Origin of the sequence: Streptomyces sp. NPDC001373 (genome assembly GCF_042895815.1) — a bacterium.
Taxonomy (GTDB): domain Bacteria; phylum Actinomycetota; class Actinomycetes; order Streptomycetales; family Streptomycetaceae; genus Streptomyces.
Window position 1 is genome coordinate 352592 of record NZ_JBIAWQ010000003.1, and the last position, 110098, is coordinate 462689.

The window sequence follows — 110098 nt, forward strand, 5'->3', positions numbered from 1 at the left end:
GCCCCGGGGAGGGCCCCCGCCCCCCCCCCCCGCCCCACCCCTCGCCGCCGCCCCGCCCGCGGCCCCGCATGCGGGGGGGGCTGTGAAAAGCCCCGCCGGCATGCGAGGCGACGGGCGGGGCGGAGCGGTCTTCCGCGCGGCGGCGCGGCACGGCGGACGGTTCAGCGGAACGCAGGGGCCGCCGGGGCCGGGCCCAGGGTGGTGGTGCCGGGTGCCGCGCGGTGGCCCAGTCCCGTGCGGTACGCGTCCAGCGCGGCCTCCGTGCGCCCGGTCCGCCGCAGCAGGTCGCCCAGCAGCCGGCACAGGTCCGCCAGGTCGCCGCCCGCCCCGCTGCGCTCCAGCAGCGCGAGCGCCCGTACGTAGTGCTCCTCGGCCGCCTCGGTCTCCCCCCGCTCCTCGGCGATCAGCCCCAGCAGCCGGTGCGCCCCGCCCGCGTGCACCGCGCCCGGGGCCGACCCCTCGGCCAGCAGCCCCGACACCAGCTCGGCGGCCTCGTCGTACCGGCCCAGGCGCCGCAGCACGTCCGCCAGCTCCACCTCCACCTGCGCGGTGTACAGGGCGGCCCGCCGGGCGGTGAGCATCTCCCGGGCGATCCGCAGCTCCCGTTCCGCCGCGGCCAGTTCCCCGTGCTGCGCCTGGACGTAGCCGCGCATCCAGTGGCAGTGCGCCAGATCGGTGCGCAGCCGCAGCTGCCGGTAGACGGCCTGCGCCTTCGCCAGTGAGGCGTCGGCGTCCGCCACCCGGCCCTCCGCGAGGAACGTACGGGCCACCTGCCGGTGCATCCCCGCCACCAGCGCCGGGTCCCCGACCTGCGGGGCGAGCGCCAGCGCCAGCTCCGCCGCGTGCGCCGCGCGGGCGTGCGCGCCCATGTCGATGTACGGGCCGATCACCGCCGAGTACAGCAGGACCAGGGCCTCCGGGTCGGCCAGCCCGCCCGTGTTGAGGCCGTCGATGGCCGACTCCAGCAGGTAGCAGGCGTACCGCAGCTCCCCGGCCAGCAGGTGCGCGACGGCCCGGCCGCGGATCGGCCGGGCGCGGCGGGGGAGCGGCTGGCCGGCCAGCAGGAGCTCGGCCGCCTCGAAGTGCCCGGCCGCCTCCGTCAGCTCGCCCGCCTCCAGCGCGCAGTCGCCGAGCCCCAGCAGGGCCTCCGCCCGCTCGTCCGGCAGGCCGAGCCGCTCCGCCTCCTCCAGCAGCCGCCGGAAGGGGCCGGCCGCCTCCCGTGCCGAGCCGGTGGCGAGGGTCCGCTGGGCGTCGGTCAGGGCCAGCCGCAGCTCCGTGGCCAGGGAGGCGGGGCGCCCGGTGGCCAGTTCCTCGTACGAGGTGCCGAGCCGCCCGGCGAGGAACCGCAACGCGGTCTCCGAGGGGCGCACCTTGCCCGCCTCCAGGGTGGACACGTACGCGGGGGTGTACGCGGGCTCGGCCAGCTGTCGCTGGGTCAGGCCCCGTTCGGTACGCAGCCGCTGCACCCGGCGCCCGATCTCGGCCGGTTCGTCCATGAACTCCCCCTGCTGTCCACGAGGTTTTCTCAACTCCCCAGTATCCGACGGGAGTCACCCATTGCGCACGCTCGCGGGCGCCCTCTAGTTTAAGCAGCCGGTTCAGTCGAGTTAACCGCTCACTTAACTCCCCTCAACTCCCTGCCCCGGCGGAGGACTTCATGAAGAGAACCGTCCGATCGTCCCTGCGTGCGGCGCTCGCGGCCGCCTGCGCGAGCGCCGCGCTCCTGGCCGCGTCGGCCGTGCCCGCCGGAGCGGCGCCGCCGGCCGGACCGAGCGCGCGCCCGGGCGTCGAGGTCGAGATACCCGGGCCGGAACACGGCGGCGAAGCCGGATCCGGCCGCACCCGGGTACCCGCGGCCGGACGGGCCAAGGCCGCGCCCCGCCTCTCCGGGTCCGCCCGGGCCGCCGACGGGCAGGTCACCAGGACGGCCGGCAACGGACCCACCGCGGACCGGCTCGACGTGGTCTTCGTCGGCGACGGCTATACCGCCGCCGAGCTGGATCGCTATCACGCCGACGTCCGCGCGAAATGGGCCGAGGTCACGGCCGTCGAGCAGCGGCCGTCCCGCACCTGGCCACGCCCGACGGGCGCCAGCCCACGGTCCGCTGGTACCTCGACGGCCGCGAGCTCAAGCGGTTCGCGGGCCGGACCGAGGTACGGGTGGCGGAGCTGTGGCTGCTGGACCTGCGCACCCACCGGCTCTCGGTGACCGCCGAGGACGCCACCCCCGCCGTCCGCGACCCCGCGATCGCCCGCACCCTGTCCTCCACCGCGAGCTGGGACGTCCGGCTGTAACCCGCCGCGGAGACCCCGTCCGGGGGGCCGTGTCCGCGAAGGACGGGCCGTCCCGCAGTGTGCAGGGGTGCGCGGCCGCCGCGTCCACCGGCCGGGTCCCCGGGACGCCCGGGGCCGGCCGCGGCACCGACGGCGACCGCCCGCCGAACCGTGAGGCCGGGACGAACAGTCGCATCTCGTCCGGGGTGCTGCCCTGGACCACGGGCATCCGGTGGAACTCCGGCACATTCCAGGGGAGCCGGGCATTCCCGTACCCGATCCCGGAGAGCCGTTCCGTCAGCGCGGCCCACCAGCCGGCCCGCGTCCAGCCGGCGCAGGCAGTCGAGCCCCTTCCCCGCCGTCCGCCCCCGCAGCCCAGGCCGTCCGCCGCCGCTGCTCCGGCCGCCACCACCCGCCGCTCCGGAGCCGGCACGGCTGACGCCCCTCCCGGAGGCGGGCCCTCCTGGACGCGCGCCCCTTTCGGATGCAGGAGCGGGCCCTGACCCGGCCACTGTGCCCCGCGCGCCGCCGCGCGGGCCCCCTTGGGCGCGGCCTGTCAGGGCCGGCTGCCCGGACACGCCCGGGGAGCACCCCGTTTGCCCGCCCCGAATGGCGCAGTGCGCACCCGTGCCGCTGAATGTGACCAAGCGTGCGCTTCCCATGACGCACGATGACCGGCGTGCGATGTGTAGACCCGCGCGTCGGCAAGACGGAGCTTTCCATGAATGACCCCAGCACCCTCGCGGCGACCGACCACGGCGACCGCGACGGCCTGCCCACCTCCACCCCGGAACCGACCGACGCCCCCCTCCCCGAACCCCCGACGCCCCAGCCCCCCTCCGCACCCCCCGCCGACCTCCAGCCCCTCCCCGTCGCCCCGGTGAACCGCCCCGGACCCGGCGCCGCCTTCCCCGACGGCCTTCCGCCCCTCGCGGCGGCCTCCGCGGACCCGCACGACTCCGGCCCCGTCCCGCAGGCCGGGCTCCAGGCCCTCCCCGCGGCCCCCGCGCCCGGCCCCGCGGCGCACCCCGAGCCCCTCCGCACCCTGCTGGAGACGGCCGCCACCTGTCGGCCCGTCGAGGAGGTCACCGCGCTGGTGGGCCTCCTGAAGGAGTCCGGCCGGCTCGCCGACCCCGGGCACGACGCGCTCCGCGCGGCCGCCGTCGCCCGGCCGGTGGACGAGGTCCGCCGTATGGTCGCCCTGCTCGGCGAGCACCCCGAGGAGGAGGCCGAGGCCGACATCGCCCTGCGTGCGGCGGCCGTCGGCCGGCCCATCGAGGACGTGGCCCTGCTGGCCACCATCCTCGACCCCGAAGCCCCCGGCACCGCCCCCCGCGGCGGTCCCCCGGCCGGCCCGGCGGGCCCGGCCGGGGGACCGCCGCGGGGCCGCTCCGACCGGCCCCCCGCCGGAACCGCCCCACCGGCCGGACCCGCGCCCCGCCCCGTCCCGGTCCGGGCCGCGGTCCCCGTCCCCCTTCCCGCCGCGGCCGACGGCATAGCGGAACGCGCGGCCCGGCGCGGGGGCGGGGGCGTACTGGGCCACGGCCTGCGCTGGCCGACGGCCGCCGCCCTGCTGTTCTGCGGCGTGCTGCACCTGCCGGGGAACCTCGCGGAACCGCCCGGCCCCGGCCGGCTGGCGCCCCTGGCGGTGGCCCTGGTCTGCCTGCCGCTCGGCGCCCTGCTGGCCCTCCGGGACACCCCGGCGGTGTGGCGGGGCGCGGCCGTGGCCGCCCTGGCCGTGGTCGCGCTGCACATCGTGGGCGGGGTCGTGTTCTTCGACCCCCTCGCCGCCACCCTCGGCGCGCCCTACCCGTGGGCCGGGGTCGCGGTGGTGTTCGGCGCCGGGGTCTCGGCGGTTCTGGCCGGCCTCGCGCTGGCCTACCGTCCGCCGGACCGCCGGACCGGCGAAGGGGTCTGACCCCCGCCCGAGGGCCCCCGGCCGCACCGCGCGGCCGGGGGCCTCACCGCGCCAGCAGGTTCACCGCCCCCGTGAACATCCGCGGCATCCGGGCCGCCAGCGGGACGATCCGGCCCGACAGCCGCGTCCGCCGCCGGGCCCACAGCAGGGACGAGGTCAGGGCGCGGTAGCCGCGCGACAGCTCCCGCCAGGCCCGCTCGTACTCCTGCGGCCGGCCCGCGCGCACGCACCGGACGAGTTCCCCCGCCGCCGAGACCGCCAGCGTCAGCCCCTCCCCGGTCAGCGCGTCCACGTACCCCGCCGCGTCCCCCACGAACAGCACCCGCCCCGCCACCCGGGTCCGCGCCCGCTGCCGCAGCGGTCCCGCGCCGCGCACCCCCGCGCCCCGGCCGGGCGGCGCCGGCAGTTGGGCGGCCAGCAGCGGGAACCGGGCCAGCTGCACGTCGAACGGCGCCTGCTCCGACGTCAGCACCGCCACCCCGATCCGGTCCGGGGCCAGCGGGGTCACGTACGCCTCCGCGCCGCGCGCCCAGTGCACCTCCACCAGGTCGCTCCACGGGGCCACCGCGTAGTGGCGGCGCAGCCCGTACCGGGCCGGCCGCCCCGGCGCGGCCGGCACCGCCAGGCCCAGAGCGCGCCGCACCGGCGAGTGCAGCCCGTCCGCCGCCACCAGGTACCGTGCCGTCAGCCCGGCCGCGCACACCCGCCGTCCGTCCTGGCGGACCTCCCCGGCGCGTCGCGCCAGCACCCGTACGCCGAGCCGCTCCGCGCGGTCGGCGAGCGCCGCCTGGAGGTCCGTACGGGGGCACCCGCGCCCGGGGCCGGCGCGGAAGAGCCCCTCCGCGCGCAGTCCGGTGTGCCCGTCCACGTAGCGGATGCCGTGGAACGCGCGGCCCGGCACCGCCACGCCCAGCTCCTCGAACCGGCGGACGGCGCCCGGCATCAGCCCCTCCCCGCAGGCCTTGTCGATCGGTGTCGGGCGCGGCTCCAGGACCACCACCTCCAGCCCGGCCAGCGCCCCGTGGATCGCGGTCGCCAGCCCCGCCGGTCCGCCGCCCGCCACGAGCAGGTCGATCACCGCACCAGGCCCAGCAGCGGATCGGCCGTACGGGCGTAGGTGAGCGCGCTGTTCTCGCAGCGGATCCGCACGCGCAGCAGCACGGCGTTGAGCAGGGTGAAGCCCAGCGCGGTCACCCACGCCGTGTGCACCAGCGGCAGCGCCAGCCCCTCCAGCACCACCGCCGCGTAGTTGGGGTGGCGCAGCAGCCGGTACGGGCCCGCGGCCACCAGCGGCAGCCCGGGCACCACGATGACCCGGGTGTTCCAGCGCGGCCCGAGGGACAGGACGCACCACCACCGCAGCCCCTGCGCCGCCGCCACGACGGTGAGCGCCGTCCAGCCGAGCGCGGGCAGGAAGGGCCGGTACACGGCCTCCGCCGCGCAGCCCGCGAGGAGTGCGGCGTGCAGGGCGACGATGGCCGGATAGTGGCTGCGGCCGTACTCGCGGCCGCCGCGCGCCAGGCTCCAGGCGGCATTGCGCCGTGCCGTGGCCAGCTCGGCCAGCCGCTCGGCGGCCACCAGCAGGAGGAGCAGGACGTACCAGGTCAGCGGGGTCGACGGGATCGACGGGAACAGCGGCATGGGAACCTCACCAGCGCAGCAGGACGAGTTCGGAGGCGAAACCCGGACCGAAGGCGAGCATCAGCCCGACCGATCCGGGCGCGGGCGGCCCGGCGGCCTGGACGGCGCCGAGGACGTGCAGGACGGACGCGGAGGAGAGATTGCCGACGGCCGCGAGCGAATCGCGGCTGGCCGCGAGGGCCTGCCCGGGCAGCCCCAGGGAGCCGGCCAGCACGTCGAGGATCCTGGGGCCGCCCGGATGGCAGATCCAGACGTCGACGTCGGCGGGCTTGAGGTCGTGCCCGGCCAGGAAGGACTCGACCTCCTCCACCACGTGCAGGCCGACCAGTTCGGGCAGCTCCCGGCCCAGCACCATGCGCAGGCCCCAGTGGCCGATGTCCCATCCGAGGAGGTGCTCGGTGCCCGGGTAGAGCCGGCTGCGCGCGTCCACCACCGACGGCCCGCCGGGGGTGTCGTGGAGGGGGTGCTCCGGTCCCACCGCGACCAGGGCCCCGGCCCCGTCGCCGAAGAGGGCGCCCGCCACCAGGTTCGCCATCGAGGTGTCGTGGGGCTGGAGCGTCAGCGAGCACAGCTCCGTGGACAGCAGCAGCGCCGCCTGCGCGGGCCGGCCGGCCAGCTGCTCGTGCAGCATCCCGAGCCCGGCGGCGCCCGCGGCGCAGCCCAGCCCGAACAGGGGTACACGCCGCACGCCGGGCCACAGCCCGGTCCGCGAGGCGAGCCGGGCCTCCAGGGAGGGGGTGGCGAGCCCAGTGACGGTCGTCGACACCACCAGGGCGATGTCCGCGGCCGCCAGGCCGGCCCCGGCGAGGGCGCGCCCGACCGCCTCGGCGCCCAGTTCCAGGGCCGTGCGCAGGAACAGGGCGTTGGCGGTGCCGAAGTCGCGGTCCGGCCCGTAGTGCTCCAGCGGCAGCGCGAGATGGCGGGAGGCGACCCGTGCCGAGGCGTGCACCCGGCGCAGCAGGGCCGCGTCGGCGCCGGGCGGCAGACAGCGGACCAGCGCCTCCGTGATCTGGGCCTGCGGGTACACGTGGGGCGGGAACACGCTGCTCACCGCAAGGACACGGGTCATTGGCCCAACATAGGAAAGAACCGGTCATATTCGGTCTAAGCGCGCGAAAGGTATGAAATTGACATGCCGTCACGGCGTAGCGTGACGCCGTGCCCGCCCCCTCTCCCGTCCTGTCCGCGCCGACGGTCCCCGTGGCCGGACTGCTGCGGGCCTGCCACCCGCTCCCCGCCGCCGCCGTCACCCTCTTCGCCGCGGCGCTCGCGGCCGCCGCCGGAAGGGGGCCCGCCGGAACCGCCCTCACGGCGGGCGCCGTGGCGGCCGGACAGCTCTCGGTGGGCTGGTGCAACGACCGCGTCGACCTGCGGCGCGACCGGGCTGCCGGCCGCCGCGACAAACCCCTCGCCACGGGCGGAGCACCGGCGGGCGCCGTCACCGCCGCCGCGCTCGCGGCGCTGGCCCTGTGCGTACCGCTGTCGCTGGCCGCCGGCCCGGCCGCCGGGGCCGCGCACCTCGTCGGGGTCGCCGCCGCCTGGGCGTACAACCTGCGGCTCAAGGGCACGGCCGCCTCCTGGCTCCCGTACGCCCTCGCCTTCGGCCTGCTCCCGGCCTTCGTCACGCTCGGCCTGCCCGGCGCGCCCCGGCCGCCGCTCTGGCTGTCCGGCGCCGCCGCCCTGCTCGGCGCGGGCGCCCACTTCGCCAACGTCCTGCCCGACATCGCCGACGACCTCGCCGCCGGGGTGCGCGGGCTGCCGCAGCGGCTCGGCGCCCGCACCTCGGCCGCGCTGGCCGCCCTGCTCGTCCTCGGCTCGGCGACCCTCCTGCTGCTGGGCCCGCCGGGCCCCGTCCCCCCGCACGGCTGGACCCTCCTCGCCCTGACCGCGGTACTGCTCCTGGCCACGGGCGGGGCCCCCGGCCGGATCCCGTTCCTGGGGGTGATGGCGGTCGCGGCGGCCGACGTCCTGCTGATCCTGGCCCGCGGCGCCGGCTAGCTAGGCCGGCGCCCGCCGCGTGCGGGTCCAGGTCAGCAGTTCCTGCGCCGGCCAGGTGTTGACGACCCGTTCCGGCGGGACCCCGCACTCCGCCGCCCGTGCGCAGCCCAGGATCTGCCAGTCGAGCTGGCCCGGCGCGTGGGCGTCGGTGTCGATCGCGAAGACGGTGCCCGCCTCGACCGCCAGGCGCAGCAGCCGCCGGGGCGGATCCAGCCGCTCGGGACGGCTGTTGACCTCCACGGCCGTCCCGGACTCCGCGCACGCGGCGAACACGGCCACGGCGTCGAACGTCGACTCCGGGCGGGTCCGGCCGGTCACCAGCCGGCCCGTGCAGTGCCCGAGGACGTCCATCAGCGGATTGCGCACCGCCGCCAGCAGGCGCCGCGTCATGGCGGGGGACTCCATCCGCAGCTTCGAGTGCACGGAGCCCACGACCACGTCGAGCCGCTCCAGCAGCTCCGGCTCCTGGTCGAGCGAGCCGTCCGGCAGGATGTCGCACTCGATCCCGGTGAGCAGCCGGAACGGCGCCCACCGCTCGTTCAGCTCCGTCACCGCCTCCAGCTGTTCGCGCAGCCGCCCGGGCGAGAGGCCACGGGCGACCTTCAGGCTCGGCGAATGGTCCGTCAGCACCGCCCACTCGTGCCCGAGCCCGGCCGCGGCCCGGCCCATCGCCTCGATCGGGCTCCCGCCGTCCGACCAGTCCGAGTGCAGGTGGCAGTCCCCGCGCAGCGCCGCGCGCAGCGCCGTGGCGGCGGGGCCGGGCGGCGGCCCCTCGGGCATCGCCGCGGCCTCGTCCTCCAGCCCCCGCAGGTACTGCGGCACCTCCCCGAGCAGGGCCTCGCGCACCACCTGGGCGGTCTTCGGCCCGATGCCCTTGACCGCCTCCAGCGTCCCGGCCGCGGCCCGCTCGGCCGTCTCCCGCTCACCCATCCGGGTCAGCGCCGAGGCGGCCGTACGGAAGGCCCGGACCCGGTACGTGGGGGCCTGCGCGCGCTCCAGCAGGAAGGCGATGCGGTCCAGCGCCGCCACCGGGTCCATGGGCACCTCCTCACGCTGCCAGTGTCCCCGCGCGCCCGCGGGGCGGCGAGCGCGGAGCGGACCCCGGCCGGACGCGGGGGCGGCGCACGGCCGGGTGCGCGATCATGGTCCGCATGTCCGACCGATTCAGCACCCGGGTCCTCGACCTGACGACCGGCCGCGCCGAGACCGTCACCGACCTGACCCGCCACTGCGAGCGCTTCCTGGCCGAGGCCGCGGCCGGCCGCGACGGCCTGCTGAACGTCTTCGTCCCGCACGCCACCGCGGGCATCGCCGTGATCGAGACGGGCGCCGGCAGCGACGACGACCTCCTCGACGCGCTCCGTACGCTGCTTCCCGCAGACGACCGCTGGCAGCACCGGCACGGCTCCCCGGGCCACGGCCGCGACCACGTCCTGCCGGCGTTCGTCCCGCCGCACGCCACCCTTCCGGTCGTCGGCGGCCGGCTCCGGCTCGGGACCTGGCAGTCCGTCTGCCTGGTCGACACCAACAAGGACAACCCGGAGCGCCAGGTCCGCCTGTCCTTCCTCGGGTAGCGGCCGCCCGGGGCGGATCAGCCGGCGTCGTCCCCTTCGGTCGGGGCCACGTGCTCGGTGAGGGTGAACAGGGCCCCGTCCGGGTCCCGGAGCATGACCGAGCGCTCCCTGCCGTCCGAGGTGACCACCGAGACGGTGCGGCCGCCGAGGTCGAGGGCCGCCTCCACGGCCGAATCCAGTTCCGGGACGCGGAAGTGGACGTGCCAGCGCGGCCGGGTGTGCGGGGTGTAGGCGCCCACCTCCACGGGCCCGCTGTCCAGCCGGGCCACCGGCTCCCCGCCCTGCCGCAGGACGACCTGGTCCTCCTCGTACGCGACCTCGCAGCAGCCGGGGCGGCCCGTCGCCCACTCCAGCACCTCCCCGTAGAAGAGGGCCGCGTCGAAGGCGTTGCGGGTGCGCAGCTCCAGCCAGGCGGGTGCCGGGCCCCGCCCGACGCGCCAGCCCGCGGCGACGGGCCCCTGCCAGATGCCGAACACCGCCCCGTCGGGATCGGCGACCAGCGCTGCCCGTCCGCCGCCGGGGAAGGAGACCGGGCCCACCGCCACCGTGCCGACGCGCTCGCGGATCCGGGCCGCCGCCACGTCGACGTCGTCGACGGCGAAGTACGGGGTCCAGGCCACCGCCACCGCCAGGTCGCCGGCCAGTGCCCCGATCCCGGCGACCGGTACGCCGTCCTGCACGGCCATCGAGAAGGCCGAGCCGAACCGGGCCGGACGGAAGGTCCAGCCCACGACCGCTCCGTAGAAGCGCTGGGACGCCTCCAGGTCGCGGGCCATCAGACTCACCCAGCAGGGGGCCCCGAACACGTCCTTCGTCGAAATCTCCACGACACAAGGAGTAGCGCCCTGGCCCCCTCCGCGCGTCGCAGGCGCGCCCGCAGGTCATCACCACCAGTAGGCGGGGTACCTCGGTGCGGTGCGGCGGACGCGGGAGCCGGCGTAGCCGGTGAGGACCAGGAGGACGGTCGAGCCGAAGAGCAGCGGGACGAACCGCGCGGGCTCCGGCGTCTGCAGTACGGTGATCACGGCCGTGGCCACGGCGGGCGAGTGCGGGGTGCGGGCGAGGGTGAGCACGGCGAGGGTGAGCCCCGCCGCCAGGGCCGCCGCCCAGGCGGAGCTGCCCGCGGCCGCCAGTACCGCGTAGCCGCAGGCCGCGCCGATCAGATGGCCGACGATCACCCCGCGAGGCTGCGCCAGGGGCAGGGTCGGGGCGCTGTGCACCAGCGCGGCGCTGGCCGCGAGCGGGGGTATCAGCACCGGCTCGTGGATCGCCGCGCCGACGGCGACGAGGGCCAGCAGCACCGTCGTGACGGCGCTGATGCTGTGGAGCGCCGCGAGGGCGCTGGGCCGGGGCGGGGCGCCGGGCGCCGTGACGGGCGCCGGGGGCGCGTCGGGCGTACGGGTGGTGGCGGTAGGCATGCGGGAGCAGGATTTCGGTGCGGGGCCGGGGCAGGGAGGCGGGCGGCCTCACCCCACACGATGGTCGACCGGAAGGCGGGGCCGCGCGGCCGGCGCGTGTGCGGCCGACGCGATCCGGACATGAGTGTATCGGCCATGTGTGCACGGACGGGCGGCGGGTCCCGGCGAAGGTGGGCGGCGGGCGAACCGCCGCGGAGGACCGGACGTGATCGTGTACAGGACGGCGAAGCACGCCGAAGGCAGGAAGGAACGGCACCCACGATGACGCACCCGCATCCCGCCGGGGTCCCGACGGACCTCGACACGGTGATCGCCGAGGCCCCCGCCGGCGCGACCGGAGCGCTCTGGCGGCTCACCGGGTCAGGACGCGCCCTGGACTCCAACCTGATCCGGCTGCGTCCCGGCGCGGCCATCGCGGAGCACTCCGAGCCCCTTCTCGACGTCCTGCTCCTCGTCGTCTCGGGCGGCGGCCGCCTCGACACGCCGGACGGCACGCACCCGCTGCGGGCCCACTCGGCGTGCTGGCTCCCGCGCGGCACCCGGCGCTCCCTGACCGCGGGGCCCGACGGCCTGGCGTACCTGACGGTCCACACCCGCCGCCCCGGCCTCGGCATCGGCTCCGCCGCCCCCACCCCGGCCGAGGGCGGCGAACCGGCCTGCCTCCTCCACCGGGTCTGCCCCGCCTGCGGCCGCCTCGCCGCCGAAAGCGCGGCCCGCTACTGCTCCCGCTGCGGGACGGAACTCCCGGAGTAGGCGACGGCCCCGGCCCGCCACCACAGGGGCGGCGGGGCGGGGGGAGCGCGGCGGTCAGAAACCGCAGTCGGTCACCCACTTGTGGGAGGAGATGCGATCGTTCCACTCCCACGGGATGTTGCCCGCCGAGCCGTTCGGGGCGCAGGTGGAGGCGCCGCCGTAGTTGATGTCCGCGTACACCCGGACGTCGCCCAGCGCGCCCGAGTAGCCGTTGTTCCACCAGGACGAGGCCCGGTCGTTCATGTCGTAGTCGTTTCCGGCCCCGCAGGTGCGCCAGTCGGGGTCGTTGCCGCTCCAGCCACAGGCCGGCCCGCCTCCTTCATGCAGGCCGCACACCGGCCGACCGCCTGCGCGTACCGGGCGTCGCGGCGCACCCGCTCCTCCCGGGCGGGGCGGAGGTTCATCGTGACGACCTTGGCGGAACCAGGCGGCCAGGTCCCCGTAGAGGGTCCGCTGCGCCTGCGCGATGCACCCCCCGGTGCTCGCCGTCAGGGTCATGCCGGTGGGGGCGGTGGCGGACAGGCCCGTCGGGGAGGAGCCCATCAGCGCGGTCCGGGCGGCCGCCCGCTCGCGGGCCGGCCGCCGGTGGAAGTACCGCTGGTTGGGGTCGGCCGCCCGGGCCTCGGCGGCCGCCCGCTCCGCCCGGCCCCCGTAGCCGTGGGCGCGGGCCCACTCCACGTCGTCCAGCCCGTACGGGAAGGAACGCCCGGCTCCCTCCTCCCGGGCCGGCTCGGTGACCGCGTATGCGCGGAGCCCCGCTCGCCCTGGCCCGCGAGCTCACCGCCGGCGGCGGCCCGTCCGTCCTCACCGCCGGGGAGGCGGAGTTCCTCGCCGCCGGCGCCGCCGCCGAGGCCGCCGCCGGGGACTCCGCCCGCCGCCGCACCCGCCGGCTGCGCCTGCTGGCCGGCGTGCTCGCCGCCCTCGTGGTGGTGGCCGCCGTCGCCACCGGCAGCGCCGTCCGCGCCGGGGACGAGGTCACCCGGCAGCGCAACGACGCGGTCGCCCGGAACCTCGCCGAGACCTCCGCCGGGGTGGCCGCCGCCGAGCCCGGTCTCGCCGTGCAGCTGGGCCTCACCGCCTACCGGCTCTCACCGACCGCCCGGACCCGCGACGGCCTGCTGTCCGCGCTGATGACCTCGCTGCCCGCGCACGACAAGGAGGTCGTCGCCCTCGCCTACCGCCCCGACGGCCGCCAGCTCGCCACCGCGAGCGGCGACCGCACCGCCCGGCTGTGGCAGATCCGGGGGAGCGGCCGCCCCGTCCCCGTGGCCACCCTCGCCGGCCACGGCGCCCCCCTGCGCGCCGTCGCCTACCGGCCCGACGGCCGCGCCCTGGCCACCGCCGCGGCCGACGGCGGAGTCCGGCTGTGGGACGTCGCCGACCCCGCCCGCGCGGCCGTCGCGGCCGAACTCCCCGCGCGCGAGGCGGACGTACGCGCCCTCGCCTTCAGCCCCGACGGCCGCACCCTCGCCACCGCGGGCGCGGGCGGCGGCGTCCACCTGTGGGACGTCGCCGGCGTCACCGGTACCCCCGACGACGGCCCCGCCCGGCCGCCCGCCGAGACCGCCCCGGTCCCCGGCCACCGGGAGACGGTCCGCGCGGTGGCCTTCAGCCCGGACGGCCGGGTCCTCGCCACCGGCGGGGAGGACGCCATCGTCCGGCTGACCGACGTCGGCGACCGCACCCGGCCCGCCCCGCTGGCCGTCGTACAGGGCCACGTCACCGCCGTGTTCTCCGTCGCCTTCGCCCCCGACGGCCGCACGCTCGCCACCGGCTCCGGCGGCCGCACTCCGGTCCGGCTGTGGGACGTGACCGAGCCGCGCAGGCCCGCGCCGCTCGCGGCCCTGGCCGGGCACACCGACGTCGTCGGCTCGGTGGCCTTCGGCCCGGACGGCCGCACCCTGGCCAGCGCCGGGGACGACCGCACGGTCCGGCTGTGGAGCGTGGACCCGGGCACCCGCCCCGCCCCGCTGGCCACCCTGACCGGGCACGCCACCGCCGTCGGCTCCGTCGCCTTCAGCCCCGACGGGGCCGCGCTGGCCTCCGCGGGCTACGACAGCACCCTCCGGCTGGCGGACACCGACCTCGACCGGGCCCTCGCGGGGGCCTGCGCCCACACCGGCCCCCGGATCACGCGCGCGCAGTGGGCCTCTTACCTGCCCTATCTGGACTGCGCGCCGCCGTGTACCGGCCTGGAACGCCCCTGAAGCCCTACTCTCGTCACATCCCCGCGGAAGGCAGGCCCCCATGGAGAGTCCCCAGGCCCCCGTCGTCCCCGTCATCGACCTCGGAGCGTGGCGCAACGGCGGCCCCGCCGACCGGGCCCGGATCGCGGGCCGGGTGGACGGGGCCCTCCAGGCGGCCGGATTCCTGCTGGTCGCCGGGCACGGGGTGGATCCGGCCCTGCCCGCCCGGATCCGGGAGGCCGCGCGCTCCTTCTTCCGGCTGCCGCCCGAGGTCAAACAGCCGTACGCGGTCGGGGTCGGCGGACGCGGCTGGCTCGGCCCCGGCGCGGAGGCCAACAGCCACGCCGAGGGGACGGCCTCACCGCCCGACCTGAAGGAGTCCTGGTCCTTCGCGGCCGACGAGCCCACCGGCGTGCCGCCGGTGGACGCCGAATGGTTCCGGCCGAACACCTGGCCCGCGGAGGTGCCGGGCCTGCGCGCGCCGGTGACCGCGTACCTGCGGGCGATGCGCGCCCTCTCGGACGAGCTGCTGGAGCTGCTCGCGGCGGCCCTGGCCCTGCCCGGGGACCACTTCACGCGCCACACCGGCCACCCCACCTGGGGGTTCAACATCAACTGGTACCCCGGCACCGAGACCGTCGGAACGCCCCTGCCCGGACAGTTCCGCATCGGGCCCCACACGGACTTCGGCACGGTCACCGTCCTGGACCGGGAGCCGGGCGCGGGCGGACTCCAGATCCACACCGACGCCGGCGGCTGGCAGGACGCCCCCTACGACCCGGCGGCGCTCACCGTCAACATCGGCGACCTGCTGGCCCGCTGGACCGGCGACCGCTGGCGGGCGGGCCGCCATCGGGTCCTGCCGCCGCCCGCGCACGCCCCGGCGGAGGAACTCGTCTCGCTGGTCTACTTCTACGAGTGCGACGCCCACACCCGCGTGGAGTCCCTGCCCGCCCCGGTCGGCCGGGTGGCGCACGAGCCGGTGGACTCGCACGCCCACCTGCGCGCGAAGCTGGACCAGATCAGCGTCGGCTGAGCCGGCCCGGGCCCGGCCCGCCCCCGATTACCCCTGGTCGGGCCCGGTTCGGCAGGATGTGGGGCATGACCGAGATCCGCACCCCCCGCCTCCTCCTCCGCCGCTGGTCCGACGATGACCTCGTCCCCCTGTCGGAGATCACCTCGGACCCGGACGTCATGCGCTGGATCGGCGACGGCTCCGCGCTCGACCTCGACGGGACCGCCGAGGCCATCGAGCTCTGGGAGGAGGAGTGGGACGACGAGGGCTTCGGCGTCTTCGCCGTCGAGCTCCTCGCCTCCGGCGAGCTGATCGGCGCCGTCGGGCTGTCCGCCGCCGACGACCTGCCCGAGACCCGGCACCAGGTGCAGATCGTCTGGCGCCTCGCCCGGCCCTTCTGGGGCCAGGGCTACGCCTCCGAAGCCGCCCAGGCCACCCTGGAGTTCGCCCTCCAGGACCGCGGCCTCGACCGGGTCGTCGCCGTCAACCGGGTCGGCAACGAGGAGTCCGCGAACGTGATCCGCAAGCTCGGCATGGCCCACGACGGAGACGCCACCGACCCCGCCACCGGAGCCCCCGTCACCCTGCACAGCATCGACCTCACCGAGTACGCGGGCTGACCCGGCTGCCGCCGCGCCCGTCCTGGGGGTACCGTCAGGCAGAAGTCGGGCTTTGGTGAGTCATAAGGTCGGCTTATGGGGTCATAAGCGGGAGGCGGGTAGGGGGTTAGGGTGGCCTTAGTTTAGGGTTTCCCTGATCAGTCAGATTGTCGGTCGAAGGGAACCCATCCATGCCTCGCCCTCTGCGGGTAGCAATCGTCGGCGCCGGCCCCGCCGGTATCTACGCGGCCGACGCGCTGCTGAAGTCGGAGGCGGCCACCGACCCCGGCGTCTCGATCGACCTCTTCGAGCGCATGCCGGCCCCCTTCGGCCTGATCCGGTACGGGGTCGCCCCCGACCACCCGCGCATCAAGGGCATCATCACCGCCCTGCACCAGGTCCTCGACAAGCCGCAGGTCCGCCTCTTCGGCAACGTCGACTACCCCGGCGACATCTCGCTCGACGAGCTGCGCTCCTTCTACGACGCCGTGGTCTTCTCCACCGGCGCCACCGCCGACCGCGCCCTCGGCATCCCCGGGATCGAGCTCGACGGCTCGTACGGCGCCGCCGACTTCGTCTCCTGGTACGACGGCCACCCCGACGTGCCGCGCACCTGGCCGCTGGAGGCCGAGAAGGTCGCCGTCCTCGGCGTCGGCAACGTCGCCCTGGACGTCGCCCGCATCCTCGCCAAGACCGCCGACGAGCTGCTGCCCACCGAGATCCCGCCGAACGTCTACGACGGCCTCAAGGCCAACAAGGCGCTCGAGGTCCACGTCTTCGGCCGCCGCGGCCCCGCGCAGGCGAAGTTCAGCCCGATGGAGCTGCGCGAGCTCGACCACTCGCCCAACATCGAGGTCATCGTCAATCCCGAGGACATCGACTACGACGAGGGCTCGATCACCACCCGCCGCTCCAACAAGCAGGCGGACATGGTGGCCAAGACCCTGGAGAACTGGGCGATCCGCGACATCGGCGGCCGCCCGCACAAGCTCTTCCTGCACTTCTTCGAGTCCCCGGCCGAGATCCTCGGCGAGGACGGCAAGGTCGTCGGCCTGCGCACCGAGCGCACCGAGCTCGACGGCACCGGCAACGTCAAGGGCACCGGCGAGTTCACCACCTGGGACGTCCAGTCCGTCTACCGGGCTGTGGGCTACCTCTCCGACGAACTGCCCAAGCTCCCCTGGGACGTCGAGTCCGGCACCGTCCCGGACGAGGGCGGCCGCGTCATCGAGGGCGGCGAGCACATGGCGTCGACCTACGTCACCGGCTGGATCCGGCGCGGCCCCATCGGCCTGATCGGGCACACCAAGGGCGACGCCAACGAGACCGTCGCCAACCTCCTGGAGGACCACGCCCGGGGACGGCTGCTCACTCCCGCCGCCCCCGAGCCGGAGGCGGTCGAGGCCTTCCTCGCCGAGCGGCAGGTCCGGTACACCACCTGGGACGGCTGGTACCGGCTCGACGCGGCCGAGAAGGCGCTGGGCGAGCCGCAGGGCCGTGAGCGCGTGAAGATCGTGGAGCGCGAGGAGATGCTCGGGGCGAGCGGCGCGTGAGACACCGGTGGGGCCCGCCGTCGGCGGGCCCCACCGGTGCGTCGGGGGTCAGTCCCCGATCGAGGTGATCTTCCGGGTCCGCAGGTCGGCCTGCACGTGGACCGTGGTCGTGGTGTTGCCGTTCCAGGTCAGGGCCACCGCGGCGTTGGTCTTGCCCATCCCGCTGTCGACCGAGGTCACCTTCCAGCGGAGCGGAACGTTCTGGGCGCGCAGCACCCCGTCGGCGTGGTTGGCCTCCTCCCACTGCCTCAGCTCCCGCTGGAGCGGCTCGGAGAGGTAGGCGGCGCGCAGGCGGTCCGCGGTGCGGCCGTCGCCGTCGTAGACCGCGTCGACGTAGGCGCCGTAGAAGTCGGCGATCCGGGTGAACGCCCCTTCAGGGCTGCCGGAGACGGACGGCGGCGCGGCGGCCGTGGCCGACGTGCCCGCGAGGAGGGCGAAGGAGAGGGCGGCCGCGCCTGCGGTGGCGGCGAGGGCGACGGAGGTGGCGCGCTGGGTCGGGAGCTGGAGCATCGGTCGGTACCTTTCCCCGTGATCACGTGCTGCCGGTACGGTCCCCGGCTGCCCCGGAAGACGGGGAGCCGCGGCCAGCGGGTTCTCCTTGTCCGGGAAATGGCGAGATTTCGCTCGTACGGGCGATCTGTGCCCCCGAGTCCGCGCGGCGGCGGAATGCGGCGGACCGGGCGGGGGTTGCGACGGACGCGATATCCGACTCCGTACGCACTGGAGAGCTCATGAAGATCGGCATCATCGGCGCCGGCAACATCGGCGGCAACCTCACCCGCCGGCTCACCGCCCTCGGACACGAGGTCCGCGTCGCCAACTCCCGCGGCCCGCACACCCTGGCCGACCTGGCCGAGGAGACCGGAGCCACCCCCGTCACGGTCGCCGAGGCGGCCCGCGGCGCCGAGATCGTCGTGGTCACCGTCCCCTTCAAGAACCTTCCCGACCTGCCCGCCGGGCTCTTCGAGGGGGCCGCCGAGGGGTTCGCCGTCATCGACACCAACAACTACTACCCGCGCCAGCGCGACGGCCGGATCGCCGCCGTCGAGGACGAGGGCCTCACCGAGAGCCGCTGGACCGAACGCCGACTGGGCCACCCGGTCGTCAAGGCCTTCAACGGCACCTACGCGGTCGACATCCTCGAACGGCCCCGCCCGGCCGGAGACCCGGACCGCATGGCCCTGCCCGTCGCCGGCGACGACGAGGCGGCGAAGAAGGCCGTCCGCGCCCTGATCGACGAGCTCGGTTTCGACACCGTCGACGCGGGCGGCATCGACGAGTCCTGGCGCCAGCAGCCCGGCACCCCCGTCTACGGGCTGCGCGCGGGCGCCGAGGAGGTCACCCGCGCCCTGGCCGAGGCCTCGCCCGTCCGCACGGAGGAGTTCCGCGGCTGAGCAGCGCGGCGGCCCGGACCCCGGCGGTGCCGGCGGTCCGGGCCGCCCAAGGGGGTTCGGCTGCCCGCGGCGGGGTCCACCGGGCAGACTGTGCGACGTGACGACTATGAGCAAAGGCGCCAATCTGCCGGTCGCGGCATCCTCCGTCAGAGCCGTGCTCGGCTGGTCCGGTGGGCCGGGCGTGCCCGACGTCGACGCGTCCGCGCTGCTGCTGGCCGGCAGCGGACGGGTCCGCTCCGACGGCGACTTCGTCTTCTACAACCAGCCACGGCACGCCTCCGGCGCCGTACGACACATGGGCAAGCGGCCCGGAGCCGACACGCTCGACGTGGACCTGGCCGCCCTGGAGCCGGACATCGCGCGCGTCCTGCTCTGCGCCTCCGCCGACGGCGGCACCTTCGGCCAGGTCCCCGGCCTCCACCTGAGGCTGCTCGACGCGGTGTCGGGGGCGGAGGTGGCCCACTTCGCGATCGAGGCCGGGCCGGAGACCGCCCTGGTGGGCGGGGAGCTCTACCGGCGGGCCGACGTCTGGAAGTTCCGGGCCGTCGGCCAGGGATACGCGAGCGGGCTCGCGGGACTGGCGACGGACTACGGCATCACCGTGGACGACGCCCCGCCCGCGCCCGCCGCCGCCCCGGCGCCTGCGTCCGTCCGGCCGCCCACCCCGGCGCCCGCGCCCGCTCCTGTCCCGCCCCTGGCCCCTGCGGCCGATCCCGCGCCGGCCCCCGCCTCCGCGCCGGCCCCCGCCCCCGTGCCCGTCGCGGTCCCCGCCGCCGCGCCCGCATCCGCGCCGGCCGAGACCGCTGTACGCCTGGTCAAGGGCGAGGAGTGGCTGCCCCCGGAGATGCGCGGCCGCCTCTCCCTGCGCAAGGAGCAGGTGGCCGTCAGCCTCCGCAAGGCCGGCGCCGCCGACGTCACCGCCCGCGTCGTCCTCGTCCTCGACGCCTCCGGCTCGATGAGCACCCTCTACTCCCGCGGCACGGTCGCCGGAGTGGTCGAGCGGATGGCCGCCGTGGCCGCCCAGCTGGACGACGACGGCGAGATGCAGGCCTGGACGTTCGCCACCAACCCCGCCCGCCTCCCCGACCTCGCCATCGGCGACCTCCCGGAGTGGCTGCGCCTGCACGTGCGCGTCGGCCAGATGGCCGTCTTCGGCCGCAAGAGGGCGCCCAAGGGCCTGCTCCCCGGCCAGGTCGACATGCGGCACGTGGGCTTCCAGAACGAGGAGCAGAAGGTCATCGCCGAGGTACGCGCCTTCGTACGGGCCCACCCCGTGCCCGCGCCCACCCTGGTCCTCTTCTTCTCGGACGGCGGGGTGTACCGCAACGCCGAGATCGAGCGAGAGCTGCGGGAGGCCGTGGAGGAGCCGGTGTTCTGGCAGTTCGTCGGTCTCGGCCGGGCCGGCTTCGGCGTACTGGAGCGCTTCGACACGATGCCCGGCCGCCGGGTCGACAACGTCGGCTTCTTCGCCGTCGACGACATCGACCGGATCTCGGACCCCGACCTGTACGACCGGCTGCTGTCGGAGTTCCCTTCCTGGATCCGCGCCGCCCGGCAGGCGGGCATTCTGCGCTGAACCCCCGGGCTCCCGGCGGAGCGCGGAGCGGTCGGACCCCTTGACCCGAAGATGGTCCAGACCAATGATGAGGCGTCCGCCCGTTCGCTCGCGCCCCACCGGGAGCCTTCGTTGAGACTGCGTCCGCATGCCCTCCGCCGCTTGGCGGCGGCCTGCGCCACCCTCGCCACCTCCGCCGCGCTGCTCGCCGCCGCCGGCGCAGGGCCCGCCCAGGCGGCCGGCCCCCGCGCGGCCACCCCACTGCCCGCGCACGTCTTCGCCCCCTACTTCGAGGCCTACTCCTCCGACAGCCCCGCCGACCTCGCGCAGAAGTCCGGCGCGAAGTACCTGACGATGGCCTTCGTCCAGACCGAGGCCAAGGGCTTTTGCACTCCGTACTGGAACGGCTCCACCCGGCAGCCCGTCGCCGACTCCGTCTTCGGCGCCGACTTCGCCGCCATCCGGGCCCGCGGCGGCGACGTGATCCCCTCCTTCGGCGGCTACGCGGCCGACAGCGGGGGCACCGAGATCGCCGACAGCTGCACCAGCGTCGACTCGATCGCCGCCGCCTACCAGAGGCTCGTCACGACCTACGACGTCAGCCGCCTCGACATGGATATCGAGGACAAGTCCCTCACCGACAAGGCCGGCGTCGACCGCCGCAACCAGGCCATCAGGAAGCTCCAGGACTGGGCCGCCGCGGCCGGCCGCCCCCTCCAGATCTCCTACACCCTCCCCACCACCACGAGCGGGCTCGCGAGCAGCGGACTGGCCGTCCTCAAGAGCGCCAAGGCCGCCGGAGCCCGGGTCGACGTGGTCAACCTGATGACCTTCGACTACTACGACGGCGCCGCCCACGACATGGCGGCCGACACCCGCACCGCCGCCACCGGCCTCCACAGCCAGCTGGCCGCCCTCTACCCGGACCGGACCCCCGCACAGCTCTGGGGCATGATCGGCGTCACCGAGATGCCGGGCATCGACGACTACGGCCCCGCCGAGACCTTCACCACGGCCAACGCCACCGCCGTCTACGACTGGGCGGTCTCCAAGGGCCTGGGCACCCTCTCCTTCTGGGCCCTCCAGCGCGACAACGGCGGCTGCCCCGGCACCGGAGGCTCCGACACCTGCTCCGGCATCGCCCAGGACCCCTGGTACTTCACGCACGCCTTCGCCCCGTTCACCGGCGGCGGCGGACCCGTCGCCGACGACTTCTCCGTCTCCGTGGCTCCCGGCTCCGCCTCCGTCGCCCCCGGCGGCACCACCACCGCCACCGTCTCCACCCAGGTCACCTCCGGCGCGGCGCAACCTCTCGCGCTGACGCTCTCCGGCGCCCCCGCAGGCGTGACGGCCACCCTCACCCCCGACGCGGTCACCGCCGGCTCCACCGCCCGGCTCACGGTCGCCGCCTCGGCCACCGCCGCGCCCGGCACCTACCCGCTCACCGTCACCGCCGCCGGCAAGGCCAGTCACTCCACCGGCTTCACCCTCACGGTCTCCGGCCCGGGCGGCGGCAGCGGCGCCCTGGTCAACGGCGGCTTCGAGACCGGCTCCCTCACCCCCTGGGCCTGCGAGAACGGCGGCTCGGTCGTCACGGCGCCGGTCCACTCGGGCACGTACGCCGTCCAGGGCAACCCGGACTCCGCCCACACCGGCGAATGCGCCCAGACCCTCACCCTGGCCCCCAACACCGCCTACACCCTCAGCGGCTGGGTCCAGGGCGACTACGCCCACCTCGGAGTCCGGGGCGGCGCGAATGCCGTCACCTGGACCAGCGCCACCGGGTGGACCAGGCTGGCGGTGCCCTTCACCACCGGCGCCTCCGGGACCGTCACCGTCTACCTGCACGGCTGGTACGGCCAGGGCCCGGTCCGCGGCGACGACCTCACCGTCGTCTAGGGCCCGTCCGGGTTAGGCTCGGCCCCACCGCCCGGAGCCTTCACCACCTCGCCGGGCGGTACGGACCCGAGGGAAGGAAACCCGCATGCCCGGCCCCGCCGCCGTCAGGATCCTGCGCGCCGCCGACCGTACGGCGGTGGCCTGGAGGAACGGCGGCGGGCTCACCCGCGAGATCGCGGCCGCGCCCGAAGGGGCCGGGACGGAGGACTTCGGATGGCGGGTCAGCCTCGCCGAAGTCGCCGCCGACGGGCCCTTCTCGGAGTTCCCCGGCGTCGACCGCACCCTCACGCTGGCCGAGGGCGCCGGCATGGACCTCACGGTCTCCGGCGCCCTGCGCCGCGTCGACGAGCGCTACGCGCCCTGCGACTTCCCCGGCGACGAGCCGACCGGGTGCCGGCTGCTGGACGGGCCGGTCGTGAACTTCAACGTGATGTACCGGCGCGGCCGCGTCGAGGCGCACACCGCCGTCGTCCGTGGCGAACTCGCCCTCGCGGGCCCGCCGGAGACCGTCCTCCTGGTGGTCGCCCTGGAGGGAGCGGCCCGCCTCGACCACTGCGGCGGGACCGTCGAACTCGGCCCGTACGACGCCGCCCTGCTGGAGGCCCCGGCGGTCCCGTGCCGGCTCCGCACCGCAGGCCGGACGGCCGTCGTCGCACTGCGGACGTCCACGGCGCGGGCCACCCTCGCCTAGCCCCAACTCCCCACGCCCCGGCGGCCCCCCGGGCTCGTGCGGGTCCGGTACCCCGTGCAGAATCGACCGGTGATCACGACCGAACCCGAGACCGACCCCTTCGACGAGCACCGGCGGCTCCTGTTCGCCACCGCCTACCGCATGCTGGGCACCGTCAGCGACGCCGAGGACATCGTCCAGGACGCCTGGCTGAGCTGGAACAAGGCCGACCGCTCGGAGGTACGCCACCCCAGGGCGTACCTCGTGCGCACGGTCACCAACCTGTCCCTGAACCGGCTCACCTCCGCCCGGGCCACCCGGGAGGAGTACGTCGGCCCCTGGCTCCCGGAGCCCCTGCTCACCTCGCCCGACGTGGCGCAGGACCGAGAGCTCGCCGAGAGCGTCTCCATGGCGATGCTGGTCGTCCTGGAGACCCTGTCGCCATTGGAGCGCGCCGTGTTCGTCCTGCGCGAGGTCTTCGGCTTCTCGCACGCGGAGATCGCCGGGTTCCTCGACCGTGAGGAGCCGGCGGTCCGGCAGATCTCCTCCCGCGCGCGCAAGCACGTCGCGGCCCGCCGACCGCGCTTCGACACCGACAGCGCGGAGCGCGAGCGCGTCACCGACCGATTCCTCAACGCCTGCGCCGGGGGCGACATCAACGCCGTCCTGGAGATGCTCGCTCCCGACGTCACCGCCTGGTCGGACGGCGGTGGCAAGGTTTCCGCCGCCCGCCGCCCGCTGCACGGCCCCGACCACGTGGCCCGCTGGCTTTTCGGCGTCCTGTCCAAGCCCGGCAACGCCGGGGCCGTCATCACCCGGGCCCTCATCAACGGCGAGCTCGGCCTGATCACGCGGGTCGGCGACACCCCGATCGCCGCTGTCACCTTCGACCTGGAGAACGGCCTGCTCCGCAACCTTCGCGTTCAGGTCAACCCGGACAAGCTCGCCGGCCTGCGCGGCTGAGCCCGCGCCCGGGCCGGCCCCGCCACGCGAGGGCCGGCCCGGGCGGTGCGCCGGTCACAGCCGCACGTGGTGCGCGAGCGAGGCTCGAGTTCCCCCCGAGCCGGGCACCAATCGCGCACCACCGCAGCTGGCTACCTTTCGGAGACCGACCGCACGTCCGCACCAAAGGGGGAGCCACGTGAACAACGCGCTCACCGCCGGCCGCATCGCGGCATCGTTCGAGGATCTCGTCGGCGAGACGCCGTTGCTCGAACTCCAGCTCGACGGCCTGCCCGCCACCGCCCGCGTCCTCGCCAAACTGGAGTCCGCCAACCCGCTGTCCAGCATCAAGGACCGGGCCGCCCTCTTCATGCTGCGGGCCGCGGAGGAGTCCGGCGCGCTCGTACCCGGTGCCACCGTCATCGAGTCGACCTCCGGCAACACCGGCATCGCCCTGGCCGCGCTCGCCGCCTCCCGCGGCTACCGGTGTCTGATCGTCCTCCCCTCCAACGCCTCCCGCGAGCGCGTGCTGACGCTGCGCATGCTGGGCGCCGAGGTCGAGTTCACCGACCACACCCTCGGCTTCCGCGCCTGCTGCGAGCGCGCCGAACAGCTGCACGCCGAGATGCCCGGCTCCTGGTACGCGCGCCAGCACGAGAACCCCGACAACGTCCGCGCCCACTACACGACGACCGGCCCCGAGATCTGGCGGGACTCCGGAGGCCGCGTCGACTACCTGGTGTGCGGGATCGGGACCGGCGGCACCATCACCGGCATCGCCCGCTACCTGCGCGAGCGCAACCCCGGCCTCAAGGTGGTCGCGGTCGAGCCCGCGGGCTCCGCGCTGCTCTCCGGCGGCGAGCCCGGCCCCCACCGCGTCCCCGGCCTCAACGGAGGCTTCATCAGCCCCGTCACCGACGTCCACCTCATCGACGAGGTGATCGCCGTCGAGGACGAGGACGCCGCCGCCACCACGCGCGCCATCGCCGCCCGCACCGGGCTCCTCGTCGGGATCTCCGCGGGCGCGGCCGCCTACGGATGCCTCGAACTCGCCCGCCGGCACGACCTGTCCGACACGGTCGTGGCGACCGTGTTCCCCGACAGCGGCGAGCGCTACCTCAGCTGGTGGCCGGAGGCGGCGTCCGCCGACCGGCCCTGAACGGCGGCCGGGGCCGCCGCACGGCGCACCCGGGCCCGCCGCCACTCCTTCCCCACCCCCACGCCTGCCCGAGTACGAGCCTGAAATTCCCTGCCGCCGCAGGGGGAGAAGAGAGCGAATGAACCCCGAGCGCACCCTGCTGCTCGTCGGTGGAACCGACGAGACCGTGCAGAAGGCCCACGACCTGGGGCTGAACGTGCTGCTCCTCCAGCACCCGACGAAGGTGAGCGAGGTGCAGAACCGGCTTGCCGCCGCCGTCGAGGTCGTCGACTTCACCGAGTGGTCCCTCGTCGAGCCCCTGGTGCGGGCCTGGCACGAGAGCCCCGGCTTCGCCGCGGTCGTCTCCCTCACCGAGCCGGGGCTGGAGAACGCGGGCCGGATCAACGACCTGTACGGGCTCGGGGGCACCGGCTACGAGGTCACCGCCCGGATCCGGGACAAGGCCGCCATGCGCCGCTACGTCGCCGAGCACGACCCGGAGCACGCGGTCGGGGCCCGCTCCCTGAAGACCCGTGAGGACCTGGACGCCTTCGGCGCCTCCTACGGCTTCCCCTTCATCGTCAAGCCCGTCGACGCCACCGCCAGCATCGGCGTCATGCGGGTGCAGGGACCCAAGGACGCCGACCGGGTCTGGGACGAGGTCACCCGGCTGTCGGGCACCCGCACCGACCGGGTCTCCTCCCTCTTCGTCCTCAAGGACTTCCTCATGGAGGAGTTCCTGGACGGCCCCGAGTTCAGCGTCGAGTCCTTCAGCTTCGCCGGCCGCCACGTGATCGTCACCATCACCGAGAAGTTCACCTCGGACGGCCACTTCGCCGAACTGGGCCACGCGGTCCCGGCCCGCCTCTCCGAGGCGGACGACGCGGCGATACGCGAGGGCATACGCGGCTTCCTCGACGTGATGGGCATGCGCGACGGCGTCTGCCACACCGAGGTCCGCCTCACGGCCAAGGGCCCGCGCGTGATTGAGGGCCACAACCGGATCGGCGGCGACTCCATCCCCGAACTGGTGCGCAGCGCCTTCGGCGTCGACCTGGTCACCCTCGCCGTCGGCCAGCCGTTCGGCCTGGTCGAGGAGCTGCCCGACCGGCCGCAGGCCCACGGCGGCGCCGCCGTGCGCGCCCTGGTCGGCACCCCGGGCACCACCGTGGAATCGGTCGCCGGCCTCGACGAGGCCCGCGCCGCCGAGGGCGTCATCTCCGTCACCGTGGGCGCCAGGCCCGGCGACGGCGTGCGCGTGCTCACCGACAACTGGGACCGGCTCGGCCTGATCGCCGTCTCCGCCGAGGACACCACGGCGGCGATCCGCCGCGGGGCCGAGGTGATCCGCGAGCACATCCGCATCACCCTCGCCCACCCCGACGGCGCCACCGTCCTCGCGCAGCCGTCCGAGATCGCCCCCCGCGAGAACCTGCTGATCATCCACCGCAACCCGCTGGAGCCGTTCCCGTACCGCTCCTGGCTGCCGGACCACACCGGTGACATCGTGGTCCTCGCCAACCGCGAGAAGATCGAACTCGCCGGCGAGAAGGTCCCCGACGGCAACCTCGGCTACACCCGCCTGGAGGTCCACGACGACTTCGACTCCCCGGGGTTCGAGGCCCGCGCCCTCGAACTCATGGCGGAGCACGGGATCACCGGCGTGACCGTGCTGCACGAGGGCGACATGGACCTCGCCGCCCGGCTGCGCCAGCGCTTCGGGCTGCGCGGCCCCTGGCAGGACGACGTCAAGCCCTTCCGCGACAAAGCCCTGATGAAGACCCGCGCCCAGGCCTCGGGCATCGAGGTCGCCGCCTGGGTCCAGCCGCGCTCCGCCGAGGAGGCCCGGGCCTTCGCCGAGGCCGAGGGCTTCCCCCTGGTCTTCAAGGAGCGCAGCGGCTTCAACGCGATCGGCCTGCGCATCCTGCGCGACGAGGCCTCCTTCGAGGAGAGCCTGACGGAGGCGTACGCCGCCGGCGAGCGCGACGACGTCCTGCTGGAGGCCTTCGTCCCCGGCCGCATGTGCCACGTCGACGGGGTGGTGCGCGACGGCCGGCTGGCCATGGCCTGGCCCTCCCAGTACCAGTACGACCTGTCCTCCTTCGCCTCCGACCCGGGCCCGCGCATCGACCTCACCCTCGACGAGGACGACCCGGTCACCCCGCGTCTGCTCGACCTCGCCGAGCGCGTCCTCGCCGCCCTGGCCCCCGAGGGCTCCCGGCTGCGCGACCACGCCTTCCACATGGAGGTCTTCCTCACCCCCGACGACCGGCTGGTGCTGTGCGAGATCGCCTGCCGTCCCGGCGGTGCGAAGATCCGCGAGGTCTTCCACAGCCTGTTCGGGGTGCACCTCGGCGAGTACGCCGTGCGCGCCGACGCGGGCCACCCGCTCCACGAGGCCGTCCGGCGCGGCGACGACCCGGCCGGGCTGCCCCGGCCGCGGCACATGGCGGGCCAGCTGCTCATGATGAAGCGGCCCGGACTGGTGCGCGAGCTCCCGGTGGTCCCCGACGAGCCCTGGCTCGACGGGTTCTGGCTCTACGCCGAGGAGGGCCAGGTCATCGCCCCGGCCTCCGGCTCCTCCGACTTCCTCGCCGCCGCCGTGGGCACCGCGCCGGACCGCACGGAGTGCGAGCGGCGGCTGCGTGAGCTCGGCGAGTGGGTGCGCGAACACAGCGTGATCGGGGACGCGTCATGACGGGGGCCCGCCTGTCGGCGAAGACGCGGTACATGCTGGGCATGGTGGTCGACGCCACCGGCGCCGGCATGTACCTGCCGCTGTCGCTGCTGTACTTCCACCACGTGACGGGGCTGCCGCTCACCCAGGTGGGCACCCTGATGACGGCCGCCGCGGTGATCGGTCTGATCAGCAACCCGGCGGCGGGCGTCCTCATCGACCGGTTCGGCGCCAAGGCCGTCGTCACCGGCGGGTACCTGCTGCGGGCCGCGGGCTTCTGCACGTATCCGCTGGTGGACAACGGCTACACGATGTTCTGCGTGATCCTGCTGGTGGCGCTGGGCGACACCTCGTTCCCGCCGGCGATCCAGTCGTTCATCGCGGAGTTCGTCAAGGGCACCGAGCGGGACAAGCTGCTCGCCGCGCAGCGCAGCCTGCGCAACGCCGGCCTGGGCGTGGGCGGTCTGATCGCGGGCGGTGTCCTCGCGCTCGGGAGCGACGCGTTCTACTACGTGATCGTGTTCTGCACGGCCGCCGGGTACGTGCTGGCCGCCGTCTGCTTCGGGTCCATCCCGATCCCGCGGACGGCGCCCGGCGAGGGGGCTCCCCGGGTCTCCCGCAAGGGCGGCTACCGGCTCGTGGCGCGCAACCGGCCGTTCCTCGCCCTGACCCTGCTCAACGTGCCGACCGCCTTCGGCTACACGGTGCTCGCCGTCGGCATCCCGGCGTACGTCACCCAGGACCTGGGCGCGTCCACCTCACTGGTGGGCGTCCTGTACGCCGTCAACACGGTCGGGATCGCCCTGCTGCAGATCCCGGTCACCCGGGCGCTCGTCGCCTTCCGCCGCTCCCGTGCGGTGGCCCTGGGCGCGGCGGTGTTCGCGGCCTCGTTCGTGGTCTTCGCCACCCTCGCCGCGGTGGGGGACAAGTCCGTCATCATGGTGGGCATCTTCGCCGCGACGGTCCTGTTCACGGCGGGCGAGCTGATGCACGGCGCCACGGCCTCGGCCCTGTGCGCGCAGGCCGCGCCGGAGGAGACGCGGGGCCGGCACCTCGCCGTCTACCAGCTCTCCTGGGCGGTGCCCAGCGCACTGGCCCCGGCCGTCCTGACGGCCCTGCTCACGCTGTCGCCGACGGCGATGTGGCTGGTCCTGGCGGTGGGCGCGACCGTCTCGGCGCTGGGCGTCCTGCGCCTGGAGCCCAGGCTGCCGCGCGAGGCGGTCTACCCGGCCCCGCAGCCGGCAAGGACCGTCCCGGCCGAGCCGGCGCCGGCGGCCTGACCGCCGCCGGCGACCACCCCGAGCCCCCTGCCGGGCCGCGTCCCCGCGGCCGGGCGGGGGGCTCGTGCGCGGGGCGGCGGCGGGCTCAGGACGGGAGGCCGGTCGGCGCAAGGGTGCCGCCCGGGACGGCGGTCCCGGCGGGCTCCGGCCCGCTCGTGCGGCCCCTCCCGCCCGTCCGGCTGGGGGTGCCCGTCGTGCCCGGGGTGCCCGTCGTGCCCGGGGTGTCCGTGCGGCCCGGTGTCGCGGCGGTCGGGGCGCCCGTGAGGATTTCCACCCTGCCCGTGTCGAGGGAGTAGTAGCCGCCGACCACCGCGAGGGCGCCCCTCTCCACGAGGGGGGCGAGGTCCCTGTTGGCGCGCAGGCCGTCGGCCGTCAGGGTGATCTGGTTGCGGATCATCCGGTCCACCGGGTCCGGGCCGCCCTGCCGGGCCGTCTGCTCGTACGCCGGCCGCAGGGCCCGGGCGATCGCCTCCAGGTTGCCGGGCAGGCGCTTCCCGTCGCGCGCCGCCTCGTAGGCCGCCTGGACGGCCCCGCAGCGTTGGTGCCCGAGCACCATGACCAGCGGGGTGGCGGAGGTCATCGGCCCGTACTCGACGGAGCCGGTGACGACCGGGCCGACCGCCTGACCGCCCGTGCGCAGGACGTACAGGTCGCCGAGCCCGGTGTCGAAGACCAGCTCGGGCGGCACCCGGGAGTCGATGCAGGCCAGGACCACCCCGTACGGTGTCTGGCTCCGGGCGACCAGCTCACGGCGCGTGGGGTCGCGGTCGGGGTGGCGGAGCGTGCCGTCCACCCACCGCCGGTTGCCCGCCATCAGCCGCGCGTAGGCCTCGGCCGGGGTGTCCGTCTGCGGGTTCGGCGCGGCGGGCTCGGGCCGGGCCCGGGTGCGGCCGGGCCCGCCGGCCGTCGCCGTGCAGCCGGAGAGCGTGCCCGCGGCCAGCGCCAGGCCGCCGGCCAGCAGGGCCGAGCGGCGTGGCGGTCCTGCCCTGTCCATCGTGTGTTCCTCCGGGTCGCCGTGCGGGTCCCGTGCGAGGCGACCCAGGCGAGTATCCGGCGCGGTACGGGTACGGCGGCTCCAGGCGCGAGCGGGCGCGGCCCGGTTTCGCACCGTCGGCCCAGCCCGGAGGGGCGGTCAGGATCCCGGCACCGCGCGTGCCGTCACGGGCTGGGAGGGGGCCTGGTGGCCGCCGGAGGCCAGCATCCGCACCTCGCCCCGGTCGCTGATCTCCGCACGTACGATGCCGGTGGCGTCGGAGTAGACCGGATGCCCGCCGGGCCCGGTCGACTCCGTCCGGTCGACGACCACGGTGTCCCCGTCCACCCCGGCGCCGCCGGGGAACGTCAGCTCGTACCGTCCAGCGCTCATGCCTCCATCGTGGGCCGCCCCCGCCCGCCCCGCCTTCCGGCTTTGCCCCCTCTTTGCCCCGGCCGCGCGGCGGCGGCGTCCTAGACCGGCGCGGTGCAGATCACGTCGTACGGGCGCCCGATCGACAGGGTCAGTTCCATGGGCTCGGTGGTGCCCGCCGGGCACTGCCCCTTCTCCTTGACCAGGTCGAGCACCTTGAAGGCGTCGTGCCCGGCGGACGCGCAGGCCACCTCCTGGGCGGAGGAGGAGACGCAGTCGCCCTTGACCAGCTGCCCGCCGCCGGCCCCCGCGTCCCCGGGGTGGTCGCCGGAGAGGTTGCGCCCGCACACCGTGTGGGTGGGGATCCCGCCGCCCTTGGACCCGTCCTTGGCGGAGGACCCGTACGACACCGACACGCGGATCATGAGGTCCGTCCCGGCCGGGCACTGGACCGAACCGGGGAGGATCCCGGCCGAGGTGACCTCCAGGGCCTTGAAGGTGGCGCCGGGCTCGTCACAGCCGAGCGGCCGGTAGCCGTCCGGCGCCTGCTTCGGGTCCGGGCCGCCGCAGTCGCCGACCCGCCAGGACCCGTGCCCGCCCTTCGACGACGAGGACGACGAGGAGGACCCGGACGGGCCGTCCTTGCCGCCGCAGGCCGCCGTGAGCACGAGGCCCAGGCCGAGCGCCGCTACGAGGCCGGCCCGCCGGGCGGCGGTGCGCCGGGTACTGCCGTGCTGGAACATGGTTCTCCCTATCGCTTCGTCGCGTCCGGCGCCGGCGGTCGGTACGCGAAGCGGTCGGCGCCGCGGCGCCCGCGCTTCTCCAGCGGCAGCACCCCCGTGGCCGCCGCCAGCCCGAACGGCGGCATGTCGAAGTAGACGGCCTCGTAGGAGCCCTGGGGCGCGACGTACGTCTCGTGCCAGAGCCCCACGTGCCGCCGCATCCCGCCGGCCCGTTCCCTGCGGTTGATCGCGGCCCACATCCGGTGGTGCAGCGCGTCGGGCGCCGCCGCGTAGGCGTAGAGCTTCTCCCTGGACTCCCAGTACTGGACCACGTAGTAGGTGCGCGGCGAGGCCGTCAGCAGGACGTGGTTGAGGAGCCCCCGGGCCCGGTCCTTCTTCAGCTCGCGCAGCATCCGCGGCATGCCCGTGAACACGGGCAGCCAGGAGTGCACGGCCCAGAAGTGGTTGATGCGCATCCCGATCAGCAGGACCACGGCGTCACCCTCGAGGGCTGCCGTGGTACGGCCCGGAACCGGTTTGGCGAACACGAGGCCTCCGGATGTGTACGCGGTTGGATAGCGCCACTGTCCAACAGGGCGCAATGGGATAGTGGCGCTATCCGAAGAAAGGCGCAAGGGATGCGGCTGTCAGAGTTGAGTGAGCGCAGTGGCGTCTCCACCGCGACCATCAAGTACTACCTGCGCGAAGGCCTGTTGGCGCCCGGGCGGCGGGTCAGCGCCACCACCGCCGACTATGACGAGGCCCACCTGCGCCGACTGCGCCTCGTCCGCACCCTGCTCCAGGTCGGCGGGCTGTCGGTGGCCACGGCCCGGGAGGTGCTGGGTCACGTGGACGACGACTCGCTGGGCCGGTCGATCCGCCTGGGTGCCGCCCTGTGGGCGCTGCCGCACCCGCCCGCGCCGGACGCCGAGGAGGAGGACGAGGCCCGGGCGACGGCGCGCCGGGAGGTCGACCGGCTGCTGGAGGAGGTGGGCTGGGAGAGCGCCCGCGAACTCGCCCCCCTCAACCCGGACCACACCTCGCTGGTGGAGGCGGTCGCCTCGCTGATCAGGCTGGGCTACCCGTGGAACGCGGAGATGATGACCCCCTACGCCCGGATGATGCACCAAGTCGCGGTCCACGACCTCGACTTCGTGGAGACCTACCCCTCGGAGGCGGAGCGGGTGGAGGCGGCCGTGGCCGCCACCATCCTCCTCGAACCGATCCTGCGGGCCATGCACCGCATCGCGCAGCAGGAGGAGACGGTCCGCCGGTACGGGATCACCTGACGGGGCGCCGGGCCCTGCGGACCGGGACCTGCGGCCCGGGCCCGGCGGCCGGACCGCCCGGGACTACTCGAAGCGGTCGGTGTCGCCGGCCCCCCGGCGGACGATCTCGGCCTCGCCGCTGGAGAAGTCGATGACGGTGGTCGGCCGGGTCCCGCAGTCCCCGGAGTCGACGACGGCGTCCACCACGTGGTCGAGCCGCTCCTTGATCTCCCAGCCCTGCGTCATCGGCTCGTCCTCGCCGGGCAGCAGCAGGGTGCTGGAGAGCAGCGGCTCGCCCAGCTCCTCCAGCAGCGCCTGGGTGACCACGTGGTCGGGGATCCGCACGCCGACCGTCTTCTTCTTCGGGTGCAGCAGCTGGCGCGGCACCTCCGACGTGGCCTTGAGGATGAACGTGTAGGGGCCCGGCGTCGAGGCCTTGATCGCGCGGAACACGTCGTTGTCCACGTGGACGAACTGCCCCAGCTGCGCGAAGTTCTGGCACACGAGCGTGAAGTGGTGCTTGTCGTCGAGCTCGCGGATCTGCCGGATCCGTGCCAGGCCCTCCCGGTTGCCCGGCTGGCACCCCAGAGCGAAACAGGAGTCCGTGGGATATGCGATGAGCGCGCCGGAGCGGATGCTGTCGGCCACGCCGCTGATGGTGCGCCGCTGAGGGTTCTCGGGGTGCACGTCGAAGTACTTCGCCATCCGCCGAGCGTACGGGACGGGGGAGCGGGCCGTTCCGCCCGGCCGTCCCCTGCTCCGTCCGGGTTCACTTGCGGTGCCCGTTCGGCCGCAGGACCGGGTTTACGATCATCGGTTCGGCTTCCTGTCGCTTTTGATACTGCCCTGCGGACGTACGACAACCGGGAGGGCCGCGTGGCTGTGTCGCGGACGAAGGCGTGGAGCACGGCGGCCGCGGTGACGGGGGCCCTGCTGGCCGTCGCCGCCGCCCCGGGCCGTACCGCGGGGTCCGGCACCCCGCAGGGCGCGGACGCGCCCGCCGCACGGGACGCGGCGGTCACCCTGCTCGTGGGACGGAGCCTGGACGCACGGGCCCTGGACCGCGGCCGGGCGCCCGCCGCCCGCTGGTGCGCCGCCCCCGCCTTCGCGAGCGGGCCGTGCGGAGCCTGGCGGGAGCAGCGGGTGCGGGCCACCGCCCACGGGGCCGCGTCCCTCCTGTGGAACCCGGGACTCGGCACCACCGCCACGCTCCCGACCGCCGCCGGCGGGCCGCTGGAGGTCGCCCTCGCCCACGCCGAGGCGGGCCGCCTCACCGACGTGACCGTCCTCGACGGGCACGGGCGCCGGCTGGCCGGAGAGGTCGCCCCGGACAGCGGCCGCTGGCACAACACCGAACCCCTGCGCGCGGGGGAGGCCTACACCCTCCAGGTCGGCGCCCAGGACGGCGACGGCACCCCGGTCGGGGTGACCCTCGCCTTCCGCACCGCCCGGCCCGCCGCCGAAGGGAGCCGTCTCACCGCCGAGTTCGGCCCCCGCCCCGGCACCTACGGCGCCGGCGAGATCGTCACCGCCGAACTCAGCCACCCGGTGCCCGCCGACGCCCCCGAGGCCCGCGCCCGTGTGGAACAGGCCCTCCAGGTCACCTCCGAACCCCACGTCGAGGGCGCCTGGCACTGGGTCGACGCCACCACCCTGCACTTCCGGCCCCGCACCTACTGGCCCGCCCACACCGTGGTCCGCGTCCGCAGTGGCCTCGACGGGGTCGAACTGGGCGAGCACGGCTACGGGGGCCCCTCCGAGCCCCTGGAGTTCACCGTCGGCGACCGGATCGAGGCCGTCACCGACTCCGCCGCCCACGAGATGACCGTACGCCGCAACGGCCGGGTCATCCGCACCATCCCGGTCACCACCGGCAAGGCGGGCTTCCTGACCCGCAGCGGCATCAAGGTCGTCCTCGGCAAGGAGGCCAAGGTCCGCATGCGCGGCGACACCGTCGGCATCCAGAAGGGCACGAAGGAGTTCTACGACCTGCCCGTCCTCTACGCGACCCGGGTCACCTGGAGCGGCGAGTACGTCCACGCCGCGCCCTGGTCGGTCGAGGCGCAGGGCGCGGAGAACGTCAGCCACGGCTGCACCGGCATGTCCACCGAGGACGCCGCCTGGTTCTACGAGACGGTCCGCGAGGGCGACATCGTCGAGGTGGTCAACAGCGGCGGCGACCGGATGTCCCCCTTCGACAACGGCTTCGGCGACTGGAACGTGGACTGGCGCACCTGGCTGGCCGGCAGCGCCCTGACCCCCGCCGCCCACCCCGCCCCCCGCACCGACACCGCCGCCTCCCGCCTCGACCCGACGACGTGACCCCCCTCGGGCCGCGCCCCGCGCCCCCGCCGGCGCACCGGGTGCTGCTCGCGGGCGCGGCCGGGAACTTCGTCGAGTGGTACGAGTTCGGGGTCTACGGCAGCTTCGCGACGGTCCTCGCCGCCCACTTCTTCACCCCCGGCCCGGGGACGGGCCGGGCGGGCGCCGGCCCGCTGCTCGCCGTGTACGCCTCGTTCGCGGTGGCCTTCTTCCTGCGCCCCGCCGGGGCCCTGCTCTTCGGCCGCCTCGGCGACCGCATCGGCCGCCGCCCCACCCTGGTCCTGGTCGTGGGCCTGATGACCCTCGCCACCACCCTGATCGGCCTGCTCCCCACCCGGGCCACGGCCGGGGCCGCCGCGCCCTGGCTGCTCACCGCGCTGCGCGCCCTGCAAGGGCTCAGTGCCGGAGGGGAGTTCGGCGGGGCGGTGGCCCTGATGACCGAGCAGGCGCCGCCGGGCCGGCGCGGCCGCTACGGAGCCTGGCAGTCCTTCACCGTCGCCCTCGGCCTCCTCGCCGGCGCCGGCACCGCCGCGCTCCTGGCCTCGCTGCTGCCGCCGCAGGCCCTCATGGCCTGGGGCTGGCGCATCGCCTTCCTCCTGGCCCTCCCCCTGGGCCTGACCGCCCTCCACCTGCGCCGCAACCTCCCGGACCCCCTGCCCGCCGCCGTCCCCGCCCCGCCCCCGGACACCGCGGACCCCCGCAGCGGCCGGGGGCACGGCGCCCTCCTCCCGGCAGCCTTCGGCCCCGCAGCCTTCGGCCCCGCAGCCTCCGGGCCCGCACCCTCCGGCCCCGCACGGGTGGCGCCCGCAGCCTCCGGCCCCGCGCCCGTGGCGCCCGCAACCGCCGGCGCGGCGGCCGGCGCCCCCGTGCCGGGGCCGGGCCACGGAGGCGCGGTGTCGGTCGGCCGGGTGCTCGTTCTCGGGGTCGGGAGGATCATGGGCTGGTCCGCCGCCGGGTACACCTTCCTCGTCGTGCTGCCCTCGTACCTCCAGGCCACCCTCGGTGCCTCCCTCCGCGAGGCCCTCGCCGCCACCGTCCTCGCCAACCTCGGCTTCGCCGCCGCGATCCTGCCCGCCGGGATCCTCAGCGACCGGGTCGGCCGCCGCCCCGTCATGCTCGGCGGGGCCCTCGCCGTCACCCTCCTCGCCCTGCCGCTCCTGCACCTCCTCCAGGACCCCGCCGCCCCCGCCCCCGCCAGGGCGGCCGCCGTCGTCGGCGCGGGCGCCGCCGTCGGGCTGCTGGCCGGGCCGGGGCCCGCCATGCTCGCCGAGACGTTCCCCGCGCACGTCCGCTGCACCGGCCTCGGCGTCGCCTACGCCCTCGCCAACGCGCTGTTCTCCGGCTGCGCCGGCCTGGTCGTCACCGCCCTGACCGCCGCCACGGGTGACAGCGACGTCCCCGCCTACTACGCCGCCGGCACCTGCGCCCTCAGCGCCCTCGCCCTGGCCGGCCTGCGCGACGGCCACCGAGGGGCCCTGCGGTGAGGGTCGTCGGCCTGATGTCGGGCACCTCGTACGACGCCGTCGACGCGGCGGCTGCCCGGCTCACCCTCGAGGACGGCGGCGAGACCCTGCGCCTGGACCCGCTCGGCATGGTCAGCGCCCCCTACGAGGACACCCTGCGGGCCGGACTGGCGGCGGCCCTGCCGCCCGCGCCCACCGCCCTGGCCGACGTGTGCCGCCTCGACACCCTCATCGGCCGGGCCTTCGCGGACCTCGCGGCCCGCGCCGACCGCGAACTGTGCGGCGGCCGCGCCGAACTGATCGCCTCCCACGGCCAGACCGTCTACCACTGGAGCGACGGCGGGCGGGTCCACGGCACCCTCCAGCTGGGCCGCCCCGCCTGGATCGCCGAGGTCACCGGCCGCCCCGTCGTCTCCGACTTCCGCCCCCGCGACATCGCGGCCGGCGGCCAGGGCGCCCCCCTGGTCGGCCTGATCGACCTGTTGCTGCTGCGCGGCCGCCCCGGCGCCCCCGCCGCGCTGAACATCGGCGGGATCGCCAACGTCACCGCCCTGCCCCCGGCCGGCCCGCCCGTGGCCTTCGACACCGGCCCCGGCAACGCCCTGCTCGACGCGGCCGTAAGCGAACTCACCGCCGGACGCCTCGGATACGACGAGGACGGTGCCCTCGCCGCCGCCGGCCGGGTCCACGCACCGCTCCTGCGGCGTCTGCTGGCCGAGCCGTACTACCGGCTGCCCGCCCCCAAGACCACCGGCAAGGAGCTCTTCCACCCCGGCCACCTGCGGGCCGCCCTCGACGGCCTCGGCCCCCTCGCCCCGGACGACCTCCTCGCCACCCTCACCCGTCTCACCGCCCGCACGATCGCCGACGCCCTGCGCCCGCTGCGCGCCACCGAGGTCATCGCCTCCGGCGGCGGCACCCGCAACCCGGTCCTGATGCGGATGCTCCGCGAGGAACTGCCCCCGGGCACCGCCCTCCTGGGCTCCGAGGCACTCGGCCTGCCCGCCGCCGCCAAGGAGGCGTACGCCTTCGCCGTGCTGGGCTTCCTCACCCTGCACGGCCTGCCCGGCAACGCCCCCGCGTGCACCGGCGCCCGCGGGCCCCGGGTGCTGGGCTCCCTCACCCCGGGCCGCCGCCCGCTGCGGCTGCCTCCCGCCCCGGCCCGCCCTCCGCTGCGGCTGGCCGTCGGACCGCCGCCGGGGTGACGGACGGGGGCTCGCCCAGCGGTCCCGACCGGGCCGGGACACCCGCCTCATGCGCCCGGGACGCGGGGCGCTCCAGGATGGGAACCGACGCACCGAGCGGCCGGGGAGGCCGACATGCGCACAGCGCACCGGACCACGGCGAACACGCCCCGCTCGGGGCCGGAGAGACTGCTTCGCGCCCGGCTCGCTCAGCCCCGGGGCCGGGCTGACGGTCTGCCTCACCGACCGCCTCGGCCGGGACCCGGGCGTCTCTACGTCGGTGGTCCGGAGCCGGACGGGCCGGAGGAACAGGAAAGAAGGAACCCTCATGAACACGAAGACCGCTCGCATCGTCCCGGCCGCGCTCCTGGCCGCGGGCGTGGTCCTCTCCGGCCCGGTGGCGCTGGCGGCCCCGCAGCACGGGACGTCCTCGGCCGCCTCGGTGGTCGACCACCGGTCGTCCGGGAAGAAGGGCCCCTATTCCAGCAAGGCGGCCTGTGAGTCGGCCGGGCGCTACGGGTACTACAAGAGCTACCACTGCTCCTACGAGCACTACAAGTGGTGGCTGTACTACTACACGTCCTGACCGGAGGTCATCCCTCCGCGCCGGGGCCCGGGACGTCCGTCCCGGGCCCCGGCCCCGCCGCGCGGGCCGGCCGTCAGACCGTCTTGACCATCCCGCCGTCGACGACGTAGTCGGCGCCCGTGACGTTGCCGGCGACGTCGGACAGCAGGAACACGATGACGGCGGCCACCTCCCGCGCCTCGGTCATCCGGCCGGTGGCGAGGCCGAACTCCGCCGGGAGCCCTTCCAGCAGGGCGGCGTGCCCGATCCCGGCGGCCTGTGCCACCAGGCCCCCGAAGTTCTCCGGGTCCTCCCAGACCGCCGTGCGGGTGGGACCGGGGGAGACGCTGTTGACGCGCACGCCCCGGGGCCCGAACTCCTCGGCGAGGGACTTGGTGACCGCGCCCAGTGCCGCCTTGGCCGCGCTGTAGGCCACCGGGCCGGTGGCGGGCAGGCGCGCGCAGACGGAGGAGACGTTGACGACGGCCCCGCGCCGCTCGGCCAGGCCGGGCAGGACGGCGCGGGTCAGGCGCACGGCGCTCATCAGGTTGAGGTCCAGGTACCGCGCCCACTGGGCGTCGTCGCTGTCCAGGAACCCGGTGAGCCCGCCCTGCGGGTCACCGCCGCCCACGTTGTTCACCAGCAGGTCGACGCCGCCCAGTTCGGCGTGCGCGGCCTCCGCGAGGGCGGCCACTCCCGCGGCCGTGCCCAGATCGGCGGCGACCCCCAGGGCGCCGGAGGCGGCGAGTTCCGGCGTGACCGTACGGGCGGCGCCGACGACGCGCACGCCCTCCTCCACCAGCGCCCGCACCGTGGCGAGGCCTATCCCGCGGCTGGCGCCGGTGACCACGGCGGTCTTGTCGTGCAGTCCGAGCTTCATCGTTTCCCCAGTTCTTGAGCTACAGGTACAAAACATGGGCAGGCGAAAGCCGCCCCTCGCGGAGCGGGCCCTCGACCAGGTGCGGAGCGGGTCCTACAGGGAGTCGACGGTGGCCTCGACCACCAGCGCGAGGCGCTCGGGTCCCTCGGCCACGCGCGCCAGCAGCCGCAGGCCCACGGCCGTGCTCAGCAGCATGCTCCCGACGGCGCGCGCGTCGCGCTCCGGTGCGATCTCCCCGGAGCGCCGGCCCTCCTCGACCAGCGCCCGCAGGGCCTCCTCCGTGCGGTCGAACATCCGCCGCACCAGCTCGGAGGCCGTCTCGTCGGTCCCCGCCAGCTCCGCGGCGGTGTTGACCGCCATGCAGCCGCGCCGGTCGGGATCCGCGAGGTCCATCTCGACGAGCATCCTCAGGGCGGCCCGCAGCCGGTCCTTCACGGGCCCGTCCCCGCCCAGCAGTTCGATCACGGCCAGCGCCTGGCTGTCGCGGTAGCGGCGCAGGGCCAGCTCGAACAGGGCGTGCTTGCTGCCGAAGGCGTGGTACAGGCTGCCCTTGCCGATGCCGAGCGCGTCGACCAGGTCCTGCGGAGTGGTGGCGGCGTAACCCTGGCGCCAGAACACCTGCATGGCCTGCTCGACGGCGGCGTCGGGATCGAACTGCTTCGGCCTTCCCATGATCGTCATTCAACATGTTCTGGACTCACGGGTCAAGTACGGGCGGGCGGCGGGGTCGGCAGCCCCGGGCCCTCCTGTGCGACCAGGGTCAGCAGCACCAGCGCGTCCGTCCAGCCCAGTGGTACGACGGCCTTCGGCAGTCCTTGGGCGTCCACCGTCTCCGGCAGCTCGCCGAGGAGGTTGCGCTGGGCCAGAACCCAGTCGAGCACCGTGCCGCCCTTCGCGCGCTCGCCCGAGGAGGTCCAGGCCAGGGCGAAGAAGGAGGTGCTCGCCGTCCAGGAGGTGTTCCCCCAGGGAGCACCGGGGTCGCTGCCCGGCACCAGCCCGCCGTTGGGCCGCCGCAGCTCCCGGAACGTGTCGTCGAGCGCCCGGGCCAGGCCCGCGGGCGCCGTGTTGAACGGGGGAGCCATGAACGCCGCCGCGCTGTCGCGCCCGTGCAGCCCGTCGATTGTGCGTGCGTACCCCAGCGGCGCGAACCGCTTCGCGATGCCCGCCCGCAGGCGCCCGGCCGCCTGCGCCCAGCGCGCGGCGTCCGCGTCCCGCCCCCGCTCCCGCGCGAGGTCCGCGGCGGCGTTCAGCCCGGCCAGCAGCGGGGCGGCGGTGCCGATGTTGGCCGTGGCCGTCGGCAGCTCCCAGTAGTCCGGCGAGGCGGGCGGCAGCCCTTCCGCGTCCAGGGAGCCGGCGGTGAAGTCGGCCGCCTTCGCGATCGCCGGGTACAGCGTGCCCAGCCGCTCCGCCCGGCCCGCCGCGGGCGCCGTCCGGTACCACTGCCAGGCGGCCCAGGGAACCCAGCCGTTGGCGTCGAGCTGCCACTGCCGGTTGTCCGGCGGCCCCGACCCGTCGAGGCGGGTACGCGCCTCCCAGGTGCCGTCGGGGCGCTGGGTCCCGGCGTTGTAGCGCAGGATCCGGTACGCCTCCTCGTCGTGGCCCGTGTGCGCGAACGCGGCCGCGGCGAAGGCCGAGTCCCGCGGCCAGGAGAAGTCCCAGAACGGGTACCAGGCCGCGGCGAAGGCCCCGTTGGGCCGCAGCAGCGCCCGCATCGACAGCAGCGCCCGCTCGGCGCCCTCGCGCCGGGTCCCGGAACCGCCCGGGACCCTCCCCGAGGCCAGCCAGCGCCGGGACTCGGTGATCTGCGCCAGGGCCCCGGGGTCGTCCGCCCCGACGACCCGGGACTTCGCCGCGCCCGCCGGCAGGTGGCGCCACCGCCCGGACGGCAGCTCCAGCACGTTGCTGCCCGGTACGTAGCGGGCGCCGACGGCGAAGCCCGGGTCGACCGCCTCCACTGCCCCGCGCCCGTCGGTGAGCAGGCCCGCCGTACGGGCCGGCTTCAGGGAGGCGGGGACGTAGCAGGCCTCCGCCTCGCCGCACCGCTCCGCCCCCGTGGGGTTCACGTAGAAGGCGAACCGGCCCCCGCCCTCCCGCCAGCCGCCCGCCACCCCGTCGTACCGGGTGCCGGCCGGGGCCCCGGCCGCGTTCCCGCGCCTCCCGTACCAGACGACCGGCTCGTCCTCGCCCGTCGTGGCCTGCGCGAACAGCCAGTAGCGGGCGCCCGGCCGCACGGCGGCCGCCAGCGGGACCTCCACCCAGCCCGCTCCCGCCCCGCCCAGCCGGGCCAGGTCGACGGCGGCGTCCGCGACCGCGGAACCGGGATCCTCCCGGACGGTGCGCACCTGCACGCGCACCCTCCCGGTCGCCGCCCCGCTGGCCAGGTACAGGCTCACCCGGTCCAGCCGGCCGGCCGCGGTGCTGAACTCCTGGGCCGCGGCGCTCCCCGTACCCCCGATGCCGGCCAGGGCGGCGTCGTGCCCGGCCTGCCGGTCCGGGGCGGCCCGCAGCGCCCGGTCGGCGGGACCGCCCGCGGCGGCCCCCGCCGTCCCGTGCGCGGCGTGCAGCAGCGTCGTGAGCAGGGCGGTGGCCGCCAGAACGGACCGTGTGCGCATCACGCATTGCCTCCACTGTGATGAACCGTCAAAAATCCTGGCAGAGCGCGTGGACAGCGCTATTCATCCAATATCCCCGGCCAGGGCGCCACGTTGGTCCCGTATGCGCAGATCACGCGCCAGACACACCGCCAAGTCGCCCGTTCGGCGCAGCTCTTCACCGGTCCTCCACAGCCGCACCAGCAGGGCACCACCGCTCTCGCGCAGGCTCTCCTCGTCCACCACCGCGCATCCGTGCGGCCAGCCGATCGACCGGCACACGAGGCGCCGGGCCAGTAACCACGGGGGAACAGTGATCACTCGACGGACCGCACTCAAGGCAGGCGTGGCGGCCACCAGCGTCGTCGGCACCGGCGGCATGCTGCTGCCCGTCGTGAACGCCACCGCGAAGGAGCCCGCCCGCGCCGCCGCGGCCGAGCTCGACGCCGCCGGCATAACCAAGTTCATACAGAAGATGCCGCTGCCCCCGGTCCTGAGGCCCTACCTCGACACCGGCAGCACCAGCTACTACCGGATGACCCTCAAGGAGGCCACGAAGGAGATCGTGCCGGGGCTGCGCACCCCGCTGCGCACCTTCAACGGATCCTTCCCGGGCCCGGTCATCAAGGCCGAGTCCAACCGCCGCGTGGTGATCAGGCAGACCAACAACCTCGCCGTCCCCACCTCGATCCACCTCCACGGCGCCCACGTCCCGCAGGACAGCGACGGCTCCCCGATGGACCTGATCCCCTCCGGCGGCGGCACCAAGACGTACACGTACCCCAACACCCAGCCGCACGCGAACCTGTGGTTCCACGACCACGCCCACCACATGGAGTCGGAGAACGTCTTCCGCGGCATGACGGGCACCTACATCCTCACCGACGACGTCGAGCGCCGGCTGCCGCTGCCCGCGGGCCAGTACGACGTGCCGATCTCGCTGCGCGACGCGCGCTTCCTGGAGAACGGCGAACTCGTCTACGCCATGGGCGACTTCATGAAGCGCAACGTGGTCCTCGCCAACGGCAAGGCCTGGCCGTACTTCGAGGTGGCCTCCCGCAAGTACCGCTTCCGCCTCACCAACACCTCCAACCAGCGCTTCTTCGACCTGTCCCTCGCCGACGACTCCGAGCTCGTGCAGATCGGCACCGACGGCGGCCTGCTGCCGGCCCCGTACCGCACGAACGTCGTCAAGATCAGCCCCGGCGAGCGCGCCGACGTGGTCATCGACTTCTCCCGCTACCCGGTCGGCACCGTCATCGAGCTCCGCAACAAGGACATCGCCCCCTTCGAGTCGGCGGACGTGGTCGGCAAGGTGCTCCAGTTCCGGGTCACCCGCACCGCCCCGGACCACAGCCGGGTCCCGGAGCGGCTGCGCACCCTGCCCCCGCTGGGCACGGCCACCGTCAACCGCGAGTTCGACATGCGCATGGACGAGGCCCCCGGCGGCAGCGCGTACATCAACGGCAAGACGTACGACATGGACCGGATCGACACCGAGATCGCCTACGGTGCCACCGAGATCTGGACCGTGCACAACTCCAACAAGATCGCCCCGCACAACTTCCACATGCACCTGGTCCAGTTCCGGGTGCTGGAGCGCAACGGCCAGCCGGTCACCTCCGGCCCCGAGACCGGCCTCAAGGACACCGTCCCGCTCAAGCCGGGCGAGACCGTCAAGCTCCAGGCCACCTTCACCGGATACCGGGGCACCTACGTGTACCACTGCCACCTGTTCGACCACGGTGCCATGGGCATGATGGCCAATATGCGTATCTCCTGACGCCCCGCCCCCTGCGTATCCTCACCCCGGCGGCCGATGGGCCCGCCGGGGTGAGCCCGTGTCCGGGCCCGTTGCCCCGGCGGGGGCCGGGTCGTTCGACCGTCCGACGGGACCGGCGGGCGGGCCCGGCAGACGGGAGGGGCGTTCGCGATGCGGGTGGCGCGCAGGACGGTACTGGGGGCGGCTTCGGCCGGGGCGCTGGCGGCGCTCCTCGGACACTCCCCGGCCGAGGCGGAGGGGGCCCCGGCGCCCGCACCCGGCCCGGCCCCCGGTGGACCGGCGGCGCCCGTGCGGCTGCGGTTCACCCGAACGACCAACGGCGCCGCCACCGCCACCGCCGCCGGGGACCGCGTGATCGCCGAGGTCCAGGGCGTCCTGTGGACCCTGCCGCCCGACGGCTCTCCGGCGGCCCGGCTCACCCCGCCCGACCTGGAACCCGGCCGCCCCGTGCTCTCCCCGGACGGCGGCCGCGTCGCCATGAGCGCCTACCGCGGCGGGAACTTCCACATCTGGGTGATGCGCGCCGACGGCTCCGGCCTGCGCCGGCTCACCGACGGCCCCTTCGACCACCGGGCCCCCGCCTGGTCGCCCGACGGCCGCACCCTCGCCTTCTGCTCCGAACGCGGCGGCGACCCCGTGGCCGGCAGCCCCTACCGGATCTGGACCGTGGCCCTCGGCGACGGCGGCCTGCGCCGGCTCACCGGCCTGCCCGGGCAGGACGGACCGGACCAGGGCGGGGCCTGGGAGGACTTCGACCCCGTCTTCACGCCCGACGGCTCCCGCGTGCTGTTCGTCCGCGCCGCCCTCACCGGCGCCACCCCCACCGGTGAAGGCAGCCTCACCGCCCGCACCCTCGCCTCCGTCTCCGCCGACGGCACCGGCCCCGTGCGCACCGAACACACCGCCGCCGAAGGCAGTCTGCTGGCCCCCGCCCTCTCCCCGGCCGGACGCACCGCCTGGCTCTGCGCCACCCCCGGCCCCCGCAAGGCCGAGTACCTGACCCTCTGGGCCGACGGCCGCCCCGTCCCCCTCGACGGGGACCTCGCCCCGGCGCCCCCGCGCTGGCTCGGCGACGACCGCCTGCTGGTCACCCTCGACGGGCGGTTCCGCACCGTCCGCCCCCACCGCGACCGCACCGGCGAGGAGATCCCCCTCGACGCCACCCTGGAGGTGACCCGGCCCCGCTACCGGGTCAAGGAGTACGTCCTGGAGGCCGAACGGCCCCTGCCCGTCCGCGGGATCCACCTGCCGGCCCTCTCGCCCGACGGCCGCAGCGTGGCCTTCGCCGCGCTCGGCGCCCTGTGGGTCGCACCCGTCACCGGAGGGGCCCCGCGCCGAATCCTCCGGGCGAAGACCACCGCCTACCCCCAGAACCCGGTCTGGAGCCCGGACGGGCGGGCGCTGCTCTACACCGACGACCGCGACGGGCTGAACACCGTACGCCGCAGGGAACTCACCGACGGCCGGGAGACCGTCCTCTCCCCGGCCGGCCGCGTCTACGGATCCCTCTCCCCGGACGGCACCCGCCTCGCCGCCCTCGACCTCTCCGGCCGGCTCCTCGTCCGTGACCTCGCCTCCGGCGAGGAGAAGCCCCTGGCCACCGCCCTCGGCGGCGGACTGCCCGGCGCGCCCAGCTGGTCGCCCGACGGCCGCCACCTCGCGCTCTGCGACCGCAACCGCCTCAGCCGCCGCTTCCGCGAGGGCTACAACCTGATCCGGATCGTCGACACCGCCACCGGCGCCGCCCGCCTGTACGCCCCCGCCCCGCACACCGCGCTCTCCGACCGCTACGCCTCCGGCCCCGTCTGGTCGCCCGACGGCCGCTTCCTGGCCTTCGTGAGCGAGTCGGCCCTCTGGCTGCTGCCCGTCGCCCCCGACGGCACCCCCGCCGGGGCGCCCCGCCGCCTCACCGACGAGAGCGCCGACCACCCGAGCTGGTCCGGGGACTCCCGCACCCTGCTCTACCAGTCCGCAGGCCGCCTGCGCCTGCTCGCCCTCGACGCGGACGGCGCCCCGGCCGCGGCACCCCGTACCGTGCCCGTCGCACTCACCCACCGCCGGCCCGCCCCTGTGGACACCGTCGTCCACGCCGGACTCCTGTGGGACGGCACCGGCACCGCGCCCCGCGCCGACGTCGACATCCTCGTCAGCGCAGGGCGCGTCACCGGTGTCGAACCCCACCGCCCCGGCCGCCGCACCGCGCGTACCGTCGACGCCTCCCAGGGCACCGTCCTGCCCGGCCTGTGGGACGCCCACGCCCACCCGTACCCCTACACCTACGGGGCCCGCCAGGGTGTGCTCCACCTCGCCTACGGGATCACCACCGCCGTCTCCCTCGGCGGCTCCGCCTACGAACAGGCCCGCCTGCGCGAGGACATCCGGGCCGGCCGGCTCGCCGCGCCCCGTCTGCTGGCCGGCGGCGAACTCCTCGACGGATCCCGCGTCGCCTACAGCATGGGCCGCGCCCACCGCACCCCGGAGGGCTTCGCCCGCTCCCTGGACCGGGCCGCCGCCCTGGACTGGGACTTCGTCAAGACCTACGTCCGCGCCCCCTACGACGTCATGGAACGGGCCGCCCGCTTCGCCCACGAACGGCTCGGCGTCCGGGCCGGGTCCCACCTGTGCGCCCCCGGCATCCAGTCCGGCCAGGACCTGACCACCCATCTGATCGCCACCGAACGCGCCGAGTACGGCCACGGCGCCACCCCCGGTGGCCACACCGAGGAGGACACCCTGGAGGTGTACACCGGCGGCGCCTTCGACCTGATCGCCACCCCCTTCACCGCCTGGCCCCTCATCGGGTCCGACCCCTCCCTCGCCGCCGACCGCCGGGTCACCGCCCTGATGCCGCCCTGGGACGCGTCCGCGATCAGGGCGGCGGCCGGACACCCGCCCGGCACCGACCAGCTCGCCGCCCTGGAACGCGAGGTCTCCGTCTACCGCGCCGTCCTGGTCGGCGGCGGTCGCGTCGCCCTGGGCACCGACGCCCCCCTCACCCCCGTCGGCCTCCACCTCCACCTCGCCCTGCGCGCCCTGCACCGGTACGGGCTCTCCCCGGCCGAGGCCCTCACCACCGCGACCCTCACCCCCGCCCGCGTCTTCGGCGCCGACGCCCACCTCGGCACGGTCGAACCCGGCAAGTACGCCGACCTCACCCTCGTCGACGGCGACCCCTTCACCGACTTCGCCGACCTGGTCCGGATCCGCGCGGTCCTGCGCGCCGGCGCCCTCCACGAACGCGGCGCCCTGGAAGCCTCCTTCCCCGAAATCCCCGCCCCCGCCCCCGCGGACGCCGCCCCCGCCCCGGCCGCCTGGCACCCCGTCCGCCACCAGATGCAGCGCGACGCCTGCTGCAACGCCCCCTCCCTCAGCGGGGGTTAACCCCACCCGGCGGCCACCGGGCTCCCGGATGGGGCCCCGGCCCCCGGTCGACGAGGCTTGCGGCATGACGAACCGACGGAACACGGCCCTGCTGCTCGCCCTCTGCACCGCCACCGCCCTGGCCGGCGCCACCACCGCCACGGCGGCCCCACAGCCCCCGGACCGGCCCCGTACCGGCGCCCCCCGCCTCGACTGGCACCCTTGCGCCAAGCCCGACGGCCCGGCCGCCCAGGAGTGCGCCGACCTGCCCGTCCCCCTCGACTACGCCGACCCGGCCGGCCCGCAGATCAGCGTGGCCGTCTCCCGCATCCGCAGCGACCGCCCCGAGGCCCGCCGCGGCACCCTCGTCCTCATCCCCGGCGGGCCCGGCGGCTCGGGAGTGCAGCGCCTGACGCAGAAGGGCGCCGCCCTCGGGAAGGAACTCGCCGGCGCCTACGACCTCGTCGCCCTCGACCCGCGGGGCGTCGGCGGCAGCACCACCGCCGCCTGCGGCATCGCCCCCGAGGACCGCCGACTCACCACCCTGCGCTCCTGGCCCGGCCCCGGCGGCGACACCACCCCCAACCTCGCCCACGCCCGGCGCGTCGCCGAGGCCTGCGCCACTGCCGGCGGACCCGTCCTGCGCAGCTTCAGCACCGCCAACCAGGTCCGCGACATGGACCGCCTGCGCGAGGCCCTGGGGGAGCGCAAGCTCTCCGCCTGGGGCGTCTCGTACGGCACCTACGTGGGCGCCGTCTACGCGCAGACCTACCCGGGGCGCACCGACCGATGGGTCCTCGACAGCAGCGGTGACCCCGACCCGCAGCGGGTCGCCCGAGGCTGGCTCGCCAACATGGGTCCGGGCGCCGAGGACCGCTTCCCCGACTTCGCCGCCTGGGCCTCCCACCCCGACCGCGACCGTGAGGGCCTGCGCCTGGCCGGGAGCCCGGAGGAGGTGCGGCCCCTCGTCCTCTCCCTCGCCGACGCCCTGGACCGGGCCCCGCGCCCGTCCACCACCCCGGGGACGCCCCTGACCGGCAACGGCCTGCGCCAGGCACTCCAGAACGCGCTCTACCGCGACTCCGCCTTCCCCGGCCTGGCCCGGCTCCTCCTGTCGCTGCGGGACCCGCAGGCCGCCCCCGCCCTCCCGCCGGAGCTGACGCAGCCCCTGCGCGACGAGGAGGCCTCGCAGCTTGTCGCGGTCCTCTGCAACGACGTGGCCTGGCCGAACCCGCCCGCCGCCGACCTGCAGCGCGCGGTCGACGAGGACCGCGCCCGCCGCCCCCTCACGGCGGGCATGCCCGTCAACGTCACCCCCTGCTCCTTCTGGAAGACCCCGCCCACCACCCCGCCGACCCGGATCACCGACCACGGCCCGTCGAACATCCTCATGGTCCAGAGCCGCAAGGACCCTGCGACCCCGTACGCGGGGAGCCTGCGGATGCGCGCGGCCCTGGGCGCCCGGGCGGTGATGGTCAGGGTCGACCAGGGCGGCCACGGGATGTACCTCGGCAACGGCAACGCCTGCGGCGACCGCGCCGTCACCCGCTTCCTGGCCACCGGCGCCCGCCCCGCCCGGGACACCGACTGCCCGAACTGACCGGCCCGGGGCAGGCCGGCGGCGAGTCACCCGCCTCCGCGGGGGGCCGGTGGTTGACTGGCCGCATGCCGCTCGACTCCTACGGCGTACTCTCCGGGACGCTGCACCGCCACTTCCGCGACCAGCCCGACACCATGGGGCGCTGGTTCCACGTCAACCTGGAGGTGGACGCCCCGGCCGGCCGCTACCGGTGCGCCGTCGACGTGGACAGCAAGCAGTCCGCCACCGCCGTCCAGTGGAAGGTGCTCGTCCTGGCCGCCTCGATCCTCGACCCGGTGCCGGCCATGGGCCCCGGCTACCACGAGCTCTCTCCGTCCTCCGGCTCCGGCGCCCTCGACCACCTGCGCCACCCGGCCCTCGTGGACCGTCCGGGCTGTCTCTTCTTCCGCCGGCCGCCCGCCCGGCTCCAGGCCCTCCTGGACCGGCTGCACCCGCCCCACCCGTGGGTCTCGGGCTCCAACCTCGACGCGGCCCGGGCCCTTGAGCCCATCCTGGTGCCGGGCCGGGAGGTCCTGGTCTTCGGCGAGCCCTTCGACCACGGGCTCGGGATGCACGACGTCCACCAGAACCAGGGCGACCCGTACGGCAGCCAGTGGTGGCCCGGCAACGGCACCTGGCAGGACGGCGCCACCCTCACCAAGCGCCCGGACGGCTGGTACGACGTCTTCCTGAACAAGTTCTCCAGCCAGGCGGACCGCACCGACGCGAACGGGCACCCCGTGCAAACGCCCTGACGGCCTGTCGACGCCCTATACGGGCAGGCCCCCGAGGTCGGGCAGCAAGCCGCCGAGCGGGTCCGCGGCCCGTGCGCGCACGGACGGGAGCTGGTGGTGGAGGGCCGCCCCGGGGCACTCGGTGGCGAACACGTCGCGGTGCCCGGAGACGCGCTCCACGGTCACCCGCCCGCCCCTCCGGAAGCGGCCGTTGTCGATGGCGGAGGTCAGCGTCACGGTGCCGGCCGGGTCGTGCCCGTACCGGCGCAGGGCCCAGGCCGCGAGCCGGGCGACGGCCTCCACGGCGGCGGGCGGGGCCTCCTCGTCCGTGTACCGCCCGATCACGGCGACGCCCAGGGTGTCGGTGTTGAAGCCGAGGGTGTGCGCGCCGGTGACGGGCCGGTCGGAGCCGCCCGCCCGGCCTTCGAAGACGGTGCCGCACTTGTCGACCACGTAGTTGTATCCCAGGTCCTTCCAGCCGTTGGCGCGCCGGTGCAGCGTCTGGAGCCCGCGCACGATCGCGGGGGAGTCGGCGCAGTCGTAGGCGTTGGTCTGGGCGGTGTGGTGGACGAACACGGCCTCGACCTCCCTGCCGTACACGACGGGGGCGCCGTCGTCCTGCGTCGCGCCCCAGTCGGCGCGCGGCACGACCCGGGGGCGGCGCGGGGCCGCGCCCGTCCCCGCGTACGCCGCCGGGAGGGCCCCGGCCGCCGGACCGCTCCCGGGCCGGGCGGCCGGATCCGGGCCGGGGTCGACCAGGTCCAGGCGCAGTCCGGCAGCCAGGGGCGCGTCCGTGCCGGCGGTCCGTACCTCGACCCCGGTGGAGGGCCCGGCCCACCAGGGCTCCCCGGGCTCCAGCACCGTCCAGGCGGACCAGGCGCCCGAGGGGCGGGCCCTGGTGCGGATCCGGTACCCGCCCGGGGCCGGGGGCCGGCCGGCGGGGGCGGTGACGGCCAGCATGCTGAAGTCCGCCGTGCGCGTGGCGGTGAGGGCGGGCGCGGCGCCGTCGGCGGTGAGGGTGAAGGCCCGGGCGGTGGCCGGGGGAGGGCCGGCGGGCCGGTCACCGGCCGCGGCGGGGGCGGTGAGCGCGCAGATCACGGCGGCGGTCACGGTGACGGTGGCGGGGGTGCGCCGTGATCGGCGGCTACGCACGCGGTGCTTCTCCCTCGTCGTCGACACACGATGCGCCGGCCGGGCTCCTGGAGCCCGGCCGGCGCATCGCCACTTCGCTGACCGGTTACTCCAACGAGGGCGACGGCAGGGGGTTACGGGCGGCCGACGGACAAGACGGCCGCCGGTCGGCCGGCGTGCGGTCCGCGGTCGGTCCGCGGTCAGTTCGCGGCGTAGACGCGGACCGCGAACTCGGCGATCTCCGCGTCCGAGAGGTTCTTCGCCAGGTTGGCCTCGGTGATCATCCCGATGAGCCGGTGGCCACCGGCGACGTCGATGACGGGCAGCCGCTTGATCTGGTGGACCTCCATGGTGTCCACCGCCTCCTGCGCGCTGCTGTCGGCGTCCACCCAGTGCAGCGTCCCGGCGAGCTCCCCCGCCTTCATCGAGGCGGGGTCCCTGCCCTCGGCGCAGCACTTGATCACGATGTCGCGGTCGGTGATCAGCCCCTGGAGGCGCTCGTCGTCTCCGCAGATGGGCAGGCAGCCGACGTTCAGGTCGCGCATCATGCGCGCCGCGTCCAGCAGGCTCTGCTCCTCCCGGACGCACTGCACACCCTTGGTCATGATGTCCCGGGCCCGCAGGTTCCTGGTCATGGTTCCTCCTTGGCTCTCCGAGTGTGTCCGAGGCCGTGTGTGCACCCCTCCCCACGAGCACAGCACGGATGGGCCTGCGCGGCGCGCCGAACGGGTGGTCCCGGCGCACCGCATATTTCTTGACCGATCGTTCCAGATCGTTTTACGATCTTCGACGTGGCCAGGACCAAGGAATTCGATCCGGACGCCGCGCTCCAGTCGGCCCTCGAGCTGTTCTGGCGCCGCGGCTACGAGGCGACGTCGGTCGCGGACCTCGTCGAGCACCTCGGCGTCGGGCGCGCCAGCATCTACGCGACCTTCGGCAGCAAGCACGAGCTCTACCTGAAGGCGATGGACCGCTACGCGCAGACGCAGAACCCGCTGCTCCTGTCGGAGCTGTCCCGGCCGGGCCCGGCGCTGCCCGCCGTGCGGGAGGTGGTCCGCCGCTTCGCCGCGGAGGCCGCCGCCCCGGGGCGCCGGCAGGTCGGCTGCTTCGTCACCAACACCGCCGCCGAACTGGCCGCGCACGACAGCGGCGCCGCCCGCCGGGTCGAGGCCGACTGGAACCGCTTCGAGACGCTGCTGCACTCCGCGCTCCTGCGGGCCCGGGCCCAGGGCGAGCTGCCCGAGGGCCGCGACCCGCAGGCGCTCGCCCGCATGCTGCTGGTCCTGCTCCAGGGGGTCCGCGTCGTGGGCAAGGCCTGCGACGACCCGGCCCGGGTGCGGGACGCGGCCGAACAGGCCCTGACCCTGCTGGACTGACCGCACCCCGCGCGGGAGCGCCGCCCGAGGGTGCTTCCGTGCGCCCTCATACTGAACCGTTCGTTCCAATATGGGCCTCGCTGCCCCTCAAGGGAGTCACCGAAGATGAACCGCTTCACCGGCAAGACCGCCCTGGTGACCGGCGCGGGCTCCGGCATCGGTCGCGCGATCGCCCTCGCCTTCGCCGCCGAGGGCGCCCGCGTGGTCGCCGCGGGACGGACCGCGGCCCCGCTGGAGGAGACCGTCGCCCTCATCGCGGCCGCGGGTGGCACGGCCGCCGCCCTCCCCGCCGACGTGACCGACTCCGGCCGGCTCGCCGGCCTGGTGCGCGCGACCGTGGACCGCTTCGGCGGGCTCGACGTCGCCGTCAACAACGCCGGGATCCTGCGGGGCACCGTCCCCGCCGCCGACATCGCGGAGGAGGACTGGGACGAGGTGCTGCGCACCAACATCACCGGCGTCTGGATGGCGATGAAGCACGAGATCGCCCACATGCGCGAGAACGGCGGCGGCGTCATCGTCAACGTCGCCTCCAACCTGGGCGCCCACACGCGCATCCCGAACGCCGCCGCCTACGTCACCTCGAAGGCGGCCGTCGCCGCCCTCACCCGCGCCGCCGCCCTCGACCACATCCGCGAGGGCGTCCGCATCAACGCCGTCAGCCCCGGCGCCACCGCCGCGCCCATGTCGCTGCGGCCGGGTGAGACCGAGGCCGACCGGGTCGAGCGGATGAAGCACGAGAACCCCCTCGGCCGGCTCGCGGAGGCCGAGGAGGTCGCTGCGGCCGTGCTCTACCTCGCCTCGCCGCAGGCCGGTGCCGTCGTGGGCACCGACCTCGTGGTCGACAGCGGCTCCTCGGCCTGACGGCAGCCCGGGGCCTACCGGCCGGCGCCCGGGCCGGGCAGCGGCCTGCCCTCGCACGAGGCGTCCTCGGCCGGCATCCGGCCGTCGACGAGGAAGCCCTCGACGTACGCGTCCACACAGGGGTTGTGCGACTGGTAGACGCCGTGGTCGCCGCCGCCGACCGTGATCAGCCGGGAGCCGGCCGTCCCGCGGTGGGCCCGCAGCGCGCCCTCGTAGTAGGTGGCCGGGTCGTGCAGCGAGTTGAGCATCAGCATCGGCGGCAGCCCCCGCCCGGTGACCTGCACCCGGGGCGCCCGGGAGCGCGGCCACGCAGCGCAGACCGACGCGAAGGTCAGCTCCCGGGCCCCGGCCATGGGGTAGGCGCGGCTGTCGGCCCCGCTCCGGCGCACCCAGTAGGCGCTGTCGTGGTTCCAGGGGGTGTCCTGGCAGATCACGGAGAAGAAGTCCGCCGCGAACTGCGCCCCCAGCGGGTGCCTGAGCTTCTCGGCGAGGGCCTTGCGGGCGGCCGGCGGGGCCGCGTCCGGGTGCTGCAGGACGCCGAGCACCATCGCCAGGTCGGGGAAGCGGTCGCCGCTGTAGATGACGGACGTCGCGGCGGCGTCCAGGTGGTTGGGGGTGACCAGGGTCCCCTCCAGGTCCAGCGGGTGCTCTCCCAGCGCGCCGCGCAGCCGCTCGTACGCCGCCTTCGCCTCCTGCGGGGTCCGGCCCTGGTGGTAGGTCGCGTCGTTCGCGGCGAGCCAGGGCAGGAAGTCCTGCTCGAACCGGCGCTGGAAGCTCATCGGCTGGCCGGTCAGGAACTCCTGCCAGCTGCCGGTGAAGCCGATGTTGCTGTCGAGCACCACCCGGTCGACGCGGCGCGGGAACTCGGTGGCGTAGTAGGCGCCGAGGAAGGTGGCGTAGGACGGGCCGTAGTAGGACACCTTCGACTCGCCGAGCAGCGAACGGAACAGGTCCATGTCGTGGACGGCCTGGTCGGTGGTGATGTACGGGAGCAGCCCGCCCGACTGCCGCTCGCAGTCCCGTACGAAGCCCCGCGCGCGGTCCACGGTGGTCTCCACGGCCTGCGGCGACCGGTCGCGCAGGTCGCCGCTGGTGAACAGGGCGTCCACGGTGTCCTGGTCGGAGCAGACCACCTGCGTGCTGGCGCCCACCCCGCGCTGGTCGAAGCCGACGATGTCGTACGCCGCCGCCAGCTTGGGCGAGTACGCCGCCAGCCCCGCCGGCCGGCCCAGGCCCGAGGCGCCCGGCCCGCCGGCCGCCATCATCAGCACGCCCCGGCGCGCGGCCGGATCCGAGGCCCGGTGCCGGGACACCGCGACGGTCAGGTCCGCGCCCGTGCCGGGGTGGTACCAGTCGCGCGGCACCGTCATGGTGGCGCATTCCAGGGAGCCGGACTGGCAGGGCTGCCAGGCGAGTCGCTGCTGCGCGTACCGGGCCGCCGCGGGCGCGGCCTCCATCGCGGTGGCGGCGCTCGCCGGGGCGGCGGGCAGGGCGGCGAGGGCGAGCAGCCCGCACGCGGCGGCCGTGGCCCAGCGCGCGTGCTTCTTGAAGAGGTGCATGTGGGTGGTTCCCCCCGGTCGGAGCGGTGCGGTACACCCCGATCCTCCGCGAACGCGGCCTCCGGGACGATCCTCCCAACGCCCGTATCCGGGGTGGTGCCGGCACCACCCCGCCCTCCTGCGGTGTACCGGACTAGGAGACGAACTCCTCGTCGCCGTAGCGGACTTCGGCCTTGTCCCAGTCCACCCCGAGCCCGGCGGCGAACCGCTGGGCGAGCGGCAGGTCGGTGACCGGTGCGATCAGGATCAGCCGGCCCCCGAGGGTGACGGAGCCGCCGCCGAGCCGCTCGCGGGCCTCGGGGTCGGCGGCCAGCGCCTCACGCAGGCGGGTGGGGCTGACGCCGGCGGCCCGGACCTCGACCGCGTCGGTCTCCGGTGAGGTGCGCGGCAGGCAGCGGAAGGTCAGGACCGACTCCTGGCGGTACTGCTTGGCGATGACGCCGGCGATGTGGCGCAGCCCCTCCCGGTCCACCCGGTTCACGTCGAACTCGCGCGACCGCTCGTAGGTGGTCTGCTTCTGCTCCTCGGACCAGAACACCCCGTCCAGCAGGGTCGAACGCGCCGTCAGGGCTCCGTCGGCGTGGACGATCCCGCGCACCTCGCGGTCGAAGCGGGTCAGCCGCGTCTTCAGCCGGGGGTCGGCCGGATCCGTGATGACGGCGGTGTTGTCGGTGGCGAAGACCTCCCCGTCCGGGCAGGCGGCCGCCGCCGCGGACGGCGCCGGGCTCGCCTGGGCGGTGCCCGCCCCCGCGGGCCCCAGCGCCAGCACCCCGGCGGCGACCAGCACACGCAACCGCTTCATGCTCAACTCCCTGCATATGGGCCCCTGCAGCCCCGCTCCGAGGCCGCGGCGGCCCCATCCTAGGAGCCGGACGGGGCAGTTCATTCCCCGCTACGGCATATGGTGGATATCGGGCGGTCCGGATGCCTCCGCCCGGCCCGCCGGAAGGCCGACGTGAGAGGGACCGCCGCGGGGGTATGGCTCACCCCCGGGAGGGGGAGTCGTGGAAGGTGGCGCAAGGAACTCGGTCCGGGCCCTGGCCCTCCTCGGATCCGCCGCGCTCCTGGCCCTTGCCGGATGGCTGGTCTGGCTCCTGCCCGGACCCCGGCTGGTGGCCGTCCTGGGCCTGCGGCCCGCGGACGGCATCCTGGCGGTGGCCGAGTGCCACGGCGCCTCCGACGCGGAGGGCTACCCGGGCGGGACCGAGTGCCAGGGTCTCTACACCCCGCGCCGCACCGGTGAGCCGCGGCGCGAGGTCATCCTGGACGGCGCCGCCGCGCAGTACGGCCCGGGCAGCGCCGTGCCGGTACAGATCGCCCGGGGCACGGCGTACGAACTGTCCGGATCCGCGGTCGGGCACGTCACCGCCGTCACCGGCTTCCTCCTCGTCCCCTTCCTCGCCCTCGCCTCCTGGCTGCTCGCCTGCGCCCGCCGGAGGAGGGCCGCGAACGCGGAGCCCCACCTGCTCGCGGCGCTGGCAGGGCTGGTCGCCGTGTTCGTGCTCAGCCCGGCGGCCGCGCTGCTCGCCGTCCTCGCCACCGCCCTCCTCTGACCCAGGCCCTGAGTGGGCCGGTCACACCGCGACCGCCTCGACGACCGACGGCAGCGCGGGCGTCGGCAGGATGCGGTGCAGCGGGAACCCCGCGCGCGCCGGCAGCTTCTCGAACTCCGCGGCGGTCGGCTCGCGCCCCTCGACGACCGTCGGCATCACGATGTCCGGCTCCACGGCCGGCCCAGCCGACCGGCTGCTCGGAACGGCCCTCGTGGTCGCCGCCTGCGATCCGCCCGCCGTGCCTGCCAGGGGATGCTCCGGCCCGGCCGGGTGCGGAGCGCCGCCCCCGGGCAGCACGGCGTCCACGACCAGCAGTCGGGCCCCCGGGGCCGCCGCGCGCCGGACCGAGCCGAGGACGCGCAGCGCGGCCTCGTCGTCCCAGTCGTGCAGGATGTGCTTGAGCAGGCAGAAGTCCCCGCCGGGCGGCCCGGCCTCGAAGAAGTTCCCGCCCTCCGTACGCCACCGGCCGGCCGGCGCGGGTTCGTCCGGCAGGTGCCCGGCCACGGTGGCGGGCCGGTCGAAGAGGCCGGCGGGTGGCCGGGGGACACGGGGAGGGGAACGCCGGGGCCGGTCACGGGCGCGCTCCTGTCGTCCCAGGGCGCGGGGCCTTCGGCCGGGCGTCTCCGGCGCGGTCGTCCGCCGCCGAGTCGAGTGCGGGGCAGACCCGGACGGGGAGCGGTACCGGCGGCTCCCCGCACGCACCTGCGAGCCCTTCGCACCTGGTCACGGCACGTACGACGGCCGTAGCCGCAAGGGGTTCCCTGTGCCACGGTGGACCCATGGAGGGCAACCGGAGCACCGACGGCACCCACCCCCACGACGACCACCACCCGCACGACGGCACCAGCGGGCACGACCGCCCCCACGACCGCCACCCGCACGGCACCGACGCGCACGGCCATCCGCACGAAGGCCACCCGCCCGGCCACCACGGCAACGGTCTCGGCCACCACGGCAACGGTCACGACCACGGCCACGGCGGCCTGCCCGGCCGCGGTCCGGCGGCCCGGCTGTGCCACCGGCTCGGGCACCTCCTCACCCCGCACCGCCACGAGGCCGCCGACAAGGTCGACGCGGCGATGGAGGCCTCCCGCGACGGCATGCGCACCCTGTGGACCTCCCTCGCCGTCCTGGGCACGACCGCGGCCGTCCAGGCCCTGATCGCCGCCCTTTCCGGTTCCGTGGCCCTGCTCGGCGACACCGTCCACAACGCCGCCGACGCCCTGACCGCCGTACCGCTGGGCATCGCCTTCCTCCTCGGCCGGCGGGCCGCGAACCGCCGCTACACCTACGGCTACGGGCGCGCCGAGGACCTCGCGGGCGTGTGCGTCGTGGCGGTCATCGCCGCGTCCGCGGCGTTCGCCGCCCTGGCGGCGGTCGAGCGGTTCATGGAGCCCCGGGAGGTCACCCACCTGTGGGCCGTCGCCGCGGCGGCGGTGACCGGGTTCGCCGGCAACGAGTGGGTGGCCCGCCACCGCATCCGCACCGGCCGCAGGATCGGCTCCGCCGCCCTGGTCGCCGACGGCCTGCACGCCCGCACCGACGGGTTCACCTCCCTGGCCGTCCTGTTGGGCGCGGCCGGCTCCGCGCTCGGCCGGCCCGCCGCCGACCCCGTCGTCGGCCTGCTGATCACCCTCCCCGTCCTGGTGGTCCTCGGGAGCGCCGCCCGCGAGGTCTGCCGCCGCCTGATGGACTCCGTGGACCCCGCCCTCGTCGACACCGCCGAGCGCGCGCTGCGCGGGGTGGAGGGGGTCCTGGACGTCGGTCAGCTGCGCATGCGCTGGATCGGCCACGCCCTGCGCGCCGAGGCCGACATCGTGGTCGGCTCGCACCTGACGGTCGTCCAGGCGCACGGACTGGCGGTGACGGCGGAGGGGGCCCTGATCCGCGCGATCCCCCGGATGGCCGCCGCGACGGTCCACACCGACCACGCCGGCGCCCACCCCGGGCGGACGGCGGTCAGCCGCTGACCGGGGCCCGCTCGGCGCGCGCCACCAGGGCGGCGATCAGCGAGGCGATCCGCGGCCACAGCTCCCGGGGAAGGTCGTGCCCCATGCCCTCGAAGACGGCGAGTTCGGCGCCCGGGACGGCCGCGGCCGTGGCCCGCCCGCCGCTGACGTCGCACACCGGGTCCGCGGCGCCGTGGATCACCAGCGCGGGCACCCGCACCGTGCCCAGCCGGGCCGTCCGGTCGCCCGACGCGAGCGAGGCGACGGCCTGGCGGCCGACGCCCAGGGGGTCGTAGTCGCGGTCGAAGGCGCGGGCGGCGCGCTCGCGCAGCGCGGCCTCGTCGCAGGCGAACGCGGGCGAGCCCATGACCCGTCCCGCCCGGACCGTCCGCTCGATGGCCTCCTCGCGGTTCGCCGGCGGCGGCCCCGCCAGCACCCCCAGCACCGCGGGGTCCGGCTCCCCGACACCACGGGCGCCGGTCGTGGACATCAGGGAGGTCAGCGACCGGACCCGGCCGGGGTGTTCGATCGCCATCGTCTGCCCGACGGCCCCGCCCAGCGACAGGCCGACGACGTGGGCGCCCTCCAGGCCCAGCGCGTCCAGCAGGCCCACCGTGTCGGCCGCCATGTCGGACAGGTCGTACGAGGCCGACGACAGGTCGCCGCGCCGGCACGCCGGCAGGTCGGGGAGCGGCGCGTCGTGGAAGTGCGAGGACAGGCCGCAGTCCCGGTTGTCGAACCGGATCACCTGTAGTCCACGCCCCGTCAGCTCGGCGCAGAACCCGTCGGGCCAGCCGTGCATCTGGAGGGCGAGGCCCATCACCAGCAGCACGGGGGGCGCCTGCGGGTCGCCGAAGCGCTCGTAGGCGACCTCGATGCCCGACGGGCCGACGTCCACGGCCCTCTGCTCCCTCACCGCTGTCATGCACCGGTTGTACACGCCGCGGGCGCCGCACGGCGGTACCGGTGGCTCGTGACGGGCCCGCGTCGCGCAGGATCGCCAGGTGCTGGGAGACCGCGCCGGGGCCGAGTCCGCGCCGGGCCGCCAGTTGCCCGGGCGCGGCCGGGGAGCCCGTCAGGGCCAGGCCTGCGGGCCGAGATCGCCGAAGGGCTGCGCCTCGTCCCCGGCGACCGTCGGCTGCACGCCCTCACCGCCGCGTCCGCGGCCTCCGTCTGTGCGGCACGATCGGCGCATCCATGCTGCTGGTGCTGCTCTCGGGCGATCTCGGGCTCTCCCCGTTCGTGGTGCGGGTCTCCATGCTGTTGGGGGCCCTCGTCGGCGGGGCGCTGGGACAGTGGCTCGGCGCCGGCCGGCCCTGTGGACCGGCGCCGTCGGCGAGCTCCTCGCCGTCCTCCCTCCTCTCCCCGTCGGCCTCGGCGCGCGGGCCCGGCCGCGCCGGAGCCGGCCCCCCCTCGCGGGACGGCTCCGACCGGGGTGCGAGACTGCCGGTGCGTGAACGCGGGATGCGAGAGGCGGGCGGGAACATGCGGGTGGGGGCGGGGCGCTGGGCCCTGGTGGTACTGGCCATGGCGACGGCGACGGCCTGCGGGGCTCCCTTCCAGGACCTGGGCCCCCTGCCCGAGCGGTACTCGGGTCCGCCGCTGGGCGCGGAGCAGGCGGTGGCCGATCTGACGGCGGCCATGGCCGAGGAGGGTGTCGCGGTGCGCCGGGCACCCCGGGACATGAGCCCGATCGAGTGCCACGAGGTGCTGGCGGCCGAGTACCCCGCGGCGGGCGCCGACGCGGCGCTGCGGGCCGGCTTCGCACGGGCCCGCGGCGGACACGGCTGGCAGGACGCGCAACAGCACGCGGACGGCATGCTCAGCCTCCGCAAGGCCGACTGGACGGCGACCACCCGGCTCACCGGCTCCGCCGCGGCGGGTGCGCCCACCGCGCAGATCGTGATCACCCTGCTCTGCGACGGCGCCCGCTCCAAGCCGCACCCCTCCCTGACCCCTCCGACGGTCTTCCCGACCGGCGGCTGAGCCGTCGATGCCCGGGCGGGGCCGGTGCGGGGCCCCGGCCCCCTACGCCTCCGGCGGGTCGTCCCGGTCGGGTCCGTACCGCAGGCGCCCCAGGGCCGTCATGGGCCGGTCGTGCGCCGCCACCGGGGCCGGCAGGGCGGTGGAGCCGGTCAGGTACCGGTCCACCGCCGAGGCCGCCGAGCGGCCCTCCGCGATCGCCCACACCACGAGCGACTGCCCCCGCCCCGCGTCCCCGGCGACGAACACACCGGGTGCCCGTCCGAGGGCGGCGAAGTGCGCGTCCCGCGCGAAGTTGCCGCGCCCGTCGTACTCCAGCCCCAGCTGCTCGCGCAGGCCGCCGGCCCGTTCGGGGCCCGAGAAGCCCAGGGCGAGCAGGACCAGCCCGGCCTCGATCACCTGTTCGCCGCCCGCCAGGGGCCGCCGCTCCCCGGGCTCCACGGCGGTCAGCCGCAGCGCCCGCACCCGGCCGTGGGCGTCGCCCTCGAAGGACAGCGTGGCGCTGGAGAACAGCCGGGGGTCGCGGCCCGCGCGGCCGCGGGCCTCCTCGTGCGCGTGGGAGATCCGGTACACCTTCGGGTGCACCGGCCAGGGCTCGTCCTCGGCGCGGTCGGGCCCGGGTTCCGGGTTGATGTCCAGCTGGACCACGGACAGCGCGCCCTGCCGCAGGGCTGTACCCAGGCAGTCCGAGCCCGTGTCGCCGCCGCCGACGACCACCACGTGGAGGCCGGCGGCCGTCACCGGCGACACCGGGAACTCACCCTCGCACGCCCGGTTGGCGCAGGTCAGATAGTCCATGGCCTGGTGGATCCCGCCCAGCGAGCGCCCCGGGACCGGCAGCTCCCGGCGCTCCCCGGCGCCGACCGCCACGACCAGGGCGTCATAGCGGTCGCGCAGCCTGTCGGCCGGCTCCGCGCCGCCGACGTCCGAGCCCGTGACGAACGAGGTCCCCTCGCCCCGCATCTGCTCGATCCGGCGGTCGAGGTGCGACTTCTCCATCTTGAACCCGGGAATGCCGTAGCGGAGCAGGCCCCCGATCCGGTCGGCCCGCTCGTGGACGACGACCCGGTGCCCCGCCCGGGTCAGCTGCTGGGCCGCGGCCAGCCCGGCGGGGCCGGAGCCGATCACGCCCACGGACCTCCCGCCGCGCCGCTCCGGCGGCCGCGGGGCCATCCAGCCGCGCCGCCGCCCCTCGTCCGCGATGGTCTGCTCGACGTTCTTGATGGTCACCGGCTCGGAGTTGATCGCCAGGACGCAGGCGTCCTCGCAGGGCGCCGGGCAGAGCCGGCCGGTGAACTCGGGGAAGTTGTTCGTCGCGTGCAGCCGCTCGTACGCGCCGCGCCAGTCGGAGCGGGCGGTGTAGGCGTTCCACTCGGGTATCAGGTTCCCCAGCGGACAGCCGGTGTGGCAGAACGGGACACCGCAGTCCATGCACCGGTCGGCCTGCTCGCGGACGAGCGGGAGCAGCGCCTGCCCCGCGTACACCTCGCTCCAGTCCCCGAGCCGCTCCTCGACGGGCCGCGGCGGCACGGCCCTGCGGGGGATCCTGAGGAAGCCGAACGGATCGGTCACGCGCCGCCTCCCTGGCCCGGGTGCGAGAGGGTGAGAGGCGCGGTACGGCGCGCCGGGAGCGCGCCGTATGCCACCTTTCCCCCAGATTACGCCGCCCGGGCGAACCGGCACCCGGTTCCGGCGGCCCGCCCCGGGCGTGCGGGGCTCAGTAGCCCCAGCGCGGCTGTCCGCCGTCCTGGCGGCAGGAGATCAGGCGGCCGTTCGCGGCGTGGGTGATGCGGCCCACGCCGTCCTTGCGGCAGTACTGGCCGGAACCGGTCAAAGGAGCAACAGCACAGGAACGGACGTACGGTCGTCCCGGGGCCTTCACCCCCTCGTGACCATCGGCACCGCGGCCGGCGGCTACCGGTCGGTCAGGAGTGCCGACGACGAGGCGTCGCGCTGGTGCGGGACCGGCACGGAGAGGACCGTGCGCGGGTCCTCCTCCGGGCGGAAGGAGACCGTGCGCGTGGGAGCGGGGATGGAGATGCCCTCCTCACGGAAGCGCTGGTGCAGGCGCTTGATGAACTCGTGCTTGATCCGGTACTGGTCGCTGAACTCGCCCACGCCCAGGATCACGGTGAAGTTGATCCGGGAGTCCCCGAAGGTGTGGAAGCGGACCTTGCCCTCGTGGTCGGGGACGCCGCCCGTGATGTCGGCCATCACGGTGTCCACCACCTCCAGCGTCACCCGCTCCACGTGCTCGAGGTCGCTCTCGTACCCGACCCCCGCCTGGACCAGGAGCGAGAGCTTCTGCTCGGGCTGGGTGAAGTTGGTCATGTTCGTCCGGGCCAGCCGCCCGTTGGGGATGATGACCAGGTTGTTCGACAGGTTGCGCACCACGCTGTTGCGCCAGTTGATGTCGACGACGTAGCCCTCCTCCCCGCTGCTGAGCCGGATGTAGTCGCCCGGCTGCACCGTCTTCGAGGCGAGGATGTGCACCCCCGCGAAGAGGTTGGCCAGCGTGTCCTGGAGCGCCAGCGCGACCGCCAGACCGCCGACGCCCAGGGCCGTGACCAGAGGGGCGATGGACACCCCGACGGTCTCCAGCGCGACCAGCACGCCCATCGTGAGGACCACGATCCGCGTGATGTTCACGAAGATGGTCGCGGACGCGGCCACACCGGTCCGGGACTGGGCCACGGACTGGACCAGCCCCGCGATGACCCGGGCCGCCGTGAACGTGGCGAAGATGATGAGCAGGGCCGTCAGCGACTGGTTGACGATGTTCCCGACCCGCGCCGTGAGGGGCAGCGCCGTCGCCGCCACCGCCGCGCCCGCGATGACGGCCGCCCACGGGGCGAGGGTCCGCAGGGCGTCGACGATGATGTCGTCGCCGGTCCACTTGGTCCGCTCCGCGTGCTTGGCGAGCCACTTCAGCAGGGCGCGCAGGAGCAGTCCGGCCGCTCCGCCCGAGGCGAGCGCGATCGCGGCCACCACCCAGTCGTGCAGCACGAGGTCCCGGGTCAACGCACGGCCTCCGCTCGCGCGAGGGCCGGCCGCCGTATGTGTCGTGTCGTCACCATGTCACCTGTCAGGTCGCGTTGTGCGGGCGCTCGTTCGAGCGGACGTACATATTCCGAACGGACTGTCATCCTGCCGCATGCGCTCCCGGGCCCCGCAGCGGGGCCGGGGGAGCGGACGCCCCGCGGCCCTCCGGGAGCCGGCCGTACCCCCGCGGGGCAGTTGCTCCGGCCCGGCGAAATCCTCACCTGCCCGGCCCACACCCCCGGCCCCGCCGGACCGCCCGCGCGGCGGCGGAGCCGGCGGCAACGCCACGGCGGACGCAGACGGCGCCCAGGGCACCCCGGGGACCGGCGGCAACGGCTCGTGCTCCACGGGCGGGGTGAACCTGCCCGGCGGCAACGGCATCGCGGCCCGAGGAGGCACCGCCCCCGACGGCATCGCCGGCCGTCCGGCGGGCACCGCGGACGGCGGTGACGGCGGCGAGGGAGGCACGCCCGTCGCCCTGGGCACGGCCGGAGAGCCGGGCGGCGCCGGCTACGTCGTCATCTGGTGGTAGCCGGCTGAACCGCCCGCTCCCGCCGGGCCCCCTGCCCCGGGAGCGGGCGGTGGCCTCCCCCTTCCCGCCTGCCAGGCACCGCGCCGGTCCCGGCGCCGCCACCGCCGCGGGCGACCGCGCACCGCCGGGCGGCGCGCCCGTGGCAGCCGGGTGACGTGCGCACGGACGCGCGCGCGGTCCCGGCCGGTCCGGTCCGCCCGCCCGTACAGTCCGCTGGGAACCTCCGCCTCCGGCGCCGGAGGCGCGCACCGGCAAGGAGACAGCCGTGACCTCGAACGACCAGGCCCGCTTCCCCACGGATCCGGCCCGTCCGCACGACGGGCAGCACGGCGGCCGTGCCTCGATGCACGTGTTCGTGCTTTCCGGGTCCTCCCGCACCGGCTCGGTCAACGCGCGTCTGGCGGCGCTCGTCGCCGGCCTGGTGGTGCGCTCGGGGGCCACCGCCGAGCCCGCACTGCTCGGGGACTTCCCGATGCCGCTGTACGACGGGGACGTCGAGGCCGACGACGGCATGCCCCCGGGCGCCCTGGCGCTGAGGGAGCGGATCGAGGCGGCGCAGGCCGTCGTCATCGCCTCGCCCGAGTACAACGCCTCCGTCCCCGGACCGGTCAAGAACGCCATCGACTGGGTCTCGCGCGTCCAGCCGCAGCCCTTCAAGGACAAGCAGGTCCTGCTGGTCTCCGCCTCCCCGTCCATGGTGGGCGGCAACCGCGGCCTGTGGGCCCTGCGCGTCCCGCTGGAACACCTCGGCGCGCGGGTCTACCCCGACATGTTCAGCCTCGCGGCGGCCCACCAGGAGTTCACCGAGGACGGCGCCCTCGCCGACCGGGGCCTCGGCGAACGGCTGGCGTCGACCGTCGGCTCCTTCCTGGACCTCGCCGAGGCCGACACCCGCTACCTGTGCCTGCAGCGCCGCTGGTACGAGTTCCTCGGCGACCGGACCGACGCACCGGTCACCGGCCGCGCCCAGGACTGAGCCGCCCCGCGCCCGTCCGCCGCCGCACGCCCCGCCCCCACCCGGAGGCGGGGCGTGCGCTGTTGCAAGGGGGGCGCGCGCCGGGGCGGATGCGACGCTTCCCGAAGATTTCCGACGTCGGTCTGCACGATCGGGTCCGTTTTCCGATGGGGTGGTGTTGGGGGGAGCCTGTCGCTCCACGGCTGCCGGACACGGGGGCAGGCGGCCGCCACTCACCAGTACTGGGAAGGTTCCACGCCGACGTGAACGCTGAACGGACCGCCGCCCTCGCACCGATAGACGCCACCGCGGTCCGCTCCCACCCGAGAGCGGGCCTCACGACCGATGCGACCAGGGTGCGCAGGCATCCGCGACCACCCACCGCCCGCACGGGCGGCGACGAGCAACGGTGGGGGAACACATGAGTGAAGGCGAGTTCGATCCATCGGGGGACCAGACGGTCTCCAGCGAACTGGTGGGCGTGCTCCCGGTGGACTTCACCGCGTTCCACTCCCAGCAGCACCGCGTGTACCTGCGCTACGCCCATCTGCAACTGGGCAACGCCAAGGACGCCGAGGAAGTCGTCGACGACGTGTTCACCTTCCTGCTGAAGGTGTGGCGCCAGGCGCTCAAGGAGGCGAGCCTGCACGGCTTCGCGTGGGCGGTGCTGCGCGAACACGTGGAGCGGCGCCTGGCGGCCCTCGGGCGCCAGGTCGCCATGGTGGAGACGGCGTGGTTCTCGGCCCTGCGCCGCTCCTCCAGGGAGCGGCTCGAACTGCTGGAGTCGAAGCTCGGCCTGTACGCGGCGATCGCCGAACTGTCCGAGCGGCAGTACGACGTCGTGCTGCTGGCCTTCCTGCTGGGCAACGACTCCGACACGGTCGCCCGGATGATGGGGATCTCCCCCGCGACCGTCCGGTCGCACGTCCGCGGCGCACGCCGAACCCTGTCCCGCAAGCTCGGGGTGGACTGGATCCCCGGAGAGGAGAAGGACCAGTGAGCGACACGCCCGCTGACCGTGACATGCCGCTGCGTGAACTGGACGCGGCCCTGGAGGACGCGGCGGTGCTCGCCGAGGAGTACGCCGGCTACGACGAGGGGGCCGCCCGGCGCCGCGTCGCCCGGCGCATCGCCGCGGACCGCGCTCGCTCGGCGCTCGGCACCCCCGCGGGGGCGGACGCGGCCGGCGGGCAGGAGGCCGCGGCGGCCGCCTGGGACGACCTGGTGCTCGACGCCGCCTGCCATGTGCGGGCCGCGCGCTGCCTGGACGACCTGACCTGGTCCCTGGCCGAGAGCCGGGACTTCGCGGAGCTCGCCCTGCACGCCCGGTCCTGGCCCCACGGAGTGGACTCGGCCCTGCTGTTCGGCTGCCTGCTGCACCTGACGGACCGGCAGGAGGCCGCCCAGTTCTGGTTCCAGTACGCCGCCGGCGCGGGCTCGCGCACCGCCGCGCAGTGCCTCTACCTCCACCACCTGGCCCGCGCCGAGGTGCGTACGGCCCGCCACTGGAAGCAGCAGACCCGCGTCCTGCCGGCCGAGGAGCACCTGCCGCTCCTGCCGCCGATCCCGGAGGACCTGGAGGAGATCCTGGGCGCCTCGGTCATCTGGACCTCCCCGCCGATCAGCACCCGGGACCTCACCCCCTTCAGCACCGGCCCCGGCCGGGCCGGCCGTCCCCCGTACCGGCTGCCGGCGCGGCTGCGTCAGGCCGTCGCGGCGCGCCCCCGCAAGGAGCACCCCGAGCTGGGCGACATCATCACACCGAGCCCACCGGTCGCCGTCGCCGTCGCACGGCACGCCCGCCTCAACCCCGTACACCTGACGGACGAGGCGAACGCCTGGGCCCGGGAGACCCTCAGGCAGCCCCGGCTGACGCACGCCGCCCGCAAGACCCCCGAAGTGCGCCCGGCGACCGCCGCACTGGCCTCCGTCCACCAGGCGCTGCGCGTCCTGGAGGTCGTCAACCGCTACTCGGGCGGCGTCAGCCTCACCCAGATCGCCCGCGAGACGAAACTGCCACGGCTGGTCCTCGGACGGGCCACGGAGCAGCTCGTCCGCGCCAACCTCGCCACCCCCAGCGGACCGGACGCCTACGTCGCGGGCCACGCCCTGCTGCTGGCCGACGCGGCCGGCGGAGAGTGCCGGGGGCAGCTGCGCGAGACCCTGGCCTGGGTACGGGACGCGGTCGGCGCGGCCGTGTACGTCGCCCGCTACACCGACGGTGAGGTCTCCATCACCCAGTGCGCCGACGGGCCGAGCGCACCCGCCGTCCACGAGTGGGTCGACTTCCGCGCCGCCGCGCACGCCTCCGCCGTCGGAAAGGCCCTGCTGACCCAGCTCGACTACGACGACCGCAAGGACCATCTCGCCCGGCACGAGATGTCCCGTTTCACCTCCCACACCGTCACCAGCCAGGCGGTCCTCTTCCACCAGCTCGACAGGCGCCGGCCCAACACCCCCCTGCTCGACTTCCAGGAGTACGCGGTCGGCACGGCCTGCGCGGCCGTACCGATCACCTCGGGTCCGAACGCCGAGTGCGTGGCCCTGTCGATTCCCGTCGCCGACCCGGCGCGGCTGCGGCAGGCCGCCCGGATCCTGCAGAGCGAGGCGGCCGCGGTCTTACTGGCCCTGATCGTCGCGGGCAGTACCCACCCCACCCCGGTCCGGCCCGCGTTCCAGCCCCGCGGGACGCGCCGGCGCCCGCCCGAACCGGCCCCTGCGCCGGGCCTGGCGGGCACGTACCTGTCCACGACCGTCTAGCCGGACCGTCCGCCCGCACGGACGGGGCGGGCGCAGAGCCGAGCGGGCCCGGGCCGGACACCCCGGACCGGGCCCCGCTCGTACGGCTCAGGCCCTGCGGCGCCCCAGGCCGCCGGGCCTGCCGGACGGCGGGGCCCGCCGCCGCACCCCGGGGCTGCGCCGCGAGGAGGTCGCCGTCCTCGCCGGGGTCGGGGCGTCCTGGTACCAGTGGCTGGAACAGGGCCGCGACATCACGGTGTCCGGGCAGGTCCTCGACGCGGTGAGCCGCGTGCTCAGGCTGACCAGCGCCGAACGCCGGCACCTCTACGTCCTCGCCGGGCTCAACCCGCCCGCCCTCGAAGTGGCCCCCGGCGACCGGGACATGTGCCAGGGCCTGCAGCGGCTGATCGATGCCTGGATGCCCTTCCCCGCGCACATCATGGACACCTACTGGAACACCGTGATGTACAACGACGCGGCCGCGCTGGTCCTGGGGATGCGGCCGGAGATCGTGCAGAACTGCCTGGTCGCCTTCTTCACCGACCCCGTCTACATGGCCCGCTCCCCGCACTGGGAGGAGATCGCCGTCGAGGTCGTGGCCCAGTTCCGGGCGGCCTGCTCCGAGCACCCCGAGGACGAGGGCTTCCAGGCCGTCCTGGAGCAGGCGCGGGAACTCAGCCACCGCTTCACGGAGTTGTGGGACCGGCAGGAGATCCGGCCCGGCGGACAGCTCCGCAAGCAGATGGAGCACCCCGTCGTCGGCACCCTGTACGTGGAGTCGACCCAGCTGCGCGTCCCGGCGCGCCCCGACCTGGCGATCGTGCTGCACACCCCGCTGCCGGGCACGGACACGGCCGAGAGGCTGGAGTGGCTGACCTCGCCCGAGGGGCGCCGCGGACTCATGTACCCGGTCGCGGGGTAGGCGCCGTCGTCAAAGTCCTGTCGTCGCCCGCGGGGCACCTGGACCGGCACATGCCCACCCGTCACCGCCGCATACCCGCACCAGCCCCAACCTGACCAAGCACCGACAGCGCCGGCGGCCGCTTCACGCCGTGCGGTCGCCGAGGGCGGCGACCGCGCCGATCATGCGGTCCCAGAACGCCTCGCGGTCCAGGGAGACCGCGACGCGCGCGTTGGCGGGCAGGCCCAGGTAGCCGTGCGGGTCCACGACGGTGGCGCCGCGCGTGTGGGTGCCCCGCAGCTCCACCGCGACGTGCGCGTCCACGCAGTACACGATCGCGGGATCGATGACCCGGGCCACCGCGACGGGGTCGTGCAGCGGCGGGTGGGGCATGCCCCACAGCCGCTCGTACGTGGAGGCGAAGAAGGTCAGCAACCCGGCGCAGACGGTGCCGAGTTCCGTGCCCAGCCCCTCGATGCGCGCCACGATCTCCGGGGTGGCGAGGGCCTGGTGGGTGACGTTGAGTCCGCACAGGGTCACCGGCACGCCGCTGCGCAGGACGATGTCGGCGGCCTCCGGATCGGTGTACACGTTGAACTCGGCCGCAGGAGTCCGGTTGCCCCGCTCCGTGGAACCCCCCATCAGCACGATTTCGCGGATCCGGGCGGCGCACTCGGGGTAGCGGGTCAGCAGAAGGGCGATGTTGGTGAGCGGGGCGGTGGGCACCAGCGTCACCGGCTCCGGGTGCTCCATGAGGATCCGGTGGATCAGCTCCACCGCGTGCTCCGGCACCACGTCGACCGAGGGAGCCGGGAACCGCGGGCCGTCCAGGCCGGATTCGCCGTGCACGTCGTCGGCGACCGACAGCGGCTGGAGCAGCGGACGTCCGCACCCGGCGGCGATGGGCACGTCCGTGATCCCGGCGACGGTGCACACCCGGCGGGCGTTGAGGGTGGTCTTCTCCACCGTCTGGTTCCCGGCGACCGTGGTGATGGCGAGCAGCTCGACCGCGGGATCGGCCGCCGCCAGCATGATCGCGAGGGCGTCGTCGTGTCCGGGGTCGCAGTCGATGATGATCGGGACGGGCACGGGCAGTTCCTCCCGGTGGGGGCCGCTGGCCCGCCCAGTCTGCCCCGGCGGGGCCGCGCGGGCCGCCACTTGTGCGCCAAAACTCCCGGACCGGTGGCGCGTACCCGTGCACCGGGCCGGCGGTCGCACGATTCCCCTGGGCGGGTGAGCCCGCCGGCGCTCCGCGGACGGAGCCTGCCGCGCCTGCGCCGACGGGCCCGGGGAGTGTGGAACGGTTCGAGCCGATCACGCACCGCAGCGATCGGAAGGACCCTCCATGTTCAGAACGGTGTTCACCGCCGGCGCGGCCCTCGCGCTTGCCGCCGCTCTCACTCCCCCGGCGGGAGCCGCCCCCGGCGGGCCGTCCTTCGCACCCCCGGAGCAGATCACCATCAACGTGGTCCAGGCCAACGGCTCGGGCTGCCCCCCCGGCACCGCCGCCGTGGCCGTGGCCCCGGACAACACGGCCTTCACCGTGACGTACAGCGACTACATGGCCCAGGTGGGCCCAGGCTCCGGTCCGACCGGCTTCCGCAAGAACTGCCAGCTGGGACTGACCCTCAACGTCCCGCAGGGCTACACCTACGCCATCGCCCAGGCCGACTACCGCGGCTTCGCCAGCGTCCAGCAGGGTGCCACCGCCACCCAGAAGGCCAGCTACTACTTCCAGGGCATGTCCCAGACCGTCAGCCGCGGCCACACCCTGCGCGGCCCGTTCCAGAACAACTGGCAGGTCACCGACGCCGTCCCCGTCGAGGCCCTCGTCTTCCACCCCTGCGGGGCGCAGCGAAACCTGAACATCAACACCGAACTGCTCACCCAGGCCGGCACCTCCGACCCGGCCGCCACCAGCTTCATCGCGATGGACTCCACCGACGGCAGCATCAACACCAGGTACCACTTCTCCTGGAAGCGCTGTCCCCAGCGCCGCTGACCCCCGCACCATGACGGACGCGGACCGGGGGAGCGGGGTCGTCGGACCCGCTCCCTAGCATGGCGCCATGAGCAACTCGCAGAGCAGTCCGGTCTCCCGGGCGGTGCGCGCCGGCGACGGCCCCGAGGCGTCGGCCGCACGGGAGTCCGGCCTGCCCGGACACCGGGGCGCCCAGGGCGAAGTGATCGCCCTGGGCGGCCGGGCGGCACCGGCCGAGGCCCAGGAGCAGCGGGAGCCGGAGCCGCCGCAGCCCCCGGCGGCGGTGCACGCACCCGCCGACCGGGCCGACCAGCCCCCGCATGCCCCGCGCACCCACCACGAGCGGGCCGCCCTCGCCGCCCTCGACCTGCTGTACTCCCTCGCCCCCGCCGGGACCCCGCTGCCCGCGGACCCCGGCACCCTGGCCTTCCTTGCGCACCACCGGCAGGAGGACGCCCCCGGCCTCGCCACCCCCGGCTGGCTCGCCCGGGCCTGCGCGGACGCGGGGATCGAACCGCCCCACGGCGCCTGGCACACCGCTCCCGCACCCGCGGAGATCCGCGCGGAGCGCCCCCGCAGCTGGGGCAGCAGTGCCCGGCTCACCGAAGAGGCCTACACCCAGGGCCTGCTCCCCGCCGACGAGCTGCTCGGCCTGCTCCCGGCACGCGACATGCTGCTCCAGCCCCACGACTGGCGCCGCCTGGCCTTCGCCTCGGCCTGGCGGACGGCCCTCGCCCGTCTGCTGCGCACCGAACTGGGCACCGACCCCGACCGCTGGCTCCGGCTGGCGCACACGGCCACGCACGCCGCGGGCCTGGACCGGCACACCGACGAGGGCGGCCCCAGCTGGGCGGAACTGCTCGAACGGTCCCGTTCCGCCGCCGCGCCGCCCGCCGGCCACCTGCCCTGCGACCTTCCCCTCCGGGGCGCGTCGAGCAGCCCGCCGGGCACTCCGGACGAGGCGCTGCGGCTGCTGCGGAGCGGCAACAGGCGCTGGGCCTGGCCCGTGGGCACCCTGCTGTGCCTGGCCGACGCCGAGGTCGTCGACGCGGTCCTGCCCCGCCTCGGGCCGGACGGGCCCTGGCTGCTCGCGGCGTACCTGCTGCGCCACGACCGGACCCCGCGCGTCCTGCTCGGCCGGCTGCTCGCGGGACGCGATCCCAAGGCCCTGCGCGTCCTCGCTTCCCAGGCGCGGTGGCTCGCCGACGACGCCAAGGAGCTGCTGGTCGACCTCGACGATCCCGACGTGGACCTCACCCTGTTGGGCAACGGCACCACCTCCCACCTGGCCGGCCGCATTGCCGCCCGCCCCGACGGCCGCACCGCCGCACGGTTGTCGGCCGAGCTGCGGGCCGACCCCTGCGCCCCGCTGCCGGGGGGAGCCCTCTGGCTGCGCTCGCGCGAACCCGCCCTGATCGAAGAGGTCTTCGCCCGGCACGGCGCCGAACTGGGCTTCACCGAGCAGGTGATGGGCTGCCTCAACCTGCTCGAACACGGCGGAGCCGCCCGTCTCACCGCCCTCGCCGGCGGGGGCCGGCTCGGCCGGGCGGCCACCACGCTCTGCGTCAGGGCCCTGGGATCGGCCGACCCGGCCGCCGTGATCCGGGCCCGCCTCGCCCGCGAACTGGCCCACGCCAAGCTCCTCACCCGGCTGCGGCGGAGCACCGGCCACTGGAAGACGACGGCCACCGTCCTGTCGATGCCCGGGGCGGTCGACTGGGAAGCGCTGGCCGAGGCGCACGAGGAGGAGCCGATCCCCCACTGGGGACACCTGGTCAACCTCCGGAGCGCCCCGGCCGGACTGCGGATCCGGTACGCCGCGCTGCTGCCCGAGCCCGGCCCGGACGGTCTGCCCGACGGGCCCGACGCCACTCGGGCCCGTGCCCGGTACGGCCTGGCCGGCCTCCACCACTGCCCGCCCGCCACCCAGCTCGACGGGCTGCTGGCCTCGGGCGGCCTGACCGGGGACGACCTGCTGCACACGGCGGCGCCGGCCGCGAGGATCCTCGCCTACCTGAACACGGCCGCCCGTCGTGCGGACGCCCCGCCGCAGGCCGGCGCCGTCCTGACCGGCCTCGGCGCCCTCGTCGGGAGCCGCCTGGCCGCCGACCCGGGCACCTGGGACCGGGCCGTCGCCCGGCTGGCGGGCCGCGACTCCCACTGGGATCCGGTGTCGCCGGTCTCCGCGCTCCTGTCCTGAGGTCCTCTGTGTACGCGATGTGAAGAAATGTCATGAGGGGGCGTTCGGGTGGGAGTCGCGGCCAGCCGCAACCGGATGCGCAGAGTAGTGACTCATCACGGCCGGTAACCGCATTCGGGAGGTTCGATGGACACCGCACCGACGTACGCACTGTCGTCCCGCACGCCCCGCTGGGCACTCGACCCCTACCGTTTCCCCGGCCTGGAGGGCCTGGAGGGCCTGGAGGACGCCGAGGCCCTCGGGGAGCCGGCCGGCCAGCCCGCCCCGGCGCCCGCGGGGCAGCCCCAGCGGCCCTCGCGCTGACGCGGCCGGCGGGGGCCGGTCCGCGGACCCGCCGCATCGCGAATCACCCGCCGCCGCGTACCGCAGGGGCTTACGATCTCGATCGGACGGTCCCGTCCCGCGACCGCCGCCCGCCCTGCACCCGTGGAGGTCAACCGTGTTCCGCACGGCCGAAGGACACCGCAGTCAGCGCACCAGCAGCCGCCGCGGCCGGCGCGGCCGCTCCGGCCTCCGGGGGGCGGCCTGCGCTGCCGCGGCGGGCGTGTTCCTCGTCTCCGGCTGCTCCTCCTCCGGCGGGAACGGGCCGGGGGAGGCGGCCGGCGGAGTGCCCGTCGTCGAGAAGGGCAAGCTCACCACCTGCACCCATCTTCCCTACCCGCCCTTCCAGTTCGAGCAGAACGGCAAGGTCGTCGGCTTCGACGTGGCCCTGATCGACCTCGTCGCCAAGAACCTCAAGGTCGAGCAGAAGATCCTCGACACCCCGTTCGAGAACTTCAAGACCGGGGCGTTCCTGAACTCGGGCCAGTGCGACCTCGCCGCGGCCGGCATGACCATCACCGACGAGCGCAAGAAGAACGTCGACTTCTCCGTCCCCTACTTCGACGCCACCCAGGCGCTGTTGGCGACCAGGAAGAGCGGCATCACCACCCTCGCCGACGTCAAGGCGAAGTCGGCCAAGCTCGGCGCCCAGGCCGGCACCACCGGCGAGAGCTACGCCAAGAGCCAGGGCTTCAACCCCGTCGCCTTCGAGAGCTCGGACGCGGTCCTCAACGGCCTGCGCACCGGCCAGGTCGACGCGGTCGTCATCGACTACCCCGTCGTCCAGGGCTGGCTCAAGGACAAGGCGAACACCTCCGAGTTCGTCCTCGGACAGAACATCGACACCGGGGAGCAGTACGGGTTCTCCGTGAAGAAGGGCAACGCCGCCCTCCTCGCCGCGATCGACAAGGCCATCACCACCGCCAAGGCCGACGGCACCTACAAGAAGACCTACGAGCAGTGGATCGGCCCGATGCCCCAGTCGGCGTCGTGACCTCCCGGCTGACCCGGCGCCAGCGGCGCCGGGTCTGGCAGGGTGTCCAGTACGCGGTGTTCGTGGCCGTGCTGGTCGTGGTGGCCGTCCTGGCCGACTGGGACCGGCTGCGCAACCAGTTCGCGCAGAAGGACCTGGTCCTGCGCCTCTTCCCGGACATCCTCACCATCGCCCTGCGCAACACCGTCGTGTACACGTTCTCCGGGTTCGTCTTCGGCCTGGTGCTCGGGCTGGTCGTCGCCATGATGAGGCTGTCGTCGGTGGCCCCCTACCGCTGGGTCGCCGGTGTCTACATCGAGCTCTTCCGCGGCCTTCCCGCCCTGCTCATCTTCATCTTCGTCGGGGTCGCGGTGCCCCTGGCGTTCCCGGGCACCGAGATCCCCGGCGGAACGTACGGGAAGGTCGCGCTGGGCCTCGGTCTGGTCGCGGCTGCCTACATGGCGGAAACGATTCGCGCCGGCATCCAGGCCGTCCCCCGGGGGCAGATGGAGGCGGCGCGCTCGCTCGGCTTCTCCCACGGCCGCGCCATGGTGTCCGTGATCATCCCGCAGGCCTTCCGCATCGTCATCCCGCCGCTCACCAACGAGCTCGTCCTGCTGTTCAAGGACTCCTCGCTGGTGCTGTTCCTGGGCGTCACGCTGGAGGAGCGGGAACTGACCAAGTACGGCCGGGACCTCGCGAGCGAGACCGCGAACTCCACCCCGATCCTGGTCGCGGGCCTGTGCTACCTCCTGGTGACGGTGCCGCTGAGCTTCGTGGTGCGCCGCCTGGAGGCCCGTGCGGACAAGGCCACGTGAGGAGGAGGGGGACATGATGTCAGGGAAGAACGGAACGGCGGCGGGCACCTCGGGCGCGGACCGCGCGGAGATCGAGATCCGGGGGCTGCACAAGTCCTTCGGCGACAACCACGTCCTGCGCGGCATCGACCTCGACGTCGCCCGCGGCGAAGTGGTGTGCGTCATCGGGCCGTCGGGCTCGGGCAAGTCCACCCTGCTGCGCTGCGTGAACCTGCTGGAGGAGCCGAGCCGGGGCCAGGTCTTCGTCGGCGGGACCGAGCTCACCGATCCCGACGTCGACATCGACGCCGCGCGCCGCCGCATCGGCATGGTCTTCCAGCAGTTCAACCTCTTCCCGCACGTGAGCGTCACCGGAAACCTCACCCTCCCGCAGCGCAGGGTCCTGGGCCGCCGCAAGGCCGAGGCGGCCGCCGTCGCCCGCGAGAACCTGGAGCGCGTCGGCCTCGCCGGGAAGGCGGACGCCTTCCCGGCGCAGCTCTCCGGCGGGCAGCAGCAGCGGGTGGCGATCGCCCGGGCCCTGTCGATGGGGCCGGAGGTGATGCTCTTCGACGAGCCCACCTCGGCGCTCGACCCCGAACTCGTCGGCGAGGTGCTGTCGGTGATGCGGGTGCTCGCGGGGGAGGGGATGACGATGATGGTCGTCACCCACGAGATGAGCTTCGCGCGCGAGGTCGCCGAGCGGGTCGTGTTCATGGACGGCGGGGTCATCGTCGAACAGGGGGCGGCGGAGCAGGTGGTGACCCGGCCGACCCAGGAGCGGACCCGCGACTTCCTCAACCGCGTGCTGGACCCGGCGGCCGTCGAGGCACCGGGCGCCGAGGCGGCACCGGGCTCCGGGGCAGCGCCGGGCTCCGGGGACGGAGGCGCGTACCCGACCGGCAGCGGGGAAGGCGGCCCGCACACCGGCGGCTGACGGGGCACCCGTCGCCCGGCCCGTTCCTCGGCCCGTCGCCCGGCACGTTCCTCGGCCCGTTCCTCAGCCCACCGTCCGCACCGGCCGCCGGAGCAGGTAGGCACCGGCGGCCGAGACCAGGAGGGCCATGCACGCGATGAACACCAGCCCCGCGCCCTCCAGTCCGACCGGACCCACCAGCAGTCCCACACCGATCACCGGCACCGAGATGCCGCAGTACGCCACCACGAACAGCGTCGAGATCACCGCGGCGCGCCGGTCCTCCGGAGCGGCCCCGGCCACCGCGGCCAGCGCCCCGCGGAAGGCCAGCCCCTGCCCGCAGCCGCCGACCAGCGCGCTCAGCGCCACCAGGACCAGCAGCTCCCAGTGCAGCGCTCCCGCGAGCAGCGCCAGCCCGCCCAGCAGACCGGCGCAGCCCAGCGGCAGCGAGCGCCCCACCCCGACGCGGCCGACGGCCAGTTGTCCGGCGGTGGAGGAGAAGAAGGCCAGCGCCACGAGCAGCCCGCCGACGGCGGGGCTGTGCACGTCGAGCGACTGCGCGAGGAACGCCGGACTGACCGAGGTGAACACCCCGAAGAGGGCGAAGCCCACGAAGGAGGCGATCGCCGCCGGCCCGAACACCGGGCGCACTTGGGCGGGCAGGCCGGGACGCTGCGGCCGTACGGCGCGGAGCGGGCCCCGCTCCCGGACGGTCTCCGGCAGCCCCAGCACCACGACGGCCGACCCGGCCACCAGGACCAGGTGCACGGCGAACGGCAGGTACAGCGGCCAGGGGGCGTACTGCGCGAGCAACCCCGCGAGCAGCGGACCGCAGCCGAGGCCGCCCATGTTGGCGGCCGTCGCGACGAACGTGGCCCGGCCCTTGCCCCGCTCGGGGGCCAGTTCGAGGACGTAGGCCGTGGCGGCGCCGGTGAACAGCCCGGCGGAAAGCCCCGACAGCAGCCGGCCCGCGTACAGCCAGGGCAGGCCGGTGGCCGACAGGAAGCAGACGGCGCTCCCCGCCGCACACCCCAGGCCGGCCAGCAGCACCGGCCGCCTGCCGACCGTGTCCGAGGCATCGCCCGCCAGCAGCAGGACCCCGATGACCGCGAAGGCGTACACCGCGAAGACGACCGTCACCGTCAGCTCGGAGAAGGAGAACTTCTCCTGGTACATCCCGTAGAGCGGGGTGGGCAGCGTGGTGCCGGTCATGCACACGGCGAACACCGCCCCGGTGAGCACACACTGGCGCCATCTGCGGCGGTCACCGTCCATGCCGCCGACGGTAACCCCGCCCCCGCCCCCGACCGCTCAGGCACGGCTGTGCGGCGGGGGGGGGGGGGGGCGGTGGCCGGCTCGCAGGGCACGCGGTTCTGTAGTGGGCCTCCGGCGGGGTGCGAGCCGGGGTCGAGTCCGGCTGCGGTCGGCGCTGGCACCGTAACGACGGAGACGCGGGGCGGATGGCGTACGCACTCCATCGTCGCTCCGACGCGGGTGCGGCGGTCCTCTGCCGGGACCACCCGTCCCGTGCGCGCACGAAGCCTGCCGACCGGGAGGCCGAGAACCAAAGGAGTTCCCCTGGTGAAGATCGTTCTGATGTCGGGCAGTACCCGACGGGACTCGCTGAACACCGCCGTCCTGGAGACCGTGCGGCACGTCCTCGCGGGCCTCCCCGGTGCGCACGAGACGGTGGACCTCGCCGTCGCGGAACTGCCCCACTACGAGGCGGGCCTGGAGCTCGCCGACGGCTCGGCGGCGGTGCGCGCGGCCAAGGAGCTGGTCGCCGGAGCCGGCCTGCTGTTCATCAGCACCCCCTCCTACAACGGCGCGATGCCCGGCGCGCTGAAGAACGCGCTCGACTGGCTGTCCCGGGCGGACGGCGAGACCCCGAGCCCGCTGACCGGCCGGGTGACGGCCGTGGCCAGCGCCTCGCCCGGAGCGCGCGGAGGCGTCGAGGCGCAGGCCGGGCTGGTCGCCCTCCTCGCCCGCTGCGGCGCGCGGGTCGTCGAGCACGAGCCCGTCGGCGTCGCCCGCGCCGCGGGGGTGGCCGCCGAGGGGGGCCGCTACACGGACCCGGAGCTCGTGACCCGGCTGGAGAGCCTGACCCGCGCGGCGCTCGCCGCCGCGGGGGCGCACACGGAGGTGCTGGTCTGATGGCGCGCGACAAGGAACCCGGCCTGCTCGCGATCATGAAGGAGGACCTGGACGTCGTCGTCGCCCAGGACCCCTCCATGCGCAACCGCCGCGAGGCCCTGCTGCACGCGGCCCTGCCCGCCCTGTGGGCGCACCGCGTCGCCCACCGCCTGCACCGGCGTGGCATGCGCATGACCGCCGGGCTGATCGCCTGGCAGGCCCGCCGCAAGACCTCCGTGGAGATCCACCCCGGCGCCGTCCTCGGCCGGCGGGTGTTCATCGACCACGGCGCCGCCGTCGTGATCGGCGAGACCGCGGTGATCGGGGACGACGTGACGATCTACCACCAGGTGACCCTCGGCGCGGTCGGCTGGTGGAGCGACAACAAGCGGCCCGCCGGCGAACGCCGCCACCCCGTGGTCGGCCACCACGTCGTGCTCGGCACCAACGCGACGGTCCTCGGCCCCGTCACCATCGGAGAGCACGCCGTCATCGGAGCCCAGGCCCTCGTCAACAAGGACGTCCCCCCGGGAGCTCGCGTGCTCGCCGCCACCGCCGTGATCAAGGCCGTCGGCGAGCAGCCGCAGCCCATGGAGGACCTGTACGCGGTGACGGCCTCGGCCGGCTCCTGGTAGGAGCGTCCGCCGCTCCGCTCCCTCCGCACCACTCCCCGCCTCGCGCGATCCCCTTCCCCCCACGAAGGCTGCACCGGCGTACGGGCGGACCGTACGAACCCCCCGACCGGCAGCCGCACGACCCGACTTGTGAGGAACCACACCGTGGAAAGCCGTACGCCGCGCCCCATAGCCGACAGCATCGAGGACCTGATCGGCTCCACCCCGCTGATCCGCCTCCACTTCGAGGACACCGCTCCGGGTACCCAGGTGCTGGCCAAACTCGAGGCCGCCAACCCGATGTCCACCAGCAAGGACCGCGCCGCCCTGTACATGCTGCGGGCCGCCGAGCAGCGCGGCGAACTCACCCCCGGCAGTGGCACGGTGATCGAGGCGACGTCCGGCAACACCGGCATCTCCCTGGCCTCCCTCTGCGCCTCCCGCGGCTACCGTTGCGTCATCGTCCTCCCCGACAGCGCCACCCCCGAGCGGGTCGCCCTGCTGAAGGCGCTGGGCGCCGAGGTCGTGCGGACACCGCGCGAGCAGGGCTACCCCGGCGCCATCGCCAAGGCGCAGGAGCTGCACGCGGCGACCCCCGGCTCCTGGTTCCCCTGCCAGCACGAGAACGCCGACAACGTACGGGCCCACTACGAGACCACCGGCCCGGAGATCTGGGCCGACACCGGCGGCCGCGTCGACGTCCTGGTGTGCGGCGTGGGCACCGGCGGCACGCTGACCGGCATCGCCCGGTACCTCAAGGAGCAGAACCCGGACGTGCGCGTCGTCGCGGTCGAGCCGGAGAACTCCCCGGTGCTCTCCCAGGGCGTCGGCGGCCTGCACCGCATCCCGGGTCTCAACGGCGGCTTCGTGGCGCCCACCACCGACGTCTCGCTGATCGACAGCGTGGTGACCGTCACCGACGAGGAGGCGCTGGACGCCGCCCGACAGCTCGCCCGCCGCCAGGGCATCTTCGCCGGAGTCTCCTCCGGCGCCGTCGCCCACGCCTCCGCCCGGCTGGCCGCCCACCCCGACTACGTCGGCGCGTCGATCGTCACCCTGCTGCCCGACACCGGCGAGCGGTACCTCAGTCTGTGGGCCGAGGAGCAGGCACCCGCCGCCCGGCAGGCGGCCCGGCGGCCCTCTGCCGCCGAGAAGTCCTCCGCCGGGACGTCCTCCTCCGGGAGGCCCGCCGCCGAGCGTTCGGCTGCCGGGCAGCAGCAGTCGGCCGAGCAGCCCCTGGCCCTGGCTGCGAAGTCCTGACCGCGAGGGCCGGCACGGGGCCCTGAACAGGGGCTCCGGCCGGCCCGCCCGCCCCCATGGCGTCCACGCCGCTCCTGGCCCGTCGTCGGTGCGGCCTGCTCGCGCTCGTTGCCGCCGCCCCGCCCGGCACGGCGGCCCGGACCGCCCTGGCGGGGGCTGTGCTGGACGCCGTCGAGCGGGGAGCCGACCCGCTGGAGGCCTGCGAGGCCCTCGAAGCCCTGGGCGCGGACATCCTGACGTCAAGTCAGCTGGAGCGGCTTGCGGTGCTCGCCGACGGGGACAAGCGGGTGTTCCGTCCCGGGGTGGAGGACCGGGACGTCCAGGACGACGAGCTCCTGCGCGTCCGGGCCCGGGCCCTGCTCACCGCCGCCCCGTACGGCCACGTCCCCGTCGGCTGACGCCCTGCGGGCCGCGGCCCGCTGCCGGCCGTTGCCCTGCGGCCGCCCGTGCCGCCCCGCCCGGCGCAACCGCCGACTTGCCGGCGTACGTCCGAGGGTGGGGGTGGTGTGCGTGCAGGAGGAGGAGCCGCAGGGACGCCGGTCCGCCGTGGCGGCGCTGCCCGCGGGGCTCGTGTACGCCTGGGTCCGCTGGTGCTCCGTCGGCGCTGCGCCCCCGTCGCCCACCGTCGCGGTGGCCTGCGGCGCGGTCCTCGTCCTCGGTGCCCCGCTCGCGTACGCCGTGTCCGTCCCGAGGGGCCGGCGGACTCTCCGGCGCGCTGTCGGGCCCTGCCGTACCGCTTCCGCTCCCTCGCAGGCCACGGCCCGGCGGACGGGGCGCGGGCGGTCAGCCCGCCCCTACGCGCTCCAGTGCCGCGATCCCGAGCTCCAGGGCCTCGGCGGGTCCGGCCGTGCACTGCTGGAGGTCGATGAAGGCGCTGTCCGCACCCGAGGCCCGTACCCCGTCGAGCACCGAGGCGATGGCGTCGGCGCCGGTGCCGGGGCGGACGTTGTGCCGGATGTGCCGGGTCAGCGCCCCCGGATCCCGTCCGGCCTCCTCGGCGGCCCGGCGCGCCACGTCCCACAGCCCCGCCGCCGTGTCCGGCGGCAGCAGCACCCCGGCCCAGCCGTCGGCGCGGCGGCCCACCCGGCGCATCGCGGCGGGGGAGAGGCCGCCGAGCAGCACGGGCGGCCCGCCCGGCCGGGCCGGGCGCAGGCCGACGTACGACTCGGGGATCGACCAGTGCGGGCCCTCGTGGCCGAACACCTCCCGCGTCCAGTAGCCGCGCAGGACGTCGAGGACCTCCTCCAGCAGGGCGCCGCGCCGCGTGAAGTCGGCGTTGACCGCGGTGTACTCGTCGCGGAGCCAGCCGAGGCCGAGCCCGGCGACCAGCCGGCCCGCGCTGAGCGCGTCGAGGGTGGTGAGGGTGCGGGCCAGCAGCAGCGGCGGGTACCAGGGGGCGTTGAGGGTGCTGGTCGCGAGCCGGACCCGGGTGGTCGCCCCGGCCGCGGCGGTCAGCACGGTCAACGGGTCCAGGAAGGTGCGGAACCCGGCCGGGTACGGGTCCTGCGCCGTGTGGCCGGGGTAGAGGTCGCTGGGCGAGACAGGCGCGAGGGACCGGTCGCCGACCCACAGCCAGCCGAAGCCGGCCTCCTCGGCCTGCCGGGCGAACGGCACGATCCACTCGGGTCGGGCGTGGTCCCCGTACTGGGGGAGTGCTATTCCGATGTCCATCCGGCCAGTCTCGGCCGGACGCGGCGCCGCGCCGAGGGTTTGCGGCCGCCCGGCGTGGCGCCCGCCCGCGCTCCGGCCGCGGTCATCCGCGCGGCCCGTACATGATCACCGCCACTCCGACGAGGCAGACGAGCGCCCCGACGACGTCCGCCCGGTCGGGGCGGTACCCGTCGAGGACCATGCCCCAGGCGAGCGACCCGGCCACGAACACCCCGCCGTACGCCGCCAGGATCCTGCCGAAGTGCGCGTCCTCCTGGAGGGTCGCGACGAACCCGTACACGCCGAGGGCGATGACCCCCGCGCCGACCCACGCCCACCCCCGGTGCTCCCGCACCCCCTGCCAGACCAGCCAGGCGCCGCCGATCTCGAAGAGGGCGGCGGCGAAGAACAGGGCGACCGAGCGGGAGACGAGCACGAGGACCACTTTCAGAGACGGAGAAAACCCGAAACTAACAGCGGGCGCCCGTCGGCCCGCGCCTATACCCTGCCTGCTCATGACCGTGCTGCGAGGTGCCTGCGTCGTCCTGCGTCCCACCGTCACCGAGGACATCCCCGCCCTGGCCGTCATCCGCGCCACCCCCGAGGTCCGCGCCCGGTGGCGCGGCGAGGACGACCTGGAGGCGGAGATCGCCGGCGATCTGGAGGACGCGGGCACGGTCTGCCTCACCATCAGCCACCGGGAGCGGATCGTCGGCATGATCCAGTGGTACGCCGAGGAGGAGCCGGACTACCGGCACGCCGGCATCGACCTCTTCCTCGACCCCGCCGTGCACGGCATCGGCCTGGGCACCGACGCCGTACGCGCCCTCGCCCGCCACCTCGTCGACGACCGCGGCTTCCACCGCCTCGTCATCGACCCGGCGGCCGACAACGCCGCGGCGATCCGCTGCTACGAGAAGGTCGGCTTCCGGCCGGTCGGCACCATGCGCCAGTACGAGCGCGGACCGGACGGCACCTGGCACGACGGCCTCCTGATGGACCTCCTGGCCGCCGAACTCAGGCGTTGACCGCCGCCGTACGACGGCCCGCCGGACCGGCCCCCGGCCGGAGTTGACCCTCCCCCTACGTCAGGCTTCAGGCTGAACCCGACGAAAGGGCAGGCGGATGAGTTACTCGGTGGGTCAGGTCGCGGCGTTCGCCGGGGTGACGGTGCGCACGCTGCACCACTACGACAAGGCCGGGCTGCTCTCTCCCGGCAGCCGCAGCCACGCCGGCTACCGCCTCTACGGCGACGCGGACCTGGCCCGCCTCCAGCAGATCCTCTTCTACCGCGAGCTCGGCTTCACGCTCGACGAGACGGCCGCGATCCTGGAGGACCCGCAGGCGAACGCCCTGGAGCACCTCCAGGCCCGCCAACGGCGGCTGAGCGAGGAGATCGCCAGGCTCCAGCGGCTCTCCGAGGTGGCCGAGCGGGCCATCGAGGTCCAGCGGACCGGGGTCGCGATGACCCCGCAGGAGCGCTTCGAGGTGTTCGGGGAGATCGCCTTCGACCTCAGCTACGCCACGGAGGCGGAGCTGAAGTGGACCGGCTCGGAGGGCCGCCGGGAGGCGATGGCGCGCGCCGCCGCGCACACCAAGGAGGACTGGCGTCTGCTCATGCGCGAGGCCACCGCCTGGCGTGCCGAGCTCCTCACCGCCTTCGACGAGGGGGAGCCCGGCGACGGGGAGCGGGCCGCGGACCTCGCCGAGGAACACCGCCTGCACATCTCGCGGTGGTTCACCTCCTGCCCGCCCGACATGCACCGGCGCATCGCGGACGACTTCCTCGCCGACCCCCGTGCCTTCGCCCTCGTCGTACCGCCCTCGCAGCAGCGCCCGGGCCTGGCCGCCTACCTCCACGAGGCCGTCCACGCCAACGCCGCCCGCCGCGCGCCCGCCCGTACCGACCCGGAAGAGAACCGATGAAGATACTGATCGCCGCCGCCGGATCGCGCGGCGACGTCGACCCCTACACGGGCCTGGGCGCCGCACTGCGCGGCGCCGGCCACGAGGTCGCCCTGGCCACCACCGACGCATTCGCCCCCCTCGTACGCGCCGCGGGCCTGGAGTTCCGCGGCCTCCCCGGCGACACCCGGCCGCGCGGCGACGTCACCGACCGGCGCGGGCTGATGCGCACCGCCGCCGCCTTCCTCGCCGAACTCGGCCAGGGCTTCGCCGACGCCGTGGACGGCGGCACGGACCTGCTCCTGCTGTCCACCACCACGGCCCCGCTCGGCTGGCACCTCGCGGAGGCCACCGGAACGCCCTCCCTCGGTGTCCACCTCCAGCCCACCGCGCCCACCGGCGACTTCCCGCCCGTCGTCACCGGCGCACGCTCACTGGGCCGCCTCGGCAACCGCGCGGCCGGACGGTTCGCCCTGCGCATGGCCGACCGGATCGCCGAACAGGGCGTCGCCCGGCTGCGCGAGCGCCTCGCGCTGCCGCCGCTCACGGCCTCCGCCATGCGCCGGAGGCAGGAGCGGGCGCGCTGGCCCGTCCTGCACGGCTACAGCACGGCCCTGGCGCCGGCCCCGTCCGACTGGCGGCCGGGCCTGGAGGTGGTGGGCAACTGGTGGCCCCACGTCGACGCGGACGCACGGCTTCCCGAGGTCCTGGAGGACTTCCTCGACGCCGGCCCCCGGCCCGTCCTCATCGGCTTCGGCAGCATGGCCTCCGGCGAGGGGGAGCGGCTCGGCGAGCTCGCCGTACGGGCCCTGCGCCGCGCCGGGCTGCGGGGCATCCTCCAGAGCGGCAGCGCCGGGCTCACGGCCGCGGACGGCCCGGACGTCCTCACCGTCGGGGACGTCCCGCACGCCCTCCTGCTGCCGCGGCTGGCCGCGGTCGTCCACCACGCGGGGGCCGGCACCTCGGCTGCCGCGCTGCGGGCCGGCGTCCCGGCGGTGCCGGTCCCCGTCGCGGCGGACCAGCCGTTCTGGGCGCGCCGCCTGGCCGCGACCGGTGCCGCCACCGTCCCGGTCCCCTTCGGGTCCCTGACCGCAGAGCTGCTGGCCGATGCCCTGGGCCGGGCGGTGGAGGAGCCGGCGTACGCCCGGGCCGCCCGGGCGGCCGCGGAGCACATGCGGACCGAGGACGGAGCGGGACGCGTCCTGGAGGCCGTCGAGCGTGTCGCCGGCGGGCGGTGAGGGGAGCGCGGGGAACCGCGAGCGGTGGATCGGCGCCTCGAAACCGTGTCGCCGACCCCGTCCCCGGCCGCCTCGTGGAACCGTCTTCCCATGACTGAAGGATCGACACCCCACATCTCCCCGGCGCGCATCACCGTCCTCGGGGTCCAGCCCGGCGAACCGCCCTTCCGCATCGTCCAGTTCGACGGAGAGATCGTCGGCAAGGCGACGTCGATGACGGATGTGCTGCTGATCGCCGCAAAGGTGGGCATCACCATCCACGACCTCGACGATCTGGATGAGGTCCGGTGGGTCGGCGGCGGGAAGTTCCACTGGGCCCTGCTCTGAGGGCCCCGCGCCGCCGGCCCCCTGTCGCCGGTCCGGTTCTCCGATTGACATTGTTGCACGCCGAGTGCAAGCGTAATAGCTGCACGGCAAGTGCAATGAATGTGTGATCGACTCCGGCGCCACCCTCCCACGCCGGACGGAAGGGGAGTAGCGGATGTTCCTCGCACTGGGGCGCTGGTGTGCCCACCGGCCGAAACGGGTGGCCGCGGGGTGGCTCCTGCTGCTCCTGGCGCTCGGCGGCGCCGTCCTGGCCTACGGGCGGGTCACCAGCGAAGCGGTGAGGATCCCCGGCAGCGACAGCCAGGCCGCCCTGGACACCGCGGCCCGGGCCTTCCCGGGACCCGCCTCGGGAAACCAGCCGCTCGTCCTGCACACCGCGGCCGACGGCCCGGTCCTCACCGGGGAGGCCGTCAGGGCCGCCGTGGAGCAGAGCGCCCGGGCGGTGGCGGGCGTGCCGCACGTCGTGAGCGTCGTCTCGCCCTACGACCGTCCGGGCGGCCCGGCGGTCGCCGCGGACGGGCACACGGCCTACCTCTCCGTCGGCCTCGACATCACCGGCCGGGACATCACGCCGGAGCTCACCGACCGGATCGCCGACGCCGCGGCGCCTGCCCGCGCCGCCGGCGTCGAGGTCACCCCGGGCGGAGACCTGGCAGCCGCCGTGGACCGGCCGGACACCGGCCACAGCGAGCTCATAGGCCTGGCGGCCGCCGCGGTGGTGCTCCTCCTCGGCTTCCGCAAGGCGGCCGCCGCCGGGCTCCCTCTGGTCATCGGCATCGCCGGGCTGGCCGTGTCCCTGGCCGCCGTCGGCCTGGCCGGACACCTCATGGACATGCCCTCCTCCGGCACCACCATCGCCGCCATGATCGGCCTGGGCGTCGGCATCGACTACACCCTGTTCAGCCTCACCCGCTTCCGCGAGCTGCGCGGGCGCGGCACCGCCGCGGCGGAGGCGGCGGCCCTCGCCACGGCCACCGCCGGCAAGGCCGCCGCCTTCGCCGGCTGCGCGGTGATCGCGGCGCTGGCCGGGCTCGCCCTCGGCGGGCTGCCGCTGCTGCACGCCCTCGCGCTGGCCCCGGCGGTGGCGGTACTGGTCGCCGTCGCGGCCACCCTCTCCCTGCTGCCCGCCCTGCTGAGCCTGCTGGGCCGGTTCCTCGGCTCCGCCCCACCGGCCGCCGACTCCGCAGGCTCCGACCGGCCCGCGGGCGGCTGGCAGCGGCTGGCCGAACGGGTCGCCGCCCGGCCCTGGCGCCACCTGCTCGCCGGCCTGGCCCTGCTCCTCCTGCTCGCCGCCCCGGCCGCCGGCCTCGCCTTCGGCCAGCTCGACGCCGGGGACAAACCGGCCGGCTCCGCCAGCCGCACCGCCTACGAGCGGCTCTCGGCCGGGTTCGGACCGGGCGTCAACGGCCCCCTCCAGGTGACGGACACCCTCCCCACCACCCCAGCCGGCCCCCAGGACCCCCGCATCACGAAGGTCGCGACGGCCCTGGCCGGCACCCCGGGCGTGGCCTCGGTGGGCCCGGCGCAGATCTCCGCGGATGCCCGCACCGTGCGCTGGCAGGTCACGCCCACGACGGCCCCCGGGGACCCGGACATGGCGCGGCTCGTCGACACCCTGCGCACGCGGGTGCTGCCCGGGGCCACCGCCGACGGCGCGGGCACCGCGCACGTGGGCGGCGCCCCGGCGGCGGTCGCCGACCTCAACGACCGCCTCGCGGACCGGCTGCCCGCCGTGATCGGCGTGGTCGTGGCCGTGGCCGGGCTGCTCCTCCTGGCCGCCTTCCGCTCACCCCTCCTCGCCCTCAAGGCGGCCGTGCTCAACCTCCTGTCGGTGGCCGCCGCGTACGGGGTCCTCACCGCGGTGTTCCAGTGGGGCTGGGGCGCGCGGGCCGTCGGGCTGGAGGGGCCGGTGCCCGTGCCCGGATACGTCCCGCTGCTGATGTTCGCCGTGCTGTTCGGCCTCTCCATGGACTACGAGGTCTTCCTGCTCACCGCCGTCCGCGAGCGGTACCTCGAAACCGGCGACGGCCGCCGGGCGGTCGTCCTCGGACTGGCGTCGACCGGCCGCGTCATCACCTCCGCCGCACTGATCATGGTGAGCGTCTTCCTCGCCTACCTGCTCTCGGACGACCCTGTGGTGAAGATGTTCGGCACGGGGCTGGCCGCGGCCGTGGCCCTGGACGTCACCGTCGTGCGCGGGCTGCTGGTCCCCACCACGATGACCCTGCTTGGGGACCGCGGCTGGTGGCTGCCGTGGTGGCTGGACCGGATCCTGCCCGACCTGGACATCGAGGGCGCCGCCCACACCCGTCCGGCGGCAGCCGGCGCGGCGCGGGCGGCCGCCGGGGAAGGGGCGGCTGCCGGGGAGGCCGACCCCGCCGTCCCGCATCGCGCCCGGCCCGCCCTCCCCACCCCGTGAGGCGCCCGAAGAGCCCCCTCCGAGAGCCCACTCCGAAGAGCCCCCCGAGAAACCCTGCGAAGGAACCCCGATGAGGATCCGCATGCCCTCCCCGCCCTGCCCCTCGGCCTGCGGCCCACGGGGGTGTCGGCCGGGGCGGCCGGCGTGACCGTGACCGCGCGGGCCGAGGAGGTCGCCCTGGGCTGACCTGCCGGCGGGCCGGCCGCCGTCAGGCGCGCGGGTGGTCCGCCGCGACCAGCAGGTTCAGTACGGTGGCCTCCATCGCCGCGCGCGCCTGCGCCGGGCTCTTCCCGCCGGAGCGCCAGTGGTGCCAGGCCCCCCAGGTGGTTACCGCGTCCAGGCCGTCCAGCAGGGCGGCCGCCCGCTCCCCGTCGAGAAGGGCGAGCTCCTCCGCGAAGATCTCAGCGACCCGGCGCCGGGCGTCCGCGAATGCCTCGTCCGTGACCTGCACGATGCGCGGGGAAGGGTGCTCGATCCGCATCAGCGTCAGCCGGGCCGGGGTGATCCACTCCAGGATGCGGGCCCGCTGCTCGGCCAGCGCCGCCACCCGCACCCGTCGCGGGCCCGTCACGGGCAGCGGCCGGATCTGCTCGGCCAGCTGCTCCAGGCGCCGGGTGATGGCGAGGTCGACGAGCTCGGACATGTCGGCGAAGTGGTGGAACACCAGCCGGCGCGAGACCCCGGCCCGTTCGGCCACGCGCTCCGCGGGGAACTCCACGACCCCCTCGTCGAGGAGTTCGAGCAGGGCGTCCGCGATCTTCTCCCGGGTCCGCCGTCCCCGTTCCGTCCGGCCGTCCGCCACCGCTGGCCCGCCCTCCGCTGCCCGTCCATCCGCTCCGACAGCAGCATCTTCGCACCCGGCGGGCCTCACCAGGTCACGTACAGGGCCTCCGGCGAGCGGTGGACGAGCGTGGGGCGCATCCGCGGGGCGGGCCGGGTCCCGTCGAGCCGCAGGCCCGGCAGGGTGCCGGTGAACAGCTCCAGGGTGAGTCGGAGCTGGCCGCGGGCCAGGTGCGCGCCGGGGCAGGCGTGGGGCCCGTGCCCGAAGGCGAGGTGGGGCGGGCCCGCGGGCCGGCGGATGTCGAAGACGGCGGGGTGCTCGTACCGGCGCCCGTCACGGTTGGCCGACGCGTACGCCACGAGCAGGGTGGCGCCGGCCGGAAGCTCCGTCCCGGCGAGCTCCACCGGCCGGGTCGTGACCCGGCGGAAGGCCTGGATCGCGGTGTCGAACCGCAGGCCCTCCTCCACCGCCGCCGGTACGAGCGCCGGATCGGAGCACAGCAATTCCCACTGCCGGCGGTCGGAGAGCAGGTGAAGCAGGGTGGTGGCGATGAGGGCGCCGGTGGTCAGGAAGCCGGCGATCAGCAGGTTCTGCAGATGGGCCACCAGCTCGTGACGCTCCTCGAGGCCCAGCCCGGCGCCCGGCGGGGCGGCGGCGGACGCCAGGTCCGAGCACAGGTCCTCGCGGGGCCGCGCCCTGCGCTCGCGGACGTATCCGTCCAGCAGCTGCTGGAGTGCGACGACGTCCTCGGCGGCGGCCACCTGCTCCTGGGGCGCCAGCGGGCGGAACAGCAGCTCCTCGGCCCGGTAGCCGCCGTGCACCGCGGCGGGCACGTCCGCCGGGTCCAGCCCGATCAGCCGCCCCACCACCAGCCCGGGCAGCTTCCGCGCGTACGCCTCCACCAGCTCGGCGGAACCGGCCCCGGCCACCTCGGCCACCAGGTCCCGCGCACACTCCCGCGCGTACGGCAGCAGGGCCGCCGACCGCGCGGTGGACATCGCCCGGTTGAGCGGGGCGCGGTGGCGGCGGTGGGCGGCCCCGTCGGAGGAGACGACGGTCGGCCGCGGCCCGAACCCGCCCGCCAGCACTCCGAGCGCCGCCTCCGACACCGCCACGTCGGGCAGCAGCGCGTTGGCGGAGGAGAAGTCCCCGTCCCGCCGCAGCACTTCCCGGACGTCCTCGTCCCGCGCCACCAGCCAGGCGCCGACCTCGGGCACGAACACCAGTCCCTCGGCCCGCCGCGCCCGCTCGTACAGCGGATACGGATCCCGGTACAGCCCGTCCCGCCGCTCCTGCTCCGCCCCAGCCCCCACAAGCCCCTCCGCCCCGCACACCACGGTCCGCCCGCCCCTCCGCCGCGCCATCCTGCCCGCTCGCAGGCCCCACCCGGAAGACCGCCCGCCGGGGCGACGTTTCAGGCCGGCGGCAGCGGCAAGGTGCCGGGCATGGTGCGGATCGGATACACGATGACGACCGAGCAGGCCGGTCCCCGGGAGCTCGTGGAGCACCTGGTAAAAGCGGAGCGGGCCGGGTTCGACTTCTCCGTCGTCTCGGACCACTACTTCCCCTGGCTGGACTCCCAGGGCCACGCGCCGTACGCCTGGAGCGTCCTCGGCGCCGCCGCGCAGGCCACCACCCGGATCCCGCTCATGACCTACGTGACCTGCCCGACCTTCCGCTACCACCCGGCGGTCGTCGCGCAGAAGGCCGCCACGATGCAGCTCCTGTCCGGTGGACGCTTCCGGCTGGGCCTGGGCTCCGGCGAGAACCTCAACGAGCACGTCGTCGGCGCGGGCTGGCCCTCCGCACACGTCCGCCTGGAGATGCTGGAGGAGGCCGTCGGCATCATCCGCTCGCTCCTCGCCGGGGGATGCGTCAGCCACCACGGCGCCCACTTCGACGTCGAGAACGCCATGCTGTGGGACCTCCCCGACGTACCGCCCCCGATCGGCCTGGCCGCCTCGGGGGCCCGCTCGTGCGAGATCGCCGGCCGCTACGGCGACCTGCTCGTCGCCGTCGAGCCCGACCGCGCCCTCGTGACGTCCTTCGTGGCGAACGGCGGCGCCGGCAAGCCCTGCGTCGGACAGTTCCCCGTCAGCTACGACACCGACCGCGACGCGGCGGTGGTACGTGCCCACGACCAGTTCCGCTGGGCCGTCGGCGGCTGGGAGGTCAACGCGGAGCTTCCCGGCCCGGCCGGCTTCGCGGCCGCCACCCGCCACACCCGTCCCGAGGACCTCACCGACACCATTCCCTGCGGTGACGACGTCGATGCCGTCGTCGAGGCGGTACGGGGCTACACGGACGCGGGGTTCACGGAGGTGGCCCTCGTCCAGATCGGCGGGGACCGGCAGACGCCGTTCCTGGACTGGGCCGGGTCCACGCTGCTGCCCGCCCTGCGGGAACTCTGAGAACGCGACTCCGGGGCCGAACGCGACTCCGGGGCCGCGGGGAAGAGGCCCCGGCTGTGACCGCCTACGTCGCCCGCGGGGTCAGCGCGAAAGGGACGGGCGGAACGCTTGAGGAGCGTCGCCGCCCGTTCGGTGGTCTCCAGGATCGCCTGGGTGCGGCCCTTGGGCAGGGCTCCGGACCGGCCGGGCCCCCCGGCGGCGCGGGGTCGCCGGGGGGGCGGGGGGCGGGGGCGTAGCGGTGTGCGCCGTGCCCCGGGTGCGGCCGGTCAGTAGTAATGCTTCCGCCCTCCCACCGCGTGCCCGACGGCGCCCAGCAGCCACAGCACGAGGCCGATGACCACGAGAATCACGCCGATGGTCCACAGGATCGAGATCCCGGTCAAGAAGCCGATGATCAGCAGAATGACGCCCAGGATAATCATGAGTACCTCCTGGTCCCTCTCGGACGGGGGGACCCACTGCGTCTACCACGGTCGCGCGCGTTCATGCCTGCGGCGCGGCATCGGCGGATCAGGGGAGCATGCGGCCGGGCATTCCGGGTAGCCGCCAGGCATTCCGTACCCCAGCCGGGAGGCCGACATGGGCAAGACGAAGGGCAAGGCCGAGCAGCTCAAGGGCAGGACGAAGGAAGAGATCGGCTCGATGGCCGACGACAAGGGCATGGAGATGAAGGGCAGGGCGGAGAAGGCCGGGGGCCGCATGGAGGAGTCCAGGGCGGACGCGGCGGCCCGGATGAGGAGGATCCACGACGCGAGCCGGTGACGGCCCCGCGCGGCGGGCACGGCACACGGGTGCCGTGCCCCCCCCGCATGCCCGAGGGGGAGGAGGTCACCCCACGACCGGCCCTTCCGGCTTCCACCCCCACGCCGTGAGCATGCCGGCCGACAGCGCGGCGCACTCCTCGGAGTCCAGGTAGCGGACCGCCGCGTCGACGGCGGAGTCGTCGACCAGGCCGGTGCCGACCATCGCCGTGCGACTGCGCTCCCAGGTGTCCGCCCAGAAGCGGCTGATGGGACTGCCGGGCACCAGCGGCGGCACGTACACCTCGGCGGCGACCGGCAGGAGTCCCGCCCCGCGCAGCAGCCGCGGGTACGACGGCACCCAGGACACGTCCGTCCCGATCGTGGCCCGCAGCCCCGCCCACATCGCCCGCATCGCGTCGCTGTACGGCGTGGCGGGCGCCCGGTCGCCCGCCAGGTCGACCGCGTCGCTGAGCACCAGCACACCGCCGGGCTCGACACGCTCGGCCAGAGCCGCGACGATGCGCTCGCGTTCGGGCAGGTGCATCAGGACGAAACGCGCGTGGACGAGGCGGAACCGGCGGCCTGCGGCGAACTCCGGGCCGGTGACGTCGGCCTCCAGCACCTCCAGTCCGGGCCGCGCGGCGAGGAACCGCACGTCCCGGTCCACGGCGAGCACGCCCGCCACCCCGGCCTCGTCCAGCAGCCGGCGCGAGACCGTGCCCGTCCCGGCGCCCACGTCGAGGCAGCTCCACCCGGGGCCGGCCCCGAGCGCCCGCAGCCGGGCCATGGTGACGTCGTCGTACGCGAGGGCGCCGAAGTCGATGCGCTCCCCCTCGCCCGCCTGCTCGGGACGGAAGACGGCCTCGCCGTAGCGGCCGTCCGGCCCGGTGGTCACGGCGCCGCCGGACCGGGGCGCGGGGGCGGCGGATCGTCGAGCAGCGTCATGGCCGGACCTCTTCACACGGTGGGGCGGTGCCGGGCGCCCCCGTCGGGGCCGCCGCCCCCCGATCCTGCACCGGCGGTCCCGCGCGGGGCCGAGGCGCGCCGGGCCCGGGTGTGCGCGCCCCGAGCATCCCCCGGACGGCCGTCCTCCGCGCCCGGTGGCTCCCGTCCTTCGGACCTGTGTCCGGGTGCTCCTCCCGCCGCCCTCCGCGAGGCCGACGTGGAATCATGTCCCTTACGGGAATTCAGCGGAGGAGACGGTTCCACCATGTTCGATGCCTTGAAGAACCTCAGGGACAAGGCCGAGGAGATCGCCCAGTCCCACGGCGACGCGATCACCGCAGGACTGGAGAAGGTCGGCGACTTCGTCGACGGGAAGACCGACGGCAAGCACAGCGCCACGATCGACACGGCGGTCGACAAGGCGCAGGACCTCGTCGGGAACCTGGCGAAGAAGAAGGACTGACGCACCGGCATACGCGCCCGCCGACGCGGACGCCTTCGTCCTCGCCGGACAGTCCTTTCGGTGCGGTCCGGTTCCCGGCGCCGGGGCCGCGCCCCGGTCGGCCTCCGCGTCCTCGAAGACGGCGGGCACGGTATTCTCCGGCCGTCCCGGGGTCGCCCGCGCCGGCCGGCTCCGGCGTCAGCTCGACATCCGCCGGCCGGCCGCAGTGGCGGGCCGGAGGGCCACCGCGACGAAGGCGGTGTACGGCTCTTCCAGCGCACCGTCGGGGAAGCGGCGCAGCAGGTGCTTGCGCTCCTCCGCGAGGAATTCCGCGGCGCCGGCCGCGCCCAGCAGGATGAACGCCGAGTGGGTCGCAAGCTTCGCCAGGTGGAAGTCGACGGTGACCGCGCGCGACCAGCGCAGCTCCCGGGTGCGCCAGGGCAGCCCGCCCGGCAGGGTGCGGTCGCTGATGTAGCAGCCCTCTCCGATCCGCTCCACGATCCGGGCCTGCTGCTCGGCCACCCACGGCACGGACGGGTCGGGGTCGTTCCACAGCAGGGCCAGCGCGCCCCCGGGGCGCAGGACCCGCAGGGCCGAGGGGACGGCCCTCGCCGGGTCGGTCCAGTGCCAGGACTGGGCGTACGCGACCAGGTCCAGCGAGCCGTCCGCCAGCGGCAGCCGGTTGCCGTCGCCGCGGACCAGCGGTACCTCCGGGAGCTCCCGCCGGAACTGCGCCGCCATGGCGGCCCCGGGCTCGATCCCGGTCACCCGGGCCCCGCGCCCGTGCAGCGCCCGGGAGGCGATACCAGTTCCGGCGCCGACGTCGGCCACCCGGGCCCCCGCCAGCCGCAGCCCGCCGAGCTCCTCGACGGCGTCGAGGGCGCCCGCCGGGTACGCGGGCCGGTAGGCGGCGTAGGCGCGGGCGGCCCGGTCGAAGGCGAGGGCCCGTTCGGCTGCGGCGGGGATCTCGTGGGTCATGCCCCGACTATGACGCGGACCCCCGCCCCGCACCAGGCCGCCTCGTGGACCGTACCCGGGGAACCGGCCCGGTGCATCCGCCCGCCGGGAATCCGATTGCCCTGGACCGGCCGACCGCGCATCCTGCCAGGATGCGCTTCTCCGTCAACATCCCGAACTTCGGTGACTTCGCAGACCCCCGCAACGTCGCGAAAGTGGCGGCGGCCGCGGAACAGGCAGGCTGGGACGGGCTCTTCGTCTGGGACCACGTACTGCACCGCAGGCACCAGGGGAGGCCCTTCGCGGATCCCTGGATCCTGCTGACGGCGGCCGCGCTGGCGACCTCCCGGATCCGGATCGGCACCCTCCTGACCCCGGTCCCGCGCTACCGGCCGCAGCAACTGGCACGTCAGGTGGCCACTTTGGACCGGCTCACCGGCGGCAGGGTCGTCTTCGCCGCCGGCCTGGGCGGCCCGGCCGAGGACGAGTACCACAGCTTCGGCGACACCGCCGGGCCCCGCGTCCTCGCCGAACGCCTCGACGAGGGACTCGACCTGTTGACGCGCTTCTGGTCGGGGGAACCCGTGGACCACCGCGGCCGGCACTACGAGGTCCGGGACGTGACCCTGCTGCCGGCCACCGTGCAGCGGCCCGGCCCGCCCGTGTGGATCGGCGGGTTCTGGCCGCACCGCGCGCCCATGAGGAGGGCGGCCCGATGGGACGGCGCGGTCCCGCTCTTCGAGACGGCCCGGCACGGGCACGTACCGGACGTGGCCGAGGTGCGGGAGCTGGTGGCCTACGTGGACGCACACCGCCGCCCGGAGGGTGCCGGGCGCCCCTTCGAGCTCGTCCTCGGCGGCGCCACGCCCCCCGACGCGGCCGAGGCCGGGGAGGTGATCGGTCCGCTCCGCGACGCCGGTGCCACCTGGTGGGACGAGCGCCAGATCCAGGGTGGTCCCGACCTGGACAGCCTGCCCGCGGTCCTGCGGCGTGTCGAGGCGGGGCCGCCGGTCCTCTGACCGGACGCGGTCGGCATCCTCGTACAGGGGGCGGCTCCGGCTCGTCCGCGGCCGCCGCCCCGTGGGACGGCGGCCGCGGACGGGGGGTCAGGAACCGGCGCGGGCGGAGCCGGTGCTGGTGCCGCCGGCGCTGCCCAGGAAGCAGGTGACCGTGCGGTCGCCCAGCGCCCAGCTGCTGGGCTGCGGGTAGTAGTAGAAGACCTCGAGGCTCTTCGGCAGCTTCGCGGCGCTGCCCACGTAGTCGGTCAGCGCGGTTCCGCCGCACTTCTCCTCGGAGATCGAGACGACCTTCTCCGCGCCGGGGAACACACCGGCGTCCAGCGTGAAGACGGCGTAGGCCTCGCCCTCGTGGGGCTGGGTGCAGGGAACGGTCCGCACCGACAGGCGGGCCTGGGTGCCGTCGCCCTTCTGGGTCTTCGCCAGGTCGTCGTCGGTGTTGAAGCAGTCCCCCTTGCGGATGTCCTCCACCTTGCTGGAGCCCGGCGTGGTGACCTGCCCCTGGGTGTCGCGGTGGGGCCGCGGGCCCTCGTCGAAGGCCCCGGAGAGCCCGAGGACGATCACGACCGCGTAGAAGGCGATGGTCAGGCTGTGGATGACGATGGTCGCGATCGCCAGCCCCCGGCCCTTCTCGCCGCTCTTGCGGATCTGGGAGAGGGACACGATGCCGAGGATCAGCGGAACCGTCGGTATCGCGCAGACGATCGACATCGCGAACGCCACGACGGCCGTCGCGTTGGTCTTCTGCGGCGGCGGGTACCAGCCCTGCGGAGCGCCGTACGGCGTCGCGGGCCCGGGCATTCCGGGAGGTCCCGGAGGTCCGGGCTGTCCGTACGGCCCCGGCTGCTGCCCGTACGGCTGCTGCGGGTACGGAGGTGGCTGAGGGGGTGTCGACATGCGGGTGGTGCTCCTCGCGGGAGGGTGGGACAGGACCGCCGGCCGGGTGGCGAAGCCGCCGGGCGGGGCTCGGTGTACGGATGATGTTCGAATCGGCCGCGCTCCAGTATCCCTGACGGAGCACCGGCGTCCGCCCGGGTCGCCAGGGGCGGGCGGGCCGTCGCGGACGGACCGGTCAGGAACGGAGAAGCAGGCGCCCGGCGCCCGGACTTAGCCTGCCGACATCCGGACGAACGCACGCCCGCGATCGCGCCGGCCGCCCGGTCCGCCTCCGCGGGAACGGGCCGAGACGCCGCCCGCGACGACAGGAGTCATCCCGTGTGCCATCCCCTGTGGGCCCGTGCCCGTATCGCCGCCGCTGCCCGGCAACAGGACGGACCCGCGCGATCGCACCACGCGGCGCAACCCGGCGCCACCGGGGCCGGCCGCGCGGCCGACGGTCCGTCACCGGGCGCCCCCGAGGACCCCCGGAGCGGGGACGTGTTCCAGGACGCCCCCCGCGAACGACGGGCCGTAGGGGCAGTCGTAGCCGAAGGAGGTGAGCGGGCCCCGGTAGAGGATCGTGAGGCCCATGGGGCGTCCTGCCTCGGTGCGTAGGCGGCCATGGCGGCGCGGACGGCGGGCCGCCTGCCGCCTGCCGCGCGGCCCGTGAACGCGGTGTGCGAACCGCTCCGGATCCTGGCCGGGCAGGGGCTGGCCGCGCGCTCCTGCGGCATCCGCACACGGTCGACGACGAGCCGGGGGTGTTGCGGACCGGGTTCCTCGGAGAGGTGCCCCTGCCCCGCCCGGCCGTCCGGTCCTCGGCGCCGGTCATCCCTACCGTCCCGGGCCGCGGCCCGCGCCCCGTGCCGGGCGCACCGGACGCGGTGGCCTGCTCGGTGGGGGCCGCCCCCAACGTCGCCCTGCGCCTGGACCCGCCCGTCCGCCTGGACCTGGGCCGCCTCGGACACCTGGACGCGACGACGCTCTACGCGTCGGCGGACTCCCCGTCCGAGCTCGCGGCGGCGCTCCGCGTGCGCGTCAGTGCGCCGCCCGTGCCGGGAACGTGAAGGCGTAGCCCTGGGACCTGAGCCAGGGGAGGTACTGCCGCAGCGCGGCCACGGTCTGGCTGCGGTCGCCGCCGCCGTCGTGGAAGAGGACCGTGGGCAGATCGGGGAGCTTGCCCTCCACCGTGGAGACGATGGCCGGCAGGCCCGGACGGCTCCAGTCCTTGGGGTCCACGCTCCAGCCTAGGGGGCGCATCCCGTTCGCCGCGGCTATCGCCCGGCTCTCGGGCGTGAAGGCGCCGCCCGGCGCGCGGTAGTAGTTCACCGCGACGCCCGGTACGGCCGCCTCGATCATGGCCTTGCCGTCGAGGATCTGCTGCCGCTGGTAGGCGACAGGCTTGTGGTCCATGGTCACGTCGTGGTCGACGGAGTGGTCGCACAGCTGGTGCCCGTCGGCCGCGATCTCGCGCACCAGCTCCGGGTATTTCTCGGCCCGCGTGCCGATCAGGCAGAACGTGGCCTTGACGTGGTTCTCCCGCAGCACCCGCAGGACCTGCGGGGTCCACGTCGGGTCCGGACCGTCATCGACGGTGATCGCGATGTCGCGGCCCGTGCCCTGGGCGAGCCGGGAGATGCCCTGCGGGACGGCGGCGGCCGCGTGGACCGGACCGGCGGCGGACTTCGCCGGCGAGCGGCCGGCGGAGGAGGAGGCGTCCGTCGCGGCGAAGGCCGGCGCGCCGGCCGCCGCCATGAGGCCGAGGACGGTCGCCGCCACGACGGCTCCCGTCCGTCGGCGGCGCACGGAACTGCTGCTCATGCCCATGGATGCTCTTCCTCTGCGGGTGCGTACGGTCGCCGGATCGCGTGTGGCCGGTGCGGCGCGATGCGGTGCGGTCCGGTTCGGTTCAGTCCGGTCCGGGGAGCGGGAACCGGGCCCCTCGTCCCCCCGATCGGCCCCTGCCGACGCGGCCGTGCCGCGGAGGGGGTCCAGGGCCACCCCATAGAAGCTAGGGACCCCTGCCGCTCCGGGTCAAGGAATCGTGGGACGCCTCACACCGGTAGAAAAGGGACGGATCGCCCGCTCCGGTCGTCCCGCGGCCCGCCCGCGGGCTGGACGTGGACCCGGACGGTCATCCCCCGTCCGGCGCCGGATCCGCCTCCGCCCGCGGGCGGGCGCCGTGGGCCCGGCTGATCGGGGATGACCGAAAGGCCGAGCCCGGCGCCCTCGCCCGCCGTGCGGCGGCGCTCGGCCCGGCGCCGCAAGGGCTCCCGCAGGCGGGATACGTCCGCGGGGTCGATCATCGGACCGGTGCCGGACACGGTCAGGACCCCGCCCCCGCCGCTCCCGCCACCCCGGGCGCCGTGGCCACGCCTGCCGCTGTCCGGGCTCGGCGGGCTCGCGGGCACCGCCCTGGGCGCCGCGGCCGCCGGGGTGTACGCCCCGCACCGGCGGCCTCCCCGGGCGGTGCCCCTGTGGGCGGTCACTGGCGGATGCGCGGCCCCCCTGGCCGCCCTCTACCCGGTGGTCCGTGTGGCCCGCCTCTCGCCGGCCCCGGCCCTCCAGCGGCGTGACGGGCCTGCCTGCGAAGCCCGCCGGTCCGGCCGACGGGACCTTCGCGGCGTCAGCCCATCAGCAGCAGCCGGGTGTTGGGCACCAGCTTCCGGTTCACGCTGGTGCTCTGCACGAAGATCGTGAAATCGTCGTTGTGGTCCGGCTTCACACGGACCTCCGCGTCCGGCAGGCCCAGCAGGGCGCGCGCCTCCGGTCCCGTGTACACCCGGTCCGTCTTCTTCTCCAGCACCGCTATCTGCTTGCGCGCCTGGACCTTTTCCACCTTGCTCAGCTGGTAATAGGCGCCACCCGTGCGATAGGTGTGCCCGGATTCGACGACCCATTCCCGGATCGCCGCCGCACGGTCCACGGGAAGCAGCTGATACCGCGTCTGATCCACAGGGGTGAGACCTGCGGCCTCGATGGACTTCTTGTTGACCGTTTCGGCGCCCGTGGAGAAGACCGCGCGGGAACCCCGGATTCCCTTGGTGCGTCCCACCATGAACTTCTCGGTGGCCTCCCGGATGACCTGTCCGGCCTCTTCCAGGCCCCGCGTGCTCGTGGCGTCCCAGATGGCGATGTTGTCCTTGGGGAAACCGCACTGCATGGCCTCCCGCCTGCCCATCTGGTCCGGCACGAGGACGGCCAGGGTCCAGTTGTCCTGCTGCGTCTCGATCATCGTCGCCATGGCCTGCCGCAGGGCCCGCTGCGACTGGGAAGGGGCGTCCGGGCAGCGGTGGCTCGCGTTCTCCTGCCCGTCGGTGAGCACGAACGTCAGGAAGCTGTGGTCGCCGTAGAGCTGGGCCGTCTGCGCCAGCTCCCGCTGCGACTTGAGCGTGGCCGCCAGCAGGGCGGTCATTCCGCCGACCCGGTAGAGCTGCTTCAAGGACGGCATGCGCAGCACGTCCTTGTCGTAGATGACGCATTCCACCTTGTCGGCGAACACGTACACCGTGACACGGGTTTCCTGGTCGAGTTCCTGCGATCGCCGGGCCAGATAGGCGATTTGCTGGTCGGCGACCTCGACGACCTTGTTCCTGAGGTGTGACATCGACGAACTGGCATCCAGCACAAGGGCAACGTGATTGATGTAGTTCTGGTTTCCGGACATGGCCGCTCCCCGTTTCTCCGACGTGATGAACAGATCCTCGCAGCCGGCACTGACAACCGGCCCCGGCCGCTTCTCCCGGCGGATCGCAACGGGCCCACGGAACGGGGTTGTTGTCAGTGCTCTGCGGCAGGATGGCCGGCATGACGACACCGTTGCTGCTCACCGACATCGAACGAGCCGTCCGGAACGGCTGGAGCGCCCGGACCTGCACCCCCGAGTACCGGTCGCGCTGGAGCGAGGACAACCCCGCCCGGGACCAGTGCGGGGTCACCGCGATGGTCCTCAACGACCTGCTGGGCGGCGAGCTGATCCGCGGCGAGGTCCACGTCGACGGGGTCCGTGTGGACTACCACTGGTGGAACCGCCTGGGCGCGGGCGTCGAGGTCGACCTGACCCGCGAGCAGTTCGGGCCGCAGGAGACCGTCATCGGGGGAGTCGTGGTCCCCCGGCCGCCAGTCGCCGAGTGGGGCAGGCTCCGCGAGGAGTACGAGCTCCTCCGCGCGCGCGTCCTGGACGAGCTCGACCGGCGACGAAACGATACATCTGTGGCATCTGAGTGAACGGCCGTTCCCGTCAGGGGCCCACGTCGGTTGGACCGGCCGACGCGCACACCGACCGCGCGCCGTTCCTACCGATCCCTAGGGGAGTCATGCGTATTCGTTCCGCCGTCACCGCTTCCGTCCTGGCCGCCGGCATCCTCCTGGGCGGCGCCGGCGCCGCCCTGGCCAACGAAGGCGTCGACCTCGACTACTTCTCCGGCGGCCACGCCGGCTGGTCGTCGAACTGCTCCTCGTTCGCCGCGGTTCCCCACAACCTCCCGTCCTTCGCCGGCCCGGTCTGGAACTCGACCTGCGCCAAGGAGGGCGAGAAGGAGTGGCTCAAGGGCGCCCACCTGGGTGCCTGATCCAGGAACGGATCCCGAACCGCGGGGGCGGACCGACAGTGAGGTCGGTCCGCCCCCGCGGCGTTCCCGCCCCCGCCGCCCCGCTCCGGTCCTGCCGGAACGTTTCCCCGGGTGAAACGTGCACCCGGTCGGGTGAGCTCCGGCCCCCCGCCCTGTCGCGCCGGGGGCAGGGGCCGCTAGACAGCATGTCTGTGATCAAGGAACTGTCCGGGACCCGGCGGCGACGGCGCGCACGCCGCGCCGGGAGGCCGTCGCCCGCCCTGGCCCGCGCCACAGCCGTGGCGGCCTGCGTGCTGCTGACGGGCTGCGCCGCCGGGCCCCCGGAGCGCGCCCCCGACCCGGACGAGGTCATCAAGGCCGCCACCCAGCGGCTCACCGACGTGTGTCTGATCCGCCAGGGGCTCGTCCCGCCCCGCAGCGGGGCCGCCCGGCCGCCCGGTGCCGACGAGGAGCGGGTCAGCGCGGCCCTCTTCGGCTCCGGCCCGGCCGAGCTGTCGCTCACCCTGCCCACCGGCTACGTCGTCCGCGCCCACACCGACGGCTGCCTCGCCGCCGCCCAGCAGCGGCTGTACGGGGACCAGCCCGGATGGTTCCGCGCCTCGGTCGTCGTCAACAACCTCCGGCCCGAAGCCGACCGCGGCCACCGGGACCTCGCCGAGGTCCGCGCCCGCCACCGCACCGAGATCGCGGCGTGGGAGCGGCTGCGCGCCCACGCCCTCACCGAAGCCACCACCGTGCTCGAGAACCCGCCACCGAAGGGAAACCCGCCCGCATGAAGCGCCTCACCACCCTCCTCGCCGCCGCCGTGATCACCACCGGCGCCGTCCTGGCCACCTCGGCCGCCGCCGAGGCGGCCGACTGCCGAAGCGGCTACTTCTGCGTCTGGACGGACGCGAACTTCAACGGCATGAAGATCGAGCACAGCGGCGACGACCACTGGTGGGAGGGGGACATGTTCAAGCAGGACTCCTCCTGGGCCAACCACGGCCTCTCCGGCCCGGGCGTGGCCGACCACGTCAAGGTGTACGAGGGCCGTGAGCTGCTGGGCAGGGTCACGCTCTGCCTGGCTCCCGGTCAGGAGGTCGGCTACGACGCCGGCGCCAACGACCGGGGCGGCTCCCACACCTGGTCGACCGGCTGCTGAGGCGGTCCCCGCCCTCCCGTCCCGCACCCCGGCGCCCCCGCTACGTCCCGGGGGCGCCGTCCGGGTGGAGGGCGGTGCGGACGCCGGCGAGGACCACGGCGATCAGGCAGAGGGCGATGACGGTCTCCGCCCACAGGAAGGCGAACCAGTCCAGGACGCAGCCGATGGGCGGTGACCCGGGGGCGGTGTTACGGAAGGCCGCGAGGGCGAACAGGGTGGCGGCCATCCAGGAGAGCGCGGGCCAGACCAGGCCCTCGCGCCGTGTCGTCAGATACCAGGTCCCGATGAGGACGGACGCCGCCAGCGCCCACATCACCACCATCATGAAGACCCCGAAGACGAGCAGGCTGCGCGAACGCCTCAGCTCCAGTCCGAAGACCGCCTCCGGCCGGGAGGACAGGGGTTCGGCGGAGATGGAGAAGAGCGTGTCGTTGTTGGAGAACAGCATCCGCACGGGCACCTGCCTGCCGCCCAGCACGGCCCAGAACTCCACGTCGGTCTCGTAGGTGTCGAACGGGTAGTCGCCGATGGACCCGCCCGCGAGCGCCACCTTCACGTCCCTGGTCGCGAGCCGCTCGTGCGCCTTGAACGCCAGGTCGCCCAGGGTCGCCGCGGAGGTCTGGAGGGCGAGGGCGTCCACCGGTGCGGTACCTTCCGCCTCGCCGAGACTGCCGCGCGGGACGACCCGGACCCGGAGCACCAGCTCCCTGGCCGCGGCGTCGACGTGCTGGACGGTGGCCTCGACGTCCACCCGGTCGGGCGCGGTGGATCCGACGGCGTGGACCGTGTCGTCCGCCTGCCGCTCCGCGAACTGCACCCACGATCCGACGGCCACCGCCGCGACGATGAGCAGCGCGACGGGGAGCAGGACGGGAAGCAGCGAGGTCCCGGAGCGGCGCGGAGGAGGCGTGTCCGAGGGCGGGGTCATGGCGGCTCCGGCGGGACTGGGAGCGGATCGATCTCGTCCGGCAAGCGAAACCTTTCGGCGGCGCCGCCGCCACCCCGGATGGCCCGGGTGGATCCCCTGCGGCCCCTCTCATCGCGCCACCCGTAACGGGCCTTCGCGGCGGAACGGTGGAAACCCGACCCCGCCAGGGGAAACGGTGCACGCCCCACACATCTGATCGGATACGGCCGTGCCCGCTGTGACCCGGGCGTACCCGAGGTATCCGTACAAGAGCCGCGATCCGGCTGATTTCCCTCTTCAGGCCCCGGTGTGACTTCGCAACGATGGGCTCCGCGACTCCGGGCCGCCGCTCCGAGCGGTCGGCCTCCCGGCCGCCGAACCAGAGGGGAACACGCATGTCACCGCGCAGGATCCTGGCGATGATGACCGCCACCGCGGCACTGATCGCGGGCCCGGTACTGACCGCCCAGGCCTCGGCCCCACTCCCGAACACCTTCTCCGAGCAGACCCGCGCCGCCGGACTGACCGCCGCGCAGGCGGCCGAACTCCGGCAGCGGGTCGACGCCGTCCTCGTGTCCGACCCGCAGGCCCGCCAGATCTCCGCCAACAAACTCGCCATCGCCGGCGGCGACCTGGTCCTCAGGGCTCCGGGCCGGTCCGAGACCCGCGACCTGGCCGCCCCGGACGCGGCGCTGGCCTGCGCCGACGGCCACCTGTGCATCAGGGACGGCCTGGGCGACAACTACGACTACTACTACTGCGGCTACTACGACTTCGGCGGAGTCGGCGACGGCACCTTCAACAACAACCAGAGCTCAGGCACCCGGGCCCGCTTCTACAACCAGAACGGCAGCGAGCGCTGGTCGAACGTGGCCAAGGACAGCGGTACGGCCTCCTGGACCCCGGTCTACCACATCCGCCCCTGCTGACCCCCTCATCCGGCCGCCCGGCGTCCCGCCCCACCGGCGGGGCGCCGGGCGGCCTCCGCGTGCGCCCGTACGGGCCGTGCGGCCGGCGCGCGGCTCAGCGCGGGATCACCCAGTCCGGCATCCAGGTCCCGCCCGTCCCGCCCGTCCCGGCGGTCCCCGCGGCGGCGCGGAGGCCCGCCGCGGTCGCGAGGTGGACGCGCAGGGCCGCCAGCCCCGGGTGGGGGTTGTCGCGGCGCCACAGCAGCGAATGCGGGTAGACGGGCGTCGGATCCGTCACCGGGATACGGCGCAGGCCGTGCCCGGCCGGCCAGACGAGCCGGGTCCCCTCGCTCATGAAGGTGGCCAGGGCCGGGGTGTCGGCGATGGTGTCGAGGAGCGCGTCGGAGCCGAAGTTGGGCCCGGTCGACTCCAGGGAGAGCCCGAACGCGGCCACGAGGTCGTCGTAGTAGGCGGTCCACTCGGTGCCGGGGACGACGCCGGGCATCCAGATCCGGTGCCCGGCCAGCTCGGCCACGGTGACCGAACGGGCGCCCGCCAGCGCGTGGTCGGTGCCGGTGAGGAGCTGGAGGGGCTCGTCCAGCACCCGCACGGCCTCCACGTCCTGCGGGAGGGGCCGGCCGGGCGCGGTGACCGCGCGGAAGGACGCGTCGATCGCACCGGAGCGGAGGGCCGCGACGGCCGCGTCGATCTCCAGCAGCATCACCACGTCGAGCTCGACCTCGGGGTGCACGCGGTGGAAGTCGCGCATCAGGCCCGTCGCCGCGCCGCGCGAGTTGATGACGTCCACGCGCAGGGGTCGCCGGTCCGTACGCACGGACTCGACCGCGCGCTCGGCCGTGCGCAGCAGCTCGCGGGCGTGGGGCAGGAACGCCTGCCCGTCGATGGTGAGCTCGGCGCCGCGCGGTGTACGCGTGAACAGCCGCACCCCGAGGCCGCGCTCCAGCGCGGCGATGCGCTTGGAGACGGCCTGCTGGGTCACCGACAGCTCGGCGGCGGCCTCCTGGAACCGCCCCGCGTCGGCGGCCCGTCAGGCCCGAGCGGCTCGCCGCGTCCGCCAACGCCTCGGCCACCGACCCCGAAAGCGGGAAGTACGTCGTGGCGAGCACCGACAAGTGGGTGCGGCTGCGCTAGCGCAGGCTCCCCCGGCCGGCCCCCGCGGGCGCGTCGGGGGCAACCGGGGCCTGCTCCGCGGCGTGGGCGATGTTGCGGGCCATGCCGCCGAAGACCACCGCGTGGAAGGGCCTCACGGCCCACCAGTACATGTGGCCGAGCAGGCCGCGCGGATGGAACAGGGCGCGCTGCCGGTAGCGCGACCGGTCCGCGTGCACCGGGTCGGGCTCGGCGTACATCTCCAGCCAGGCCAGCCCGGGTACCCGCATCTCGGCGCGCAGCCGCAGCAGCCGTCCCGGCTCGATCTCCTCGACCCGCCAGAAGTCCAGGGCGTCGCCCACCCGCAGCCGGCTGGCGTCGCGGCGGCCCCGGCGGATGCCGGCGCCGCCCGCCAGCCGGTCCAGCCAGCCCCGTACGGCCCAGGCCAGCGGGAAGGAGTACCAGCCGTTCTCGCCGCCGATGCCCTCCACCACCCGCCACAGGGCCGCCGGCGGGGCCGCCACGTCGGCGCTGCGGTGGTCGGTGTAGAGGCTGCCGCCGGCCCAGTCCGGGTCGGTGGGCAGGGGATCGCTGGGGGCGCCGGGCAGGGAGGCGCTGGACCAGCGGGTCGTCACCCGGGCCTCGCGGACCCGCTCCAGGGCCAGGGCCAGGGCCTGGTCGAAGGCGAGGGGCGCGCCCGGCGGGTCGGGCACCCAGCGGGCGATGTCGTGCTCCGCGCACACCACCTCGTGGCGCAGCGACTCGGCGAGCGGCCGGGCCAGTGCCCGGGGCACCGGGGTGACCAGGCCGATCCACAGGCTGGAGAGGCCCGGGCTGAGCATGGGCACGCGCAGGATGCGCCGGGGCGGGAGCTGGGCGACCTCGGCGTAGCGATGCATCATCACCTCGTACGTGAGGACGTCCGGTCCGCCGATGTCGAAGGAGCGGCTGACCTCCGGCGGCATCGAGGCGCTGCCCACGAGGTAGCGCAGCACGTCGCGTACGGCGATGGGCTGCACCCGGGTGCCCACCCAGCTCGGGGTGATCATGATGGGCAGCCGTTCCGTCAGGTAGCGGAGCATCTCGAACGAGGCCGAGCCCGAGCCGATGACCACGGCCGCCCGCAGCACCGTGCAGGGGACGCCGGACGCCAGCAGGATGGTGCCCACCTCGGCCCGGGAGCGCAGGTGTGGGGAGAGCTCCTCGGGGGGCACCCCGGTCGGGGTGAGGCCGCCCAGGTAGACGATGCGCCGCACGCCGGCCCGCCGCGCCCGCTCGGCGAACAGGCGGGCGGCGGCACGGTCGCGCTCCTCGAAACCGGGTCCGGCGTTGAGGGCGTGCACCAGGTAGTAGGCGATGTCCACCCCGCTCAGGGCCTCGTCCAGCGAGCGCCCGTCGGTGACGTCGCCGCGTGCCACCTCGACGCGTGAGGCCCACGGGTGGTCGCGCAGCCGTTCGGGGGAGCGGGCCAGCGCCCGGACCCGGTAGCCGGCGTCGAGGAGCTCGGGCACCAGGCGGCCGCCGATGTATCCCGTGGCCCCGGTGACCAGGCACAGCGCACCCTCCGGCTCCTCACCCGTCATGGGCTCGCTCCTGTCTGTGCGGCGGCGGCGCACTGGGAGGCACCGCCCTTCCGAGCCTGGACCCGGCGCGGCCCGGGCGCAACGCCGCCGCCCGTGGGGGGTGGCGGGCCGGTGGCACGGAGCCGCGGGTTACGGTGTCCCCTTTCGAGGGGGGAGACAGCGATGTCGCACCACGCGGGGTGGGGGCCCAACCACCCGGGACAGCCGGTACCGCCATGGGGAGGGTGGGCGCCGCCCCCGCCGCAACCGGGCGTCGTACCGCTCAGGCCGCTCGGGGCGGGTGATGTGCTCGGCGGCGCCTTCACCGCGTTCCGCCGCTACTGGAAGCCCCTGACCGGCGTCGTCCTCCTGGCCCAGGGCATCGGGATCCTGCTGATCGCCGCGGCGGTCGGCCTCGCCGCCATCGGGCTGGACACCCGCTTCGCCGCGGTGTTCAACCTGCCGGACGGCGAAACGCCCGCGGCCGGCGACGTGGCCGCCCTGCTCCTGTACCTGGCACCGGTCGCGGTGCTGCTGGTGCTCGTCATGGTCCTGCTCACCGGGATGATCGGCGCCGCGTGCCCCGCGGTGATCCAGGAGGCGGTGCTCGGCCGTCCCGTGACCTTCTCGGCGCTGTGGCGGCGCTGCTGGTCCCGGCTGCCCTCCGTCCTCGGCGTCCTGCTGTGCGTGGGGCTGCTCGCGGGCGGACCGGTGCTCGTCCTCTACGCACTGTGCTTCCCGCCGCTCCTGTCGGCCGCCGCGCACGACGCCGCCCCGCCGGCGGCCTTGTTCCTGCTGCCCTTGGGCCTGCTGCTCTGGCTGCCCGTGCTGGTGTGGCTCGCGATCCGGTTCAGCCTGGCGCCCGCCGTCGCGGTGTGCGAGGGCCTCGGCCCGATCGCGGCGATGCGGCGCTCCTCCCGTCTGGTCGCGGGCGGCTGGTGGCGCACGTTCGGCATCGCGGCGGCGGCGTACCTCCTGGCGTCGGTGGTCGGCTACATCGTCCAGCTGCCGTTCACCCTCCTCGGCATCTTCGCGCTCGTCCCCGCCGTCTTCGCGACGGCCGACGAGGCGCGGCCGGGCACGCTGGTCCTCGGCATCGTCGGGTACGTGGTCTGCGCCCTGATCGGCACGGTGATCGCCTCGGTGTTCCAGCTCGGGTACCCCCAGCTGGTCCTGTCCCTGCTCTACGTGGACCAGCGGATGCGCAAGGAGAACCTCGCCGAGGCCCTCGCCGCCTCCGCGCCGGCCCCGGCCCACCCGGGCCCTGCGGGTGCATGAATGAGGGCGTGAACGACCGCGCATGAGGTCGACGCGCTCTGCTCCGCATGGGCGAACACCGTGCCCCCGTCGGCCGTGACCGGCTCGTGGACGATCGCCAGGCCCGGACCCGAGCCGGCGGCGGGCAGCGCCGCGGCCGCCGCCACCGGTCCCGCCCGTCGCAGCACGCTCATGCCCGTCATGCCCGCTCCCGCTGTTCCCGTCGGCCGTCCGCCGTGTGCGCCGAACCGGGCCGACTCCGCGTCGAGCGAGGCGCGCAGGGCCGTCGCGTCGATGCCGGGTGTCGCGGTCGGGTCGTAGCCGACGACGAGTGCGGTGGCCATGCGGTGAGCCCGGGCGGGGAGCCCGGCCGAGATCCGGGAAGAACGGGGCCGGCATGTCCCGTAGCACAAACGGCCCGACGGGGTGTCAACCTCCGTGATGTCGCCCCGCGTCGCGCGCCGCTCTGACTACCGTCGGGTGCTCGGCCGCGCCGCACGGCGGCCGGGAAGGAGCGCGTTCGATGGGGACCACAGTGGTGGGGTTCCGGCTCGGCTGGGACAGGAAGGGCCGGCAGACGACGGTGGTGCTCACCGAGGCGGGGGTCCTGCACCACAGCAGCGGCCTCCTCGGCCTGGTGCCGCGGCCCACCCGGCCGCACGCCCCGGTCGGCGCGGACCCGCACCCGGTGCCGCGCCAGGCCGCGACCCTGCGCAAGCTGTACGCCGAGCTGCTCCACCAGGGCTACACCCGCACGTTGATCGCCCCGGCCTGTGTCCGCCTCGACACCGGGGAGCGCCCGCTCCACCCCCGCCCGTGGGGCGAGCACGCGCCGAAGGCGCATCCGGAGCTGGTCGCCGAGTTCACCGGTGCCGCCCCCGCCGGTCCCGGTTCGCTGGAGGACGCGCTGGCCGCCTTCTACCAGGCGATCGGCCTCACGGCCCGCTCCGGGAGCACCGCGTCGCCGGGCCCGGCCGCCGGCGTCGCGTCCGCCGCCCCGCGCGGCGTGCCCCCGGCGGTCCGCGAGGCCCTGCGCTGCCTCGCCGAGGGCCGCACCCTCGTCTCCCGTCCCCGGCGCGGCGCGGGCTGGACCGTCACGGGTGCGGGCGTACGCCTGAACGTCGGCCCCGCCGGCGAGGACCTCAGCCACCGCGAAGTGGCCGAGCTCCAGGCCGCCCTGACGGCCTGGCTGCGCCACCAGCGCCGTCCCGGCGCGGGCTCCGGGGCGCGGTGAGTGCGGGCGGGGGTTGCGGGTAGGTGCGGACTGCGAAGAGCCGGAAGAAAGGTGGTCGAGGACGGTGGAACTGCGTGCGGTCGGCTGGGCACACGCCTTCCCGGTGGCGAACGGGGTCCGCGCGGCCCGGGTGTGGACCGCCGGTCACCTGGCCTCCCTGGAGTGGGCCCAGGATGCCCCGGACACGGTGCACTCCGTCCTGCTCGCCGTGTCCGAGCTGGTGACGAACGCCCACGTGCACGCCGCGAGCACCGCACACCTCGTCCTCACCTGGGACGGCCGCTGCCTCCACGTCAGCGTGGCGGACGCCGACCCGACCCCGCCGCGCCCCCGGGAGGCCGGCGACCGGGCGACGTCCGGGCGGGGCATGGGCATCGTCGACGCGCTCGCCGACGCGTGGGAGGTGCACCCGGGCGACCACCGCAAGACGATCACCGCGTGCTTCCGGCCGCCCGAAGGTCCCGAAGGTGCGGTACGGCAGGACGGCCCGCCGTGACGCGGCCGTCCTGGGTGCCGGGGAAAGGGGAGGGGCTCAGTCGTGCAGCAGTTCCTCGCGCAGGGCGCCCAGGGTGCGCGTGAGCAGGCGTGAGACGTGCATCTGGGACATGCCGATCTCCTCGCCGATCTCCCGCTGCGTCATCTCCTGCCCGAAGCGCATCCGCAGGATGCGCGTGGTGCGTTCGTCGAGCTCCGACAGGAGCGGGGCCAGAGCGTGCAGGTCCTCGACCGTCTCCAGCGCGGGGTCGGCCTCGCCCAGGGTCTCGGCGAGGCTGTGCGCGGACCGGGCGGGTCCGGGGGCCGACTCGCGGCCCTCGGCGGGACCCGCGGGGGCGTCGAGCGACTGGGCGGAGTAGCCGTTCGCCGCGACCAGGCCCTGGCGGACCTCCTCCTCGTCGAGGTCGAGGTGCGCGGCGAGTTCGGCGGGGGTGGGGGCCCGGCCGGTCACGGCGGTCAGGTCCTCCGTGGTCCTCGCCAGCAGTGACCGCAGCTCCTGGAGGCGGCGCGGGACCCGTACGGCCCAGGTGGTGTCCCGGAAATGACGCTTGATCTCGCCCGTGATGTACGGCAGGGCGAGAGTGGAGAACTGGGTGTTGCGGTCGAGTTCGTACCGGTCGATGGCCTTGATCAGCCCGATCACGCCGACCTGCACGATGTCCTCGCTCTCCGGCCCGCCCGGGCGGTCCCGGAACGGTCGGGCGGCGAAGTTCACCAGTGAGATGTTCATCTCGATCAGGGTGTTGCGCACGTACTGGTACTCGGGGGTGCCCTCTTCCAGGCTCCTCAGGCGTTCGAAGAACACCCGCGTCAGCTGCCGGGCGTCACCCGGGTCCACCTCACGGGGGCAGGGGACGTCCGGCAGCCCGTCCAGCGCGGTCGCCTCCGCCGGGGTTCCCGCGACGTGACGCGCCGCGGGGGGCGCTGTGGCCGGCGTCGTCCGGCTCGTCACGTCGTCAGTGGCCGTAAAGGTCATCGTCTCCGCTCCTTGGGCACGTGGGCTTGCGGTGCGTGGCTCGATCGTCCGATCAAACGGAAGTCCGATTCCGCTCACCCCGCACCCTGCCCGGTGAGCGGACACACGTCAAGTGATACCGGAAAAATATTTCGGGATTTGCCTTTCGTGAGTGACCGCCCAAGAATGGCCGGGTGGAGAACGAGCACGCCGGGTCCCGCCGCAGCCGCTGGACCTTCCTGACCAACCACGCCCGGGTCCTGATCGCCATCGCGCGCGACCCGGGAGTCCGCCTGCGCGACATCGCCCTGGCCTGCGGCCTCACCGAGCGCACCGTGCAGGCGATCGTCACGGACCTCGAAGCCGACGGATACCTCACCCGGACCCGCGACGGCCGGCGCAACCGCTACGTCATCGCCCCCGGAGCGCGCTTCCGCCACCCGGCCGAGGCCGACCACGAGATCGCCGGCCTGCTCGCCTACCTCGCCGCCCCGCTGGCCGCTCCGACGCCGCCGCCCGTGGGGGGAGCGGCCGCCGGTGCCCCCGCCGACCGGGAACCCCGTGCGACGGCGTAGCCCCCGGGCCGGTGCGCACCTCGGGCCGGGCCGTCCGGGCGGCCGCCCGCAACCCGGTCAGGCGCCCTCGCCGAGCACCCCGCGGATCAGCTCCCTCTGGTCCTCGGACAGGTAGGGGTCCTGGAGATCGACCGCCCGGCCGTCGACGGTGATCCGGTAGTGGTAGCCGTCCGCGACGGACGCGACGGCCCGGTGTGCCAGGTCCTCCCACCGCGGCGCGTCCCTGCGGCCCGTGGTGTCGAGCTCGCGCTCCTTCTCGATCCCGGCGAACCCTCCGGAGCGGGTGACGGTGATCAGCATGGTCCCTTTCCTTCCTGTTCCGGTGTCCCGCCGCGTGACCCGGCCGGGCCCGCCGTGGCGGAGGCGGCCCCTCGACCGCCTCCACCGCGGCTGCCCCGCATCGCGGCCGCATCCCGGCACGCGGCCCCGTAGGCCGCGGATCGGCCGGAAAACGCCGTCCTGTGGCCGACGGATGTGCCCCGGGCCCGGTGCCCCGCAGACGCGCCGCCCCGGCCGGGTGACGCGTGAGCCGGCAGAGGGAGCGGCGCCGGCGGCCGCGGCCCCGCACGCCGCGGACCCGGCCCGACCGGCCCGCGCGGCCTCGGTGAACCCGAGCGACCGGAAGGCGGCCGTCGGCGCGCCGGCCGCCCCCGGCGCCGAGTTCCCCTTCCCCTTCCCCCTCACCCACGGCTTCGGCTTCGGCTTCACCAGGGTCGCCCCCCTGGTCCGGGACGGTGGCCGCCTGGACACCACCGTCTTCGCCGTCGGCACCGACGCCCTCGGAGCGCGCGGCGTGCGCGCGAACGCACCGCCCCGGCCGCCCCGGCCGGGGCGCCCCGTCGGTTTGCCGGGGGAACGGCAGGGCACGCGCGGACCCGACGCGCACCCTGCCCGTCCCCGACACCACCGAGGAGCCATGAACGGCGTTCTGAGACTGCTGATCGTCCTGGGCGGTTCCGTCCTGCTCACCCTCGCGGCCGGCTGGCTCGCCGACCTGCTGCTGAGGCGCGCGGACGCCCGCCACCCCGAGACCCCTCTGTGGAGCCTGCTGCGCCGCTGCGCACTGCCGCTGCGCGTGCTCCTGCTGGCCGCCCTGCTGCGCGGTTCGTACCGGCAGATCGCGTGGCAGCCCCTCCAGGCGCACGAGGCGGCCGCGGGCAGGACCCTCTCGCTGGTGACGATCGGCGCGAGCGCCTGGTGTGTCGTCCACATCACCTCGGCGGTGGTCGAGTCCTCCTACGCCCGCTACGCCGCCGGCACCCGCGACCCGTCCCGGCTGCGCCGCGTCCGCACGCAGGTCACCCTCATCATGAGGATCGTCACCGCCGTCGTCGCGCTGGTCGCCGCGGCCGCGATGCTGCTCACCTTCCCCGACTTCCGCACCGTCGGCACCTCGGTGCTGGCCTCCGCGGGCCTCATCGGCATCGTCGCCGGCGTGGCCGCCCAGTCCACCCTCGGCAACCTCTTCGCCGGGTTCCAGATCGCCTTCGGCGACCTGGTGCGCATCGGCGACACCGTCGTCGTCGACGGCGAGTGGGGCGTCGTCGAGGAGGTCACGCTCACCTTCCTCGCCGTCCGCACCTGGGACGAGCGCCGCATCACCATGCCCGT

General features: G+C 75.2%; 109 protein-coding genes and 4 pseudogenes (1 of these 113 only partly in view). 67 read left to right on the forward strand and 46 right to left on the reverse strand.

Going from position 1 to position 110098, the window contains the following annotated elements; genetic code table 11:
- Positions 1–161: 161 nt before the first annotated feature.
- Entirely contained in the window at positions 162–1496 is a 1335-nt protein-coding gene (locus ACFY15_RS09820) for a tetratricopeptide repeat protein (protein ID WP_390825314.1), read from the reverse strand.
- 161 nt (positions 1497–1657) lie between these two features.
- Between ACFY15_RS09820 and ACFY15_RS09825 the strand changes: the two are divergent.
- The 3 genes and pseudogenes from ACFY15_RS09825 to ACFY15_RS09835 form a co-directional block, all read left to right on the forward strand.
- Positions 1658–1996 (forward strand): annotated as a pseudogene (locus ACFY15_RS09825) (hypothetical protein); the annotation flags it as partial.
- Between the two features lie 32 nt (positions 1997–2028).
- Complete coding sequence (locus ACFY15_RS09830) at positions 2029–2295, forward strand: hypothetical protein (RefSeq protein WP_390825382.1); 267 nt, start codon at positions 2029–2031, stop codon at positions 2293–2295.
- Between the two features lie 700 nt (positions 2296–2995).
- Positions 2996–4192 carry a hypothetical protein gene (locus ACFY15_RS09835; protein WP_390825315.1) on the forward strand — a complete coding sequence of 399 codons (1197 nt, stop codon included), beginning with the start codon at positions 2996–2998 and terminating at the stop codon, positions 4190–4192.
- Positions 4193–4235: 43 nt separating this feature from the next.
- Here the strand turns inward: ACFY15_RS09835 and ACFY15_RS09840 are convergent, their stop codons facing one another.
- From ACFY15_RS09840 to ACFY15_RS09850, 3 genes are read right to left on the reverse strand one after another with little or no spacing between them, the layout of a single operon-like run.
- Positions 4236–5270, reverse strand: coding sequence for an NAD(P)/FAD-dependent oxidoreductase (locus ACFY15_RS09840; RefSeq protein WP_390687259.1), 1035 nt, complete (start codon positions 5268–5270; stop codon positions 4236–4238).
- Positions 5267–5800 (reverse strand): isoprenylcysteine carboxyl methyltransferase family protein, encoded by a 534-nt coding sequence (locus tag ACFY15_RS09845; RefSeq protein WP_390825380.1) that lies wholly within the window; start codon positions 5798–5800, stop codon positions 5267–5269. Before ACFY15_RS09845 ends, ACFY15_RS09840 begins: the two co-directional genes overlap by 4 nt.
- Before the next feature lie 40 nt (positions 5801–5840).
- Complete coding sequence (locus ACFY15_RS09850) at positions 5841–6902, reverse strand: type III polyketide synthase (protein ID WP_390825316.1); 1062 nt, start codon at positions 6900–6902, stop codon at positions 5841–5843.
- 89 nt (positions 6903–6991) lie between these two features.
- On the opposite strand from ACFY15_RS09850, the gene ACFY15_RS09855 reads away from it, so the two are divergent.
- Positions 6992–7831 carry a UbiA family prenyltransferase gene (locus tag ACFY15_RS09855; RefSeq protein ID WP_390825317.1) on the forward strand — a complete coding sequence of 280 codons (840 nt, stop codon included), beginning with the start codon at positions 6992–6994 and terminating at the stop codon, positions 7829–7831.
- Here ACFY15_RS09855 and ACFY15_RS09860 read toward each other — a convergent pair whose 3' ends face one another.
- Positions 7832–8869 carry a PHP domain-containing protein gene (locus ACFY15_RS09860; protein ID WP_390825318.1) on the reverse strand — a complete coding sequence of 346 codons (1038 nt, stop codon included), beginning with the start codon at positions 8867–8869 and terminating at the stop codon, positions 7832–7834.
- A gap of 113 nt (positions 8870–8982) precedes the next feature.
- Here ACFY15_RS09860 and ACFY15_RS09865 point away from each other — a divergent pair, with 113 nt between their 5' ends.
- Entirely contained in the window at positions 8983–9405 is a 423-nt protein-coding gene (locus ACFY15_RS09865) for a secondary thiamine-phosphate synthase enzyme YjbQ (RefSeq protein WP_390825319.1), read from the forward strand.
- Between the two features lie 17 nt (positions 9406–9422).
- On the opposite strand, the gene ACFY15_RS09870 is transcribed toward ACFY15_RS09865, so the two are convergent.
- Together ACFY15_RS09870 and ACFY15_RS09875 are read right to left on the reverse strand one after the other, a co-directional pair.
- Positions 9423–10181, reverse strand: coding sequence for a VOC family protein (locus ACFY15_RS09870; RefSeq protein WP_390687329.1), 759 nt, complete (start codon positions 10179–10181; stop codon positions 9423–9425).
- A gap of 108 nt (positions 10182–10289) precedes the next feature.
- Positions 10290–10823 carry an HPP family protein gene (locus tag ACFY15_RS09875; protein WP_390825320.1) on the reverse strand — a complete coding sequence of 178 codons (534 nt, stop codon included), beginning with the start codon at positions 10821–10823 and terminating at the stop codon, positions 10290–10292.
- A 261-nt stretch (positions 10824–11084) separates the two neighbouring features.
- On the opposite strand from ACFY15_RS09875, the gene ACFY15_RS09880 reads away from it, so the two are divergent.
- Positions 11085–11576: a cupin domain-containing protein gene (locus ACFY15_RS09880; protein ID WP_390825321.1), complete on the forward strand. Its 492-nt coding sequence runs from the start codon at positions 11085–11087 to the stop codon at positions 11574–11576.
- A 54-nt stretch (positions 11577–11630) separates the two neighbouring features.
- Here ACFY15_RS09880 and ACFY15_RS09885 read toward each other — a convergent pair whose 3' ends face one another.
- Positions 11631–12254, reverse strand: a complete 624-nt coding sequence (locus ACFY15_RS09885) for a peptidase inhibitor family I36 protein (protein WP_390825322.1) — start codon at positions 12252–12254, stop codon at positions 11631–11633.
- Between the two features lie 65 nt (positions 12255–12319).
- On the opposite strand from ACFY15_RS09885, the gene ACFY15_RS09890 reads away from it, so the two are divergent.
- The 4 genes from ACFY15_RS09890 to ACFY15_RS09905 all read left to right on the forward strand — a co-directional run bounded on the left by ACFY15_RS09890 (position 12320) and on the right by ACFY15_RS09905 (position 16929).
- A complete protein-coding gene (locus tag ACFY15_RS09890; protein WP_390825323.1) occupies positions 12320–13783 on the forward strand; it encodes a WD40 repeat domain-containing protein in 1464 nt (487 codons plus the stop codon).
- Positions 13784–13823: 40 nt separating this feature from the next.
- A complete protein-coding gene (locus tag ACFY15_RS09895) occupies positions 13824–14798 on the forward strand; it encodes an isopenicillin N synthase family dioxygenase (protein ID WP_390825324.1) in 975 nt (324 codons plus the stop codon).
- A gap of 65 nt (positions 14799–14863) precedes the next feature.
- Positions 14864–15397: a GNAT family N-acetyltransferase gene (locus ACFY15_RS09900; protein WP_390825325.1), complete on the forward strand. Its 534-nt coding sequence runs from the start codon at positions 14864–14866 to the stop codon at positions 15395–15397.
- A 170-nt stretch (positions 15398–15567) separates the two neighbouring features.
- On the forward strand, positions 15568–16929 hold the full coding sequence (locus ACFY15_RS09905) for an FAD-dependent oxidoreductase (RefSeq protein ID WP_390687269.1): 1362 nt from the start codon (positions 15568–15570) through the stop codon (positions 16927–16929).
- A gap of 48 nt (positions 16930–16977) precedes the next feature.
- On the opposite strand, the gene ACFY15_RS09910 is transcribed toward ACFY15_RS09905, so the two are convergent.
- Positions 16978–17439, reverse strand: coding sequence for a hypothetical protein (locus tag ACFY15_RS09910; protein ID WP_390687270.1), 462 nt, complete (start codon positions 17437–17439; stop codon positions 16978–16980).
- Between the two features lie 221 nt (positions 17440–17660).
- Here ACFY15_RS09910 and ACFY15_RS09915 point away from each other — a divergent pair, with 221 nt between their 5' ends.
- The 8 genes from ACFY15_RS09915 to ACFY15_RS09950 all read left to right on the forward strand — a co-directional run bounded on the left by ACFY15_RS09915 (position 17661) and on the right by ACFY15_RS09950 (position 28484).
- Positions 17661–18323: an NADPH-dependent F420 reductase gene (locus tag ACFY15_RS09915; RefSeq protein WP_390687271.1), complete on the forward strand. Its 663-nt coding sequence runs from the start codon at positions 17661–17663 to the stop codon at positions 18321–18323.
- A gap of 106 nt (positions 18324–18429) precedes the next feature.
- Positions 18430–19899 carry a VWA domain-containing protein gene (locus tag ACFY15_RS09920; RefSeq protein WP_390687330.1) on the forward strand — a complete coding sequence of 490 codons (1470 nt, stop codon included), beginning with the start codon at positions 18430–18432 and terminating at the stop codon, positions 19897–19899.
- A gap of 111 nt (positions 19900–20010) precedes the next feature.
- The gene (locus tag ACFY15_RS09925) at positions 20011–21777 is read left to right on the forward strand and encodes a glycosyl hydrolase family 18 protein (RefSeq protein ID WP_390687272.1); all 1767 of its coding nucleotides are present in this window, start codon (positions 20011–20013) and stop codon (positions 21775–21777) included.
- Between the two features lie 85 nt (positions 21778–21862).
- Positions 21863–22468, forward strand: a complete 606-nt coding sequence (locus ACFY15_RS09930; RefSeq protein WP_390687273.1) for a HutD family protein — start codon at positions 21863–21865, stop codon at positions 22466–22468.
- 69 nt (positions 22469–22537) lie between these two features.
- Positions 22538–23410, forward strand: a complete 873-nt coding sequence (locus ACFY15_RS09935; RefSeq protein ID WP_390687274.1) for an RNA polymerase sigma-70 factor — start codon at positions 22538–22540, stop codon at positions 23408–23410.
- A gap of 178 nt (positions 23411–23588) precedes the next feature.
- On the forward strand, positions 23589–24548 hold the full coding sequence (locus ACFY15_RS09940; RefSeq protein ID WP_390687275.1) for a PLP-dependent cysteine synthase family protein: 960 nt from the start codon (positions 23589–23591) through the stop codon (positions 24546–24548).
- 118 nt (positions 24549–24666) lie between these two features.
- Positions 24667–27225 carry an ATP-grasp domain-containing protein gene (locus ACFY15_RS09945; RefSeq protein WP_390687276.1) on the forward strand — a complete coding sequence of 853 codons (2559 nt, stop codon included), beginning with the start codon at positions 24667–24669 and terminating at the stop codon, positions 27223–27225.
- The gene (locus ACFY15_RS09950; protein WP_390687277.1) at positions 27222–28484 is read left to right on the forward strand and encodes an MFS transporter; all 1263 of its coding nucleotides are present in this window, start codon (positions 27222–27224) and stop codon (positions 28482–28484) included. Before ACFY15_RS09945 ends, ACFY15_RS09950 begins: the two co-directional genes overlap by 4 nt.
- A gap of 85 nt (positions 28485–28569) precedes the next feature.
- Here the strand turns inward: ACFY15_RS09950 and ACFY15_RS09955 are convergent, their stop codons facing one another.
- The 4 genes from ACFY15_RS09955 to ACFY15_RS09970 all read right to left on the reverse strand — a co-directional run bounded on the left by ACFY15_RS09955 (position 28570) and on the right by ACFY15_RS09970 (position 31099).
- Positions 28570–29478 carry a carbonic anhydrase gene (locus ACFY15_RS09955; protein WP_390687278.1) on the reverse strand — a complete coding sequence of 303 codons (909 nt, stop codon included), beginning with the start codon at positions 29476–29478 and terminating at the stop codon, positions 28570–28572.
- A 138-nt stretch (positions 29479–29616) separates the two neighbouring features.
- On the reverse strand, positions 29617–29850 hold the full coding sequence (locus ACFY15_RS09960) for a DUF6296 family protein (RefSeq protein ID WP_390687279.1): 234 nt from the start codon (positions 29848–29850) through the stop codon (positions 29617–29619).
- A gap of 80 nt (positions 29851–29930) precedes the next feature.
- Entirely contained in the window at positions 29931–30572 is a 642-nt protein-coding gene (locus ACFY15_RS09965; RefSeq protein WP_390687280.1) for a hypothetical protein, read from the reverse strand.
- 8 nt (positions 30573–30580) lie between these two features.
- The gene (locus ACFY15_RS09970) at positions 30581–31099 is read right to left on the reverse strand and encodes a DUF4188 domain-containing protein (RefSeq protein ID WP_390687281.1); all 519 of its coding nucleotides are present in this window, start codon (positions 31097–31099) and stop codon (positions 30581–30583) included.
- Between the two features lie 90 nt (positions 31100–31189).
- On the opposite strand from ACFY15_RS09970, the gene ACFY15_RS09975 reads away from it, so the two are divergent.
- Positions 31190–31840, forward strand: coding sequence for a MerR family transcriptional regulator (locus tag ACFY15_RS09975; RefSeq protein ID WP_390687282.1), 651 nt, complete (start codon positions 31190–31192; stop codon positions 31838–31840).
- Positions 31841–31903: 63 nt separating this feature from the next.
- Here the strand turns inward: ACFY15_RS09975 and ACFY15_RS09980 are convergent, their stop codons facing one another.
- Positions 31904–32524, reverse strand: coding sequence for an L-threonylcarbamoyladenylate synthase (locus ACFY15_RS09980; RefSeq protein WP_390687283.1), 621 nt, complete (start codon positions 32522–32524; stop codon positions 31904–31906).
- Between the two features lie 171 nt (positions 32525–32695).
- Here ACFY15_RS09980 and ACFY15_RS09985 point away from each other — a divergent pair, with 171 nt between their 5' ends.
- The 4 genes from ACFY15_RS09985 to ACFY15_RS10000 all read left to right on the forward strand — a co-directional run bounded on the left by ACFY15_RS09985 (position 32696) and on the right by ACFY15_RS10000 (position 37374).
- A complete protein-coding gene (locus tag ACFY15_RS09985; RefSeq protein ID WP_390687284.1) occupies positions 32696–34141 on the forward strand; it encodes an Ig-like domain-containing protein in 1446 nt (481 codons plus the stop codon).
- On the forward strand, positions 34138–35625 hold the full coding sequence (locus ACFY15_RS09990; RefSeq protein WP_390687285.1) for an MFS transporter: 1488 nt from the start codon (positions 34138–34140) through the stop codon (positions 35623–35625). Before ACFY15_RS09985 ends, ACFY15_RS09990 begins: the two co-directional genes overlap by 4 nt.
- A complete protein-coding gene (locus ACFY15_RS09995) occupies positions 35622–36809 on the forward strand; it encodes an anhydro-N-acetylmuramic acid kinase (protein WP_390687286.1) in 1188 nt (395 codons plus the stop codon). Before ACFY15_RS09990 ends, ACFY15_RS09995 begins: the two co-directional genes overlap by 4 nt.
- Before the next feature lie 307 nt (positions 36810–37116).
- Entirely contained in the window at positions 37117–37374 is a 258-nt protein-coding gene (locus ACFY15_RS10000; RefSeq protein ID WP_390687287.1) for a hypothetical protein, read from the forward strand.
- A 73-nt stretch (positions 37375–37447) separates the two neighbouring features.
- Here the strand turns inward: ACFY15_RS10000 and ACFY15_RS10005 are convergent, their stop codons facing one another.
- The 4 genes from ACFY15_RS10005 to ACFY15_RS10020 all read right to left on the reverse strand — a co-directional run bounded on the left by ACFY15_RS10005 (position 37448) and on the right by ACFY15_RS10020 (position 41196).
- Positions 37448–38233: an oxidoreductase gene (locus ACFY15_RS10005; RefSeq protein ID WP_390687288.1), complete on the reverse strand. Its 786-nt coding sequence runs from the start codon at positions 38231–38233 to the stop codon at positions 37448–37450.
- A 93-nt stretch (positions 38234–38326) separates the two neighbouring features.
- On the reverse strand, positions 38327–38905 hold the full coding sequence (locus ACFY15_RS10010; protein WP_390687289.1) for a TetR/AcrR family transcriptional regulator: 579 nt from the start codon (positions 38903–38905) through the stop codon (positions 38327–38329).
- A 32-nt stretch (positions 38906–38937) separates the two neighbouring features.
- A complete protein-coding gene (locus tag ACFY15_RS10015) occupies positions 38938–40845 on the reverse strand; it encodes a hypothetical protein (RefSeq protein ID WP_390687290.1) in 1908 nt (635 codons plus the stop codon).
- A gap of 63 nt (positions 40846–40908) precedes the next feature.
- The gene (locus ACFY15_RS10020) at positions 40909–41196 is read right to left on the reverse strand and encodes a hypothetical protein (protein WP_390687334.1); all 288 of its coding nucleotides are present in this window, start codon (positions 41194–41196) and stop codon (positions 40909–40911) included.
- Here ACFY15_RS10020 and ACFY15_RS10025 point away from each other — a divergent pair.
- The 4 genes from ACFY15_RS10025 to ACFY15_RS10040 all read left to right on the forward strand — a co-directional run bounded on the left by ACFY15_RS10025 (position 41138) and on the right by ACFY15_RS10040 (position 48301).
- Complete coding sequence (locus tag ACFY15_RS10025; protein WP_390687291.1) at positions 41138–42607, forward strand: multicopper oxidase family protein; 1470 nt, start codon at positions 41138–41140, stop codon at positions 42605–42607. The two genes, ACFY15_RS10020 and ACFY15_RS10025, sit on opposite strands and share 59 nt — an antisense overlap.
- A 150-nt stretch (positions 42608–42757) precedes the next feature.
- A complete protein-coding gene (locus tag ACFY15_RS10030; RefSeq protein WP_390825326.1) occupies positions 42758–45988 on the forward strand; it encodes an amidohydrolase family protein in 3231 nt (1076 codons plus the stop codon).
- Between the two features lie 64 nt (positions 45989–46052).
- Positions 46053–47567 (forward strand): alpha/beta hydrolase, encoded by a 1515-nt coding sequence (locus ACFY15_RS10035; protein WP_390687293.1) that lies wholly within the window; start codon positions 46053–46055, stop codon positions 47565–47567.
- 65 nt (positions 47568–47632) lie between these two features.
- On the forward strand, positions 47633–48301 hold the full coding sequence (locus tag ACFY15_RS10040; protein ID WP_390687294.1) for a DUF2278 family protein: 669 nt from the start codon (positions 47633–47635) through the stop codon (positions 48299–48301).
- A gap of 15 nt (positions 48302–48316) precedes the next feature.
- Here ACFY15_RS10040 and ACFY15_RS10045 read toward each other — a convergent pair whose 3' ends face one another.
- Both ACFY15_RS10045 and ACFY15_RS10050 read right to left on the reverse strand, forming a co-directional pair.
- Positions 48317–49432 carry an N-acetylmuramoyl-L-alanine amidase gene (locus tag ACFY15_RS10045; protein ID WP_390687295.1) on the reverse strand — a complete coding sequence of 372 codons (1116 nt, stop codon included), beginning with the start codon at positions 49430–49432 and terminating at the stop codon, positions 48317–48319.
- Between the two features lie 179 nt (positions 49433–49611).
- Complete coding sequence (locus ACFY15_RS10050; protein ID WP_390687296.1) at positions 49612–50046, reverse strand: CBS domain-containing protein; 435 nt, start codon at positions 50044–50046, stop codon at positions 49612–49614.
- A 156-nt stretch (positions 50047–50202) separates the two neighbouring features.
- Between ACFY15_RS10050 and ACFY15_RS10055 the strand changes: the two genes are divergently transcribed.
- A complete protein-coding gene (locus ACFY15_RS10055) occupies positions 50203–50787 on the forward strand; it encodes a TetR/AcrR family transcriptional regulator (protein ID WP_390687297.1) in 585 nt (194 codons plus the stop codon).
- A 105-nt stretch (positions 50788–50892) separates the two neighbouring features.
- Complete coding sequence (locus ACFY15_RS10060) at positions 50893–51651, forward strand: SDR family NAD(P)-dependent oxidoreductase (RefSeq protein ID WP_390687298.1); 759 nt, start codon at positions 50893–50895, stop codon at positions 51649–51651.
- A gap of 14 nt (positions 51652–51665) precedes the next feature.
- On the opposite strand, the gene ACFY15_RS10065 is transcribed toward ACFY15_RS10060, so the two are convergent.
- The gene (locus ACFY15_RS10065) at positions 51666–53210 is read right to left on the reverse strand and encodes an alpha/beta hydrolase (RefSeq protein WP_390687299.1); all 1545 of its coding nucleotides are present in this window, start codon (positions 53208–53210) and stop codon (positions 51666–51668) included.
- 133 nt (positions 53211–53343) lie between these two features.
- Entirely contained in the window at positions 53344–54012 is a 669-nt protein-coding gene (locus tag ACFY15_RS10070; protein ID WP_390687300.1) for a hypothetical protein, read from the reverse strand.
- A gap of 202 nt (positions 54013–54214) precedes the next feature.
- Here ACFY15_RS10070 and ACFY15_RS10075 point away from each other — a divergent pair, with 202 nt between their 5' ends.
- On the forward strand, positions 54215–54763 hold the full coding sequence (locus ACFY15_RS10075) for a hypothetical protein (protein ID WP_390687301.1): 549 nt from the start codon (positions 54215–54217) through the stop codon (positions 54761–54763).
- Between the two features lie 21 nt (positions 54764–54784).
- Here ACFY15_RS10075 and ACFY15_RS10080 read toward each other — a convergent pair whose 3' ends face one another.
- Entirely contained in the window at positions 54785–55465 is a 681-nt protein-coding gene (locus ACFY15_RS10080; protein ID WP_390687302.1) for a methyltransferase, read from the reverse strand.
- Positions 55466–55542: 77 nt separating this feature from the next.
- On the opposite strand from ACFY15_RS10080, the gene ACFY15_RS10085 reads away from it, so the two are divergent.
- Entirely contained in the window at positions 55543–56733 is a 1191-nt protein-coding gene (locus ACFY15_RS10085) for a cation diffusion facilitator family transporter (RefSeq protein ID WP_390687303.1), read from the forward strand.
- On the opposite strand, the gene ACFY15_RS10090 is transcribed toward ACFY15_RS10085, so the two are convergent.
- Together ACFY15_RS10090 and ACFY15_RS10095 are read right to left on the reverse strand one after the other, a co-directional pair.
- Positions 56723–57637 carry an alpha/beta fold hydrolase gene (locus ACFY15_RS10090; RefSeq protein ID WP_390687304.1) on the reverse strand — a complete coding sequence of 305 codons (915 nt, stop codon included), beginning with the start codon at positions 57635–57637 and terminating at the stop codon, positions 56723–56725. The two genes, ACFY15_RS10085 and ACFY15_RS10090, sit on opposite strands and share 11 nt — an antisense overlap.
- Positions 57638–57704: 67 nt before the next feature.
- A pseudogene (locus ACFY15_RS10095) lies at positions 57705–57797 on the reverse strand (ArsR family transcriptional regulator); the annotation flags it as partial.
- Positions 57798–57909: 112 nt separating this feature from the next.
- Here ACFY15_RS10095 and ACFY15_RS10100 point away from each other — a divergent pair.
- Positions 57910–58698: a hypothetical protein gene (locus ACFY15_RS10100; RefSeq protein ID WP_390687305.1), complete on the forward strand. Its 789-nt coding sequence runs from the start codon at positions 57910–57912 to the stop codon at positions 58696–58698.
- 42 nt (positions 58699–58740) lie between these two features.
- On the opposite strand, the gene ACFY15_RS10105 is transcribed toward ACFY15_RS10100, so the two are convergent.
- Both ACFY15_RS10105 and ACFY15_RS10110 read right to left on the reverse strand, forming a co-directional pair.
- The gene (locus tag ACFY15_RS10105; RefSeq protein WP_390687306.1) at positions 58741–60267 is read right to left on the reverse strand and encodes a glutamate synthase subunit beta; all 1527 of its coding nucleotides are present in this window, start codon (positions 60265–60267) and stop codon (positions 58741–58743) included.
- A gap of 342 nt (positions 60268–60609) precedes the next feature.
- Complete coding sequence (locus ACFY15_RS10110) at positions 60610–61716, reverse strand: mechanosensitive ion channel family protein (RefSeq protein ID WP_390687307.1); 1107 nt, start codon at positions 61714–61716, stop codon at positions 60610–60612.
- 376 nt (positions 61717–62092) lie between these two features.
- Between ACFY15_RS10110 and ACFY15_RS10115 the strand changes: the two genes are divergently transcribed.
- The 5 genes and pseudogenes from ACFY15_RS10115 (at position 62093) to ACFY15_RS10135 (ending at position 66885) form a co-directional block, all read left to right on the forward strand.
- On the forward strand, positions 62093–62269 hold the full coding sequence (locus ACFY15_RS10115; protein ID WP_390825327.1) for a hypothetical protein: 177 nt from the start codon (positions 62093–62095) through the stop codon (positions 62267–62269).
- Between the two features lie 343 nt (positions 62270–62612).
- Positions 62613–63245, forward strand: a complete 633-nt coding sequence (locus ACFY15_RS10120; protein ID WP_390687331.1) for an NADPH-dependent FMN reductase — start codon at positions 62613–62615, stop codon at positions 63243–63245.
- Positions 63246–63645: 400 nt separating this feature from the next.
- Positions 63646–64224 (forward strand): RNA polymerase sigma factor, encoded by a 579-nt coding sequence (locus ACFY15_RS10125; protein WP_390687309.1) that lies wholly within the window; start codon positions 63646–63648, stop codon positions 64222–64224.
- Between the two features lie 869 nt (positions 64225–65093).
- Positions 65094–65855, forward strand: a pseudogene (locus ACFY15_RS10130) (IclR family transcriptional regulator); the annotation flags it as partial.
- A gap of 223 nt (positions 65856–66078) precedes the next feature.
- Complete coding sequence (locus tag ACFY15_RS10135; protein WP_390687332.1) at positions 66079–66885, forward strand: helix-turn-helix transcriptional regulator; 807 nt, start codon at positions 66079–66081, stop codon at positions 66883–66885.
- A gap of 123 nt (positions 66886–67008) precedes the next feature.
- Here the strand turns inward: ACFY15_RS10135 and ACFY15_RS10140 are convergent, their stop codons facing one another.
- Positions 67009–67953 carry a nucleoside hydrolase gene (locus ACFY15_RS10140; protein ID WP_390687310.1) on the reverse strand — a complete coding sequence of 315 codons (945 nt, stop codon included), beginning with the start codon at positions 67951–67953 and terminating at the stop codon, positions 67009–67011.
- A 256-nt stretch (positions 67954–68209) separates the two neighbouring features.
- On the opposite strand from ACFY15_RS10140, the gene ACFY15_RS10145 reads away from it, so the two are divergent.
- The 6 genes from ACFY15_RS10145 to ACFY15_RS10170 all read left to right on the forward strand — a co-directional run bounded on the left by ACFY15_RS10145 (position 68210) and on the right by ACFY15_RS10170 (position 74070).
- The gene (locus tag ACFY15_RS10145) at positions 68210–68866 is read left to right on the forward strand and encodes a DUF4360 domain-containing protein (protein ID WP_390687311.1); all 657 of its coding nucleotides are present in this window, start codon (positions 68210–68212) and stop codon (positions 68864–68866) included.
- A gap of 67 nt (positions 68867–68933) precedes the next feature.
- Positions 68934–71045 (forward strand): hypothetical protein, encoded by a 2112-nt coding sequence (locus ACFY15_RS10150; RefSeq protein WP_390825328.1) that lies wholly within the window; start codon positions 68934–68936, stop codon positions 71043–71045.
- A gap of 126 nt (positions 71046–71171) precedes the next feature.
- The gene (locus ACFY15_RS10155) at positions 71172–71348 is read left to right on the forward strand and encodes a hypothetical protein (protein ID WP_390687313.1); all 177 of its coding nucleotides are present in this window, start codon (positions 71172–71174) and stop codon (positions 71346–71348) included.
- Positions 71349–71589: 241 nt separating this feature from the next.
- On the forward strand, positions 71590–72360 hold the full coding sequence (locus tag ACFY15_RS10160) for an ABC transporter substrate-binding protein (protein ID WP_390687333.1): 771 nt from the start codon (positions 71590–71592) through the stop codon (positions 72358–72360).
- A complete protein-coding gene (locus tag ACFY15_RS10165; RefSeq protein ID WP_390825329.1) occupies positions 72327–73157 on the forward strand; it encodes an amino acid ABC transporter permease in 831 nt (276 codons plus the stop codon). The genes ACFY15_RS10160 and ACFY15_RS10165 overlap by 34 nt, the downstream gene beginning before the upstream one ends.
- A 13-nt stretch (positions 73158–73170) precedes the next feature.
- Positions 73171–74070 carry an amino acid ABC transporter ATP-binding protein gene (locus ACFY15_RS10170; protein WP_390825330.1) on the forward strand — a complete coding sequence of 300 codons (900 nt, stop codon included), beginning with the start codon at positions 73171–73173 and terminating at the stop codon, positions 74068–74070.
- Positions 74071–74133: 63 nt separating this feature from the next.
- On the opposite strand, the gene ACFY15_RS10175 is transcribed toward ACFY15_RS10170, so the two are convergent.
- Positions 74134–75324: an MFS transporter gene (locus ACFY15_RS10175; RefSeq protein WP_390825331.1), complete on the reverse strand. Its 1191-nt coding sequence runs from the start codon at positions 75322–75324 to the stop codon at positions 74134–74136.
- 306 nt (positions 75325–75630) lie between these two features.
- Between ACFY15_RS10175 and ACFY15_RS10180 the strand changes: the two genes are divergently transcribed.
- The 4 genes from ACFY15_RS10180 (at position 75631) to ACFY15_RS10195 (ending at position 78454) form a co-directional block, all read left to right on the forward strand.
- A complete protein-coding gene (locus ACFY15_RS10180) occupies positions 75631–76203 on the forward strand; it encodes an NADPH-dependent FMN reductase (protein ID WP_390691414.1) in 573 nt (190 codons plus the stop codon).
- Entirely contained in the window at positions 76203–76817 is a 615-nt protein-coding gene (epsC, locus tag ACFY15_RS10185) for a serine O-acetyltransferase EpsC (RefSeq protein ID WP_390691413.1), read from the forward strand. Before ACFY15_RS10180 ends, epsC begins: the two co-directional genes overlap by 1 nt.
- A gap of 144 nt (positions 76818–76961) precedes the next feature.
- Positions 76962–78056 (forward strand): PLP-dependent cysteine synthase family protein, encoded by a 1095-nt coding sequence (locus ACFY15_RS10190; protein ID WP_390691412.1) that lies wholly within the window; start codon positions 76962–76964, stop codon positions 78054–78056.
- 56 nt (positions 78057–78112) lie between these two features.
- Positions 78113–78454, forward strand: coding sequence for a hypothetical protein (locus ACFY15_RS10195; RefSeq protein WP_390691411.1), 342 nt, complete (start codon positions 78113–78115; stop codon positions 78452–78454).
- 385 nt (positions 78455–78839) lie between these two features.
- Here ACFY15_RS10195 and ACFY15_RS10200 read toward each other — a convergent pair whose 3' ends face one another.
- A complete protein-coding gene (locus ACFY15_RS10200; protein ID WP_390691410.1) occupies positions 78840–79727 on the reverse strand; it encodes a TIGR03619 family F420-dependent LLM class oxidoreductase in 888 nt (295 codons plus the stop codon).
- An 82-nt stretch (positions 79728–79809) separates the two neighbouring features.
- Positions 79810–80142, reverse strand: a complete 333-nt coding sequence (locus ACFY15_RS10205) for a YnfA family protein (protein ID WP_390691409.1) — start codon at positions 80140–80142, stop codon at positions 79810–79812.
- A 79-nt stretch (positions 80143–80221) separates the two neighbouring features.
- Here ACFY15_RS10205 and ACFY15_RS10210 point away from each other — a divergent pair, with 79 nt between their 5' ends.
- From ACFY15_RS10210 to ACFY15_RS10230, 5 genes are all read left to right on the forward strand, one after another.
- Positions 80222–80734, forward strand: coding sequence for a GNAT family N-acetyltransferase (locus ACFY15_RS10210; protein ID WP_390691408.1), 513 nt, complete (start codon positions 80222–80224; stop codon positions 80732–80734).
- A 97-nt stretch (positions 80735–80831) separates the two neighbouring features.
- Positions 80832–81632 (forward strand): MerR family transcriptional regulator, encoded by an 801-nt coding sequence (locus tag ACFY15_RS10215; RefSeq protein WP_390691407.1) that lies wholly within the window; start codon positions 80832–80834, stop codon positions 81630–81632.
- Complete coding sequence (locus ACFY15_RS10220) at positions 81629–82849, forward strand: glycosyltransferase (RefSeq protein ID WP_390691406.1); 1221 nt, start codon at positions 81629–81631, stop codon at positions 82847–82849. The genes ACFY15_RS10215 and ACFY15_RS10220 overlap by 4 nt, the downstream gene beginning before the upstream one ends.
- 90 nt (positions 82850–82939) lie before the next feature.
- Entirely contained in the window at positions 82940–83176 is a 237-nt protein-coding gene (locus ACFY15_RS10225; RefSeq protein ID WP_390691405.1) for a hypothetical protein, read from the forward strand.
- Between the two features lie 154 nt (positions 83177–83330).
- A complete protein-coding gene (locus ACFY15_RS10230; protein ID WP_390825332.1) occupies positions 83331–85595 on the forward strand; it encodes an MMPL family transporter in 2265 nt (754 codons plus the stop codon).
- Positions 85596–85803: 208 nt separating this feature from the next.
- Here ACFY15_RS10230 and ACFY15_RS10235 read toward each other — a convergent pair whose 3' ends face one another.
- Complete coding sequence (locus ACFY15_RS10235; RefSeq protein ID WP_390691403.1) at positions 85804–86397, reverse strand: TetR/AcrR family transcriptional regulator; 594 nt, start codon at positions 86395–86397, stop codon at positions 85804–85806.
- A 65-nt stretch (positions 86398–86462) separates the two neighbouring features.
- A complete protein-coding gene (locus ACFY15_RS10240) occupies positions 86463–87689 on the reverse strand; it encodes a cytochrome P450 (RefSeq protein ID WP_390825333.1) in 1227 nt (408 codons plus the stop codon).
- A 132-nt stretch (positions 87690–87821) separates the two neighbouring features.
- Between ACFY15_RS10240 and ACFY15_RS10245 the strand changes: the two genes are divergently transcribed.
- On the forward strand, positions 87822–88787 hold the full coding sequence (locus ACFY15_RS10245) for an LLM class F420-dependent oxidoreductase (protein WP_390825334.1): 966 nt from the start codon (positions 87822–87824) through the stop codon (positions 88785–88787).
- 266 nt (positions 88788–89053) lie between these two features.
- Here the strand turns inward: ACFY15_RS10245 and ACFY15_RS10250 are convergent, their stop codons facing one another.
- Entirely contained in the window at positions 89054–89209 is a 156-nt protein-coding gene (locus tag ACFY15_RS10250) for a DUF6131 family protein (RefSeq protein WP_366454784.1), read from the reverse strand.
- A gap of 157 nt (positions 89210–89366) precedes the next feature.
- Here ACFY15_RS10250 and ACFY15_RS10255 point away from each other — a divergent pair, with 157 nt between their 5' ends.
- The gene (locus tag ACFY15_RS10255) at positions 89367–89549 is read left to right on the forward strand and encodes a CsbD family protein (protein ID WP_390691400.1); all 183 of its coding nucleotides are present in this window, start codon (positions 89367–89369) and stop codon (positions 89547–89549) included.
- Positions 89550–89615: 66 nt separating this feature from the next.
- Here ACFY15_RS10255 and ACFY15_RS10260 read toward each other — a convergent pair whose 3' ends face one another.
- Positions 89616–90425 (reverse strand): class I SAM-dependent methyltransferase, encoded by an 810-nt coding sequence (locus ACFY15_RS10260; RefSeq protein WP_390691399.1) that lies wholly within the window; start codon positions 90423–90425, stop codon positions 89616–89618.
- A gap of 315 nt (positions 90426–90740) precedes the next feature.
- Between ACFY15_RS10260 and ACFY15_RS10265 the strand changes: the two genes are divergently transcribed.
- Positions 90741–90938, forward strand: a complete 198-nt coding sequence (locus ACFY15_RS10265; protein ID WP_390691398.1) for an antitoxin — start codon at positions 90741–90743, stop codon at positions 90936–90938.
- Between the two features lie 177 nt (positions 90939–91115).
- Here ACFY15_RS10265 and ACFY15_RS10270 read toward each other — a convergent pair whose 3' ends face one another.
- Complete coding sequence (locus ACFY15_RS10270; protein WP_390691397.1) at positions 91116–91895, reverse strand: class I SAM-dependent methyltransferase; 780 nt, start codon at positions 91893–91895, stop codon at positions 91116–91118.
- Between the two features lie 131 nt (positions 91896–92026).
- Here ACFY15_RS10270 and ACFY15_RS10275 point away from each other — a divergent pair, with 131 nt between their 5' ends.
- Positions 92027–92893 carry an LLM class flavin-dependent oxidoreductase gene (locus ACFY15_RS10275; RefSeq protein ID WP_390691396.1) on the forward strand — a complete coding sequence of 289 codons (867 nt, stop codon included), beginning with the start codon at positions 92027–92029 and terminating at the stop codon, positions 92891–92893.
- A gap of 87 nt (positions 92894–92980) precedes the next feature.
- Here the strand turns inward: ACFY15_RS10275 and ACFY15_RS10280 are convergent, their stop codons facing one another.
- Positions 92981–93691: a DUF4190 domain-containing protein gene (locus ACFY15_RS10280; RefSeq protein WP_390825335.1), complete on the reverse strand. Its 711-nt coding sequence runs from the start codon at positions 93689–93691 to the stop codon at positions 92981–92983.
- 540 nt (positions 93692–94231) lie between these two features.
- A complete protein-coding gene (locus ACFY15_RS10285; protein WP_390691394.1) occupies positions 94232–94360 on the reverse strand; it encodes a hypothetical protein in 129 nt (42 codons plus the stop codon).
- 170 nt (positions 94361–94530) lie between these two features.
- Between ACFY15_RS10285 and ACFY15_RS10290 the strand changes: the two genes are divergently transcribed.
- Positions 94531–94836, forward strand: a complete 306-nt coding sequence (locus ACFY15_RS10290) for a hypothetical protein (protein WP_390691393.1) — start codon at positions 94531–94533, stop codon at positions 94834–94836.
- Here ACFY15_RS10290 and ACFY15_RS10295 read toward each other — a convergent pair.
- A complete protein-coding gene (locus ACFY15_RS10295) occupies positions 94808–95590 on the reverse strand; it encodes a polysaccharide deacetylase family protein (RefSeq protein ID WP_390691392.1) in 783 nt (260 codons plus the stop codon). The genes ACFY15_RS10290 and ACFY15_RS10295 overlap by 29 nt on opposite strands.
- A gap of 805 nt (positions 95591–96395) precedes the next feature.
- Positions 96396–97436 carry a vWA domain-containing protein gene (locus ACFY15_RS10300; RefSeq protein ID WP_390691391.1) on the reverse strand — a complete coding sequence of 347 codons (1041 nt, stop codon included), beginning with the start codon at positions 97434–97436 and terminating at the stop codon, positions 96396–96398.
- A gap of 140 nt (positions 97437–97576) precedes the next feature.
- Between ACFY15_RS10300 and ACFY15_RS10305 the strand changes: the two genes are divergently transcribed.
- The 4 genes from ACFY15_RS10305 to ACFY15_RS10320 all read left to right on the forward strand — a co-directional run bounded on the left by ACFY15_RS10305 (position 97577) and on the right by ACFY15_RS10320 (position 99484).
- Positions 97577–97996 (forward strand): hypothetical protein, encoded by a 420-nt coding sequence (locus ACFY15_RS10305; RefSeq protein WP_390691390.1) that lies wholly within the window; start codon positions 97577–97579, stop codon positions 97994–97996.
- An 89-nt stretch (positions 97997–98085) separates the two neighbouring features.
- Positions 98086–98340: a hypothetical protein gene (locus ACFY15_RS10310; RefSeq protein WP_390691389.1), complete on the forward strand. Its 255-nt coding sequence runs from the start codon at positions 98086–98088 to the stop codon at positions 98338–98340.
- 185 nt (positions 98341–98525) lie between these two features.
- Positions 98526–99116, forward strand: coding sequence for a hypothetical protein (locus ACFY15_RS10315; protein ID WP_390825336.1), 591 nt, complete (start codon positions 98526–98528; stop codon positions 99114–99116).
- Positions 99113–99484: a peptidase inhibitor family I36 protein gene (locus ACFY15_RS10320; protein WP_390691387.1), complete on the forward strand. Its 372-nt coding sequence runs from the start codon at positions 99113–99115 to the stop codon at positions 99482–99484. The genes ACFY15_RS10315 and ACFY15_RS10320 overlap by 4 nt, the downstream gene beginning before the upstream one ends.
- Before the next feature lie 40 nt (positions 99485–99524).
- Here the strand turns inward: ACFY15_RS10320 and ACFY15_RS10325 are convergent, their stop codons facing one another.
- Positions 99525–100412: a DUF4436 family protein gene (locus ACFY15_RS10325; protein WP_390825337.1), complete on the reverse strand. Its 888-nt coding sequence runs from the start codon at positions 100410–100412 to the stop codon at positions 99525–99527.
- A gap of 374 nt (positions 100413–100786) precedes the next feature.
- Here ACFY15_RS10325 and ACFY15_RS10330 point away from each other — a divergent pair, with 374 nt between their 5' ends.
- Positions 100787–101320 carry a hypothetical protein gene (locus tag ACFY15_RS10330; RefSeq protein WP_390691385.1) on the forward strand — a complete coding sequence of 178 codons (534 nt, stop codon included), beginning with the start codon at positions 100787–100789 and terminating at the stop codon, positions 101318–101320.
- A gap of 94 nt (positions 101321–101414) precedes the next feature.
- Here ACFY15_RS10330 and ACFY15_RS10335 read toward each other — a convergent pair.
- Positions 101415–102344, reverse strand: a pseudogene (locus tag ACFY15_RS10335) (LysR family transcriptional regulator); the annotation flags it as partial.
- Positions 102345–102447: 103 nt separating this feature from the next.
- Positions 102448–103992: an SDR family oxidoreductase gene (locus ACFY15_RS10340; protein WP_390691384.1), complete on the reverse strand. Its 1545-nt coding sequence runs from the start codon at positions 103990–103992 to the stop codon at positions 102448–102450.
- 285 nt (positions 103993–104277) lie between these two features.
- Between ACFY15_RS10340 and ACFY15_RS10345 the strand changes: the two genes are divergently transcribed.
- Complete coding sequence (locus ACFY15_RS10345; RefSeq protein WP_390825338.1) at positions 104278–105249, forward strand: hypothetical protein; 972 nt, start codon at positions 104278–104280, stop codon at positions 105247–105249.
- On the opposite strand, the gene ACFY15_RS10350 is transcribed toward ACFY15_RS10345, so the two are convergent.
- The gene (locus ACFY15_RS10350) at positions 105156–105572 is read right to left on the reverse strand and encodes a hypothetical protein (RefSeq protein ID WP_390825340.1); all 417 of its coding nucleotides are present in this window, start codon (positions 105570–105572) and stop codon (positions 105156–105158) included. The genes ACFY15_RS10345 and ACFY15_RS10350 overlap by 94 nt on opposite strands.
- A 179-nt stretch (positions 105573–105751) precedes the next feature.
- On the opposite strand from ACFY15_RS10350, the gene ACFY15_RS10355 reads away from it, so the two are divergent.
- Positions 105752–106462: a hypothetical protein gene (locus tag ACFY15_RS10355; protein ID WP_390691381.1), complete on the forward strand. Its 711-nt coding sequence runs from the start codon at positions 105752–105754 to the stop codon at positions 106460–106462.
- 70 nt (positions 106463–106532) lie between these two features.
- The gene (locus ACFY15_RS10360; protein ID WP_390691416.1) at positions 106533–106958 is read left to right on the forward strand and encodes an ATP-binding protein; all 426 of its coding nucleotides are present in this window, start codon (positions 106533–106535) and stop codon (positions 106956–106958) included.
- Between the two features lie 36 nt (positions 106959–106994).
- Here ACFY15_RS10360 and ACFY15_RS10365 read toward each other — a convergent pair whose 3' ends face one another.
- A complete protein-coding gene (locus ACFY15_RS10365; RefSeq protein ID WP_390691380.1) occupies positions 106995–107933 on the reverse strand; it encodes a SigB/SigF/SigG family RNA polymerase sigma factor in 939 nt (312 codons plus the stop codon).
- A gap of 173 nt (positions 107934–108106) precedes the next feature.
- Here ACFY15_RS10365 and ACFY15_RS10370 point away from each other — a divergent pair, with 173 nt between their 5' ends.
- Positions 108107–108487 (forward strand): helix-turn-helix transcriptional regulator, encoded by a 381-nt coding sequence (locus ACFY15_RS10370; RefSeq protein ID WP_390691379.1) that lies wholly within the window; start codon positions 108107–108109, stop codon positions 108485–108487.
- 57 nt (positions 108488–108544) lie between these two features.
- Here ACFY15_RS10370 and ACFY15_RS10375 read toward each other — a convergent pair whose 3' ends face one another.
- Entirely contained in the window at positions 108545–108787 is a 243-nt protein-coding gene (locus ACFY15_RS10375; RefSeq protein WP_390691378.1) for a protealysin inhibitor emfourin, read from the reverse strand.
- A 616-nt stretch (positions 108788–109403) separates the two neighbouring features.
- Between ACFY15_RS10375 and ACFY15_RS10380 the strand changes: the two genes are divergently transcribed.
- A protein-coding gene (locus ACFY15_RS10380) for a mechanosensitive ion channel family protein (RefSeq protein WP_390691377.1) crosses the window boundary here: on the forward strand, positions 109404–110098 show its 5' portion. 394 nt of this gene lie beyond the right edge of the window; 695 of the gene's 1089 nt are visible here — the first part of the coding sequence; its start codon is at positions 109404–109406; its stop codon lies off the right edge, out of view.

Bases quoted from the DNA above. Each gene is read 5' to 3' on its own strand.
- ACFY15_RS09975 (WP_390687282.1), top strand. From the start codon at position 31,190: ATGCGGCTGTCAGAGTTGAGTGAGCGCAGTGGCGTCTCCACCGCGACC.
- ACFY15_RS10340 (WP_390691384.1), bottom strand. From the start codon at position 103,992: ATGACGGGTGAGGAGCCGGAGGGTGCGCTGTGCCTGGTCACCGGGGCC.
- ACFY15_RS09890 (WP_390825323.1), top strand. From the start codon at position 12,320: ATGCGCGGAGCCCCGCTCGCCCTGGCCCGCGAGCTCACCGCCGGCGGC.
- ACFY15_RS10030 (WP_390825326.1), top strand. From the start codon at position 42,758: ATGCGGGTGGCGCGCAGGACGGTACTGGGGGCGGCTTCGGCCGGGGCG.
- ACFY15_RS10350 (WP_390825340.1), bottom strand. From the start codon at position 105,572: ATGGCCACCGCACTCGTCGTCGGCTACGACCCGACCGCGACACCCGGC.
- ACFY15_RS10310 (WP_390691389.1), top strand. From the start codon at position 98,086: ATGCGTATTCGTTCCGCCGTCACCGCTTCCGTCCTGGCCGCCGGCATC.
- ACFY15_RS10245 (WP_390825334.1), top strand. From the start codon at position 87,822: ATGGTGCGGATCGGATACACGATGACGACCGAGCAGGCCGGTCCCCGG.
- ACFY15_RS10210 (WP_390691408.1), top strand. From the start codon at position 80,222: ATGACCGTGCTGCGAGGTGCCTGCGTCGTCCTGCGTCCCACCGTCACC.
- ACFY15_RS10050 (WP_390687296.1), bottom strand. From the start codon at position 50,046: ATGACCAGGAACCTGCGGGCCCGGGACATCATGACCAAGGGTGTGCAG.
- ACFY15_RS10325 (WP_390825337.1), bottom strand. From the start codon at position 100,412: ATGACCCCGCCCTCGGACACGCCTCCTCCGCGCCGCTCCGGGACCTCG.
- ACFY15_RS10010 (WP_390687289.1), bottom strand. From the start codon at position 38,905: ATGGGAAGGCCGAAGCAGTTCGATCCCGACGCCGCCGTCGAGCAGGCC.
- epsC (WP_390691413.1), top strand. From the start codon at position 76,203: ATGGCGCGCGACAAGGAACCCGGCCTGCTCGCGATCATGAAGGAGGAC.
- ACFY15_RS10315 (WP_390825336.1), top strand. From the start codon at position 98,526: ATGTCTGTGATCAAGGAACTGTCCGGGACCCGGCGGCGACGGCGCGCA.
- ACFY15_RS10270 (WP_390691397.1), bottom strand. From the start codon at position 91,895: ATGACCCACGAGATCCCCGCCGCAGCCGAACGGGCCCTCGCCTTCGAC.
- ACFY15_RS09910 (WP_390687270.1), bottom strand. From the start codon at position 17,439: ATGCTCCAGCTCCCGACCCAGCGCGCCACCTCCGTCGCCCTCGCCGCC.
- ACFY15_RS10155 (WP_390687313.1), top strand. From the start codon at position 71,172: ATGGACACCGCACCGACGTACGCACTGTCGTCCCGCACGCCCCGCTGG.
- ACFY15_RS10015 (WP_390687290.1), bottom strand. From the start codon at position 40,845: ATGCGCACACGGTCCGTTCTGGCGGCCACCGCCCTGCTCACGACGCTG.
- ACFY15_RS10005 (WP_390687288.1), bottom strand. From the start codon at position 38,233: ATGAAGCTCGGACTGCACGACAAGACCGCCGTGGTCACCGGCGCCAGC.
- ACFY15_RS09930 (WP_390687273.1), top strand. From the start codon at position 21,863: ATGCCCGGCCCCGCCGCCGTCAGGATCCTGCGCGCCGCCGACCGTACG.
- ACFY15_RS10085 (WP_390687303.1), top strand. From the start codon at position 55,543: ATGGAGGGCAACCGGAGCACCGACGGCACCCACCCCCACGACGACCAC.
- ACFY15_RS10355 (WP_390691381.1), top strand. From the start codon at position 105,752: ATGGGGACCACAGTGGTGGGGTTCCGGCTCGGCTGGGACAGGAAGGGC.
- ACFY15_RS10230 (WP_390825332.1), top strand. From the start codon at position 83,331: ATGTTCCTCGCACTGGGGCGCTGGTGTGCCCACCGGCCGAAACGGGTG.
- ACFY15_RS10150 (WP_390825328.1), top strand. From the start codon at position 68,934: ATGAGCAACTCGCAGAGCAGTCCGGTCTCCCGGGCGGTGCGCGCCGGC.
- ACFY15_RS10215 (WP_390691407.1), top strand. From the start codon at position 80,832: ATGAGTTACTCGGTGGGTCAGGTCGCGGCGTTCGCCGGGGTGACGGTG.
- ACFY15_RS10145 (WP_390687311.1), top strand. From the start codon at position 68,210: ATGTTCAGAACGGTGTTCACCGCCGGCGCGGCCCTCGCGCTTGCCGCC.
- ACFY15_RS10305 (WP_390691390.1), top strand. From the start codon at position 97,577: ATGACGACACCGTTGCTGCTCACCGACATCGAACGAGCCGTCCGGAAC.
- ACFY15_RS09850 (WP_390825316.1), bottom strand. From the start codon at position 6,902: ATGACCCGTGTCCTTGCGGTGAGCAGCGTGTTCCCGCCCCACGTGTAC.
- ACFY15_RS10200 (WP_390691410.1), bottom strand. From the start codon at position 79,727: ATGGACATCGGAATAGCACTCCCCCAGTACGGGGACCACGCCCGACCC.
- ACFY15_RS09870 (WP_390687329.1), bottom strand. From the start codon at position 10,181: ATGGCCCGCGACCTGGAGGCGTCCCAGCGCTTCTACGGAGCGGTCGTG.
- ACFY15_RS09865 (WP_390825319.1), top strand. From the start codon at position 8,983: ATGTCCGACCGATTCAGCACCCGGGTCCTCGACCTGACGACCGGCCGC.
- ACFY15_RS10365 (WP_390691380.1), bottom strand. From the start codon at position 107,933: ATGACCTTTACGGCCACTGACGACGTGACGAGCCGGACGACGCCGGCC.
- ACFY15_RS09960 (WP_390687279.1), bottom strand. From the start codon at position 29,850: ATGAGCGCTGGACGGTACGAGCTGACGTTCCCCGGCGGCGCCGGGGTG.
- ACFY15_RS09875 (WP_390825320.1), bottom strand. From the start codon at position 10,823: ATGCCTACCGCCACCACCCGTACGCCCGACGCGCCCCCGGCGCCCGTC.
- ACFY15_RS10295 (WP_390691392.1), bottom strand. From the start codon at position 95,590: ATGAGCAGCAGTTCCGTGCGCCGCCGACGGACGGGAGCCGTCGTGGCG.
- ACFY15_RS10255 (WP_390691400.1), top strand. From the start codon at position 89,367: ATGGGCAAGACGAAGGGCAAGGCCGAGCAGCTCAAGGGCAGGACGAAG.
- ACFY15_RS10225 (WP_390691405.1), top strand. From the start codon at position 82,940: ATGACTGAAGGATCGACACCCCACATCTCCCCGGCGCGCATCACCGTC.
- ACFY15_RS09920 (WP_390687330.1), top strand. From the start codon at position 18,430: ATGAGCAAAGGCGCCAATCTGCCGGTCGCGGCATCCTCCGTCAGAGCC.
- ACFY15_RS09860 (WP_390825318.1), bottom strand. From the start codon at position 8,869: ATGGACCCGGTGGCGGCGCTGGACCGCATCGCCTTCCTGCTGGAGCGC.
- ACFY15_RS10120 (WP_390687331.1), top strand. From the start codon at position 62,613: ATGCACGTGTTCGTGCTTTCCGGGTCCTCCCGCACCGGCTCGGTCAAC.
- ACFY15_RS09820 (WP_390825314.1), bottom strand. From the start codon at position 1,496: ATGGACGAACCGGCCGAGATCGGGCGCCGGGTGCAGCGGCTGCGTACC.
- ACFY15_RS10195 (WP_390691411.1), top strand. From the start codon at position 78,113: ATGGCGTCCACGCCGCTCCTGGCCCGTCGTCGGTGCGGCCTGCTCGCG.
- ACFY15_RS10330 (WP_390691385.1), top strand. From the start codon at position 100,787: ATGTCACCGCGCAGGATCCTGGCGATGATGACCGCCACCGCGGCACTG.
- ACFY15_RS09835 (WP_390825315.1), top strand. From the start codon at position 2,996: ATGAATGACCCCAGCACCCTCGCGGCGACCGACCACGGCGACCGCGAC.
- ACFY15_RS10060 (WP_390687298.1), top strand. From the start codon at position 50,893: ATGAACCGCTTCACCGGCAAGACCGCCCTGGTGACCGGCGCGGGCTCC.
- ACFY15_RS10375 (WP_390691378.1), bottom strand. From the start codon at position 108,787: ATGCTGATCACCGTCACCCGCTCCGGAGGGTTCGCCGGGATCGAGAAG.
- ACFY15_RS10220 (WP_390691406.1), top strand. From the start codon at position 81,629: ATGAAGATACTGATCGCCGCCGCCGGATCGCGCGGCGACGTCGACCCC.
- ACFY15_RS10175 (WP_390825331.1), bottom strand. From the start codon at position 75,324: ATGGACGGTGACCGCCGCAGATGGCGCCAGTGTGTGCTCACCGGGGCG.
- ACFY15_RS10070 (WP_390687300.1), bottom strand. From the start codon at position 54,012: ATGAAGCGGTTGCGTGTGCTGGTCGCCGCCGGGGTGCTGGCGCTGGGG.
- ACFY15_RS10250 (WP_366454784.1), bottom strand. From the start codon at position 89,209: ATGATTATCCTGGGCGTCATTCTGCTGATCATCGGCTTCTTGACCGGG.
- ACFY15_RS10265 (WP_390691398.1), top strand. From the start codon at position 90,741: ATGTTCGATGCCTTGAAGAACCTCAGGGACAAGGCCGAGGAGATCGCC.
- ACFY15_RS09830 (WP_390825382.1), top strand. From the start codon at position 2,029: ATGGGCCGAGGTCACGGCCGTCGAGCAGCGGCCGTCCCGCACCTGGCC.
- ACFY15_RS10170 (WP_390825330.1), top strand. From the start codon at position 73,171: ATGATGTCAGGGAAGAACGGAACGGCGGCGGGCACCTCGGGCGCGGAC.
- ACFY15_RS09895 (WP_390825324.1), top strand. From the start codon at position 13,824: ATGGAGAGTCCCCAGGCCCCCGTCGTCCCCGTCATCGACCTCGGAGCG.
- ACFY15_RS10285 (WP_390691394.1), bottom strand. From the start codon at position 94,360: ATGGGCCTCACGATCCTCTACCGGGGCCCGCTCACCTCCTTCGGCTAC.
- ACFY15_RS10320 (WP_390691387.1), top strand. From the start codon at position 99,113: ATGAAGCGCCTCACCACCCTCCTCGCCGCCGCCGTGATCACCACCGGC.
- ACFY15_RS10065 (WP_390687299.1), bottom strand. From the start codon at position 53,210: ATGCACCTCTTCAAGAAGCACGCGCGCTGGGCCACGGCCGCCGCGTGC.
- ACFY15_RS10090 (WP_390687304.1), bottom strand. From the start codon at position 57,637: ATGACAGCGGTGAGGGAGCAGAGGGCCGTGGACGTCGGCCCGTCGGGC.
- ACFY15_RS09955 (WP_390687278.1), bottom strand. From the start codon at position 29,478: ATGGACAGGGCAGGACCGCCACGCCGCTCGGCCCTGCTGGCCGGCGGC.
- ACFY15_RS10040 (WP_390687294.1), top strand. From the start codon at position 47,633: ATGCCGCTCGACTCCTACGGCGTACTCTCCGGGACGCTGCACCGCCAC.
- ACFY15_RS10300 (WP_390691391.1), bottom strand. From the start codon at position 97,436: ATGTCCGGAAACCAGAACTACATCAATCACGTTGCCCTTGTGCTGGAT.
- ACFY15_RS10035 (WP_390687293.1), top strand. From the start codon at position 46,053: ATGACGAACCGACGGAACACGGCCCTGCTGCTCGCCCTCTGCACCGCC.
- ACFY15_RS10000 (WP_390687287.1), top strand. From the start codon at position 37,117: ATGAACACGAAGACCGCTCGCATCGTCCCGGCCGCGCTCCTGGCCGCG.
- ACFY15_RS10280 (WP_390825335.1), bottom strand. From the start codon at position 93,691: ATGCCCGGGCCCGCGACGCCGTACGGCGCTCCGCAGGGCTGGTACCCG.
- ACFY15_RS09950 (WP_390687277.1), top strand. From the start codon at position 27,222: ATGACGGGGGCCCGCCTGTCGGCGAAGACGCGGTACATGCTGGGCATG.
- ACFY15_RS09980 (WP_390687283.1), bottom strand. From the start codon at position 32,524: ATGGCGAAGTACTTCGACGTGCACCCCGAGAACCCTCAGCGGCGCACC.
- ACFY15_RS09880 (WP_390825321.1), top strand. From the start codon at position 11,085: ATGACGCACCCGCATCCCGCCGGGGTCCCGACGGACCTCGACACGGTG.
- ACFY15_RS10125 (WP_390687309.1), top strand. From the start codon at position 63,646: ATGAGTGAAGGCGAGTTCGATCCATCGGGGGACCAGACGGTCTCCAGC.
- ACFY15_RS09965 (WP_390687280.1), bottom strand. From the start codon at position 30,572: ATGTTCCAGCACGGCAGTACCCGGCGCACCGCCGCCCGGCGGGCCGGC.
- ACFY15_RS09905 (WP_390687269.1), top strand. From the start codon at position 15,568: ATGCCTCGCCCTCTGCGGGTAGCAATCGTCGGCGCCGGCCCCGCCGGT.
- ACFY15_RS09915 (WP_390687271.1), top strand. From the start codon at position 17,661: ATGAAGATCGGCATCATCGGCGCCGGCAACATCGGCGGCAACCTCACC.
- ACFY15_RS10100 (WP_390687305.1), top strand. From the start codon at position 57,910: ATGCTGCTGGTGCTGCTCTCGGGCGATCTCGGGCTCTCCCCGTTCGTG.
- ACFY15_RS10275 (WP_390691396.1), top strand. From the start codon at position 92,027: ATGCGCTTCTCCGTCAACATCCCGAACTTCGGTGACTTCGCAGACCCC.
- ACFY15_RS09900 (WP_390825325.1), top strand. From the start codon at position 14,864: ATGACCGAGATCCGCACCCCCCGCCTCCTCCTCCGCCGCTGGTCCGAC.
- ACFY15_RS09945 (WP_390687276.1), top strand. From the start codon at position 24,667: ATGAACCCCGAGCGCACCCTGCTGCTCGTCGGTGGAACCGACGAGACC.